Annotated in this window: 111 protein-coding genes (2 of these 111 running past the window's edge); 43 read left to right on the forward strand and 68 right to left on the reverse strand. The window is 62.0% G+C overall.

Going from position 1 to position 111,230, the window contains the following annotated elements; genetic code table 11:
• On the reverse strand, positions 1 to 479 hold the start of the coding sequence (locus tag AC1DWZ_RS05155; protein ID WP_477167798.1) for an LTA synthase family protein. 1,444 nt of this gene lie to the left of the window's left edge; only the first 479 of its 1,923 coding nucleotides appear in the window; it begins with the start codon at positions 477 to 479; its stop codon lies off the left edge, out of view.
• Between the two features lie 431 nt (positions 480 to 910).
• Between AC1DWZ_RS05155 and AC1DWZ_RS05160 the strand changes: the two genes are divergently transcribed.
• On the forward strand, positions 911 to 2,818 hold the full coding sequence (locus AC1DWZ_RS05160; protein WP_477167799.1) for a sugar-transfer associated ATP-grasp domain-containing protein: 1,908 nt from the start codon (positions 911 to 913) through the stop codon (positions 2,816 to 2,818).
• A gap of 78 nt (positions 2,819 to 2,896) precedes the next feature.
• Here the strand turns inward: AC1DWZ_RS05160 and AC1DWZ_RS05165 are convergent, their stop codons facing one another.
• From AC1DWZ_RS05165 to AC1DWZ_RS05175, 3 genes are all read right to left on the reverse strand, one after another.
• Complete coding sequence (locus AC1DWZ_RS05165; RefSeq protein ID WP_477167800.1) at positions 2,897 to 3,364, reverse strand: DUF3617 domain-containing protein; 468 nt, start codon at positions 3,362 to 3,364, stop codon at positions 2,897 to 2,899.
• Positions 3,365 to 3,423: 59 nt separating this feature from the next.
• Complete coding sequence (locus AC1DWZ_RS05170) at positions 3,424 to 4,635, reverse strand: argininosuccinate synthase (protein WP_477167801.1); 1,212 nt, start codon at positions 4,633 to 4,635, stop codon at positions 3,424 to 3,426.
• A 264-nt stretch (positions 4,636 to 4,899) separates the two neighbouring features.
• Positions 4,900 to 5,535 (reverse strand): tetratricopeptide repeat protein, encoded by a 636-nt coding sequence (locus AC1DWZ_RS05175; RefSeq protein WP_477167802.1) that lies wholly within the window; start codon positions 5,533 to 5,535, stop codon positions 4,900 to 4,902.
• Positions 5,536 to 6,083: 548 nt separating this feature from the next.
• On the opposite strand from AC1DWZ_RS05175, the gene AC1DWZ_RS05180 reads away from it, so the two are divergent.
• Entirely contained in the window at positions 6,084 to 6,812 is a 729-nt protein-coding gene (locus AC1DWZ_RS05180) for an HAD family hydrolase (protein WP_477167803.1), read from the forward strand.
• Between the two features lie 85 nt (positions 6,813 to 6,897).
• Here the strand turns inward: AC1DWZ_RS05180 and AC1DWZ_RS05185 are convergent, their stop codons facing one another.
• From AC1DWZ_RS05185 to AC1DWZ_RS05205, 5 genes are all read right to left on the reverse strand, one after another.
• The gene (locus AC1DWZ_RS05185) at positions 6,898 to 7,998 is read right to left on the reverse strand and encodes a tetratricopeptide repeat protein (RefSeq protein WP_477167804.1); all 1,101 of its coding nucleotides are present in this window, start codon (positions 7,996 to 7,998) and stop codon (positions 6,898 to 6,900) included.
• A gap of 13 nt (positions 7,999 to 8,011) precedes the next feature.
• Positions 8,012 to 9,166 carry a dual-specificity RNA methyltransferase RlmN gene (gene rlmN / locus AC1DWZ_RS05190; RefSeq protein ID WP_477167805.1) on the reverse strand — a complete coding sequence of 385 codons (1,155 nt, stop codon included), beginning with the start codon at positions 9,164 to 9,166 and terminating at the stop codon, positions 8,012 to 8,014.
• A 53-nt stretch (positions 9,167 to 9,219) separates the two neighbouring features.
• Positions 9,220 to 9,810, reverse strand: coding sequence for an invasion associated locus B family protein (locus AC1DWZ_RS05195; RefSeq protein WP_477167806.1), 591 nt, complete (start codon positions 9,808 to 9,810; stop codon positions 9,220 to 9,222).
• Between the two features lie 104 nt (positions 9,811 to 9,914).
• Positions 9,915 to 10,487 carry an RNA methyltransferase gene (locus AC1DWZ_RS05200; RefSeq protein WP_477167807.1) on the reverse strand — a complete coding sequence of 191 codons (573 nt, stop codon included), beginning with the start codon at positions 10,485 to 10,487 and terminating at the stop codon, positions 9,915 to 9,917.
• Positions 10,488 to 10,539: 52 nt separating this feature from the next.
• Positions 10,540 to 11,412, reverse strand: coding sequence for a DMT family transporter (locus tag AC1DWZ_RS05205; RefSeq protein WP_477167808.1), 873 nt, complete (start codon positions 11,410 to 11,412; stop codon positions 10,540 to 10,542).
• A gap of 86 nt (positions 11,413 to 11,498) precedes the next feature.
• Here AC1DWZ_RS05205 and AC1DWZ_RS05210 point away from each other — a divergent pair, with 86 nt between their 5' ends.
• The 3 genes from AC1DWZ_RS05210 to AC1DWZ_RS05220 all read left to right on the forward strand — a co-directional run bounded on the left by AC1DWZ_RS05210 (position 11,499) and on the right by AC1DWZ_RS05220 (position 13,804).
• The gene (locus AC1DWZ_RS05210; protein WP_477167809.1) at positions 11,499 to 12,071 is read left to right on the forward strand and encodes a CGNR zinc finger domain-containing protein; all 573 of its coding nucleotides are present in this window, start codon (positions 11,499 to 11,501) and stop codon (positions 12,069 to 12,071) included.
• Positions 12,072 to 12,141: 70 nt separating this feature from the next.
• Positions 12,142 to 13,209 (forward strand): asparaginase, encoded by a 1,068-nt coding sequence (locus AC1DWZ_RS05215; protein ID WP_477167810.1) that lies wholly within the window; start codon positions 12,142 to 12,144, stop codon positions 13,207 to 13,209.
• 220 nt (positions 13,210 to 13,429) lie between these two features.
• Positions 13,430 to 13,804: a VOC family protein gene (locus AC1DWZ_RS05220; RefSeq protein ID WP_477167811.1), complete on the forward strand. Its 375-nt coding sequence runs from the start codon at positions 13,430 to 13,432 to the stop codon at positions 13,802 to 13,804.
• Positions 13,805 to 13,944: 140 nt separating this feature from the next.
• Here AC1DWZ_RS05220 and AC1DWZ_RS05225 read toward each other — a convergent pair whose 3' ends face one another.
• The gene (locus tag AC1DWZ_RS05225; protein WP_477167812.1) at positions 13,945 to 16,059 is read right to left on the reverse strand and encodes a catalase; all 2,115 of its coding nucleotides are present in this window, start codon (positions 16,057 to 16,059) and stop codon (positions 13,945 to 13,947) included.
• Between the two features lie 385 nt (positions 16,060 to 16,444).
• Between AC1DWZ_RS05225 and AC1DWZ_RS05230 the strand changes: the two genes are divergently transcribed.
• Positions 16,445 to 17,719 (forward strand): cystathionine gamma-synthase family protein, encoded by a 1,275-nt coding sequence (locus AC1DWZ_RS05230; RefSeq protein WP_477167813.1) that lies wholly within the window; start codon positions 16,445 to 16,447, stop codon positions 17,717 to 17,719.
• 312 nt (positions 17,720 to 18,031) lie between these two features.
• A complete protein-coding gene (locus AC1DWZ_RS05235; protein WP_477167814.1) occupies positions 18,032 to 18,364 on the forward strand; it encodes a hypothetical protein in 333 nt (110 codons plus the stop codon).
• 50 nt (positions 18,365 to 18,414) lie between these two features.
• Here the strand turns inward: AC1DWZ_RS05235 and AC1DWZ_RS05240 are convergent, their stop codons facing one another.
• On the reverse strand, positions 18,415 to 19,413 hold the full coding sequence (locus AC1DWZ_RS05240) for a hypothetical protein (RefSeq protein WP_477167815.1): 999 nt from the start codon (positions 19,411 to 19,413) through the stop codon (positions 18,415 to 18,417).
• Between the two features lie 93 nt (positions 19,414 to 19,506).
• Between AC1DWZ_RS05240 and AC1DWZ_RS05245 the strand changes: the two genes are divergently transcribed.
• From AC1DWZ_RS05245 to AC1DWZ_RS05255, 3 genes are all read left to right on the forward strand, one after another.
• Positions 19,507 to 20,442, forward strand: coding sequence for a LysR family transcriptional regulator (locus tag AC1DWZ_RS05245; protein ID WP_477167816.1), 936 nt, complete (start codon positions 19,507 to 19,509; stop codon positions 20,440 to 20,442).
• A 28-nt stretch (positions 20,443 to 20,470) separates the two neighbouring features.
• Positions 20,471 to 21,445 (forward strand): NADPH:quinone oxidoreductase family protein, encoded by a 975-nt coding sequence (locus AC1DWZ_RS05250; RefSeq protein ID WP_477167817.1) that lies wholly within the window; start codon positions 20,471 to 20,473, stop codon positions 21,443 to 21,445.
• A 204-nt stretch (positions 21,446 to 21,649) separates the two neighbouring features.
• Positions 21,650 to 22,270: a class I SAM-dependent methyltransferase gene (locus tag AC1DWZ_RS05255; protein ID WP_477167818.1), complete on the forward strand. Its 621-nt coding sequence runs from the start codon at positions 21,650 to 21,652 to the stop codon at positions 22,268 to 22,270.
• On the opposite strand, the gene AC1DWZ_RS05260 is transcribed toward AC1DWZ_RS05255, so the two are convergent.
• A complete protein-coding gene (locus AC1DWZ_RS05260; protein WP_477167819.1) occupies positions 22,267 to 22,770 on the reverse strand; it encodes a DinB family protein in 504 nt (167 codons plus the stop codon). The two genes, AC1DWZ_RS05255 and AC1DWZ_RS05260, sit on opposite strands and share 4 nt — an antisense overlap.
• Positions 22,771 to 23,003: 233 nt before the next feature.
• Complete coding sequence (locus AC1DWZ_RS05265; protein WP_477167820.1) at positions 23,004 to 23,249, reverse strand: DUF1127 domain-containing protein; 246 nt, start codon at positions 23,247 to 23,249, stop codon at positions 23,004 to 23,006.
• Positions 23,250 to 23,412: 163 nt separating this feature from the next.
• Between AC1DWZ_RS05265 and AC1DWZ_RS05270 the strand changes: the two genes are divergently transcribed.
• Positions 23,413 to 24,375 (forward strand): transcriptional regulator GcvA, encoded by a 963-nt coding sequence (locus tag AC1DWZ_RS05270; protein WP_477167821.1) that lies wholly within the window; start codon positions 23,413 to 23,415, stop codon positions 24,373 to 24,375.
• On the forward strand, positions 24,375 to 25,112 hold the full coding sequence (locus tag AC1DWZ_RS05275) for a hypothetical protein (protein ID WP_477167822.1): 738 nt from the start codon (positions 24,375 to 24,377) through the stop codon (positions 25,110 to 25,112). The genes AC1DWZ_RS05270 and AC1DWZ_RS05275 overlap by 1 nt, the downstream gene beginning before the upstream one ends.
• Here AC1DWZ_RS05275 and AC1DWZ_RS05280 read toward each other — a convergent pair.
• From AC1DWZ_RS05280 to AC1DWZ_RS05305, 6 genes are all read right to left on the reverse strand, one after another.
• Positions 25,096 to 25,545, reverse strand: coding sequence for a carboxymuconolactone decarboxylase family protein (locus AC1DWZ_RS05280; protein ID WP_477167823.1), 450 nt, complete (start codon positions 25,543 to 25,545; stop codon positions 25,096 to 25,098). The genes AC1DWZ_RS05275 and AC1DWZ_RS05280 overlap by 17 nt on opposite strands.
• The gene (locus AC1DWZ_RS05285; RefSeq protein ID WP_477167824.1) at positions 25,439 to 25,912 is read right to left on the reverse strand and encodes a MerR family transcriptional regulator; all 474 of its coding nucleotides are present in this window, start codon (positions 25,910 to 25,912) and stop codon (positions 25,439 to 25,441) included. Before AC1DWZ_RS05285 ends, AC1DWZ_RS05280 begins: the two co-directional genes overlap by 107 nt.
• A 277-nt stretch (positions 25,913 to 26,189) precedes the next feature.
• Entirely contained in the window at positions 26,190 to 26,528 is a 339-nt protein-coding gene (locus AC1DWZ_RS05290; protein ID WP_477167825.1) for a YkgJ family cysteine cluster protein, read from the reverse strand.
• 95 nt (positions 26,529 to 26,623) lie between these two features.
• Complete coding sequence (locus AC1DWZ_RS05295) at positions 26,624 to 27,154, reverse strand: PAS domain-containing protein (protein WP_477167826.1); 531 nt, start codon at positions 27,152 to 27,154, stop codon at positions 26,624 to 26,626.
• A gap of 355 nt (positions 27,155 to 27,509) precedes the next feature.
• Positions 27,510 to 28,031 (reverse strand): PAS domain-containing protein, encoded by a 522-nt coding sequence (locus AC1DWZ_RS05300; protein ID WP_477167827.1) that lies wholly within the window; start codon positions 28,029 to 28,031, stop codon positions 27,510 to 27,512.
• Positions 28,032 to 28,430: 399 nt separating this feature from the next.
• A complete protein-coding gene (locus tag AC1DWZ_RS05305) occupies positions 28,431 to 29,021 on the reverse strand; it encodes an NUDIX domain-containing protein (protein WP_477167828.1) in 591 nt (196 codons plus the stop codon).
• A 132-nt stretch (positions 29,022 to 29,153) separates the two neighbouring features.
• Here AC1DWZ_RS05305 and AC1DWZ_RS05310 point away from each other — a divergent pair, with 132 nt between their 5' ends.
• Both AC1DWZ_RS05310 and AC1DWZ_RS05315 read left to right on the forward strand, forming a co-directional pair.
• Complete coding sequence (locus tag AC1DWZ_RS05310; RefSeq protein ID WP_477167829.1) at positions 29,154 to 29,717, forward strand: response regulator; 564 nt, start codon at positions 29,154 to 29,156, stop codon at positions 29,715 to 29,717.
• A 2-nt stretch (positions 29,718 to 29,719) separates the two neighbouring features.
• A complete protein-coding gene (locus AC1DWZ_RS05315) occupies positions 29,720 to 30,148 on the forward strand; it encodes a hypothetical protein (RefSeq protein WP_477167830.1) in 429 nt (142 codons plus the stop codon).
• Positions 30,149 to 30,174: 26 nt separating this feature from the next.
• On the opposite strand, the gene AC1DWZ_RS05320 is transcribed toward AC1DWZ_RS05315, so the two are convergent.
• The 5 genes from AC1DWZ_RS05320 to htpX form a co-directional block, all read right to left on the reverse strand.
• Positions 30,175 to 31,245, reverse strand: a complete 1,071-nt coding sequence (locus AC1DWZ_RS05320; RefSeq protein WP_477167831.1) for a dipeptidase — start codon at positions 31,243 to 31,245, stop codon at positions 30,175 to 30,177.
• 305 nt (positions 31,246 to 31,550) lie between these two features.
• The gene (locus AC1DWZ_RS05325) at positions 31,551 to 33,440 is read right to left on the reverse strand and encodes an ABC transporter ATP-binding protein (protein ID WP_477167832.1); all 1,890 of its coding nucleotides are present in this window, start codon (positions 33,438 to 33,440) and stop codon (positions 31,551 to 31,553) included.
• Positions 33,441 to 33,959: 519 nt separating this feature from the next.
• Complete coding sequence (locus AC1DWZ_RS05330; RefSeq protein WP_477167833.1) at positions 33,960 to 35,540, reverse strand: ABC transporter substrate-binding protein; 1,581 nt, start codon at positions 35,538 to 35,540, stop codon at positions 33,960 to 33,962.
• Positions 35,541 to 35,651: 111 nt separating this feature from the next.
• The gene (locus AC1DWZ_RS05335; protein ID WP_477167834.1) at positions 35,652 to 36,497 is read right to left on the reverse strand and encodes a winged helix-turn-helix domain-containing protein; all 846 of its coding nucleotides are present in this window, start codon (positions 36,495 to 36,497) and stop codon (positions 35,652 to 35,654) included.
• 388 nt (positions 36,498 to 36,885) lie between these two features.
• A complete protein-coding gene (gene htpX, locus AC1DWZ_RS05340) occupies positions 36,886 to 37,827 on the reverse strand; it encodes a zinc metalloprotease HtpX (protein WP_477167835.1) in 942 nt (313 codons plus the stop codon).
• A 113-nt stretch (positions 37,828 to 37,940) separates the two neighbouring features.
• Between htpX and AC1DWZ_RS05345 the strand changes: the two genes are divergently transcribed.
• From AC1DWZ_RS05345 to AC1DWZ_RS05355, 3 genes are all read left to right on the forward strand, one after another.
• The gene (locus AC1DWZ_RS05345; RefSeq protein ID WP_477167836.1) at positions 37,941 to 38,120 is read left to right on the forward strand and encodes a DUF1674 domain-containing protein; all 180 of its coding nucleotides are present in this window, start codon (positions 37,941 to 37,943) and stop codon (positions 38,118 to 38,120) included.
• A 75-nt stretch (positions 38,121 to 38,195) separates the two neighbouring features.
• On the forward strand, positions 38,196 to 39,101 hold the full coding sequence (locus AC1DWZ_RS05350) for a DUF1223 domain-containing protein (protein WP_477167837.1): 906 nt from the start codon (positions 38,196 to 38,198) through the stop codon (positions 39,099 to 39,101).
• Between the two features lie 3 nt (positions 39,102 to 39,104).
• A complete protein-coding gene (locus AC1DWZ_RS05355; RefSeq protein WP_477167838.1) occupies positions 39,105 to 39,347 on the forward strand; it encodes a DUF1653 domain-containing protein in 243 nt (80 codons plus the stop codon).
• A 104-nt stretch (positions 39,348 to 39,451) separates the two neighbouring features.
• Here the strand turns inward: AC1DWZ_RS05355 and AC1DWZ_RS05360 are convergent, their stop codons facing one another.
• The 6 genes from AC1DWZ_RS05360 to tsaB all read right to left on the reverse strand — a co-directional run bounded on the left by AC1DWZ_RS05360 (position 39,452) and on the right by tsaB (position 43,657).
• Complete coding sequence (locus tag AC1DWZ_RS05360) at positions 39,452 to 40,285, reverse strand: lysophospholipid acyltransferase family protein (RefSeq protein ID WP_477167839.1); 834 nt, start codon at positions 40,283 to 40,285, stop codon at positions 39,452 to 39,454.
• 2 nt (positions 40,286 to 40,287) lie between these two features.
• Positions 40,288 to 41,106 carry a GNAT family N-acetyltransferase gene (locus AC1DWZ_RS05365; RefSeq protein WP_477167840.1) on the reverse strand — a complete coding sequence of 273 codons (819 nt, stop codon included), beginning with the start codon at positions 41,104 to 41,106 and terminating at the stop codon, positions 40,288 to 40,290.
• The gene (locus AC1DWZ_RS05370) at positions 41,103 to 41,576 is read right to left on the reverse strand and encodes a Fur family transcriptional regulator (RefSeq protein WP_477168271.1); all 474 of its coding nucleotides are present in this window, start codon (positions 41,574 to 41,576) and stop codon (positions 41,103 to 41,105) included. The genes AC1DWZ_RS05365 and AC1DWZ_RS05370 overlap by 4 nt, the downstream gene beginning before the upstream one ends.
• 288 nt (positions 41,577 to 41,864) lie before the next feature.
• Positions 41,865 to 42,308, reverse strand: coding sequence for a Ros/MucR family transcriptional regulator (locus tag AC1DWZ_RS05375; RefSeq protein WP_477167841.1), 444 nt, complete (start codon positions 42,306 to 42,308; stop codon positions 41,865 to 41,867).
• A 163-nt stretch (positions 42,309 to 42,471) separates the two neighbouring features.
• The gene (locus tag AC1DWZ_RS05380) at positions 42,472 to 42,963 is read right to left on the reverse strand and encodes a GNAT family N-acetyltransferase (RefSeq protein ID WP_477167842.1); all 492 of its coding nucleotides are present in this window, start codon (positions 42,961 to 42,963) and stop codon (positions 42,472 to 42,474) included.
• Between the two features lie 7 nt (positions 42,964 to 42,970).
• Positions 42,971 to 43,657 carry a tRNA (adenosine(37)-N6)-threonylcarbamoyltransferase complex dimerization subunit type 1 TsaB gene (tsaB, locus tag AC1DWZ_RS05385; RefSeq protein ID WP_477167843.1) on the reverse strand — a complete coding sequence of 229 codons (687 nt, stop codon included), beginning with the start codon at positions 43,655 to 43,657 and terminating at the stop codon, positions 42,971 to 42,973.
• Positions 43,658 to 43,763: 106 nt separating this feature from the next.
• Here tsaB and ddpX point away from each other — a divergent pair, with 106 nt between their 5' ends.
• The gene (gene ddpX, locus AC1DWZ_RS05390; RefSeq protein WP_477167844.1) at positions 43,764 to 44,315 is read left to right on the forward strand and encodes a D-alanyl-D-alanine dipeptidase; all 552 of its coding nucleotides are present in this window, start codon (positions 43,764 to 43,766) and stop codon (positions 44,313 to 44,315) included.
• Positions 44,316 to 44,437: 122 nt separating this feature from the next.
• Here the strand turns inward: ddpX and AC1DWZ_RS05395 are convergent, their stop codons facing one another.
• From AC1DWZ_RS05395 to AC1DWZ_RS05405, 3 genes are all read right to left on the reverse strand, one after another.
• Positions 44,438 to 45,970, reverse strand: a complete 1,533-nt coding sequence (locus AC1DWZ_RS05395) for a DHA2 family efflux MFS transporter permease subunit (protein ID WP_477167845.1) — start codon at positions 45,968 to 45,970, stop codon at positions 44,438 to 44,440.
• A 187-nt stretch (positions 45,971 to 46,157) separates the two neighbouring features.
• Positions 46,158 to 47,264, reverse strand: coding sequence for an HlyD family secretion protein (locus AC1DWZ_RS05400; RefSeq protein WP_477167846.1), 1,107 nt, complete (start codon positions 47,262 to 47,264; stop codon positions 46,158 to 46,160).
• Between the two features lie 19 nt (positions 47,265 to 47,283).
• On the reverse strand, positions 47,284 to 47,781 hold the full coding sequence (locus AC1DWZ_RS05405) for a MarR family winged helix-turn-helix transcriptional regulator (protein WP_477167847.1): 498 nt from the start codon (positions 47,779 to 47,781) through the stop codon (positions 47,284 to 47,286).
• A gap of 497 nt (positions 47,782 to 48,278) precedes the next feature.
• Between AC1DWZ_RS05405 and AC1DWZ_RS05410 the strand changes: the two genes are divergently transcribed.
• Positions 48,279 to 50,366 (forward strand): HAMP domain-containing methyl-accepting chemotaxis protein, encoded by a 2,088-nt coding sequence (locus AC1DWZ_RS05410; protein ID WP_477167848.1) that lies wholly within the window; start codon positions 48,279 to 48,281, stop codon positions 50,364 to 50,366.
• A gap of 45 nt (positions 50,367 to 50,411) precedes the next feature.
• Here AC1DWZ_RS05410 and AC1DWZ_RS05415 read toward each other — a convergent pair whose 3' ends face one another.
• From AC1DWZ_RS05415 to AC1DWZ_RS05425, 3 genes are all read right to left on the reverse strand, one after another.
• A complete protein-coding gene (locus AC1DWZ_RS05415; RefSeq protein WP_477167849.1) occupies positions 50,412 to 52,010 on the reverse strand; it encodes a D-aminopeptidase in 1,599 nt (532 codons plus the stop codon).
• Positions 52,011 to 52,046: 36 nt separating this feature from the next.
• A complete protein-coding gene (locus tag AC1DWZ_RS05420; protein ID WP_477167850.1) occupies positions 52,047 to 52,646 on the reverse strand; it encodes a malonic semialdehyde reductase in 600 nt (199 codons plus the stop codon).
• 127 nt (positions 52,647 to 52,773) lie between these two features.
• The gene (locus AC1DWZ_RS05425) at positions 52,774 to 53,325 is read right to left on the reverse strand and encodes a NifU family protein (protein ID WP_477167851.1); all 552 of its coding nucleotides are present in this window, start codon (positions 53,323 to 53,325) and stop codon (positions 52,774 to 52,776) included.
• 256 nt (positions 53,326 to 53,581) lie between these two features.
• Here AC1DWZ_RS05425 and AC1DWZ_RS05430 point away from each other — a divergent pair, with 256 nt between their 5' ends.
• Positions 53,582 to 55,021, forward strand: coding sequence for an adenylate/guanylate cyclase domain-containing protein (locus AC1DWZ_RS05430; RefSeq protein WP_477167852.1), 1,440 nt, complete (start codon positions 53,582 to 53,584; stop codon positions 55,019 to 55,021).
• Positions 55,022 to 55,058: 37 nt separating this feature from the next.
• Here the strand turns inward: AC1DWZ_RS05430 and AC1DWZ_RS05435 are convergent, their stop codons facing one another.
• Complete coding sequence (locus AC1DWZ_RS05435; protein ID WP_477167853.1) at positions 55,059 to 56,963, reverse strand: acyltransferase family protein; 1,905 nt, start codon at positions 56,961 to 56,963, stop codon at positions 55,059 to 55,061.
• Positions 56,964 to 57,427: 464 nt separating this feature from the next.
• Here AC1DWZ_RS05435 and AC1DWZ_RS05440 point away from each other — a divergent pair, with 464 nt between their 5' ends.
• Positions 57,428 to 57,643, forward strand: a complete 216-nt coding sequence (locus tag AC1DWZ_RS05440; protein WP_477167854.1) for a DUF1127 domain-containing protein — start codon at positions 57,428 to 57,430, stop codon at positions 57,641 to 57,643.
• A gap of 63 nt (positions 57,644 to 57,706) precedes the next feature.
• Here the strand turns inward: AC1DWZ_RS05440 and AC1DWZ_RS05445 are convergent, their stop codons facing one another.
• The 5 genes from AC1DWZ_RS05445 to AC1DWZ_RS05465 form a co-directional block, all read right to left on the reverse strand.
• Positions 57,707 to 58,693 carry an aldo/keto reductase gene (locus tag AC1DWZ_RS05445; protein WP_477167855.1) on the reverse strand — a complete coding sequence of 329 codons (987 nt, stop codon included), beginning with the start codon at positions 58,691 to 58,693 and terminating at the stop codon, positions 57,707 to 57,709.
• A gap of 126 nt (positions 58,694 to 58,819) precedes the next feature.
• Entirely contained in the window at positions 58,820 to 59,362 is a 543-nt protein-coding gene (gene infC / locus AC1DWZ_RS05450) for a translation initiation factor IF-3 (protein WP_477168272.1), read from the reverse strand.
• A 177-nt stretch (positions 59,363 to 59,539) separates the two neighbouring features.
• Entirely contained in the window at positions 59,540 to 61,471 is a 1,932-nt protein-coding gene (gene thrS / locus AC1DWZ_RS05455; protein WP_477167856.1) for a threonine--tRNA ligase, read from the reverse strand.
• Positions 61,472 to 61,620: 149 nt separating this feature from the next.
• Positions 61,621 to 62,691, reverse strand: a complete 1,071-nt coding sequence (locus tag AC1DWZ_RS05460) for a sensor histidine kinase (RefSeq protein WP_477167857.1) — start codon at positions 62,689 to 62,691, stop codon at positions 61,621 to 61,623.
• Positions 62,691 to 63,386, reverse strand: a complete 696-nt coding sequence (locus AC1DWZ_RS05465; protein ID WP_477167858.1) for a hypothetical protein — start codon at positions 63,384 to 63,386, stop codon at positions 62,691 to 62,693. Before AC1DWZ_RS05465 ends, AC1DWZ_RS05460 begins: the two co-directional genes overlap by 1 nt.
• 149 nt (positions 63,387 to 63,535) lie before the next feature.
• On the opposite strand from AC1DWZ_RS05465, the gene AC1DWZ_RS05470 reads away from it, so the two are divergent.
• Entirely contained in the window at positions 63,536 to 64,123 is a 588-nt protein-coding gene (locus tag AC1DWZ_RS05470; RefSeq protein ID WP_477167859.1) for an isochorismatase family protein, read from the forward strand.
• Positions 64,124 to 64,127: 4 nt separating this feature from the next.
• On the opposite strand, the gene AC1DWZ_RS05475 is transcribed toward AC1DWZ_RS05470, so the two are convergent.
• Positions 64,128 to 65,630, reverse strand: coding sequence for a sensor histidine kinase (locus AC1DWZ_RS05475; RefSeq protein ID WP_477167860.1), 1,503 nt, complete (start codon positions 65,628 to 65,630; stop codon positions 64,128 to 64,130).
• 89 nt (positions 65,631 to 65,719) lie between these two features.
• Positions 65,720 to 66,394: a response regulator gene (locus AC1DWZ_RS05480; RefSeq protein WP_477167861.1), complete on the reverse strand. Its 675-nt coding sequence runs from the start codon at positions 66,392 to 66,394 to the stop codon at positions 65,720 to 65,722.
• A gap of 178 nt (positions 66,395 to 66,572) precedes the next feature.
• Here AC1DWZ_RS05480 and hrpB point away from each other — a divergent pair, with 178 nt between their 5' ends.
• Positions 66,573 to 69,071 (forward strand): ATP-dependent helicase HrpB, encoded by a 2,499-nt coding sequence (gene hrpB, locus AC1DWZ_RS05485; protein WP_477167862.1) that lies wholly within the window; start codon positions 66,573 to 66,575, stop codon positions 69,069 to 69,071.
• A gap of 158 nt (positions 69,072 to 69,229) precedes the next feature.
• On the opposite strand, the gene AC1DWZ_RS05490 is transcribed toward hrpB, so the two are convergent.
• Together AC1DWZ_RS05490 and AC1DWZ_RS05495 are read right to left on the reverse strand one after the other, a co-directional pair.
• Positions 69,230 to 69,985, reverse strand: a complete 756-nt coding sequence (locus AC1DWZ_RS05490) for a GNAT family N-acetyltransferase (RefSeq protein ID WP_477167863.1) — start codon at positions 69,983 to 69,985, stop codon at positions 69,230 to 69,232.
• Positions 69,982 to 70,524, reverse strand: a complete 543-nt coding sequence (locus AC1DWZ_RS05495) for an NUDIX hydrolase (RefSeq protein WP_477167864.1) — start codon at positions 70,522 to 70,524, stop codon at positions 69,982 to 69,984. The genes AC1DWZ_RS05490 and AC1DWZ_RS05495 overlap by 4 nt, the downstream gene beginning before the upstream one ends.
• Positions 70,525 to 70,597: 73 nt before the next feature.
• Between AC1DWZ_RS05495 and AC1DWZ_RS05500 the strand changes: the two genes are divergently transcribed.
• The 3 genes from AC1DWZ_RS05500 (at position 70,598) to AC1DWZ_RS05510 (ending at position 72,423) form a co-directional block, all read left to right on the forward strand.
• A complete protein-coding gene (locus tag AC1DWZ_RS05500; RefSeq protein ID WP_477167865.1) occupies positions 70,598 to 71,422 on the forward strand; it encodes an AzlC family ABC transporter permease in 825 nt (274 codons plus the stop codon).
• Positions 71,419 to 71,748: an AzlD domain-containing protein gene (locus AC1DWZ_RS05505; protein ID WP_477167866.1), complete on the forward strand. Its 330-nt coding sequence runs from the start codon at positions 71,419 to 71,421 to the stop codon at positions 71,746 to 71,748. Before AC1DWZ_RS05500 ends, AC1DWZ_RS05505 begins: the two co-directional genes overlap by 4 nt.
• 81 nt (positions 71,749 to 71,829) lie before the next feature.
• On the forward strand, positions 71,830 to 72,423 hold the full coding sequence (locus AC1DWZ_RS05510; protein WP_477167867.1) for a LysE family translocator: 594 nt from the start codon (positions 71,830 to 71,832) through the stop codon (positions 72,421 to 72,423).
• A gap of 11 nt (positions 72,424 to 72,434) precedes the next feature.
• Here AC1DWZ_RS05510 and AC1DWZ_RS05515 read toward each other — a convergent pair whose 3' ends face one another.
• Together AC1DWZ_RS05515 and AC1DWZ_RS05520 are read right to left on the reverse strand one after the other, a co-directional pair.
• Entirely contained in the window at positions 72,435 to 72,818 is a 384-nt protein-coding gene (locus AC1DWZ_RS05515) for a hypothetical protein (RefSeq protein ID WP_477167868.1), read from the reverse strand.
• Positions 72,819 to 72,823: 5 nt separating this feature from the next.
• Positions 72,824 to 74,017, reverse strand: coding sequence for a phosphoglycerate kinase (locus AC1DWZ_RS05520; protein ID WP_477167869.1), 1,194 nt, complete (start codon positions 74,015 to 74,017; stop codon positions 72,824 to 72,826).
• 209 nt (positions 74,018 to 74,226) lie between these two features.
• Between AC1DWZ_RS05520 and AC1DWZ_RS05525 the strand changes: the two genes are divergently transcribed.
• The gene (locus AC1DWZ_RS05525; RefSeq protein ID WP_477167870.1) at positions 74,227 to 75,003 is read left to right on the forward strand and encodes an SDR family NAD(P)-dependent oxidoreductase; all 777 of its coding nucleotides are present in this window, start codon (positions 74,227 to 74,229) and stop codon (positions 75,001 to 75,003) included.
• Positions 75,004 to 75,013: 10 nt separating this feature from the next.
• On the opposite strand, the gene AC1DWZ_RS05530 is transcribed toward AC1DWZ_RS05525, so the two are convergent.
• Positions 75,014 to 75,658 (reverse strand): TetR/AcrR family transcriptional regulator, encoded by a 645-nt coding sequence (locus AC1DWZ_RS05530; protein ID WP_477167871.1) that lies wholly within the window; start codon positions 75,656 to 75,658, stop codon positions 75,014 to 75,016.
• Positions 75,659 to 75,763: 105 nt separating this feature from the next.
• Here AC1DWZ_RS05530 and AC1DWZ_RS05535 point away from each other — a divergent pair, with 105 nt between their 5' ends.
• Positions 75,764 to 77,209, forward strand: coding sequence for an aminotransferase (locus AC1DWZ_RS05535; RefSeq protein ID WP_477167872.1), 1,446 nt, complete (start codon positions 75,764 to 75,766; stop codon positions 77,207 to 77,209).
• 177 nt (positions 77,210 to 77,386) lie between these two features.
• Here the strand turns inward: AC1DWZ_RS05535 and AC1DWZ_RS05540 are convergent, their stop codons facing one another.
• From AC1DWZ_RS05540 to rpe, 5 genes are all read right to left on the reverse strand, one after another.
• A complete protein-coding gene (locus AC1DWZ_RS05540) occupies positions 77,387 to 78,433 on the reverse strand; it encodes a hypothetical protein (RefSeq protein WP_477167873.1) in 1,047 nt (348 codons plus the stop codon).
• Between the two features lie 9 nt (positions 78,434 to 78,442).
• Positions 78,443 to 80,038: a bifunctional phosphoribosylaminoimidazolecarboxamide formyltransferase/IMP cyclohydrolase gene (gene purH / locus AC1DWZ_RS05545; RefSeq protein WP_477167874.1), complete on the reverse strand. Its 1,596-nt coding sequence runs from the start codon at positions 80,036 to 80,038 to the stop codon at positions 78,443 to 78,445.
• A 71-nt stretch (positions 80,039 to 80,109) separates the two neighbouring features.
• The gene (locus AC1DWZ_RS05550; RefSeq protein ID WP_477167875.1) at positions 80,110 to 81,282 is read right to left on the reverse strand and encodes a mandelate racemase/muconate lactonizing enzyme family protein; all 1,173 of its coding nucleotides are present in this window, start codon (positions 81,280 to 81,282) and stop codon (positions 80,110 to 80,112) included.
• Positions 81,283 to 81,472: 190 nt separating this feature from the next.
• On the reverse strand, positions 81,473 to 83,206 hold the full coding sequence (locus AC1DWZ_RS05555) for a heparinase II/III family protein (protein ID WP_477167876.1): 1,734 nt from the start codon (positions 83,204 to 83,206) through the stop codon (positions 81,473 to 81,475).
• Positions 83,207 to 83,305: 99 nt separating this feature from the next.
• The gene (rpe, locus tag AC1DWZ_RS05560; RefSeq protein WP_477167877.1) at positions 83,306 to 83,980 is read right to left on the reverse strand and encodes a ribulose-phosphate 3-epimerase; all 675 of its coding nucleotides are present in this window, start codon (positions 83,978 to 83,980) and stop codon (positions 83,306 to 83,308) included.
• Positions 83,981 to 84,212: 232 nt separating this feature from the next.
• Between rpe and AC1DWZ_RS05565 the strand changes: the two genes are divergently transcribed.
• The 6 genes from AC1DWZ_RS05565 to AC1DWZ_RS05590 all read left to right on the forward strand — a co-directional run bounded on the left by AC1DWZ_RS05565 (position 84,213) and on the right by AC1DWZ_RS05590 (position 92,084).
• Complete coding sequence (locus AC1DWZ_RS05565) at positions 84,213 to 86,027, forward strand: ABCB family ABC transporter ATP-binding protein/permease (RefSeq protein ID WP_477167878.1); 1,815 nt, start codon at positions 84,213 to 84,215, stop codon at positions 86,025 to 86,027.
• A complete protein-coding gene (gene meaB / locus AC1DWZ_RS05570) occupies positions 86,024 to 87,052 on the forward strand; it encodes a methylmalonyl Co-A mutase-associated GTPase MeaB (RefSeq protein ID WP_477167879.1) in 1,029 nt (342 codons plus the stop codon). The genes AC1DWZ_RS05565 and meaB overlap by 4 nt, the downstream gene beginning before the upstream one ends.
• Before the next feature lie 205 nt (positions 87,053 to 87,257).
• Positions 87,258 to 89,267 carry a methyl-accepting chemotaxis protein gene (locus AC1DWZ_RS05575; RefSeq protein ID WP_477167880.1) on the forward strand — a complete coding sequence of 670 codons (2,010 nt, stop codon included), beginning with the start codon at positions 87,258 to 87,260 and terminating at the stop codon, positions 89,265 to 89,267.
• A gap of 170 nt (positions 89,268 to 89,437) precedes the next feature.
• Complete coding sequence (gene rpmB, locus AC1DWZ_RS05580) at positions 89,438 to 89,743, forward strand: 50S ribosomal protein L28 (protein WP_477167881.1); 306 nt, start codon at positions 89,438 to 89,440, stop codon at positions 89,741 to 89,743.
• A 185-nt stretch (positions 89,744 to 89,928) separates the two neighbouring features.
• On the forward strand, positions 89,929 to 90,759 hold the full coding sequence (locus tag AC1DWZ_RS05585; RefSeq protein WP_477167882.1) for a gamma-glutamyl-gamma-aminobutyrate hydrolase family protein: 831 nt from the start codon (positions 89,929 to 89,931) through the stop codon (positions 90,757 to 90,759).
• A gap of 524 nt (positions 90,760 to 91,283) precedes the next feature.
• Positions 91,284 to 92,084: an exodeoxyribonuclease III gene (locus AC1DWZ_RS05590; RefSeq protein WP_477167883.1), complete on the forward strand. Its 801-nt coding sequence runs from the start codon at positions 91,284 to 91,286 to the stop codon at positions 92,082 to 92,084.
• Positions 92,085 to 92,099: 15 nt separating this feature from the next.
• Here the strand turns inward: AC1DWZ_RS05590 and AC1DWZ_RS05595 are convergent, their stop codons facing one another.
• Together AC1DWZ_RS05595 and AC1DWZ_RS05600 are read right to left on the reverse strand one after the other, a co-directional pair.
• Entirely contained in the window at positions 92,100 to 92,459 is a 360-nt protein-coding gene (locus tag AC1DWZ_RS05595) for a hypothetical protein (RefSeq protein ID WP_477167884.1), read from the reverse strand.
• Positions 92,460 to 92,731: 272 nt separating this feature from the next.
• Positions 92,732 to 93,601 carry a DMT family transporter gene (locus AC1DWZ_RS05600; RefSeq protein WP_477167885.1) on the reverse strand — a complete coding sequence of 290 codons (870 nt, stop codon included), beginning with the start codon at positions 93,599 to 93,601 and terminating at the stop codon, positions 92,732 to 92,734.
• A gap of 225 nt (positions 93,602 to 93,826) precedes the next feature.
• Here AC1DWZ_RS05600 and AC1DWZ_RS05605 point away from each other — a divergent pair, with 225 nt between their 5' ends.
• Positions 93,827 to 94,681 (forward strand): AraC family transcriptional regulator, encoded by an 855-nt coding sequence (locus tag AC1DWZ_RS05605; RefSeq protein WP_477167886.1) that lies wholly within the window; start codon positions 93,827 to 93,829, stop codon positions 94,679 to 94,681.
• 95 nt (positions 94,682 to 94,776) lie between these two features.
• Here the strand turns inward: AC1DWZ_RS05605 and AC1DWZ_RS05610 are convergent, their stop codons facing one another.
• Together AC1DWZ_RS05610 and AC1DWZ_RS05615 are read right to left on the reverse strand one after the other, a co-directional pair.
• On the reverse strand, positions 94,777 to 95,208 hold the full coding sequence (locus AC1DWZ_RS05610) for a cupin domain-containing protein (protein ID WP_477167887.1): 432 nt from the start codon (positions 95,206 to 95,208) through the stop codon (positions 94,777 to 94,779).
• Positions 95,209 to 95,322: 114 nt separating this feature from the next.
• Positions 95,323 to 95,490 carry a hypothetical protein gene (locus AC1DWZ_RS05615; protein WP_477167888.1) on the reverse strand — a complete coding sequence of 56 codons (168 nt, stop codon included), beginning with the start codon at positions 95,488 to 95,490 and terminating at the stop codon, positions 95,323 to 95,325.
• 424 nt (positions 95,491 to 95,914) lie between these two features.
• Between AC1DWZ_RS05615 and AC1DWZ_RS05620 the strand changes: the two genes are divergently transcribed.
• From AC1DWZ_RS05620 to AC1DWZ_RS05630, 3 genes are all read left to right on the forward strand, one after another.
• The gene (locus AC1DWZ_RS05620) at positions 95,915 to 96,337 is read left to right on the forward strand and encodes a GFA family protein (RefSeq protein ID WP_477167889.1); all 423 of its coding nucleotides are present in this window, start codon (positions 95,915 to 95,917) and stop codon (positions 96,335 to 96,337) included.
• A gap of 103 nt (positions 96,338 to 96,440) precedes the next feature.
• Entirely contained in the window at positions 96,441 to 97,490 is a 1,050-nt protein-coding gene (locus AC1DWZ_RS05625; RefSeq protein WP_477167890.1) for a class I SAM-dependent methyltransferase, read from the forward strand.
• Positions 97,487 to 98,188, forward strand: a complete 702-nt coding sequence (locus AC1DWZ_RS05630) for a pseudouridine synthase (protein WP_477167891.1) — start codon at positions 97,487 to 97,489, stop codon at positions 98,186 to 98,188. Before AC1DWZ_RS05625 ends, AC1DWZ_RS05630 begins: the two co-directional genes overlap by 4 nt.
• A 3-nt stretch (positions 98,189 to 98,191) precedes the next feature.
• On the opposite strand, the gene AC1DWZ_RS05635 is transcribed toward AC1DWZ_RS05630, so the two are convergent.
• From AC1DWZ_RS05635 to AC1DWZ_RS05655, 5 genes are all read right to left on the reverse strand, one after another.
• Complete coding sequence (locus AC1DWZ_RS05635) at positions 98,192 to 98,860, reverse strand: CPBP family intramembrane glutamic endopeptidase (protein ID WP_477167892.1); 669 nt, start codon at positions 98,858 to 98,860, stop codon at positions 98,192 to 98,194.
• 193 nt (positions 98,861 to 99,053) lie between these two features.
• Positions 99,054 to 99,326, reverse strand: a complete 273-nt coding sequence (locus tag AC1DWZ_RS05640; protein WP_477167893.1) for a DUF4242 domain-containing protein — start codon at positions 99,324 to 99,326, stop codon at positions 99,054 to 99,056.
• 157 nt (positions 99,327 to 99,483) lie between these two features.
• Positions 99,484 to 99,714, reverse strand: coding sequence for a DUF1127 domain-containing protein (locus AC1DWZ_RS05645; RefSeq protein ID WP_477167894.1), 231 nt, complete (start codon positions 99,712 to 99,714; stop codon positions 99,484 to 99,486).
• A 2-nt stretch (positions 99,715 to 99,716) separates the two neighbouring features.
• Positions 99,717 to 100,238 (reverse strand): GNAT family N-acetyltransferase, encoded by a 522-nt coding sequence (locus AC1DWZ_RS05650; protein ID WP_477167895.1) that lies wholly within the window; start codon positions 100,236 to 100,238, stop codon positions 99,717 to 99,719.
• Positions 100,239 to 100,339: 101 nt separating this feature from the next.
• Positions 100,340 to 103,015, reverse strand: a complete 2,676-nt coding sequence (locus AC1DWZ_RS05655; protein ID WP_477167896.1) for an ATP-binding protein — start codon at positions 103,013 to 103,015, stop codon at positions 100,340 to 100,342.
• A 356-nt stretch (positions 103,016 to 103,371) separates the two neighbouring features.
• Between AC1DWZ_RS05655 and AC1DWZ_RS05660 the strand changes: the two genes are divergently transcribed.
• A complete protein-coding gene (locus tag AC1DWZ_RS05660; RefSeq protein ID WP_477167897.1) occupies positions 103,372 to 103,656 on the forward strand; it encodes a hypothetical protein in 285 nt (94 codons plus the stop codon).
• 125 nt (positions 103,657 to 103,781) lie between these two features.
• On the opposite strand, the gene AC1DWZ_RS05665 is transcribed toward AC1DWZ_RS05660, so the two are convergent.
• Together AC1DWZ_RS05665 and AC1DWZ_RS05670 are read right to left on the reverse strand one after the other, a co-directional pair.
• Positions 103,782 to 104,009 carry a hypothetical protein gene (locus tag AC1DWZ_RS05665; RefSeq protein WP_477167898.1) on the reverse strand — a complete coding sequence of 76 codons (228 nt, stop codon included), beginning with the start codon at positions 104,007 to 104,009 and terminating at the stop codon, positions 103,782 to 103,784.
• A gap of 212 nt (positions 104,010 to 104,221) precedes the next feature.
• On the reverse strand, positions 104,222 to 105,022 hold the full coding sequence (locus tag AC1DWZ_RS05670; protein ID WP_477167899.1) for an SDR family NAD(P)-dependent oxidoreductase: 801 nt from the start codon (positions 105,020 to 105,022) through the stop codon (positions 104,222 to 104,224).
• Positions 105,023 to 105,163: 141 nt separating this feature from the next.
• On the opposite strand from AC1DWZ_RS05670, the gene AC1DWZ_RS05675 reads away from it, so the two are divergent.
• From AC1DWZ_RS05675 to AC1DWZ_RS05685, 3 genes are all read left to right on the forward strand, one after another.
• The gene (locus AC1DWZ_RS05675) at positions 105,164 to 105,700 is read left to right on the forward strand and encodes a MarR family winged helix-turn-helix transcriptional regulator (RefSeq protein WP_477167900.1); all 537 of its coding nucleotides are present in this window, start codon (positions 105,164 to 105,166) and stop codon (positions 105,698 to 105,700) included.
• 100 nt (positions 105,701 to 105,800) lie between these two features.
• On the forward strand, positions 105,801 to 107,309 hold the full coding sequence (locus AC1DWZ_RS05680; RefSeq protein WP_477167901.1) for a YifB family Mg chelatase-like AAA ATPase: 1,509 nt from the start codon (positions 105,801 to 105,803) through the stop codon (positions 107,307 to 107,309).
• An 88-nt stretch (positions 107,310 to 107,397) separates the two neighbouring features.
• A complete protein-coding gene (locus AC1DWZ_RS05685; protein ID WP_477167902.1) occupies positions 107,398 to 108,918 on the forward strand; it encodes a right-handed parallel beta-helix repeat-containing protein in 1,521 nt (506 codons plus the stop codon).
• A gap of 9 nt (positions 108,919 to 108,927) precedes the next feature.
• On the opposite strand, the gene AC1DWZ_RS05690 is transcribed toward AC1DWZ_RS05685, so the two are convergent.
• The 3 genes from AC1DWZ_RS05690 to AC1DWZ_RS05700 all read right to left on the reverse strand — a co-directional run bounded on the left by AC1DWZ_RS05690 (position 108,928) and on the right by AC1DWZ_RS05700 (position 110,599).
• The gene (locus AC1DWZ_RS05690; protein ID WP_477167903.1) at positions 108,928 to 109,347 is read right to left on the reverse strand and encodes a thioesterase family protein; all 420 of its coding nucleotides are present in this window, start codon (positions 109,345 to 109,347) and stop codon (positions 108,928 to 108,930) included.
• Between the two features lie 19 nt (positions 109,348 to 109,366).
• Positions 109,367 to 110,053, reverse strand: coding sequence for a GNAT family N-acetyltransferase (locus AC1DWZ_RS05695; RefSeq protein ID WP_477167904.1), 687 nt, complete (start codon positions 110,051 to 110,053; stop codon positions 109,367 to 109,369).
• A 114-nt stretch (positions 110,054 to 110,167) separates the two neighbouring features.
• Positions 110,168 to 110,599 carry a universal stress protein gene (locus AC1DWZ_RS05700; RefSeq protein WP_477167905.1) on the reverse strand — a complete coding sequence of 144 codons (432 nt, stop codon included), beginning with the start codon at positions 110,597 to 110,599 and terminating at the stop codon, positions 110,168 to 110,170.
• Positions 110,600 to 110,954: 355 nt separating this feature from the next.
• On the opposite strand from AC1DWZ_RS05700, the gene AC1DWZ_RS05705 reads away from it, so the two are divergent.
• On the forward strand, positions 110,955 to 111,230 hold the 5' portion of the coding sequence (locus AC1DWZ_RS05705) for a hypothetical protein (RefSeq protein ID WP_477167906.1). It continues 1,044 nt past the right edge of the window; 276 of the gene's 1,320 nt are visible here — the first part of the coding sequence; the start codon lies at positions 110,955 to 110,957; its stop codon lies beyond the right edge, outside the window.

Below are 111,230 nucleotides of genomic sequence, written 5' to 3' on the forward strand. Positions count from 1 at the left end.
AGCGGCACCAGCACCAGGGTGGCGATCGCGGCCTGAGCGGCGCGACCGCGGAACTTGAGGTTGCCGAACAGCAGCACGCCGATGAGGCCCAAGGGCAGGACGACGATGACCCAACCCTGCCAGCCCATGATGTGCACCAGGGCTGCGACGCTATAGACATCGTCCGGCATGACCGGGCGGGCCAGCATCATGATCTTGGCGGCGGAACCGATATAGAAGGCGCCGATCAACAGCGCCATGAGCGCCACGAAGGCCCATGTCCGGCGCGATGCCTCGAACAGCAGGATGGCGATAAAGGCCAGCGCCAGGAAATCGCGGAGCGCCCGCAAGGGCGTCACGTCCACGTCCAAGATCAGATTCGAGACGGCATAGGCCAGCAGATAGAGGCCGCCCGTCACCAGCACCGGCACCTGCCAGCGCGGCCATGCCCAATGCCATGCCCTGCGGATGACCTGCCCGAATTTCCGCGCTTCAACCATCACGCCACCTGCTTTTTCCGGCCCGGCTCGTTCTGACCGCCTGGATCGACCCTCAAATCCGGCCGATCCAGCCGCACCTCTCCCGGTTCGGCACCCCGGGTCAGCATCTGCCAAACTGGGATTTTTCTAGCGTAATTTAACAAAAGAGTCTTGGATTCGTGCCGTTACATGTAACAAAAGGCTGTGATCTCCACAGACTATTGCGCGCGGCACCGAGCCGATGTTCAACGTGTTTTTTCGGGGATAATTTTCATTTGAAACAATAAGATGCGATGGTGCTGGCGATCGCCTTCGGCACCCTTCCGGCAGCTCGGACCTGACGCCGGAGACGTGACGCCGGGGACCTGACGCCGGCGCGATCAAGTGTTAACTGTGCCAGCTTTGGCGGGGCTTGCCCTTAACGGCGCCCGGCGGAGAACCTGGCAGAGAAAATGACGGTATTGATGACCATGACCATGTTGCGCGTTCTCGACCCCCGCGACCTCATCCGCTCCATCCTCCTCTGGGCCCTCCTGATCCCGCTTGCCCTGCTGGCCTTCCTGGCGGCCGAGGTCACGGCGTTCGATTGGGTCGATGCCGTGAACGCCCTGGTTTATGCCTTTGGCGGCCTGCTCGCGGTGGCTTTGGCCCGCCAGGCCGTCACCGGACCGCTGGTCCGCCTGTTCTGGCTGATGATTGCCGGATTCTGTGCGCTCTTCGTCGTCTCGGAACTGGGCGGCGACGTCATCGAGCGGTTTGAGGCCAGCCTGTCACCGATCTGGCTGGGCGATTTCGCCTGTTGGGCCGGTGCCGGCCTCCTCTTCCTGATCGTGGCCTGGCGCCGGCCGCGCCGCGCCGGCGGCACCACGCAGCTCCAGGCAACGGCACCGGTGATGGCGCTCCTGGGGGTGGGCTTCACGCTGCAGAGCATGGCGCTCGGGCTCGATGTCGGCGAGCCGCATCTCCGCCATCATTTCGGTCTCGACCCCCAGACCTACGACAATCTCGCCGACCTCATCGAATTCTCGTTTCTGCAGCTCTATCTGCTGGCCTTCATCTGCCTGGCTGCCGAGCTGATGGCGCAGCATGCCTTGCGGGCACAGATCGCCCTTGCCGAGGCAAGCCAGGACCCGGCCGCGTGCCTGCGCGCGGCCCAGCTTGCCTTCACCACCGCGGCCTTCAGCAGCGAGAAATTCAGCCGGCGGCGCCTGCGCCGCGCCTTGGCCGGCCTCCTCACCAGCACCGGCTTCGGTGGCTGGGTCAGCGCCGTCAAATTCACGCGCGAGCTCGGCCCCAGCATCAAGCGGCGCACCGGCAAATCGCAGCTGCGCCAGTTTGGCGAACAGATGCGCTTCATGATGCGCTACGGCATGGCGCCCAAATATTACTACCAGTTCGAACTGTTCGACCCGGCGCTGGCGCGCGAGGCGGGTTCCTATCTGCAGCGCAGCGAGACCAAGGCATCAACCTACAAGATCCTGCACCGGCCGAGCGAACAGCGCCGCAGTGTCAGCGAAAAGCTGGAATTCCATGACACCTGCCAGGCGCTCGGCCTGCCGGTAGCGCCCGTGGTCTTCGCCGCCCATCAAGGGATCCCCGCGCAGGCCTTCACCGAAGCCACGCTGCCGGAAGTCGATCTCTTCGTGAAGCCGCGCAAAGGCAGCGGCGGGCGCGGGGCCGCCAAATGGAAGTTCATCTCCGCCGAAAGCGAAGGCATCGCCCGCTATGTCCGCGGTGACGGCGAATCCCTCACCGCCAATGCGCTCCGCGCACTGATCGTCGAGCAGTCGCGCGAGGAGAACATGCTGGTGCAGACATCGCTCACCAATCACCCGGACCTTGCCGACATCAATTGCGGCACGCTCGTCACCTGCCGCATCGTGAGCTGCCGCAACGAACAGGGCGCCTATGAAGTGACCGATGCCGCCTTCCGCATGCCGCGCGTGCGCGGCTCGGCGGTCGACAATTTCCATGCCGGCGGCATCGCCTCCGCCATCGACGTCGAGACCGGCCGGCTGGGACCCGCCACGGATCTTGGCCTCAGCCCCAATTCCGGCTGGTTCGAAACACATCCGGTGACGGGTGCCAAGATCGACGGCCGCATCCTGCCCGGCTGGCGGCAGGCCCGTGACCTTGCCGTCCGCGCCCACGGGCATTTCGACGATCTGGCCGTGATCGGCTGGGACATCGCCATCCTGGCCGACGGTCCCTGCATCATCGAAGCCAATGGCGCGCCGGATCTCGACATCATCCAGCGCACCCAGCGCCGCCCGCTGGGCCAGGCCCGGCTTGGCCGCCTGATGGCCTGGCACGTCAAGCGCGACCTGCGCCGCGCGCTGCTGGGTGAGGCGGGTTCGTAAAGCAGGTAGACGTTCACTCTCTCAACCGTCATCCCTGGGTCAAGCCCGGGGATGACGGAAATAGTTGGGCCTTACGCCCTACGGCGTGCAGGCGCCGAGGTAGCGGCCCTTGGCATCGAGATTGTTGGCGACCGGCTGGCCGTCTTCCGTCGAACTGGTGCGGATGAGGCTTTCATAAGCCTTCGCCGTCCAGGTGGTCGTGTTGTCGATGCTGACATTGCCGCAGGTGATATGCGTCACCAGCTTGGACGCGGTTTTCGAGATGGTCTCGACCGTGCAGCCGGTATTGCCGGCAGGCGGCGCCTCGGTGGTCTGCTTCGCCTGTTCCTTGCTGATGCAGATCTCGATCTTGTCGACCGGGATCGGCACCTTCTTGCCGCCCTTTTCAACGTCGCCCGTCGTGATCACTTCCCACTTGCCGGGCTTCATCATGTCGGCCATCGCCAGGCTTGCACTGAAGACGAGGCCAGCCAATCCCAACAATACTGCCGTCGGCAGATAAAAGCGGGATGCCCCCGACAGCGACATGATGATTCCTCGCGCCATTCCGTTAGCCCAACCCTTCAGCCAGTGGCCTTCAGCCCGTGGCCTTTAACCCGCGGCCTTCAGCCACGGCCATGTTTCAACAGACGCAGCCGCAAGGCATTCAACTTGATGAAGCCCTGTGCATCGCGCTGATCATAGGCGCCGGCATCGTCTTCGAAAGTCACATGTTTGAGAGAGTAGAGCGATTTTTCCGATTTGCGGCCGACCACCGTGGCGTTGCCCTTGTAGAGCTTCAACCGCACCACACCCTCGACATGTTCCTGTGACTTGTCGATGAGGGCCTGCAGCATCTCGCGTTCGGGTGAGAACCAGAAGCCGTTATAGATAAGCTCGGCATAGCGCGGCATGATCTCGTCCTTGAGATGCGCTGCACCCCGGTCGAGCGTGATGCTCTCGATGCCGCGATGGGCGGCATGGAGGATCGTGCCGCCCGGCGTCTCATAGACACCGCGCGACTTCATGCCGACGAAACGGTTCTCCACGAGATCGAGCCGGCCGATGCCGTTGGCCTTGCCGAGTGCGTTGAGCTTGGTGAGGAGTGTCGCTGGGCTGAGCTTCTCGCCATCGATGGAAACAGCATCGCCCTTCAGGAAACCCACTTCGATATAGGTGGCCTTGTCAGGCGCTGCTTCCGGCGAGATGGTGCGCTGATAGACCATCTCCTCCGGCTCGGCCCACGGATCTTCCAGCACTTTGCCTTCCGAGGACGAGTGCAGCAGATTGGCATCGACCGAGAAGGGCGCTTCGCCGCGCTTATCCTTGGCGACCGGAATCTGATGCTTCTCGGCATATTCGATGAGCTTGGTGCGCGAGGTGAGATCCCATTCGCGCCAGGGGGCGATCACCTTGATATCCGGGTTGAGGCCGTAATAGGAAAGCTCGAAGCGGACCTGGTCATTGCCCTTGCCGGTTGCGCCATGCGCCACGGCATCGGCGCCGGTCAATTTGGCGATCTCGATCTGGCGCTTGGCGATGAGCGGCCGCGCGATCGAGGTGCCGAGCAGATACTGCCCCTCATAGAGCGCGTTGGCGCGGAACATCGGATAGACGAAGTCGCGGGTGAATTCCTCGCGCAGATCCTCGATGAAGATTTCCTTGATGCCCAGCATCTCGGCCTTCTTGCGCGCCGGCGCCAATTCCTCGCCCTGCCCCAGATCGGCGGTAAAGGTCACCACCTCGCAGGCATAGGTTTCCTGCAGCCATTTCAGAATGACCGACGTATCGAGACCGCCGGAATAGGCCAGAACGACCTTCTTGATATCGCGCGACATGAACCATCCTCATCAAAAGAAAGCGGCCGGAACCTAGGGGAAATGGGGGGTGGAGGCAAGGGCGGGGCGGGAAATGGCGAGTTCCTGCAACTCCCCCCTCACCCTGACCCTCTCCCGCGAGGGGAGAGGGGATGAGATCCGCCGGCAAGGCCCCATTTGGCAGAAAGATCTGATTGGAAATGCGTGGCAAAAGCCCCTCTCCCCTCGCGGGAGAGGGGTTGGGGTGAGGGGGTAAGCGGAGATTGTCGCAATTAGCAGCGGCCCCTACCGCATCCCCTTCACCGCCCGCTCCGCCGCCTGATACTCAAAAACATGGGCAGCGCCCGTGGCCAAAGCCGCGCGGAAATGCGCTGTCGCTTCGTCGACCTTGCCGGCCAGATAGGCTGCGCGGCCGACATGATATTCGGCGGCACAGGTCGCCTCCGCTGCCGCCGCACCAGGTTGCTGGGCAGCAAGCGTCAGCGTTTGCGCTGGAGTCACGCTGCCCAGATACAGTTCTGCAAGGGCCCGCGGCCAGGCGCCCAGCTGTTTTACATTGTCGAGATAGGCTTTGAGGTCGGCTCCACGGCTCTGCCCGAGGCTTGCCGCAGCAACATAACGCCACAATTGCGCGCCGAAATGCCGTGGCTCTCGCGCGGCTGTCGCGTCGAAATCCTTGAGCGCCGCCGCATCGTCGCCCTCCAGCTCCGCCGCCAGCCCGCGCATGAAAAGGGCGGTGAGATTGTCGGGTGCCGTCGCGAGAACCTTGTCGCAGGCTGCTCTGTCGAAGGCGAGGCAGGCGTCAAAATCGGCGCCCTCGGCCCAGGCGGCCGGAACGACGACACTCATCGCCGCTATGGGGAACATGAGACTGACCAGGACACGCCAAAAGATCCGGCCGCGGAAAGATGCGAAGAACATGGCGCAACGGCCCCTCATGCGGTAAATGCGGCGGGAAGTTAACGATCTCAGGCAGAAATAGGCAATCCTGCCCGCAACCTTCAGACTTTCGTAAGGTTTAGAGAGATATTGTAGACAAACATGTCGCTTTTTTGACCGAAATGTCGAAATTTGCTGGATGGTCGAAATCTGGTTGGCATGTCGAAATTTGCGGGGACGGTGATCTAATTCCTTTGTCGGCAACGTAGAACAGCGGGATCCCCTGTTCTGACGGACCCGAATCAGCCTCACGGGCCACCGTCCACCAGTCGACTTGGGGTCCCATCCGCAGCCCCGGATGGACCTCAAGAGCACCCGGCGGACCATCGCGTTTGCACACTCCCCCCATCGTGCAGATGGTCTGCCGGGCGCCCCTAAAATCCCCCAGAACCGCGCAGCCCGACCCAGAGCAGAGCTCTCGCACGGTGCCATTTCTCAATGCGTCATCCCCAGGCCCACTCTTGAATCAAGAATGGCCGGGGATCCGTTGGCAACTGAAGGACAGCGCGCCCAGTCGGCCCCGATCCCTCATGCATGCTGTTGCTGTGCTACCGGCGATCAATTATACCCGGAAAATGATGCTTCCTCACATGCCGGCCGCCGTGATCTTCGACATGGACGGGCTGATTTTCGATACGGAGACGCTCTATCAGGAGGCGTTTCTGGCGGCGGCAACCGTCGGCGGTCACGACCTGCCGGCAGCGGTCATTCAATGCACCATAGGCGTGCCTTGGGCCCAGAGCAGAGCATTGCTTCTGGAGCAGATGGGACCGGATTTCCCCATCGATCAATATTTCGCGCACATGGTTGGCCATTTCGAGTTGCTGGCCGCCACCCAACTCCGGCTAAAGCCCGGCGTCGTCGAACTGCTCGACTTTCTCGACCAGCTTGCGATGCCTCGATGCATCGCGACGTCGTCGGCCCACGCGACTGTACAGAACCATCTCTCCGCCCACGGCCTGGCCGACCGCTTCCATGCAGTCATCGGACACGGAGATTATGTCACCGGCAAACCCTCGCCCGACCCGTTCCTGACGGCTGCGAAACGTCTCGCCGTGGAGCCCGCTCGATGCCTGGCGCTGGAAGATTCCCACAATGGGGTTCGCTCCGCGTCAGCTGCCGGCATGATGACTGTTATGATCCCCGATCTTCTGAGCCCAACGCCAGAAATCCAGTCGCTCTGCACGGGCATTGTCAGCGACCTGCATGCCGTCCGCACGCTCATCCTGACCGCATCGGCCGCGCGCATCGCTGGATGACCCAGCCTTGTCCTTCCCGGGGCTGCTGATCGGAAACAGATGGCCGCCGTCCCGGTAAATCCACGACGCCGGCAATGAAGGTGATTTAAGGGAGCTGCTTCAGCCGCCAGCCGGCATCGACCACTTCGATGACATTATGGTCGCCCTTGGCGGCAGCCGTGAAATGATTCCGGGCGGCCTTGGTATCCTTCTTCAGCATGGCTGCTTCGCCCAGATAATAATGCACCTCGGCATCCAGCTGACGCGCGACGGCTTTGTCGCCGACGGTTGCCGCAGAGGCCAGCAGATCCTTTTCCGTCATCTGCCCCAGCAAGGTGCTAAGGATCGGCAGCGGCCATTGATCTGCTGGAAATTTGGCCAGCGCCTCGGTGAGGATGTCGGCCTGCACCCGGCTCTTGCCGTCGCCTTTGCCTTGGGCGTTGCTGAAATAGCGGCGCAGCGCCGCATAGGGATTGTCTTCACGGAATTTCTCCGCCGTGGCGAAATCCTTGCTGGCCGCCGCAAAATCGCCTTTCAGGAACTTGGCGCGGCCACGGTTGTAGAATGCCGCCGCAGCCTTGGGCTCGATTTTGATGAGGGCCGAGAAGTCGGCCTCTGCCGCATCGAACTTGCCCTGCCGCAGATAAAGCCCGCCACGATCCATGAGCGCATTGATGTCGCCCTTCTGCTGCGCCAGCACCGCCGTGAGGTCGGCAATGGCCGCATCATCCTTCCCCAATGCCGACGCGGCACGCGCCCGCAGGTAATGGGAATCGGCATCATCCGGGATCAGCTTCAGCAGCGTGCTGTAATCCAGGACGGCAAGGTCATAGCGCTTCATCACTCCATAAGCGGAGGCGCGGGCATTGAGGAGATCAGTGGCATCGGGCGACAGTTTCAGGCCGGCCGAGAAATCATTGACCGCCGCCGGCAATTGCCCGCGCATGCCCTGTGCCACGCCGCGGCGATAGAGTGCCGCCGCAAGGGCCTCGCCCTGCAGCTGCCGGCTTTCAACCGCCGTCGTGCAACTGACCACGATGGCCTGCGTGTCGGCAGGTGCGAGGCAAGCTTCGAGCAGCGGATTGAGCGGCGTCGCCGGCTTCTTTGGCGTTTCGGTGGCGGGTGTATTGTCTGCATGGGCGGACATCGTGCCAGCACACAGCGCAAGACTGAGGCCAAGATGGAAGGCGGCCAACCGGCCCCGCACGGACAGGCTCAACTTAAGCGGCCTCGCCCGCGCCGGCTGCCGCCTTGTCGCGTTCTGATCTGCGCTGTTTGACGCTGTCGCTCTTCAGCTGGCCGCAAGCTGCCATGATGTCTTCGCCGCGTGGTGTACGCACCGGGCTCGAATAGCCGGCATCGAAGATGATGTCGGAAAAATCGCGGATCGACGCCGGGGTCGAGCGTTCGAACGGCGCACCCGGCCAGGGATTGAATGGAATGAGATTGACCTTGGCCGGCACCTTGCTGATCAGCTTCACCAGCGCCCTTGCATCGGCCGGGCTGTCATTGACGTCCTTCAGCATCACATATTCAAACGTGATGCGCCGCGCATTGGAAAGGCCGGGATAGTTTTCCAGGGCCTTCATCAATTCCTTGAGCGGGTATTTCTTGTTGATCGGCACGATCTGGTCGCGCAGCTCGTCGGTGACCGCGTGCAGTGACACGGCAAGATTGACGCCGAGCTCGGCCCCGCAGCGCTCGATCATCGGCACCACGCCGGCGGTCGATAGCGTGATGCGGCGCTTCGAGATGGCAATACCCTCGCCGTCCATGACGATCTTCAAGGCCTTCGCCACCGCGTCGAAATTGTAAAGCGGCTCACCCATGCCCATCATGACGATGTTGGAGAGCAGGCGCCCATCCTGCGGGCTCGGCCATTCACCCAGATGGTCGCGCGCCATCATCACCTGGCCGACGATCTCGTCAGCATCCAGATTGCGCACCAGGCGCTGCGTGCCGGTATGGCAGAATTTGCAGGTAAGCGTGCAGCCGACCTGGGAAGAGACACACAGCGTGCCGCGGTCTTCTTCCGGAATATGCACGGTCTCGACCTGCTGATTGTCCCTCAGGTTGAGCAGCCATTTATGTGTCCCGTCCTTGGAAGCAAGATCGACGGCGATGCCCGGGCGGCCGACGAAGAACTGCTGTTCAAGACGAACGCGAAAATCCTTCGAGAGATTGCTCATCTTGGCAAAGTCACGCTCGCCGCGGTGATAGAGCCAATGCCACAGCTGGCGCGCACGGAACTTGGGCTCGCCCACTTCCAGCATCAAGGCTTCGAGCTCGTTGCGGTCGAGGCCGATGAGGTCGCGCCGCCCGCTCGCGTCAACTGACGGCGGGGCAAAGGAGGCTGCGTGTTTCTCAGTACTCATAATAACGCGGATCCGATCGTTAGCTCGTGCCAGTACTTAGCTCGTGCCAGTACTTAGCTCGTACAGGCCTTGCTCATGGTCTGATAGGCCTTGGTGAAACCGGCAAGGTCATAGGTGTCCTGCACCTGCATGCCTTTGTCGGTGGTGGCGGTCACCACCATCTGATTCGATTTGCGCATCGCCTGCACCAGTGCCTTGTCATTGGCATGGGTCTTGGCCCAGGCGCGGTCATCTTCCAGTTCGGTGAACTTGAAGGTGAAGCCGCCGATCTTGACGATCACCGGGCTTTTCGCTTCCGGCGCAAAACCCAGCACGATCGACACCTGGTCGAGGGCGCCGATCTCCGGAAAATGGGTCACCATCGCCGCCACCTGGCCGCGATCCTTGATATTGCCTTGGCGGGTCACTGGCTGGCTCATCGCATAGCAGGTGCGGTTGCCGTCGGCCGTCACCGTCATCGCCCGCCACTTCTTGAAGGCGCCGAGATTCTTCGGCGTGTCGGCAGCGACGGCCGGCGCGATCGTGACACCCAGCACCAGCAAACCCAGCAACAGCTTGCGGGCGATAGCAACCGGGTCCTGACGCATGGCGATGGCGAAACGCATGTTCAAATCCTTGGGGAAGGCCAAATTCTGCAGCGGCATGCCCATTTACCCGGTAAATGGGGCGGAATGGGGGCGGCTGATGGTCTTCATCTAGCAAGGATTGGCGTGAAAATCCACCCAAAGGCGACGCCGGCACCTGTGGATCAGTCAGAATTGCTTTGTTTTTTCAGTTGTTTCTGCTTCCAGACCGGCAGCCCGCGCTTATGTGCCGCAAGCTGTTTCGTGGGTCCGCCGACCCGGACCGGCCGTTCCGCAAAGCGCCCCAGGCTGATCATCCGGTCATACATGACGATGGCGCCGGCCACCGACAGGTTCACGCAGAAGCGGGTCGGGATCTTGATGATGAAATCGCAGCGCTCCTGCATCGCGGGGCTGAGCGAATCCTTCTCCGCCCCCAGCACATAGATGGCGGCCGGCGGGTGGGTGAAGGTCGGCAAATCGACCGCCTCGTCGGTGATCTCGATGCCGACGATGCGGCAGCCAAGCGGCGGGGTGAAGCTCTCGACATCCGGATAGACCTGGACCGGCATGCTGTCGAAGGCGACCGAAGTGTCGGATGCCAGTACGTCCCGCACATTGAAGCAGGCGCCGATGGTGAAGCAGAAGCTGGCATGAAAGGCGTGCGCTGTTCTAAGCACCGCACCGAGGTTCATCGGCTTCGAGATGCCCTCGACGCCGATACCGAAATAGCCGCGATTGACCGGATTGTTGCTCATGCTCTGCCCTTGCCGTAACGGGCGGCAAATTAGCGAAGCGTGCCTGAAAAAGCTAGGTCGCCGGTCGCGCCGCCCGGCTGGCGACGGCCAGGCCGCAGAGCACCGTGATACCGCCCAGGAGGGCGATGTGGCTTGGCACTTCCGCGAGCAGGAAGAAGGCGATGGCGGTCGCAATCACCGGCTGGCCATAGCCCAGCACCGCCGCCACACTGGCGGAAATACGTGTGAGGCCGATGTTCATCAGATAGTAGCCGGCAAAGGTGATGAGGCCGTAGAGCGTGATATAGCCCCATTCCATATGGGTTTCCGGCACGCCATGGCTTTCCCAGAACAGCAGCGGCACGCAGAAGATGCCAGCGCTGAGGAGCTCCCAGAACGTCACCGCCTTCACGTCATAGCCGCGGCAGGAGCGCGCGGTGATGAGCAGGCAGCCGGCATAAAAGAAGGCGGCGGTGAGGGCGAGGAGATTGCCGGTGGTGCTCGATTGCCCCGAACCTAATGAGCCCAAACTCGGTCCCGCCGTCATCAAGGCGACACCGGCGAAGGCGATCAAGCCGCCGGCCACCAGCTGCCAACCCATTGGCCGCTTGAGAAAGAGGATCTCCACCGCCGCCACCAGCAACGGGTAGAGCATGACCAGGAGGGCAGCTTCCATCACCGTCGTCGTCATGATGGCGATGTTCCACAGCACCAGATCGGCCGCCAGCAGGAACCCTGCGAAGACCACCGCAAGCAGCACCCGCCCTGGCAGCCTCACCCGGCATTTCGCGAAGATGAGGGAGAGAGTCGCTGCCACGAGGAGGCGCCAGCAGGCGGTGGCGGCCGGGTCGAGGGGGCTGAGGCGCACCAGGATCGGGCTGAATCCGGACAGGAAAATGCCGGCGAAAAGGGCCAAAAGTGCGGGGTTTATCGACGGCTTGTACATACAAATGCTACCATCTAAATGTCTTTTGGTGGTTACATTTTAATCTGATACTGTAACCAGTCAATTGAGTTTTGATGGTGACAGCTGTGAGCCAGATCGTCTCATTGCCGAAGAGGGTCCCGAAGTCGGAATTCGTGGCCGGGCGCCTGTCGCTCGCCTTCTGCAACACATTGCCCCTGCCCGATGCCGCCGACCGGCTGGGCGATGAGGCCGGGATCGCGGCCTGGGCGGACCGTGCCGGCCATCCGCTGCCCGTCACCCCGGATTCCTCGGATTACTACGATTTCCACAAGCTCCGCGACCTGTTGGTGGCGATTTTCGGCCCGCTCGCCCACGCCCTGCCGCCCCCGCAGGCAGCGCTCGACCAGCTCTCGGCGCTGGCCGCCCCGCCGCGGCTGGTCTGGGATGACCAATCCTATCGCGCCACCCCCACGCCCACCGGCGATGCGATCGGCCGGCTGCGCCAGGCGATCATCGCCGATGCGGTCGATCTTCTGACCGGCACGGCTCTCGAGCGCATCAAGCGCTGCCCGGCCCATGATTGCCGCTGGTTCTTCTTCGACACCAGCCGCAATGCAACACGGCGCTGGTGCGCGATGGCGGATTGCGGCACCAAGGACAAGGTGCAGCGCTACCGCGACCGCAGTGCCGCGTTCTAGGGCGTTGCCAGCCCGCGCGGACAGGGGCATTCTGCGCGCCAATTAGAACATTGGCCGCGAGTACTCTTCAATGAACGAACTGCATCCGCATACGCATGCCCACGCTGAATTACCGCACGGCGACAGCCCGATCCTGGTCGAGATCTGGCGCGGCAACATGGTGGAAAGCCGGCACCGCGCGATCGCCGCGGTCACCGATGCCGACGGGCATGTGGTGAAGGCCTGGGGCGATATCGAAACGCCGATCTATGGCCGCTCGTCGATCAAGCCGCTGCTGGCCATCCCGCTGGTGGAATCGGGTGCCGCCGACCGATACAGCCTCACCGAGCGCGAGATCGCCTTGGCCTGCGCATCCCACAGCGGCGAGCCCGGCCATGTCCGCGCAGTCAATGACTGGCTGGCAAAGATCGGCCTCAATGCCGACAATCTCGAATGCGGCGTGCAATATCCTTCTTACGATCCGGCGTTTCACAATCTGATCCGCAGCGACGAAAAGCCGACGCGGGCGCATAACAATTGTTCCGGCAAGCATACCGGGTTCCTCTCCACCGCCGTTCATCTCGGTGAAAAGACCCGGGGCTATATCCAGTACGAGCACAGTGTGCAGCAGCGCCTGCTCGGTATCCTTGAGCAGATGTGCGGGCAGGATCTTTCCAACGTGCCGCGCGGCATCGATGGCTGCGGCATTCCCACCATCGCCATTCCCCTAGGGCACCATGCACTTGCCATGGCGAAGATGGCGGACCCCAAGGATCTGTCGCCGGCACGCGCTGCGGCCTGCACGCGCATTCTCACCGCCATGTCGCATGAACCCTGGTATGTCGCCGGTACGGGACGCTTCTGCACCGATGTCATGAAGGTCACGGGCACCAAGGCCGCGATCAAGACCGGCGCCGAGGGTGTCTATATGGGATCGCTGCCAGAACTGGGTCTTGGCATCTGCCTCAAGGTCGAAGACGGCAATGGCCGCGGCGCCGAAGTCGTGATGGGCCATCTGCTGCGCCATTTCGGCATCATCGACAAGGCCGAGGCTGAAGCCTTGCAGCAATCCCTGCAACCGACATTGAAGAACTGGGAAGGCGCCGTCACCGGCAGCATCAAGCCGGCACCCTTGCTGGGTGAAACGGCGCCATTTTGATTTCCTTCGCCTCCCAAGGGGCAGGACTATCTCATGCGGCCCCTTTCCTCGTTCGTCATCCCCGGACTTGATCCGGGGATCTGCTAGCAACAGCACGGCGGCGGGACTTGATCCCCGGGTCAAGCCCGGGGATGACGGATAGATGAAGATAGGTCGGCTGCCTCAGGGGAGATAGGCGCGACGAACGTCGTTCTTAGTCTATTGCTTGGAGAAGAAGCAGATGTCGCAGGTCAGTATCCGCTACATCGTCGATGACGTTGCCAAGGCGTTGGCCTTCTATACGACGCATCTTGGCTTTGAGCTGGAGATGGACGCGATCCCGGCTTTCGCCTCGGTCACGCGCGGAGATTTGCGGCTGCTGTTGAGCGGGCCGTTGAGTTCCGGCGGCAAGCCCCTGGCCGATGGGCGCAAGCCTGCGCCTGGTGGTTGGAACCGGCTACTGCTGATTGTCACCGACATCGAAGCCGAGGTGGCGCGCCTCAAGGCAGCCGGCCTCACCTTCCGCAACGAGATCCTGCCCGGTGTCGGCGGTTCTCAGATTCTGTTGGAAGATCCCGCCGGCAATCCGATCGAATTGTTCCAGCCGAAGCATTGAAGGCAGTCGGTAGAGCAGAGCGAAGACCCCTCACCCCGACCCTCTCCCCGCAAGCGGGGCGAGGGGGTTCCGATCGAGCTTGCTTCAAAGCCCCTCGCGCCGTTCTTACGGGGAGAGGGGTTGGGGTGAGGGGTGTTTGCTCAATCTGCCGGTGAGCGCACGGCCTTCTCTCTGGCCCAGATGCGGTGTTTCCTGGCGGTAGCGATGAAGGTTTTCAGATCGGCGGCACTGCTCAGGGCGACGATGCCGTCATCGGCGACGATGCCGGCTTTTTCAATGAGCGGTTCGGCGGCCGCGTTATAGCCGATCACTTTCAAATGGCCGAAGGCATCGCGCAGCCAATCGACGGTGGCGGCTTCCCGGGCCAGGACCTTGGCGCCGGCAGCCGAGGGCGCCACGATGACGGCGTCGAAGAGGACGGAGGGGCCGGCATAGAGTGCGCTGTCCACGGCGATCTCGCTGCCGTCGCTGGCCTTGGTGCCGCCGACCTGCGGCGCCACGATGGCAACATTGGCGCCTTCCTTCTTTGCGGCCTTGCGCACGGCATCGATGAAGCCCGCATCCGACCCCGTCGTCACCAGCAGGCCGATCTTGCGGCCTTGCAAGGTTTCCGGCGCCTTGCCGACGATGCTGAGCGCCGGCGAGGGCTTGAGGTCCTTGGGCTTCTGGAAAGCGGTGACAAGGCTGGCATCGATCGGCATGCCGAGCGCGCCCGAGACCTTGGCCGCAAGATCACGGTGGATGATGGCAAGATGCGCCAGCATGCGGCTGCGGATGGACACCCGCGATACCTTGCCGAGTTCGAAGGCGAAGGCACCGGCGATGTGATCGCGTTCCGGCGACGTTTGCGACAGCCAGAAGAGCCGCGCCTGGCTGTAATGATCGCCGAAGCTTTCCGAGCGCGCGCGGACACGTTCCGTCTGCTGGGCCGGATAGGGCTGCCTATGGCTGGCAAAGCCGGCGCCCGGATCTTCATGAGGTGATTTTGCGTCGATGCTGTTGGGTTCGTAATTGACCTCGCCCGTCGGCACGGCCATCTGCATATGGCCGTCGCGCTGCAGGTTGCGGAACGGACAGACCGGCTGGTTGATGGGGATCTGGTGGAAGTTCGGCCCACCCAACCGGATGAGCTGGGTGTCGAGATAAGAGAAGAGACGCCCCTGCAGCAGCGGATCGTTGCTGAAATCGATGCCCGGCACGATGTGACCCGGATGGAAGGCCACCTGTTCGGTTTCGGCAAAGAAATTATCAGGATTGCGGTTGAGAGTCATTTTTCCAACGATCTCGACCGGCACTAATTCCTCCGGAATGAGCTTGGTGGGATCCAGCACATCGAAGTCGAACTTGTCGGCGAACGTCTCGTCGAACACCTGGAGGCCCAGTTCATATTCCGGGAAGTTGCCGGTATCGATCGCTTCCCAGAGATCGCGGCGGTGAAAGTCATTGTCGGCGCCGGCGATCTTCACCGCTTCATCCCAGATGAGGGAGAAGCTGCCCAGCACCGGGCGCCAATGGAATTTCACGAAACGCGCCTTGCCCTTGGCGTCGATGAGCCGGAAGGTGTGGACACCGAATCCTTCCATCATGCGCAGCGAGCGCGGGATCGCCCGGTCCGACATCACCCACATCAGCATATGCATGCTTTCCGGCATCAGGCTGGCAAAGTCCCAGAACGTGTCGTGGGCCGACGCCGCCTGCGGAAAGCCGCGATCCGGTTCCATCTTCACCGAATGGACGAGATCGGGAAATTTCATCGCATCCTGGATGAAGAAGACCGGGATGTTGTTGCCGACGAGATCGAAATTGCCCTCTGGCGTATAGAATTTGACGGCAAAGCCGCGCGCATCGCGCGCCGTGTCGACCGAACCGGCGCCCCCGGCCACTGTCGAGAAGCGCACGAACACACGGGTCTTTGCCTTCGGGTCCTGCAGGAAGGCGGCCTTGGTGATGCGGCTCTGCGATTTATAGACCTGGAACACGCCATGGGCACCGGAGCCGCGCGCATGGACGATGCGCTCCGGGATGCGCTCATGATCAAAATGCGTGATCTTTTCCCGCAGGATGAAATCTTCAAGAAGTGTCGGTCCCCGATCGCCGATTTTCAGCGAATTCTGATTGTCGGAGACCACCGTCCCCTGGTTTGTCGTGAGGCGCGCTTGGGGGTTCGCCGCCGTCTGGTGCGTTTCGCCGCCGGTACCGATATGGCCGGGAAGTCCCGTCTTGCGCTGCTTCGTGGCAGATTGCTTCTGTGCCATGGCGATATCCTTGCTAGGCGTGACTGGATTGGGCGTCACTGGAATGTTTCCAATCACGGTCAACAAGGGTTTGGTGAATATGTTCCGGTTCATATGCCCGGATCGTGAACTGCTGCGGTGCAATGAGAGATAGTCGGGGATTGGGTAAGTCCTTCAGTCGCCACCCCTCACCCTGACCCTCTCCCGCAAGGGGAGAGGGGATGAGATCTGCCGGCAAGATTCTAGCGAACCGATATATTTCCGGTGCAGATGCATGCGCACGCCCCTCTCCCCTTGCGGGAGAGGGGTTGGGGTGAGGGGGTGGCTGGCAACGATATCTCGCGCGCGCCAAACAGATTACCGTGACATGATTGCATCTATTCCACGATGATCAGGAGCCGCCATCATGAAATCGAGCTATCGCCAGCGATCGATTGGCAACCGGAAGCTCAGCCCGGAAACGCTGATGACCAGCTATGGCTATGATCCGTTCCTGTCGGAAGGATCGGTGAAGCCGCCCGTCTTTCTCACGTCGACCTTCGCGTTCAAATCGGCCGAGGATGGCAAGGATTTCTTCGACTATGTGTCCGGGCGCAAGGTACCGCCAAATGCGCAGGATGCGGGTCTGGTCTATTCGCGCTTCAATCATCCGAATCTGCAGATCGTCGAAGAGCGTCTGGCCGTTCTCGAAGGTGGTGAAGGGGCGCTGATGTTTGCAAGCGGCATGGCGGCCATCACCGCGGCGATCCTGGCGTTCGCCCGGCCCGGCGATACCATCCTGCACAGCCAGCCGCTTTATGGCGGGACCGAAACATTGCTGGTGGGAACACTGGCACCGTTCGGGCTCAAAGCCGTGGGCTTCATGGACGGGCTCGATGAAAAGGTGATCGACGATGCCGTGGCAAAGACCGAGGGCAGCAAGGTGCCGATCATCTATGTCGAGAGCCCGGCCAATCCCACCTGCGGCATCGTCGATTTCGAGCTCATGGTGAAGGCTGCCGATGCGATCGAGAAGCGGCAGGGGTCGCGGCCGCTGATCGTGGTCGACAACACCATGCTGGGGCCGATCTTCCAGCAGCCCCTGCAGCATGGCGCCGACATCATCGTCTATTCACTGACCAAATATGTCGGCGGCCATTCTGACCTGGTGGCGGGCGGTGTCATCGGCCGGGCCCAGGATCTGGTGCCGATCAAGAAGATCCGCAGCGCGTTCGGCATGCAGCTCGATCCGCATTCCAGCTGGATGCTGGGACGATCCCTGGAGACGCTGCATCTGCGCATGGAGCGCGCCAGCAACAGTGCCGCAAAGATTGCGCAATGGCTGCACGACCAGCCCAAGGTCGATCAAGTCTATCATCCCGATTTCATCGATCATGGGACTTATCAGAGCGTCTACAAGAAGACAGCACAGGCTGGCGGGTCGACTTTTTCCTTCACCCTGAAGAGCGGACAGGAAGGGGCGTTCCGGTTCTTGAATGACCTCCACCTCTTTACACTTGCGGTCAGCCTGGGCGGGACGGAATCGCTGATCTCGCATCCTGCCTCCACCACCCATTCGGGTGTCGCCAAGGAAATCCGCGACAAGGTCGGCGTCACCGACAGCCTGATTCGCGTCTCGGTCGGGTTGGAGAATGCGGACGATCTCATCGCCGATCTCGCCGAGGCGCTGGAAAAGATTTGAGATACAGAAATATCCCGGCGGATTAACTGGCTGTGATCTCAAATACAGGAAAATCGTTGAACCATATGGGATTATGAACGCGCAAATTTTATTCCGACCTCGCGTCAAAAAAATCTGCCGCAAAAATATGAGGTAAGGCCGCGTGGCCGATTCACATCAACGTGATCACGGCAGAGGCCCTGCCACAGAGACCTCACAAGCAATTTTGCCTCCGCCTCCTAATATCAATGTCGGACATGCGGCCCAGGACATACGGTCCAGGCTGCATGCCCGACAAAGCCCTTGCGAGGGCACAATGTGAGGAATGGGGACATGACCAACCAGTCGAAGCCAATGCGTCGTTCCAGTGTCCGCCGGGTGATGGCGGGATTGCTCGTCGTCGCCGGTTTCGCCATGGCCGCTGCCTCGCCGGCACTGGCGAAAGGCAAGCACCAGAACTGGCATGACAATGGCAATCATTATGGGCACTACAAGCACCATGACGAGGTGCGTTATTATGGCGGCCCCCGGGTCATCTATGTTGAGCCGGAGCCGGTTTATGTACGCGAGCGTGTCTATGTGCAGCCCGCCCCCGTTTATTACCAACCGGCGCCCGTGATCTATCAGCGGCCGTCCGTCAATATTGTCGTGCCATTGTTCGATTAAGCCAGTGGTGTGGGAAGGTGCTGAGGCACCTTCCCGCGTCCACCATTGCATCAACCATCGCCGAAATGCTCCATTTTGGCTTGGCCGGCCGCGCGGATATCGGTGCTGGCCCGGCCAAGATAGTCCGCGACCGCGCCGAGCTGGTCGGCGATTGATATCTTGTCGCTGCTGAATTCAACAAGATCGAGATAGGCCTGCAGGCGTTCGCGCGCGGTCCAGGCGACGTGACGCGCATATTCCGACGCCGCGATGTGCGGGGGATCGGCCAAGTATATCTGATCGAAGCGCGTGTAATCGGGCACCCCGGGATCGCCCGGCACATATCCGTTGACCATGGTGATGCGTTCGGCCGGTGCCAGCAATCCCTTGGCGCGGTGCACCACCATATTGCCCTGCTGCAGCACCGCATAGCCTGGTCCCGGCAGCCTGGGTGCCACCACGCGACCGGGCGGCGGTGTTTGCCCTGCTTTGTGGAGCGCCGCCATCTCATGCTTGGTACCGCAGAAATATTCGAACGCGCCGCCCTGCATCGTCTTTGGGTCGGTCACGAACATCACATAGTCGATGCGCAGCGTATCGACATGCCACTTGTCGACGTTCTGCCCGACGGTCAGCGGGTTGTAGTTGAGATGGCCCAATTGATGCGGGATCGAGTGCGGCAGTGTCGGCATGCCGCAGATCTCCGAGATCCAGGCATTGACGTCCGGCGACAAACAGAGGTCGCGCAGAAAGCGCGATTGATAGGCACCTCCCCGCACCATGCGCGAGATGCGTTCGAGGCTGCGGATATGCGGCATCAACCCGCGCGCAACTTCGAGGAGGCACGCGGCACCTTCGTCACTCAGGATCCGGAAGCAGGAGGTGATGCCAAGATCGGTGGGGCAGGTGGCGATCTCCGCCGCGTCATAGCCGAGATCGCGCAGCGTCACGACGGTCTCCGGCTTTTCCAGCGCCAGGTGGCGGGCTGGGTCGAAGACCGGTTCGCGGACCAGCGGCGGATAGCCGTCAGGGACGTGCTGTGGGAAATCCAGGGCCTTGGCCGATATCATCTGCGCTCTCCGCTACCATGTAGGCTCAGAATCGGCGAAAACAGACTGCGCGACAAATTGATAGTTTCGGCTTTATCCAGTAAAATTCCTCATATGAGCAAAATCGAGTGGCGCCATTTCGTCATGCTGGCAACGATCCGCAACAGCGGGTCCGTGTCGGCGGCGGCGCGGGCGCTGGGGCTCACGCAATCGGCCGCCAGCCATCAGGTGAAGGAAGCGGAGCGGCGCCTTGGCATTGCGCTGCTCACACGGCGCGGGCGGTCGGTGATGCTGACACAGGCCGGCGAGATCCTGGCCGATGCCGCCGCCACCAGCGCGCCGCTGCTGCAACGTGCCGAGACCAGGGCGCAGGAGCTGGGCCATGGCGATGCCCCGCGCCTGCGCCTCGCCTTCGGCGTGCAGGATGGGCTTGGCTGGGCGCCGGCCTTGTTCGGGTATCTGCGCGACCGCGCTGCGCCGATGCGGCTTGACCTCATCTTTGCAGGCGCTGAACGGCCGCCACACCTGCTGCTGCAGGGCAAGGCGGAGATGGCAATCGAGATCGGCGATCTTTCCCTGCCGGATCTCCAACGCGTCCTCCTGCGGGAAGACGAGCTGGTCTGCCTCATTGGCACCGGGCACAAGCTTGCCAGGAAGAGGAGCGTCACGGCGGGCGACATTGCGGGCTTCACCTATTTTGCGCACGCCCTGACGCCGCAAAGCGGTTTCGAACTCGAAAGCTTTTTCCGGCCCGCCCGCAGCAGCCCGGCCCATGTGGCGCATGTCGAATCCTTGAGCGGCATTCTCGGCCTGGTGGCAGCGGGTGCCGGGGTCAGCATCCAGCCGCGCAGTGCGGTGACGGCGGCGCTCGCGTCGCTGCCCGTGAAGGCCTTGCCCTTGGCACCGCGCCGGCTGTATCTGCCATGGTATATCCATGCCAAGGATTTACGTACTGGGCGCGGCGGTGCCGGCGACAACCTGCTGCGCGAGATTGTCGATGTGCTGCGGCCGCTCTTTGCAACAGCCCCGAAATTGGCCGGGCGGAAATGACCGGGCGACGCTGAAAGGAAATATGACGATGCAGGCGCTGATCTGCGACCAGCCCAACGGTTATGAAAATCTGCGCTTGGGCGATTTCCCAGCACCTGTGGCCGGTCCCGGCGAGGTGCTGATCGAGGTCAAAGCCGCCGGCATGAACTTCGCGGACACGTTGATGACGGCCGGCAAATATCAGGTGAAGCCGGAGCCGCCTTTCGTGCCCGGGCTGGAGCTGGCCGGCACGGTCGCGGCGCTGGGTGCCGGCGTGACCCAATTCAAGGCCGGGCAATCCGTGATGGCGGTGGTCGATCACGGCGCCTATGCCGCCCACGCCGTTGCCAAGGTCGCTGACGTCTTTCCGATTCCGGCCGGGCTCGATTTTGCGCAAGGTGCTGGTTTCCCGATCGCCTATGGCACCTCTTACGGCGCGCTGGTGTGGAAGGCGCGGCTGCAGAAAAGCGAGACCCTGCTGGTGCATGGGGCGGCGGGCGGGGTGGGGCTGACCGCGGTCGAAATCGGCAAGGCGCTGGGGGCCAGGGTCATCGCCACGGCGGGCGGGGCCGATAAATGTGCGATCGCCACGGCCCACGGCGCCGACGAGGTGATCGACTATAAAACCGCCGATATCCGCGAGCGGGTGAAGGCCCTTACCGCTGGGCGCGGGGTGGATGTCGTCTATGACCCGGTGGGCGGCGATCTTTTTGAAGCGTCCTTGCGGGCTGTGGCCTGGAATGCGCGGCTGGTGGTGATCGGCTTTGCCGGCGGCCAGGTGCAGCAGATCCCCGCCAATATCCTGCTGGTCAAGAATGTCGACGTGCTGGGATTCTATTGGGGCTCCTACCGCAGCCAGGCGCCAGCGCTCCTTGCTGAGAGTTTCCGTTCCTTGGGGACAATGGCGGAAAACGGCCAGTTGCGGCCCCATGTGTCCCAGACCCTGGCGCTCCATGACTGGAAACAGGCGTTCGAGACGCTGCTCGCCCGGCGCTCGACCGGCAAGATCGTGCTGACGCCCTAGATTGTCCGGGAAACCGGTCAACCATCCGATTTAACCATGCCGTCCTTTAAGCCGATTGCCGGCCGCGCGGCGAAGTGACAGATTGAACCCACTGAAATAGGGGCTTAGAACCCAACCCTGCCCGCCGACAGGTGTTCAAGCTGTCAGGAATTCAAGCCGACGGGGGGCAGTATGAGCCAGCCAACACGAAACGATCCCGTATAGATGCTTAAAGATTCCCGCCTGCTGTTCAAATTGTGGCTGAAGAACCCGCGCAGCATCGGCGCCGTCGCGGTATCCGGGCCGGAATTGGCAGCAGCCATGGCGCGCCAGGTCCCCAAGGCCGAGGATGGTTTCGTGGTGGAGCTGGGCGGTGGCACCGGTGCCGTCACCCGCGCCATCCTGGCGTCCGGGGTATCTGCTGAAAAACTGATCGTGGTCGAGCGTGACCCGATGCTGCACAAGCATCTGGTGGAGCGCTTCCCCGGGGTGAAGGTGCTGTTGGGCGATGCGGTGCATCTTCCCTCGCTTCTCAAGCGGCACGGCATTGCGCCGGTGAAGGCGATCGTCTCCAGCCTGCCGCTGCTCTCCTTGAAGAAATCGATTCAGCTGCGGATCGGCGCGCAGGCCTTCACGGTGCTCAAACCAGGGGCGCCGTTCATCCAGTTCACCTATGGCCTGTTCTCGCCCTTGCCGCGCAGCCGCCTTGGCATCACCGGCGAGGTCGAGGAGCGCGTGCTCCAGAATTTGCCGCCAGCAAGTGTGTGGCGCTATTGCCGGCCGGCCGGCAGCCTTGCCACCCGGCACCGTTCCCACGGCAAGACCAAGCTGGAACGCGCTGCCTAAGCACCCCGTTCTTCCCGCACGAAGGCGATCATATCCATGGAGGGGGGCGCGACCTGGGTGCCTGAGAGCATGCCGTGAGCCTGGCCGCGGTGATGGGTCTGGTGGTTGAACATGTGGCCGAGCACGAGATCCATCGGCGTCTCATGGGGAATGCCGGCGGTGGTCTTGTAGACCAGTATCTCGGTGAGGCGCGCCGCTGGCATCCCGGCTACGAAGTCGATGATGCGCTGATCGAGGCTCACACGCGTTTGCCGGAGGGCCGCAAAGTCCGCAGCGACCGTCTGGTCCAATGCCGTGATCTCCGGATCGGCGATGCCGGTCAACCGGCTCATCCAGATGCGGTCGGCGACGATGAGATGGTTGAGCGTCTTGAGCAGGGATGGGAAGAAGCCGATGCGCGGGGCCGCGATCTCATCGGCCGAAAGCTCGCCCACCGCGGCATAGAGGCGGCGATTGGCCCAGGCGTTGTAACGGGCGAGGCTGCTGAAATAGTTTTTCATGGGATCGAGACTAACCAGTCCGGAAAAAGTCTGCCACCGGTCCCGAAGGCTTTTAGGCTTCAGGCCGGTGGCTTAGTTGTCCAGGGATGAGCCGAATGGGGGGTTCGGCCCAAGGGGCAGCGTGTCCCAAGAATCTTGGGGCGGCTGCCCGGGGGGCGGACTGGCCGCCCCCAACACCGTCGTCGGACAAGGAACAGGTCTGGACGACGCCGGCGGTTCGAAAGACAAAGCGGTTACCCGCGCCAGAACGGCTTGCTGTATTCTTCCTCGGCATCGAAGCGGGAGAGGCCGATATCCTTCAGCTGGTATTCCGAGAGGCGCATCAGGTCGCGGCGCGACCGCCGGCGTTCCTGCCATTCCAGGACGGCGACGACCAGGGCGCCAGCGCGGCCGGTGACGGTGTAATGGGTGGGCTGATGATGGCGGGCAGTCCCCTGCGAAGAGGCGGTCGACCCTGAGAAAAGGCTGATCTGAGTCATTGTATCCTCACATTTAACTAACCGGCGTCATTGCCGTTGGTTAGAACTTATGCTTGGATTGCTGCGGGTACAAACGACCGTTTCTCACTTGTTCTGTTAGCTGAGATCACACGAGAACAGCCGCGACAAGACGCGCCATTGATTCTATTGGGGAAGTACCGCCATGCGCCTGCCACCCTTGAAAGCCGTGCGATACTTTGAGTGCGCCGCGCGCCATTTGAGCTTCACCAAGGCTGCCGACGAGCTCTCGGTCACCCACAGCGCCATCAGCCACCAGATCAAGGCGCTGGAGGAATGGCTGGGCATCAGCCTCTTCGACCGGGGTGCCAGGTCCCTGTCGCTCACCGAAGCCGGGCGGCGCTATTTGCCCCCGGTCCGGGCCGCTTTCCACCAGCTGGCGGAGGCGTCGGCGGAAATGCGGGCTTTCCCCGGTGGCGGGCCGCTCACGGTCAGCGCCCTCCCCTCGCTCGCCTCCAAATGGCTGGTGCCGCGGCTCTACGATTTCCAGGCCCGGCATCCGGAGATCGAGGTGCGCATCTCGGCCACCGACCGGCTGGATCCCGTGGGCGAGGGGGATGTCGATATCGGCATCCGCTATGGCCGCGGGCAATGGGCGGGGGTGGAGGCGGAGCTGCTGCTGCAGGACGAGGTGTTTCCGGTCTGCGCGCCCAGCATCCTGGAGGGCGCCATTCCCCTGAAGGAGCCCCGCGACCTCGCCCGCTTCTCGCTCATCTCGGATATGGATTGGCGCCGGGCGCAGTTCGATTTCTGGCCGCGCTGGCTGGTGGCGGCCGGCGTGCCCGACCTTGAGCTCAAGACCAACCTCACCTTCAACTATTCGAATTTGATGATCCAGGCGGCGATCGACGGACTGGGCATCGCGCTTGGCAACACGATGCTGGCCGGTGACGATCTCCGGAACGGGCGGCTGGTGCAACCCTTCCCGCAGACGGTGGTGCTGGAGACCGGCTATTACCTCATCTATGGCAAGGGTGGCTTGCGCCAGGCCAAGGTGAAGGCGTTCCGCGATTGGATCCTGGGGCAGATGTCGACCTTCCAGGACAAGCGCCCGGGCCAGGACAAGCAGACAAGTGCTGTTGAAAATATCAAAGGGAGTGCGATCTGATGCTGCGCCGAATTCTATGCCTGCTGGCCGTGATGATGCTGGCGACGCCGGCCTTGGCGCAGGAAGCGAAAGGTCCTTGGCGCATCAACAATATCCCCTTGGACCTGCCGCTCGACGGCGAACTCAATGGCGAGTTCCTGGAAGGCATCTATCAGGAAAAGCTGATGGACCGGCTGATCAGCAGCGTGCTCAACGAATGGCCGAGCTATCACATCGATTCCACCTTGAAGGTCGGCAAGGGCAAACTCACCAAGGCGGATTCGAAACCGGGTGCCGACACGGACCCCGCCAATGAGCAGATGCAGCTTTATTTCTCGAGCGAAGCCGACCAGCATCGCATCTTCTGGATCCGCACGCATAAGCCGATCAAGGGTGCGGCTGATGCGGCAGGAATTGCTGCCGTCATTCAGACGATCGAGGGTAATTTCGCCAAGGCCGACCGCATCGTCACCGATCCGGAAATGCCCGGCAATGCGATCCTGATCATTGTCGATACCGCGTTGCCGGCCGACGAGCAGGCGCGGCTGCGCGCGGCACTCCCCGATCCGCTCGCCCTTGCCCATGATGATTTCATGGAGTTCTGGTCGATGGATCTGCAGCGCCGCGCGCGTATCCTCGGCAAGGATTTCCGTGGCGCCATTGCGTTGCTCAACGGCTTCCAGGGCAAACTTGAATCAATGCAGGTTGAGCTGCTCGACCTCAAGCGCGCACAGACGGTGTTCAATTTGGCTGAGTGAGCTCCGCTGCAAATACCTCCTTGGCCGCAAACAAACCATTGAGCGCTGCCGGAAAGCCGGCATAGACCGCCATCTGCATGATGATCTCGACGATCTCGTCGCGGCTGAGACCGACATTGAGGCCGGCGGCCACATGCACCTTGAGTTGCGGCACCGCATGGCCCAGTGCAGTCAGCGCGGCGATGGTCGCGATCTCCCGCGCACGGAGATCGAGGCCCGGACGCGAATAGATATCGCCAAACGGAAACTCGATGAGATAGCGCGCAAAATCCGGCGCGATGTCGGCCAGCGCCGCCACGACCTTGGCGCCGCCTGCGCCATCAATCTCAGCCAGCGCTTTTGCGCCGCGCGCGTAACGGTCGTCCTGGGCCCCCAGTTGGACGGGCGGCTGGACGAGTGGCTGGGCGTGCGATTGTTGGGTTGTGTGCGTCATGTGACTTCTCCACCTCTGTTGCGCCGGCCGCATAGCCGGCGATCTTGGTGTCGAGAGCCCGGAGAGAGTTCCGCCAGTCGGCGATCTGGGCCGCCACGCGCGTGCGGTGCGCCTCAAGGAGAGAGCGCCGCGCCGCAAGGGTCGCTGCGCCCTGGTTGCGAAGCTTGGCATAAAGCAGCATCTCTCGGATCGGCATGCCGGTACTGCGCAGCCGATGCAGGAAGCCGATCCAGACCAGAATGGAAGGATCATAGTCGCGCTGCTTGGACCTATCGCGTGCCACGCGCGGCAGCAGCCCGATACGCTCATAGTAGCGCAGCGTATGGGCCGACAAGCCGCTGCGGCGGGCCAGTTCGCCAATCTTCAAAACGCTCTCCGTTCACTCACGACGCCTCAGAAGCTACCGGTTAGAGCGCACTCTAAGTCAAGGCCTGATCGAGCGGGGGCCGGAAAGCCGGAAGATGCGCGCGGATGGTGTTGGTGTTAAGGCCGTAGAGGAGGCGTTGTTTTGCCTCGCCCCGCTTGCGGGGAGAGGCGGCGAGCGAAGCGAGCGGTGAGGGGGCTTTCTATCTGCAAGACTGAGTGCAGCCCCTCACCCCCACCCTCTCCCCGCAAGCGGGGCGAGGGAGTGACCGAGTTACGGCCTATGCCGTGATCGCACTGAACCCATAGAACGCCCGTGCCGTGTTGCATTCCGGATCGCCGGGCAGGCAAGCTCTGCAGACGTCGGGGCGGAGGCCGTAAATGGTGCAGCCCACATGCTTGCCGACCTCGCCTGCGAGGGCCAGGCAGCGATTGCCGTCGCAGCGCATGCCGCTCTGATCTTCGGCAATGAGGGCCGGTGGAATGAGGGCGAGGTCTTCCTCGGCTTCGAGGGAGAAGCGCGGCCAGTTCTTGTCATAGGCGCAGCAGGCGCCGCAGCTCTGGCAGGGGGAGGAGTCGGAAGCTGGGGCCATGGGCGTCAGGAATGGGGTGCTGGTCATCGTCTCACCCTCTTCTCCGGCTCTTTCGTCCCAGGCTCTCTCGTCACAGGCTTTTTCGTCACAGGCTTTTTCGTCCGCGGCCCTGGCGCGCGGCGTCAGACGCTGTAATAGCTTTGTACCAGCTTTTCCTGGACCGAGAAGACCAGGATCATGTCGACATCGTCGCCATTGGCCGACAGCGGCAGAAACACGGATTCGCCGTCGCGGACATCCTGTTCGGTCAACAGCATCTCGAATTCGTCGAACCAGGGGGCGCGGCTGTTGACGACCTGGTCATAGTTGCGCAGGGCATCGAGGATGGTCTCGCCGAAAGCGTGAGTCTCGACCGGCTGGCCCGTCGGGTCGTTGCCGCGCACGGCCACCTCGGCGGTGCCCACCAGGCGATAGACATAGACAGGTCCGCCGGTGATGGACCGGCCGGGACGGACATCGACCAGCATGATGGTGGGCAGATAGGGGACGAGATCGGCAGGGTCGATATCGGCGCGGGCCGGCATCTGGCGGCTGCCGCGCTTCTCTTTCCAATAGCGATAGACCGCCTGCGTGTCGGCATGGGCGACGCTGACCCAGGCCGGGTCGTCCTTCCCTAAATCATCCGGCGCCAAATCACACAAGTTGGTGTCCATTCAAAGTTCATCCTAACGGTCACACCCATACTTATATCGGGCGGAAGCGAAAAAAACGAAATGATTTAATGCGTTAGATTGGATTTTAGAGAGCATCTTAGACGCTCATCGTTAACCCTGACTAGGGTCCTAGGCGTGCAAATTCGATATCCGGCAGAAGGGGTTGGGGCACGCATGATGCGCGCCGTCGGATAGCCCGCCATGGCGGCATTAATCAAGACCGCATTTACGCATCAAAGTTTGATGCGGCAAACCGAAAGTCTGCCGGCCTCTTAAGGGAGATGAATTGATTTAAGGCCGATGGATTTAAGGCCGATGGATTTAAGGCCGATGGATTTAAGGCGGGGGGCAGGACCTAGCGGTCGCCCTCATCCAGCGGCAGCTCGACAGCCAGGATCAGAATGCCATCCACGACGATGCCATCGGGGCTCAAAGGCAGGAAGATCACTTCGTAATCGAGCGAGAGCCCGTCGGCGGTCATCAGGCCGACACGGTCGTTGATCGGTTCGCGCTGGGCCGCGGCCGCAAGACAGCTGCCGAGCGGGATATGCTGGAAGAGGTCCGGATCGAACCCGCCGCTGGGGTCGATGAGGTCGCCCTCGGCCCCCACCTCGGCGATCGAGCGGTAGAGATAGATACTGTCCTCAATGTGGCGCCGGGCCGGATTGAGTTCGGCGAGCAGCACACCGGGCAAGGCCGCGGCCAGGGCAGCAAAGTCGATATCGGCACGGCGGGGCAATGGGCGGCCCAGCCCGCGACCCTGGGCGCAATCGGCCCAGAAGAGATAGAGATCCTGCACATCGGGTGCGGACCCCGCCAGCCAGGCCGGCTGCGCCGGTCGGTCGGGGAGAACATTCGCATACGATACTGTGTGCATGGCCTAAAGTTCCTAATGGGTACCGATCAACCAAATATGGGGCAACCTTAGCGATTAGCCAGTAATTTAATTGCGTTATCGGGGATTTTAGATGATTTGATGCGGTCGCCAACAGGACGAATTCAAACTTAATAAATATCGTTATATCAATGGATTGATGTGGGTATTGGCGTCACAGGTCCATGACTTAACCGAAATCACATTAACTACCGATAGTGTGATTAAAAACACATGATGCGTGAAGGGCGGGTACCTCATTGTCATGGTCCGCGAAGGCGGACCATCCACGAATTTGTCGGCCACTGAAGAAAGCAACTCGTGGATGGTCCGCCTTCGCGGACCATGACAAGTGGGGAGGGTGGGACCGGCAGGGCACAACACCCGGCCTACACCAACCCCCTACCCCATCAACCCATGGAGTGCTGCGTACTGCAGCAGCATGATCGTCTTGGCGTCCTGGATACCGCCGTCGCGGATCATCTGGAGTGCTACATCCAGGGTCATCTCCAGCACTTCGATATCCTCGCCCTCCTGATGGAGCCCACCCCCATCGCCGATGCGCGAGGCCGCTGAATATTCCGCGACGAAGAAGGTGAGGCGCTCGGTGACCGAGCCTGGTGACATGAAACACTCGAACACGCGCTGGGGATGTGTCACCGCGACGCCGCATTCCTCGGCCGCCTCCTTCACGATCGCCGTCACAGGATCATGCTCATCGAGCAGCCCCGCGCAGACCTCGATGAGCGGCTCAGGGTGCCCGTTCACATAAGCCGGAAACCGGAACTGCCGCGTGAGGAGCACCGTCTTGCGGCTCGGGTCATAAAGCAAAATGCACGCGCCGTTGCCCCGGTCATAGGTCTCCCGCGACACCGTCTGCCAAGATCCGTCGCGGCGCTGGATCTCGAAACGGGTTTTCTTGAGGAGATAGTAGTCGTCGGAGAGGATAGTGCTGTCGATGATCTTGATATGGGTCAAAAGGCTACCTGCCACGCTGTGCTTCAATAGGAACGTCGACTGCCATCATAGGAGTGCGCGGCATGCCCTGCCATAGCTTACCCACAGCATCCGCCAGCTGTGCTGCCGGTACCGCGCGCGCCGTCCTTTAGACTGGGGCCCGCACTCATGCCCCATCGCAACCATCGCCAGGCCTACGATCTCAGCCAGCTGCGCATTCTCATCGTCGATGACAGCGACCATATGCTGGTGATCGTCCGGCGCCTGCTCAGCGCCATGCGGATCGAAACCCTGTGGCTTGCCGCCGACGCAGCGGAAGCCTTTCAGATGATGCAGACGCGGACGCCCGACCTCATCATCGTCGATTGGAACATGATCCCGCTCGATGGCATCGACTTCATCCGGCTGGTCCGGCGCGGCGCGGATTCAACTTGCCCGGATGTGCCGATCCTGCTGCTGACCGCGCATACCGAACCGCACCGGGTGCGCGCGGCGCGCGATGCCGGCGTCAACCATGTGCTGGCAAAGCCGGTCTCCTTCAAGAGCCTCTATCGCGCCATCGGCACCATCATCGATGACGAGCGCCCCTTCGTGCGCTCTGACGCCTATGTCGGTCCGGACCGGCGCTGGAAGAAGGGTGTCGCGATCGACGCCGAAAGGCGCGGCAAGGTAACAGCCAAGCAATCGGCCACGCCGGCACGCCGCACCATTCCGCAACCGGAAGGAGCCTGACCATGTCATCCATTCGCGACCGCGTTAGCCTCATGCCGGCCAGCAATCTCGATGCCATGCAGCAGACAGCCACCGACGCCATCGAGGATTTGCGCGCGGCCTATCTTACCGTCAGCCGCAGCAATATCGACCAGCTGCTGCAGATGATCGAGGCACCGGCACCCCATGACGAGGCCTGGCGATCGCTCGTCTACCGCATCGCGCATGACCTCAAGGGCCAGGGCTCGACCTTCGGCCACGAACTGGTGACCAGGATCGCCGCCAGCCTGTGCACCCTCATCCGCAAGGGCGGCACCTGCGAGGACCCAAGCTTCGCCAAACGCGCCACCGCCCATTGCCAGGCCCTCCGCGTCGTCCTCGACAAGGACATCCGCGGCAATGGCGGCGACAATGGTCTGGCGTTGCTGAATATATTATCGATTGAAGCTTAAGAGGGTCAGGCCGGCGCCGTCGGCCGCTATCTCCAACACGCCTCCGCCACGCGCATGAAGTTGCCGCCCATGATGGCGGTGACGTCTGCGTCCTTGTAGCCATGCTTCAACAAGCCGGCGGCGATGTCGGGCAGGCGCTCTGGCGAGACGAAGCGGAGTGTTGAGAAATCGAATTTGGCGCCTTTGACCTTGGGCCACCACAAGGCCGGGTCTTCACCTTCGGGGAGGTCGGAATGATCCTGGTCGAAGGAATAGTCGATGCCGATACCGACATGATCGACACCCACCCGTTCCACCATGTAGTCGATATGGCGGATGATGGTGGCGGTTTCGATGTCGGTGCCTAAGAACGGGCCGATGCCGGTGATGGCGATGATGCCGCCGGTGGCGGCACAGGCCTTGATCTGCTCGTCATCGATATTGCGCGGATGGTCCTGCAGTGCCTTGGCGTTCGAATGCGAGAAGACGACAGGCTTGGTTGAAACCTCCATCACGTCGAGGCTGGTCTGTTTGGCCGAATGCGAGCAATCCATGATGATGCCGACACGGTTGATTTCCTTGACCACGGCGCGGCCTAGTTTGGTCAGGCCCTGGTTCTTGCCAAAGCAGCCGCCGGCGATCTGGTTGTCGCGGTTATAGGCCAAGTGCATCTGCCGCACGCCGAGGTCGCGGTAGAGGCCCAGCATGGCGAGATCGTCTTCCAGCATCACGCTGCCTTCGAGGTCGAAGGTGACGGCGAGCTTGCCTTCCGACTTCGCGCGGGTGATGTCGGTGAGCGTGTCGGCGAGGATGTAATGATCCGAATGCTTCTTGATCCAGTCGCGGAAGCCGGCGATGACGCGGATGCATTGGCCGAGTGGATTGAAATCCATGCCGACATTGACCGAGACATAGGTCGCCCCCGCAGCGCGGTGGCGCTCCAGGGCGCTGCAATCGTAATTGGGCAACAAAGGCAGGCAGGCATGGGCGTCCCAGATGATGCCGTCCTTATAAAGCTGCGGCCAGTCTTTCTGCGGCAGCAACGGCTCGGTCGCCGTCGTGCCGCGCGGGTGCGGATTAGTGGCCTGCTGGGGCTGGGCTTTGGTCGGCTTGTTCATGGCTCTTTCTCCACGGGGGCGTGGCGCGATCTTATCGGCAGTTTGGGTCAGCAGGAAGGTCAACATCATCAATTCTCGTTGGCTTTTCTTGTGGCGGGTTTTTGGGTGGATCGGTTCTTCGTGGCGGAGAGAAGGCCCCCTCTCCCCGACCCTCCCCCACGTTGGGGGGAGGGAGCTCACCGAGTTCGCAGTGGTGTATGCGACAGGCCGGCTAGCATTCCCTCCCCTCGCCCGCCGACGAATGTCGGCATTCGCCGACTGTGGGGGAGGGTTAGGGAGAGGGGTGGTCCGGACAGCCTCGGTCTCTACGCCGCTTCCTCGTCCACCAGCCCTAAGACCTGGCGGTCGAAGAGGCGGCGGTAGATGCCGCCATCCTTACTGATGAGGGCGGCGTGATCGCCTTCTTCGACGATGGCGCCCTCGTTGAAGATGAGGATGCGTTCCAGCGACCGCACGGTCGAAAGCCTGTGGGCGATGACGATCGCTGTCCGGCCTTCGATGAGGCGAGCGGTTGCCTCCTGGATCAGCGCCTCGCTCTCGGAATCGAGGCTTGAGGTCGCCTCGTCCAGAATGAGGATCGGCGCATCCGCGAGGAACGCGCGGGCCAAGGCCACACGCTGCCGCTCACCGCCTGAGAGCTTCACGCCGCGTTCGCCGACCAGGGTGCCGTAACCCTTGGGCAGGCGCGAGATGAAGTCGTGGGCGTTGGCAAGACGTGCGGCACGTTCGATCTCCGCCTGCGTGGCACCGGGCTTGGCGTAGGCGATGTTGTCCGCCAGCGACCGATGGAACAGGATCGGTTCCTGCTGCACGAGGGCGATCTGGCTGCGCAACGATGCCTGCTGCACAGCCGCCACGTTCTGGCCATCGATGCGGATCTCGCCCGCCTTGATGTCATAGAGGCGCTGGATGAGCTTGACGAACGTCGTCTTGCCCGAGCCGGAGAGACCGACCAGCCCCACCTTCTCACCCGCCGCAATCGTGACCGAGAAATCCTGATAGAGCGGCGTCGGATGGCCCGCATAGTGGAACGTCACACGGTCGAACTCGATGCGACCCTGGTCGATGGTGATGGGCTTGGCCCAATAGCTATCCTTGATGCCGAACGGTGTCGCGTGGATGGCGACCAGTTCCTCCATGTCGTTGACCGCCTTCTGGAGGTCGCGGATATAGGCACCGATATCGTAGAGATAGCCGTGGATCACGAGATAGGCCGTGAGCACGTAAGCGACCTCGCCCGGCGTCGCCTCGCCCATCCACCACAGATAGAGCACCATGCCGATGATGGCGGCGCGGAGTGTCAGCAGCATGACCGACTGCAGCGAGCCGTTCATCGTGCCGCGCATCCAGGTGCGGGCCGAGCGCAGCCGCCATTTCGTGGTGATGCGCGCCAAGAGCGCATCCTCGCGCCCCTCGGCACCGAAGCTCTTCACCACCGCGTTGCAGGTGATGGCATCGGCCAGGGCGCCGGTGGTGCGCGTGTCCCACTGGTTGGAGAGGCTGGCGGCGGGGCCCACGAATTTCACCGACATCAGGGCCGAGACCGTGATGTAGATGATGACACCGACCGCCACGATGACACCCATCATCGGCCAATGCCAGCCGAGCAGCAGCGTCGAACCGACCAGCACCACGACCGCCGGCAACAACGCCAGCATGACGGTGTCGTCGAGGATATCCATGGCCCAGGCACCGCGCGTCACCTTGCGCACGGTCGATCCGGCGAAGGTGTTGGCATGCCAATCCGTGGCAAACCGCTGCACGCGTGCAAAGGAATCCGCAATCATGTGCGACATGATGCGGAGCGTCACCTTCACCACGCCGGCGAAGGCAAGGTAGCGGAAGGCGACCGCGACGACGCCTAGGCCCATGATGGAGCCCAGCGCCCACAGCGCTTCATGAAGTGCTGCGTCACCATGGGGCTGGCTCACCGCATCGATGAGACGGCCGGCAAAGAGCGGGATGCCGACATCCATCAAGGTGGCGAGCGTGATGGTGAGGCCGACCCAGACGAAGAGCGGGATCTCCTTGCGCCAGTAGCGCATGGAGAAACCGAGAACGGCCGCAAACGCGTTGCGGCGTGCGGGTTTCTTCGCCTGCGGCATCTCCAGGGTCACCCGGTCCAGCTCATGCCGGTCGGGCTGGTGATGTGTCATGCCCGGATTGGGGACATGCAATTGAGTATTGTCGGTCATGGCTTTGTCGGTGATCGCAATCGACCACCGCCTCTGGCTTGTTCCGGGAAAATGCGGGTGGGGACGAGATCGGAATCGCGGCACGGATGGCGGCGAAAGTCCCGATGCAAGGCCCCGGACGCAAATCGTCCCGGCTATATGAAACGCAAATGGAGAGAGATGGACTGAGTACAGGCCGTTAGTCGGTGGCCTGTACGGCGGCGCGGCGACCTAGCTGTGGTGCTGCGGCGACATCAGGCCGGGGGATGTAAATGCGAGCGCGTAACGCATGCGTGCCTCCCGGCGAGTGAAGTTGAGGTGGTCGTTATAATCCGGCTGCGACATTTTGGCAAGAGGGTGCGCACACGCTGGGTGTGGGGTGTGTCGGGCAGCGATTGGCTTCCGCCATTCCTGATCTTCTCCCTCTCCCCTTGCGGGAGAGGGTTGGGGTGAGGGGGTGGATAGATCAGACTCGCCGATAGACCCCCTCACCCGCTCGCTATCGCTCGCACCCTCTCCCGCAAGGGGAGAGGGTTTCAATCAAGCAAACCACCAGCGTTTATACATGTAGCCGCCGTCATGGTCGTAGTTGGTATTGAGGTCGCCATGTTCGAGCTTGGATGTGTGGGCTGAGGTGTAATTGTTGAACATCAGCACCATGATGCCGCCATCGTCGTGGAGGATCTGCTGCATTTCGGCATAGAGGGCCGCGCGCGTCTGCTCATCCGTCTCGGCGCGGGCCTTGACCAGCAGCTCATTGAACTTGGGATGCTTCCAGAATGTATCGTTCCAGGGCGCCGAGTCCGCATAGGCCGTGGTGAACATCCAATCCGCTGTCGGGCGGCCACCCCAATAGGAGAAGCACCAGGGCTTCTTCATCCACACCGCGTCCCAATAGCCGTCATTAGCTTCCTTGATGACGTTGATGTCGATGCCGGCCTTGGCCGCCGATTCGCGCATGAGCACAGCGGCATCGACCGCACCGGCAAACGCCGCATCGGCCGCCGAGAGATCGACCTTGAGGCTGGAGAGGCCGGCCTTCTTCAGATGGAACTTGGCCTTGTCGGGATCGTAGGCATAGGCCGGTTCCGGATTGGTCGCATATTTGATCGAGGGGGCCAGCGGATTGTCGTTGCCGGCCTTGCCGTGGCCGAGCAGCACTTTCTTCACGATCTCCTCGCGGTCGATCGCCCATTTCAACGCCAGGCGCACGTCGACATTGTCGAACGGCGCCACGGTCACATTCATCGGCGCCACATAATGCGCAAAGCCGGTGACGTCGGTGATCTTGATGTCGGGGTTGCGTTCCAGCATGCCCAGCGTCTTCAAGTCGGTGCGGTCCATGTAATCGATGTCGCCGGTGAGGAGCGCATTCTGGCGTGCTGCCACATCGACGATCGAGAGCATCTCGATCTCGTCGAAATAGGGTGCGTCGAGATGGAAGTTCGGGTTGCGCTTGGCCTCGATCTTGACGCCGGGATCGTACTTTTCCAGCTTAAACGGGCCGGTGCCGACGCCGGACTTCCAATCGATGCCGTCCGACGAGGCCTGGAAGATCGGCAGATGATAGTCGGTGGTGATGTAGGGGAAGTCGGCGCTGCCCGATTTCAGGGTGAAGACGACGCTGTCCTTGCCGTCCGCCTTGATGTCGGCGATGTCGACCAGCACCGATTTAGCGCCGGATTTCGAATTCTCGCCGCGGTGATAATTATAGGTCGCGACCACATCGTCGGCGGTCAGGGACTTGCCGTTATGGAATTCGACGCCCTTCCGCAGCTTGTAGACCCAGGTCTTGGCGTCGTCGCTGGATTCGACGCTTTCGGCAAGATCGGGAATGGCATTGTTCTTCTGGTCGATGGCGGTGAGGCCATTGCCCAGCACAGTGCACATGTCGGAGACGAAGCCGTTGTTCCAGGTCGCAGGATCCAGGCTGTCGGTGGTCTGGCCATGGCCGATACCGGCGCGGAACTTGCCGCCTTTTTTAGGCTCGGCGCGGGCCGCCTTGGTGAACAGGGTTTCCGCAGCGCTGACCGTGACGCCGGCCGCCAGCGCCATCTGGATGAAGTCGCGGCGGCCCATGCGGCCGCGGCTCGCCAAAGATTGCATTGTCTTGAGATCCATCGACATCCCCTTAGCCCCGCTGTTCTGGTTTATCTCGCAGGGTACGTTAAGCGGCGCAGCCGTCCCCCCTCAACGTTTTTAATTGGAACACTGGCATGACAGAAACTGACGTCACAGGAGGAATTGTGGGGCGAGCACCGGCATGTCAGGCAGATGCTGCGCCATGAAGCTGCGGATCGCGGCACCGTCGCCAAGCTCGGCCAACCATAGAACCGCATGATGCCGGTGCCGTTTCACCGCGTGGCGGGTAAGCTCAAGGAGATTGTCGGGGCCGACATTGAGCAGGGGCGCGGTGCCGGCTTCGGCGAGGACTGAACGGGCGATTTCGGCAATCTCGCCATTGCCGGCCACGATGATGTCGGCCTCCGGATGCAGCGACCGGAGGGCAGCAAATTCGGCCCGGATGCGGCGATAGAAGCGGAGTTCCTCGGTCACGAAAGCCTGCAGCAGAGCAGAAAGCTGCTGCCGCCCGGCCTCGGTCAGCAGATAGCGATAGCCGCTGCCTTGGCCCTTGGCCCGCCCGAGCTTCAGCAGCCAGCCGTCACGGACACAGCGGGCGGTATAGACATTGACCACCGCCAGCGAGACGTTGAGAGCCTGGGCCAGGCGCCGCTGCGAGATCAGCGGATCGCGGGCGTAGGCAGCGAGCGCCCGCAAGGCAAGCTCGCGTTCGACATGGCGCTTTTCCTGGCGGATCTTCGGGAACGGATAGGCGCTGAGCAGGTTTTCCCGGCCGCCGGCCGATACTGTGTCCGCCCTGGCATCAGTTGGCGTTTCGGGCGCCGGCGGACCCAGCGTCGCCAGATAATCCAGGGCCCAGCGCCTGGCATCGGGCAGGTCGGCCTGCCCGGTGCTTTTGACCAGCGGCCGCTTCTCCCTCGGACGCCGGAAGGCCGCCTGCCAGAAGCGGGTCGGCCGATCGCTGCGCTTGAACAGGCGCACGCTGTTGCCGGCCAAAAAGACCGATCCGTTCCGGCCTTTCACGGCCAAGCAAGGTGTGTGTTAGGTGTGTGCATTTATGGCACCATAACAGAAGCTGGGGGTCGGGCCAAGCTGGCACCCCTCCGGCCGGCGCACCTGTCACGGATTGGAAACAAAGCGAGTGCAGTTAATTAGATGTGATCGGGCGGGAATGCCCGCAAGACAAGTTCCGCTACCGCAGCGTTAGGGTCCCGAACGGGGACGGCATGGATGGTGGGATGGGGAATTCATCGATCATGGCGCGCCTCGACCGTCATCCCTGGGTCTGACCCGGGGATCAAGGGTGACTTGGCTCAGTTTTTCGGTTGCAAGCTGATGCCCGGGTCAAGCACGGGCATGGCGAATAGAATTACCCCACCTAGAGTTACCCCCACGGGCCGCGGCGCTGGCGTTCGACGGTCGAGGGGATCGAGGAGCGGCGCGTCGGGCGTGGCGATGCCGATGGGCGCGCCATGGCGACACCGCTGCTTTCCATGGCCAGCAGGCGATCGATGCGGTTGGCGACATGGGGATGGGTCGAGAACAGGCTGTCGCCGGCGCGGCCATGGAGCGGGTTGACGATGAAGAGATGGGCCGAGGCCGGGTTGGCTTCCGCCACCTGATTGTCGATCACCTCGGCGCCCTGGCTGATCTTATCAAGCGCGCTGGCGAGGGCCCGGGGATTGCCGGAGATCTCGGCACCCACCCGGTCGGCCTCATATTCGCGGCCGCGCGAGATCGCCATCTGCACCAGCATGGCAGCCAAGGGCGCCAGCAGCATCACAACCAGGCTGCCGACGGCGCCCAGCGGATTGTTGCGGTCGTCACGATGGCCGCCCATCAGCCCCATCCACATCAGCGAATTGGCCAGCATGCCGATGGCGCCCGCCAGCACGGCGGTGATGGTCATGGTGAGGGAGTCGCGGTTCTTCACGTGCGCCAGCTCATGCGCCATGACGCCGGCCACCTCGTCGCGCGACAGCATGCGCAGGAGGCCGCTGGTGGCCGCCACTGCGGCGTTCGCCGGATTGCGGCCGGTGGCAAACGCGTTGGGCTGGTCATTGTCGATGATATAGACCTTCGGCATGGGGAGGTCCGCCTGCGCGGCGAGCTTTGCCACGATGCCTTCCAGTTCGTGGCCCTCGGCCGGCCGCGCCCGGTACATGCGCAGCACGATCTTGTCGGCGTTCCAATAGGCGAAGAGGTTCATCACCAGCGCCACGCCGAAGGCAAAGACGACGCCCGTCTGGCCACCGATCACATAGCCGATCGCCAGAAACAGGCCGGTCATCGCTGCCAGCAGCAAAGCGGTCCGCATGTAACCCATCGCGCATCGACCTCCATCGCTAAGGCGCCCAATAACCCTAACGGCAAGATTGTTACGGGTCGCGGCCTAATCAAGACCTTGACGGCAGGTCCTGGAATCCTATCGTCTCGCCCATGACCCAGAACGATGACACATCAGCCAAAAAACCCGGCGATCCGGCTGAAAAGCCGGCCGCCAAGGCCCCTGACCAATCCCCAGCCAAGCCCCTGCCCAAGGAATATGGCGGCCCGACCGGCCCGGAACCCACCCGCTATGGTGATTGGGAGCGCAACGGCAAGGTCAGCGACTTTTAACGACTTACCTATAACGTCTTATGGGCACGGTAATGTGAGTGGCCAGGACCCGGCCAACGGACCTAGGCTGAAACCATGATGAAGCGATTGTTCCTGCACCTTGTTCTGGCGTTTTTGCTGATGCTGCCGGCTGGCCTGGCCGCAGCGCAGAGCAATGACAGCCTGATCCAGTCCTTCACCGGACCCTCATCCACACCCGGCGGCGCGCCACCCGATTTCAGCACGCCGAGCGCCATGCCCGTGCCGGACGCCAGCGTGCCGATGGCCCCCCTGCCAACCATGCCTCCCCCACTCGTCCCTCTGGCGGTCGAGACGCCGCCGGCACCGATCGTGGTCGAACTGTTCACCTCGGAAGGCTGCTCATCCTGCCCGCCGGCCAATGCCTATCTGCGGGAGCTCTCGAAGCGCAAGAACCTGCTGCCTTTGTCGTTCCATGTCGATTATTGGGACTATATCGGCTGGAAGGACCGCTTCGCCAACCCGGCCTTCACCGAGCGCCAGCGCGCCTATGCCGCGGCCCAGGGCAAGACCATGATGTACACGCCACAGATGGTGGTGGCCGGTGCCATCGAGACCGTGGGATCGGATCATCAGGCGGTGGAAAAGGCCCTCAAGGCCGCCAACCGCCGCAACACAATGTATGCGCTCACCCTCGCCAAGGATGCCAGCGGCGGCATTCATCTAGGCCTGCCACAGGCAGCCCTTTCGGTGCCGGCCAGCCTGTGGCTGGTGACCTATAGCTATGAGGGTGCCACCGACATCGCTGGTGGCGAAAATCGCGGCCAGCGCATGATCACCACCAATGTCGTCCACACGCTGCGCAAGGTCGGCACATGGGATGGCAGGCCGGACGACCGGCTGATCAAGCTCGACGCCAGCGAGATCGCCGCCAAGCCCGATGCCTGCGCCATCATCGCCAACGAAGCCGAATTCGGTCCCGTGGTCGCCGCCACCGGCTGGGATTTCAAGGACCTGTGGTAGGCGATGACCGTCTTCCGGGCCACGCACCGCCATTACAAAGGCGGGCTCTATCAGAAGCTGTTCGACGCCACGCATAGCGAGAGCGAAGAGCTGCTGACGATCTATCTCACCAAGGATGGCAGGCCGTTCGCGCGGCCGAAGGCGATGTTCGATGGCGTGACCGACGATGGCGTACGGCGGTTTGAGCCGATTGAGGACAACACATCTACTAGCCTCTCCCCTTGCGGGAGAGGCGGCGAGCGCTAGCGAGCGGTGAGGGGGATCTCTCAACGAGTCCGATCGTTCTGCCCCCTCACCCTAACCCTCTCCCGCAAGGGGAGAGGGTTAGGGTGAGGGCCCTGCGGCAGGATTTAGCTTTTCCCGCCCAACGCCGCCGAGACACCGCCGGAGATCGTGGCGTAGCAATGTTGCGTCAGTTCCTTCCGGGAACGGAAATCACTGATCAGCACGGGCGGGTGGAATTCGACGACGACGCGGGCGCGGCCCAAGCGCGTAAAAGCCCAGAGATGCCCGCCCAAAGTCATGTCGCCATACCAGGCGACATAGGCGCGGTTGCGGTAGCCCATGGGGAGCGCGTTCAACTGGGTATAGCTGATCGAGACCGGCTGCACGGTCAGCTTCTCGCCGCGCGCTTCGCGTTCGGCAACGCTCAGCAGCGCGCTGCGGAAAGGCAGCACGCTGTTGCCGTCATTGGAAGTTCCCTCGGGAAACAGGATGAGATTGTCGCCCGCTTCCAGCCGGCGCTGCAGATCGTCGCGCTGCCGGTGGGTGGTGCCGCGCTTGCGGTCGACGAAGACCGTACGCTGCATCTTGGAGAGCCAGCCGAAGACCGGCCAGCTGCCCACTTCGGTCTTGGCGACGAAGCTGCCTTCGATGAGGCTGCCCAACACCGGAATGTCGAGGTAAGAGGTGTGGTTGCTGACGAAGAGTGTGGGCGATGCCAGCGACATCTGCCCGCGCTGCTCGACGTCAAGGCCGATGATGCGGCAGGTCAGGCGATGATACATGCGCGGCAGCAGGCTGCGGCCACGGCTGCGGGTCAGGAGCAGCAGCAGTTGCACGGCACTGAGGCTGACGGTGAGGCCAAGATATGTGCCAAGCCGCGTGGCGCCGCGCAGGCTTGAGCCTTCGTCCAGTTCGAAATGCCGCGCTGGTGGGCGCCGCGCACCAGGCCGTTGCGCCATTTTCAGGATTCGCCGCCGTAATCCGGCCGCGTGTAATGCTTCATATATTTGTCGGTGACCTCGGCCGTCACCACCACGATGGAGACGTCAACCGAGCCGAATTCATGATCGATGACGGCACCATCGCCGACATAGCCGGAGAGCCGCAGATAGCCCTTGATGAGCGGCGGCAGCGACGCCAGTGCGCGACGCTCGTCGATCTCGGCAAGCGGCATCATGTTCATGTCGACATAGCGGTCCGCCAGGGCCTTGGGCCGGAACTGCGGCGGTGCCAGATGGCGGTGATGGAGATAAGAGAGCGCCATGCGATGCGCGCCGGGATCAATGCCCGGAAAGCTCGCACAGCCGAACATGATCTCGACCTTGTGGAACAGGATGTAGTCGGTGATCCCCTTCCAGAGCAATTGCATCGCCATCTTGTTGCGATAGGCGGGATCGACGCAGGAGCGGCCCAGTTCCAGAATTTCGCCCGGCCGGTTCACGAGGGCCGAGATATCGTATTCGGCGATGGAATAGAAGCGACCCGCCCGGCGCGCTGCTTCCCGGCGCAACAGGCGATAGGTGGCGACGATGCCCTTGACGCCGGCGCCGCGCTTGCGGTCGACCACGATGAGATGGTCGCAATAGGGATCGAACGCATCGAAATCGCGCCCCACCCGGACCATTTCAGGTCCGGGCTTGGCACCCATTTCGCCATAGAAGACGCGGTAGCGCAGTTCCTGCGCCGCCAGAATCTCGGCCTCTGTTTCGGCAAGGCGCGCTTCCAGGTCGCCGACAATGACTTCGACCGGCCGCTCGCGCCGGGCCGCAGCCACGATCATTTTTCGCCGCCCCCGACGATGCGGATCTTGCCTTTGGATGTGGATTCGCTGGCGATGCCGTCCTTGTCGAGCGGGACAGCGTAAAGCTCGAGCCGGTGGCCGACCAGCTTGTAGCCAAGTTCTTCGGCAACACCCTTTTGCAGCTTTTCGATCTGCTCGTTGGTGAATTCGATGACGCGGCCTGAATGAATATCGATGAGATGGTCGTGATGATCGTCCCTCACCTCTTCATAGCGCGCGCGGCCATCGCCGAAATCGTGGCGCTCGAGGATGCTTGCTTCCTCGAACAGGCGCACGGTGCGGTAGACGGTGGCGAGCGAAATGCCGGAATCGATCTGGACGGCGCGCTTGTGCAGCAGTTCGACATCCGGATGATCCTGCGCGTCGGAGAGAACGCGCGCGATGATCCGACGCTGGTCGGTCATCTTGAGGCCCTTTTCGATGCACAGTCGTTCCAGCCGCGACGGCACGCCAGCCTCACCAGTCGTTATTGTTTTCGTCAAATCAGCGATATCCCGAAAAAAGGGTTTAGCAGGACCGGCACGGTTGAACCGGTCTGCCCGTTCAAGTCGCTTGGGTCTCACCAGCCGGCGCGGTTTGCCGACTCCCTGGTAACATCCCTGGCGGCTGCATTGTGCCTTGGTTAAGCACCTGCCGCCAAGAGCCTTACGCAAGGCTGCAGAAAGGTTTCAGGCACAAGGGCTTATGCCCGCCCGATGCAGCGTGCCAAATGTTAATGCGGGGCTGGAGCGGGGATTTCAGCTGCGCCGGGCTGGCCGGCGCTTGCGGCCGCCGCGGCCGAGGCCGAATTCGCGGGCCAGGGACGAGCGCTTTTTGGCGTAGTTCGGCGCCACCATCGGGTAATCCTCGGAAAGACCCCACTTTTCGCGATACTGCTCCGGGGTCATGTCATAGGCCGTGCGCAGATGGCGCTTGAGCATTTTGAGCTTGGTGCCGTCTTCGAGGCAGATCAGGTAATCGGGCGTCACCGATTTCTTGACCGGCACAGCCGGCTCCTTGTTCGTCGCAATGGCCGGGCGTTCCGCGCCATGGGGGGCTGCACCGCTTTGGGCGAGAGCTGCCCGCGTTTCGGCAATGAGGCGTGGAATGTCGGTCATCGCCACGGTGTTATGTGACAGATATGCGACGACGATCTCGGTCACCAGCGGCAGCAGCGGATCGTTTTTGAGAGCGTCGGTCATACGTCATTCCTCATCTGCGGCAAATGCCAGTCCGTAACCTGGGCCGGCAATCCGGGCGCACAACTGAACACCCGGATAAATCGTCCCCGTTAGATAAACAGCGTGCTTCGCCTTGGCAATGAAACGGATGTTATTATTTGTAGTTCTCACACATAATTCCAAGTTATACGGCGCTTTTAGCGTTAATGCTTGGCATTCCGAGCGGTTTTTCGAAGATCAGCGCATCCACCTGTCCCGTGTAATAAGCCTTCCGCCGGCCGCAAGGTGTGAACCCCACGCGCCGATAGCAGGCGATGGCCGCATGGTTGGGGGCCGCCACTTCCAGAATCGCCCGCCTGGCGCCAGCGGCAGCCGCCGTTTGCAGCAATGCCACGAGAAGCTTCCCGGCATGACCATGGCGCCGATGCGCCGGCAGGATGGCAAGGAGCAGCAGTTCCACCTCATCCGCCGCCGCGAGCGTGAGGCCGAAGCCGACCGGCTGGTCCTGAAGCATGGCGAGCTGGCCGGCAGCACCGGGCATCGCCAGCACGTCGGCAAAGGAGCTTTGCGACCAGGGCCGGTCCCAGCCGGCATCGAAGCTTTGCGCATGGAGTTCTGCCAGCAGATCGAGGTCGAAACCGGTGAGGGCACGGAAGGCGGGCTCTGCCGGCGCCATCTGGCAGTCAGACCGCTTTGGGCAGCGAGACATCGGGCTCGCGCAGATAGAGGGGAGCGGCCTTTCGTCCGAAACGCGCGGCGGGATCAGCGGCAAGACGCAGGATGGACTCGGCATCCGCCAAAGACACGATCCGGTGGGCTCCGGGCGGCAGGTCCTGCGACCACAGATCCAGCCCGTCGCCGGTGACGATGGTAGGCTTGGCCTCTGTCACGAGGGCTGCAATCTCGGGCACTGTCATGAAGCGCGGCGCGGCGCGGAACTCAAGATCAGCATCCAGCCATGCCACGAACGGCTCCTCGCGCCGGCTGTCGATCATGACGAGAATGTCGCCTGGATGCTCCCGGATGTCGGCCGGCAAGTTGGCCGCCGCCGCCTGGAAATTGGTGATGCCGATGACCGGTTTGCCGAGCGCCAGGCCGAAGCCGCGCGCCGTCGACAAGGCAATGCGCAGGCCCGTGAACCCGCCGGGCCCGATACCGACCGCCAGCGCATCCACCACGTCAAGCTCGCGTCCCGCCGCCTGCATGACCTCCGCCACCATGGGCACCAGGATGGCGGCATGGCCGTGGCGCAGATCGACCTTGCGCGATGCGAGGGTCCGGCAGCCGCCCGGTTCAGCCACGCCCAAGGCCACCGAGCAGGTGGTGCCGGCGGCATCCAGGGCCAGGATGAGGCGCTCGTCAGATACCATATCGCATCCATATTCCATCGTTCACAGTGCGCCTCTGTGCGCAGTGTGGCGGCCATTGCCGCAATCTGCTAAACGCGGTTTAGAACTCTCCAGCGACGGTGGCAAGATGAGCTTGGTCGAAATTACCCCGCACGAATATGACGTCGACATCGCCTTGGTCTACGCAACGCCGCACAATCTCAGCGGTTCCATCATCTATACCAGCCCCAATTGTTACCTCCATGAACGGGCAGCCGAGCTTCTGAAGAAGGCCGCGCATCTCGCCCAACCCCTGGGCCTGCGCCTCAAGATCTTCGATGCTTTCCGCCCGTCCGAGGCGCAATGGTGCCTGTGGAATGCACTGCCGGACCCGGAATTCGTGGCCGATCCGCGGCGCGGCTCGCCCCATACCCGCGGCGTGGCCATCGACCTCACCCTGGTGGACGACAAGGGTGTCGAGCTGGACATGGGCACCGGCTTCGACGAGGCCATCCCGCAATCGCATCATGCCGCAACCGATATCCCGGTCATCGCCCAGCGTAACCGCTTCACGCTGCTGGGGCTCATGATGGCTGCCGGCTGGGACAATTATAAGAACGAATGGTGGCACTATCAGATGTTCAACAGCCGCGATTATCCGCTGATCGAACAGGCGCAGCTGCCTAAGCCGATGATGTAAGCACCCCTCACCCCAACCCCTCTCCCCGTAAGAACGGGGCGAGGGGCTCAGGGCGAACTCCGTCATAACTCCCTCGCCCCACGCAGTGGGGAGAGGGTTGGGGTGAGGGGTTTAGCGACAAGCTAATCCGCCACTGCATGCAGGGCCGGCGCCGGTGTCCCGGCTCTCTTCGGCCGGCGCAGCAGCACGAGGAGCGGGACGGCGCACAAGGTCACCCACATCATCAGTACGAAATCATCGATATAGGCGATGCTGGCCGCCTGGCGTGTCACCTCGGCATCGAGGCTCGCCAATCCCGCGGCACTGTCCAGGGACCAGCTGGGCGGCAGATAGGGCGCGTGCATCATCGGGTTGAAGATGTTGACGTTCTCGGCGAGGCTCGCATGGTTGATCTGGGTGTTGCGCGAGAGCAACGCCGTCACGATGGAAATGCCGATGGAGCTGCCGATATTGCGCATCAGGCTGAACATGGCGGCGGCCTCGGTCCGCAAATGCGGCGCCAGCGTCGAAAAGGTGACGGTGCTCAAGGGTACGAAGATGAGACCCAGCCCCAAGCCCTGGATGACGCCACTTTCCACCAGCATGAATTCCGTGACGTCGAGGCTGAACTGGCTCATCTGCCACAGCGATAACGAGGTCAAGCTGAGGCCCGCCAGAATGAGAAGGCGTGTATCGACCTTGCCCATCAGACGCCCCACCAGCATCATCGAGACCATGGTGCCGACACCGCGCGGTGCCAGCAGATAGCCGGTGGTGATGACCGGATAGCCCTTGAGATGCTGCAGGAACGGCGGCAGCAGGGCCATCGTCGCCAGCAGGATGATGCCGATGATGAAGATGAAAATCAGGCCGACGGTGAAATTCCGGTCGAGAAAGAGATGCCGGTCGATGAACGGCCGGTGATGCGTAAACATGTGGGCTATGAACATGTAGAGCGAGAGAGCTGCGATGAGGCCTTCGATCACGATCTCGGTCGATTCGAACCAGGCCTGCAGCTCGCCCCGATCCAGCATCATCTGCAAGGCAGCGATGGCAATCGCGAGGAAGGCAAAGCCGGTAAAATCGAACGGCCGGTCGGGATCCTTCTCCGTCTCCGGCACGAAGGCAAGGATGCCACCCAATGCCAGCAGGCCGAAGGGCAGGTTGATGAGGAACACCCAGCGCCAATTATAATATTCGGTGAGGAGACCGCCGAGGGTCGGCCCCAGGATTGGCCCGATCATGACACCGACGCCCCACATGGCCATGGCTTTGCCATGCTTTTCGCGGGGATAGGTATCGAGCAGGATGGCTTGGCTAAGCGGTACCAGGGCCGCGCCGAAGATGCCCTGCAGCAGCCGATAGAGCACGATCTGATTGAGGGTGAGGGCCGCCCCACACAGCAGAGATGCCGCCGTAAATCCCACCACCGACCAGACGAAGAGCCGCTTGCGGCCGAAGCGTGTGGCGATAAAGCCGGTGGCCGGCGTCATGATGCCGGCCGCCACGATATAGGATGTCAGCACCCAGGAGATCTGATCCTGCGTCGCCGACAGCGTACCCTGCATATGCGGCAAGGCGACATTGGCAATGGTCGTGTCCAACGCCTGCATGATGGTCGCAAGCATCACCGAAACCGTGATCAGCATCGGCGACGATTTTGCGGAGATGGTCATTGGATGCGCGGAGTCATTTCTTGCACCGCCCCCTCACCCCAACCCCTCTCCCGCAAGGGGAGAGGGGCTTCGTGCAGGTGGGGCAAGGCTTGGTCAATACGCTCGCTGGAAACTCCCTCTCCCCTTGCGGGAGAGGGCCGGGGTGAGGGGGAGCAACTGACGGATTTCAGCAAACCGATCACCTTATTTACTCCACACCCACCCAGGCGGCGGCATTGCGGATGAAGCCTGGCAGCACGCGGTGGTGTTCGGTGTCAATGTCGACGACGACGCTCATGCCGGCACGTAAGGGGGGCGTGTCCTGCGCCTCGCCTGAGGCATGGGTGATATGGAGGCGCACCGGGATGCGTTGCACCACCTTCACCCAATTGCCGGTGGCATTCTGTGGCGGCAGCGCGCTGAATTCGGCACCGGTCGCTGCGCCGATGCTATCCACGATCGCGGTGAATTTGGCGTCCGGATAGGTGTCGACGCTGATATCGGCTTCCTGACCGGGGCGCACATAGGTGAGATCGGTCTCCTTGAAATTCGCCTCGACCCAGAGATCCTGTTCCGAGACCAGACTGAACACCGGGCGGCCGGCGGTGGCATAGTCACCCGGGCGCAGATTGTCGGCCTTGGCGATGATGCCAGCGGCGGGTGCGAGGACCACGGCATGACGGAGGTCGCGCTGGGCCTCGTCGACCTTGGCCTGTGCCGCGCGGTAACGCGGATGATCTTCCGGGTCGATGTCGGGATTGCCGCCAAGCTCGGCCATGATGCGTTGGATATCCTGGCGGATGGCCGACACCTGGCGTGTCGCGAGGTCGCGCTCGTTGCGCGCTGAATCGAATTCGGATTCGGAGATGACCTTGCCGGCCACCAGCTTTTCGCGGCGCGTATATTCACGCTGGGCCATGCCCAGTGTCGACGTCGCCCCTTGCAGATCTTCCTGCCGCTGCCGGTAGCTGGCTTTCAGGGCGGCGATGTCATTGCGCACCGTTTCGCGGTCGGCCTCGGCCTGCGCCAAGGCGATGTTCAACGGCTCGACATCGAGGCGCAGCAGCGGGTCGCCTTCCCTAACCACCTGGTTCTCATGCACCAGAACCTCGGTGACGCGGCCGGAGATGTCGGTGCTGACCTGCACCATATGCGCCTTCACATAGGCATTGTCCGTGTCGACGAAGCGGCCGCCGGTCACATAGATGTAGCCGGAGACCAGTACGACCAGCGCCGGCACGATCACCAGCAGCAGCGTCCGGCGATAGCGGCGCAGCAGGCTCGGTTTCGACTGGATGGCAAGTTCGGTACTCATCGGTTGCGTCGCATTTCCGTCAGGCATGTTGTTTCACGTCGGCAGGTTGGGCGGCGTCCGCATCGGCCGCGCTGTTCAGGGATTCGACCAGGTTGGTGCGAATCCGCTGGAGACTTGCCAGCAAGGCATTGCGCACCTCTTCCGAAAGGCCAGCCAGCATCACCTCGCGCATTTCAGCACCCAGTTCCTGTTTGGTGGCCAGGATCGGGCGCGCCTTGTCGGTGAGATAGATGAGGCGCGCGCGCCGGTCATTGGGGTCGCTGCGCCGCTCGATCCAGCCGGCTTCCTCGAGCCGGTCGAGATGGCGCACGATGGTAATGGGCTCGACATCCAGGAAATCGGCGATCGCCGCCTGGTTCGACCCTTCATTGCGGTCGAGATAGGAGATGACCATCCATTGCGCGCGCGTGAGACCCACGGTGCGCGCCCGGCGGTCGAAATCCCGCCGCATCAGCCGCGCCGTGTCATAGAGGAGCAGGCCGATGCTGGGCGTTCCCAGGTCATGGTGATTGGGCAAAATGGAACCTCACTTATAATAGGTCTGACTAATATAAGCAAGCTTACTATATTTTCAAGCCTCCTTCCGGACCTGGGCGAACATCGCCGCCGCCGAACTCAATCGACCCCCTCCCGGCGACCGCAAACACCCGCCCTCGAACGACGCCGCCGAGATGCGACGGGATTTTTTTCCATGAGTTTGATTTTTTCCATGAGTTTTCGGCACCCCGATCGACAGTCGGACTCGATCCTGGCAGCCGGCGAAGTCGGATATTTTATGGACGCCCTTGGGCATCAAAGCCGAAATAGGTTTGGGTCCCTTTCCAGATAGTCGTGAATACCCAGATGTGAAATCGAAACCTATCCGTGTCGATCGGATCGGCTTGTCACGCGGCACCGAGGGCACCGTTTTTTCCGGATGCTTGTGATGAATGCGGGTCAAAGAATGAGTCATTCCAAACGGATTCTTAAGAGTCCGTGCCCAAGCTGTTACACAGCCTATGGGAGGACGAGCCCATGAAAATCACGACAAAGATGTTCGCTGGTTTCGGGTCGATTTGCGCCGTTGTGGCCGTGCTTGGCGGCTGCATGGTTTGGAGCCTGACCTCTGTCGTCAACAATGCCAGCCTCGTGATTGGACAGCGAGCGCCGGTCGTCAATAGCGGCAATGAAATCAAGACCAATCTCAACGCGGCACTCGCCGCGCTTCGCGGATACATGCTGACCGGACAATCAGCGCAGAAAGAACTCCGTGCTGCTGCATGGACTCATATTGCTCAATTTGAAAAAGAGATCGACGATCTGCTGCCCTTGACGGCAGCCGCCGAGGACCAGGCCAAATGGTCACAGTTCAAAACTGTCCTGGATGAACTGAAGGCTGTGCAGGATCGCGTCGAAGCGATTGTGGGAACGCCGGAGGCGATGCCAGCCACAGCACTCCTGGTAAAGGATGGTGCGCCGCGCGTTGACGCCATGTTGGCAGCGTTGACGGCGATGATTGACGAGGAGCGGTCGCTGGAGGCCACACCGCAGCGTAAGAACCTTCTGGTGGACATCGCCAATACCCGTGGCCAGCTGGCCGCCGCTGTCGCTGATCTGCGCGGCTTCCTCACCACAGGCGATGAGAAGTTCAGTACAGGCTTTGGCACCAAGAGCAAAGCTGCTGCAGATGCCCTGAAATTGGTGAAAGGGCAGGCAACCGCTCTCTCCGCGACACAGAATGCACAGTTCAACATTGTCGAGAAAACGCTGGGCGAGTTCGTAGAGATCGCTGGCAAGATTGTCGAGATACGCCTCGGCGACAATTGGAACGTGCCACTCGCCATCCTGAAGACCGAGGCGCAACCGCGCGTCGCTCACTTGATAGAACTCATTGACGGCACCCCAGGGGCCGATGGTGTAGCCGCTGGCGGCATCGCCACCAATCAAGAAGCTCTCATGGGGAAAGATGCCGAAGATCTCATGAGCCTCTCTTCATTCATGACGTGGCTCGCCTGGATCATGCTTGGCGGCGGCGTGACATTGGGTTTGGTGATTGCCTTGGTAACGGCCCGGTCCATCGTCAATCCTCTCAACCTTCTCAACGGTATCATGCGGCGCCTTGCCGATCGTGATCTGGCGGTCCAGGTGGCCGGACAGGAACGTTCGGACGAGATCGGCGACATGGCAAAGACGGTGCAGGTCTTCAAGGACAGCATGCTGGAAACCGATCGGCTGACAGCGATGCAGGCGGCCGAACAAGCCCGCCAGAATGAGCGCAGCCGGAAGATGGACGTTGTGGTGAAAGACTTCGACAGTATGATTGGAGAAATTGTCGGTGCCGTGACTGCCGCAGCGACCGAACTTCAATCGACGGCGCAGGGCCTTTCGGCGACCGCGGAAGAAACGGCGCAGCAATCGAGCGCGGTCGCAGCCGCTTCGGAAGAGATGACGCAAAACGTCCAGACCGTTGCGTCGGCGACCGAAGAGCTGACGGCGTCAATTCAGGAAATCAGCAACCAGGTGAGTGAATCGAGCCGCATCGTCGGCAGCGCGGTCGAGCAAGCCGAAGAAACCAACGGTCAGGTTGCGGTATTGGCGGATGCGGCACAGAAGATCGGCGAAGTCGTCACACTGATCAATGCAATCGCGGGCCAAACGAACCTGCTCGCACTCAATGCGACCATCGAAGCGGCCCGGGCGGGTGAAGCCGGCAAGGGCTTCGCTGTCGTCGCTTCGGAAGTGAAGAACTTGGCAACCCAAACCGCCAGGGCGACGGATGAGATCGGCGGGCAGGTGAGAGCCATTCAGGAAGCGAGCAATAGCTCCGCGCAGGCGATCGTGACCATTACCAAGACAATCAATCGGGTCAGCGAAATCTCAACCGCGATCGCATCGGCGGTCGAAGAGCAAGGCGCTGCAACCCAGGAGATTTCGCGGAATGTCCAGCAAGCCGCTGCGGGTACGAGCGAAGTTGCAAATAACATTCACGGCGTCACCGAAGCGTCGCAGCAGACCAGCGCCGGCTCGACACAGGTGCTGACCGCCGCCACCGAACTTGCTGAGAACGGTGCAAAACTCAAACGGGAAGTCGATACGTTCCTCCACACCGTGCGAAACCTTTAGAGAGGTGCCGCCGGGTGGCGACAAGACGCCGCCGCCCGGCCAGCTTCAATCTTCGCGCCGATAGGAAAAACGCCTGGCCAGCCAGCAGCCGAGTTCTATGCCGGTGATGCGGCTTGCGGCGTCACGGGTGAAGGCCAGGGTCCAATCGCCCGGTGGGAAATGATCGACACCGCGCGGGCAAGGCATGACCCAGAGATCACGGCCGATGGGCTGCAGCATCTCCATACGCCCATCACCCAGCACGCCCGAGCAGGCGCCATAGAATGAGCCGCCCGAACTTGCACCGACGGCATTGACGATGCTGAGCTCAGTCCCGAGATCCGCGCAGTGATAGCGGCCGGCAATATCCGGCGTCGCAGCACCGTCGCTGGCGACCAGCAGGGAACGCTGATTGTCCTGCGGCCGGTCGAGCCACAGGCCTTCTGGGCTCGGCCGAACCCGCAATCCGGACTCTGCCTGCACGGCCGAGCCGTCGGCCTGCAGCACGAGTTCCTCGGGGCCGGTCGCATAGCGCAGCAAGACAGTCGCTGGACCCGACTTGGCAAGGCGGACGGACAATCCGGTTTCCGGTTCGACATAAGTCGCAGCACAAGCAGGTGTCCCGGCCCAAACGGGTGCCGGCAGATCGGCAACCCCTTCCGGCTGGTCGATCCCGAGCACGGCGGCGACCAGTTCCTTGGCGGCCTCGCCGGGGCCGGCATTGTGGTTGAACAGCACGACGACCGAGAGCCGTTCCGATGGCATGTGGAGCCGCTGGCTGCGCCAGCCGCGCAAGGCCCCGCCATGGCGGGTGGTTGCCCGCCCGAACATTGTCTCCCGCGCCAGGCCGAAACCATAGGCGGCGGGCGCGCCGTCGCTGAACGTCACCGGCGCCGACAGGCGTCGATAGAGACTTCCTGCATCATCGCGCGTGGCGTCGATATGGGCTTCCCAGGCAATCATGTCGTCGAGGCTGGCACCGATCGAGGCATCGCCACCGGCCCAGAACATGCCGTTGACGGCTGGCCTGAAGCCGCCCGCCGTATCGCCTTCATAGCCTTCCGAGCCGTCGGGCATCGCACGCGTATCCGCTGCGATGAAAGCCGTGCCCATGCCGACAGGCGCGAAGATGCCCGCCTGCACCAACTCGGCATAGCTGCGCCCGGACCGTGCTTCGAGAATATCGGAAAGAATGCGAAAATTCTGGTTGGCATAGGAATAGCGCGTGCCGGGCACGAATTGCAGCGCGCGCGTCGCGCCAATGAAACGGGTGGCTTCGCGATTGCCGAAGGGCGTTTCCGCCAGCGCGCCGTGGAGCATCGCCACCGCCCAGTAATCCTGCAGCCCGGATTGGTTATGGCAGAGATGGCGTGCGGTGGGCGCCTGGCCCTTGAGTTGCGGCAGCCGCGCCTTCACATCGGCATCGAGCGTAGCTGGATCGGGAAAGGCGTCCAGCACCAGGCCGCAGGTGAACTGCTTGGTGATCGAGCAGATCCGGAACAGGGTCTGTGGCGTGAAAGGTATGCGCCGTTCGGCGTTGGCCCAGCCCCAGGTGTGGCGGGCGACGACCTTGCCGTCCTTCAGCACAGCCACCGCACCCCCGGGACCGGCATAGGTTTGCGGCAGGGATTTCAGAACCCGGTCGAGGCGGGCGGCAAACGACATCGGCGCTTTCCTGATTTGCCAGATGGAAGAGAAACTTTAGGCGATGCGGCAGGCCTCATCGAAGGCGAGGCGCGGGTTGCGCGGATGCAAGGCGGTCTTGTCGCCATAGCCGATATTGCAGATGAAGTTCGACCGCCATGTGGTGCCGGCGAAGAAGGCGGCATCGACCTTGGCCTTGTCGAAGCCCGACATCGGTCCGCAATCGAGGCCGAGGGAGCGCGCGGCCAGCATGAAATAGGCCGCCTGCAAGGTGCTGTTGCGGAAGGCACCGTCCTCGATCGCCGCCGGCTTGCCGGCGAACCAGGAGCGCGCGGTGGGATCATGGAACAAACGCGGCATCAGCTCGTAGAATTCCATGTCCATGGCAAAGATCGCGGTCGCCGGGGCCGCCATGGTCTTGGCGCGGTTGCCCTCGGACAGGGCCGGCTCGAACTTCTTCTTGGCCTCTGCCCCCCGCACGAAGAGGATGCGCAAGGGCTGGCAATTGCCGCTGGTGGGGCCCATGCGCGCAATCTCAAAGGCCTGTTGCAGCAGGGAATCGGGCACCGGCCTGTCCAGCCACTTGGAATGCGTGCGAGCCTCACGGAAAATGAGATCGAGAGCGGCATCGTCAAGGGCGGCAAGCTTGTCGGTCATGCGGGATATCCTCGGGCGAGATTGGTGAAAGCTGAAACGAAAAGGGGCGCCCGATCAGGCGCCCCTTTGATTGTAGCCATGTTGCGGCTCAGAACAATGCTCCAAACCCGGGCTTCAGACCCAGGCTTCAGACCGGGCGTACTTCGAGTACTTCCGGCACGTAATGGCGCAGCATATTCTCGATGCCCATCTTCAGCGTGGCGGTCGAGCTTGGGCAACCCGAGCAGGAACCCTGCATGTGCAAATAGACCACACCGTCTTCGAAGGAATGGAACACGATATCGCCGCCATCCTGCGCGACGGCCGGGCGCACGCGGGTCTCCAGCAGTTCCTTGATCTGGATGACGATCTCGTCATCCTCGTCGCTGCCGGCTTCGGGAACTGCCGCACCTTCCGCCAGCATGACCGGCTGGTTGGTGGTGAAATGTTCCATGATGACGCCGAGGAGGGCTGGCTTCAGCAGCGCCCAATCCTTTTCATCGGCCTTGGTCACGGTCACGAAATCGCTGCCGAGGAAGATACGGCGCACGCCGTCGACACCGAACAGGCGCAGGGCGAGCGGCGAGCGCTCGGCGCCCTCGGCGCGGGCGAAATCGGCGGTGCCCTCAGCCATCACGGCGCGGCCCGGCAAAAATTTGAGAGTTGCCGGATTTGGCGTCTCTTCGGTCTGGATGAACATGGCGGGTCTCCGCTAAGATACTGATGCTATGTGAGTCGGCTGCCGGTACTGTTCCAAGCGTGTACTATTCCAGGACTGGCGTTCGAGCTACTATAGCATGCAAGTTAGCGCGGGATGGCGCACCTTCAACCCTTATTTTGGCCCTAGGATTACTGGGGCTTAGAGATCGGGGCTAAAGGACCACAGTAAAAAGGTATTTGAGCCCAGACAAAGGGTCCCCATATACCGCCCACGCGAACTCAAACAAGGCTGAGTAATGGCCACAGCACCGCAATCGCAGCCCGCAGCCAACGACGACGATCTCAGCGACGGGATGCCCCGGGTGGGCGCCGGCCTTATCGCCGGCATGCACCCGACCCAGGCCAGCCCTGCGCAGGGTGCAGGCGTGCGCGCCGATATGAAGGCCCGCTGGGAAGCACCGCTCGGCACGCCGCGGGCCGATCCGTCGGTCGCCTCCCCGTCGGTGGTGCCTCTGGTGGCGCGCGCCTTGCAGGGCGAGGCTTGTCTGGGCTGCCCCGCGGTCGAGGCGGCGTTCCGCTGGCTGCTGGAGGAAGGCAGGCTCATTCCCGACCTTGGCGAATTGGTGACGGCGCTTGCGCACCATCTGAGCGACCATGGCTTTCCCCTGCTGCGCTTTTTTGTCTCGGTGCGCACACTGCATCCGCAGATCGCCGCCATCGGCTATGCCTGGGGGCGTGGCGACACGTCGGCCAAGCGCGTGGCGCGCGACCATGCCGTGCTCTCCAGCCCGGAATTCCTGAGCTCGCCCTTGCGCCTGCTCTATCAGGGCGAGGAGCCGGAGATCCGCCGGCGCCTGACCGGTCCGGATGCGCGCTTCGACTTCCCGATTCTCGAAGACATGAAGAAGGCCGGCGCCACCGACTATGCGATCTTCGCCATCCGCCTGCCGGGTGGCGTGCGATCGTCGGTCTCAATCACGACCGATGCGCCGGAAGGGTTTCTCGACACCCAGGTCGAGGCATTCCGAACGCTCATCCCCCTCCTGTCCCTGGTCATCGAGGCCCGCGAGTGGGCCTATATCGCCCGCTCCCTCATGCATGTCTATCTGGGGCAAGGGGCGGGCCAGGCGGTGCTCTCTGGCCAGATCCAGCGCGGCGAAGCGCGCACCATGGCGGCTGCCATCTGGTATTGCGACCTGCGCAACTTCACCAGGATGTCGAACGAACTGCCGCGCGATCTGGTGATCGCCACGCTCAACGATTATTTCGACACCATCGCCAAGCCCGTGATCGAACGCGGCGGCGAGATCCTGAAGTTCATCGGCGATGCCATGCTGGCGATCTTCCCGATGAATGACGATCTCGACCGCGATGCCAAGATCTGCATCGCCCTTGATGCCGCTGTGGCAGCCCTTGACGGCCTGCGCGACCTCAACGAGTTGCGCGGCGCCACCGGCCAGGCGCCGCTTCATGTCGGCATCGGCCTCCATGCCGGATCGGTCTCCTACGGCAATATCGGGGCGGCCTATGGCGAGGATGCCAGGCTGGATTTCACCGTGATCGGGCCGGCGGTCAATCTTGCCACGAGACTTGAAGGCCTGTGCCCGCAGCTTGAACAGCCCCTCCTCGCCTCGCGCCAATTCGCCTCGGTCTGCGGCTCGCGCCTCAAGTTCCTGGGATCCTATCCGGTGCGTGGTTTTGACGAGAACCAGGACGTGTTCGGCCTGCCCGATTGATCCTGATTGGTGTCGCCAGGCGAGGCGGCACATGGCGTCACTTGTCGCCCCGCAGGAACGGCCACATTTTCTCCATCACCAGCGCGCTGCCATAATGGGAGAGATGGGCATTATCAACCATGACCATCTCGCCCTTGTCATAGGCGAGGCATTCGGCATCGTGGCACAGCACCCGCATCGGATCGAAGAAATCGCTGGCCGGCACCAGCGCGGAGAGTTTCTGATTGACGGCGTTGTTGTTGCGAACCGGCAGGTAATAGGCGCCCTGGAAGCCGGCTTTTCGCAGGCGGTAGGAGAGGAATTGCGGGTTCGCGAAGGAGAAGTCGGGGTTATCGCCGACCAGCTTCACGCTGACACCCAAATCCTTCAGGCGGGTAATCGTCGCGGCGATGCGGTCGTAAGTTAAGGCACCATTGCGCAGGATGGGCCACCAATATCCCGCCATGACGACCGTATCGATGTGATACTGCTTGATGATGTCGGCCACATGGTCATTGTTGCTTTTGCAATTGGGATCGATACGGCGTTCGTACCCGAATACCGGCGGGCAGCCGGACGTGGCATATAAATAGATGTTGGCCGTGCTCAATTGACGCTCGCGTTCAATCACAATTCGATAGTGATTGGCGTGCGAATCTCCCCACAAAAGGATGTTGCCCTTTGGCCCCTGGGCCAAAAGGCATTGATCATCCGTCCAGGTCTGCCAGCTCTCATCCAATAGAAAGCAATTTTGTGTGCTCTTTGTGGTGGCTTGGCCCGCTGCCGTTTCGAAGGAAAGGTCGAAACGGTCCGGGAAACCATCTTGTCTGAAAGTCGCGGCGCCAAGGATGCTCACGAGAATACCGAGGGCGGTGCTCCCGACAAACACCAGGTTGCGTGAGATACGCTGGCGATTCCGAAACGGCCGCTCGACGAAGCGCCAGGATATATAGGCAAGCGCCACGGCCGCGACGCACATGGCGATTTGTTCGATACCGGAGGGACTGCGCAGCAACTGGTATTTGACGAAAACGAAGAGTGGCCAATGGATGAGATAGAGCGAGTATGAGATGAGCCCGATGCTGCGCAGCGGCCAGCTGCCCAGAATGCGCGCCGTCCGCGTGGGGGCAAGAGATTCATGACCCGTGCCGAGGACAAGTGCCGCGCCGAGGCAGGGCCATAGAGCGTTGTAGCCGGGGAACGGGCTTTCATCATTCAGCACAAGCGCTGCACCAAGAATGAGGATGATGCCAAGGAGCGCACCACCTTCGCGCACAGCCGGCGACAGGGCGGGCGCACCGCGCCGATAAGCCAGCAGCGATCCGACCATCAGCTCCCAGGCGCGCGTCGGCAGGAGATAATAATTGCCGGTCGGATCGATATAGAGAGCAGCGACGCTGAGGGCAAAGGAGATGGCAGCTGCGATCAGGGTCGGCCAGAAATAGCGCGCGGGCAGGAAGCGTGCGAGCAGCATGAGGAAGATCGGAAACAGGATGTAGAATTGTTCCTCGACCGCCAGTGACCAGGTATGGATCAGTGGCTTGGTCTCGACCGCGCCAGCAAAATAATCCGTCCGCCGCCAGAACAGGATGTTCGAGGAGAAGGTGACGACACCGACGAGACTGATGCCAAGGTCCCGCAAATCATCCGGCATCAGGATAAAGAAGCCGAGCACGGCGGTGACGGCAATCGTCGCGAACAAGGCGGGGAGGATGCGCCGCGCGCGGCGCTCGTAGAAGGCCAGAATGGAGAAGCGGCCAGCTTCTATCTCGCGATGAATGATGCGGGTGATGAGATAGCCCGAGATGACGAAGAACACGTCGACGCCGACATAGCCGCCCGAGAACAAGCCGACGCTGAAGTGATAGAGCATCACGGGCAGAACCGCGAGCGCACGCAGCCCGTCAATGTCCGTGCGATAGCCGTCGACAACCGTCGTGCCGCCGGCCGGCGCCTTACTCATGTCGCATATCCGGCGTTTGGAGCCGCGGCGATCCCAAGGCGATTACCCTTCATTTATGAAGGAGACATGTCGCTTACATAGTTCTCGTGATTGAGGGTGATGCTGAGCTGGCCGTTACGCTAGGCGGACAAGGGACACTGAGTCAAAAGTCATAATTGTAAAAAAGCGGAGACAATCGTCGCTGAGCTGCGCACCTGACAAGATATCTCGATATCTCGATCGCAGGGCATTTTCGGGAGATTAACTTACTACGAGTTAAGTAATGATTTCTTCACCATAATGCTGCGACGCAATATCGCGGAATGATAATTTAATAATATATATCAATATGTTAATACACCAGCGTGAGAAAATTAACGTCAGCACGCAAGAATCATATTGCAGTGCGGCATTTGTCAGACCTATATTTGGAGCAGGTTCTGGGAGGCTGCTGAAAGAAAATCCCAACGTAAGGATCTGGTCACATGCAGCTTCTGTCTTTTGTCGATCTCACCCTCCGCCGCTGGCAGCGCTACGGCGAAGTGCGCCGTGAACTCGCGACCTATACCGACCGCGAGCTCGACGATATGGGTTTGCGCCGCAGCGACATTCCGCAGATCGCGCGCGATGCCGCCGCGTTGATCATGCCGACTGCCGATACCACCCAGCAGCCGCAATTCGCCAAAGTCGCTCATTCCTGAGCCAGCGCGGATATCGGTTGATGCAGCTTGAATAGGGGCAGCTTGAATAGGGCTGGGCCGCCGTCAGCGGTCCAGCATGTTCATATGCTGTGCGCCATAGCGCAGGCCCGCAATGCTGCCGGGCTTCAAGGCACCGTCAAGTTGCGCCAATTCATCGGCGCTTAGGACGATGTCAGCGGCCGCGATGTTTTCCAGCAGGTAGTTTTGCCGCTTGGTGCCGGGAATCGGCACGATGAAATCGCCCTTGGCGAGCAGCCAAGCCAAGGCCAACTGGCCAGGCTTCACGCCCTTCTTCGCCGCGATGTCCTGCACCAGTTTTGCCGCCGCCATGTTGGCATCGAAGTTTGCCCCCTGGAACCTGGGGTCGAGGTGGCGATAGTCGCCTTGCGGATAGCTTTCGGCACGCTGCGCTGTGCCGGTGAGGAAGCCACGGCCCAGGGGGCTGAACGGCACCAGGCCGATGCCGAGTTCCTGAAGCGTCGGAATGATCTCGGCCTCGAGATTGCGCTCCCACAGGGAATACTCGCTCTGCAAGGCCGAGACCGGCTGCACCTTGTGCGCCCGGCGGATGGTCTTGATGCCGGCCTCTGACAATCCGAAATAGCGCACCTTCCCCGCCTGCACGAGGCCGGCCACCGTGTCGGCCACGTCTTCGATCGGGATCGTCTTGTCGACGCGGTGTTGATAGAGCAGATCGATATGATCCGTGCCCAAGCGCCGCAACGAGGCATCGACCACCTCGCGGATATGCGAAGGCCGGCTGTCTGTGCCGTTGATCTTGCCGCTTTCGATGCGAAAACCGAACTTGGTGGCGATGGTGACCTCGTCACGCCGCCCCTTCAGGGCACGCCCCAGCAATTCTTCATTGGCATAAGGGCCATAGACTTCGGCTGTGTCGAAGAAAGTGCAGCCTTCGGCTATCGCCCGGTGCAGCACCGCAATCGATTCGCGTTCATCGGCCGGACCATAGGATTGGCTCATCCCCATGCAGCCAAGGCCCAGCGCCGATACTTCCAAACCCTGGCTTCCCAGCTTGCGTTTCGGCAGCATGAGAGTCTCCTTCACAAAGAAATAACGCGCCGCTCCAAGGCGGAGGGCGCGTTGCTTTCATAGACTTACTCGTGGATGGCCGGCCTACGCCGGCCATGACGAAATAATTGTCGACGAACAGTATGCTTACTTCGGCGCGATGGTCATGATCATCTGGCGGCCTTCGAGCTTGGGGTGGGATTCCACCTTGATCAGCTCGTCGAGTTCGGTGCGGACCTTGTCCAGCACCTTGAGGCCGAGTTCCTGATGCATCATCTCGCGACCGCGGAAGCGCATGGTGACCTTCACCTTGTCGCCTTCCTCAAGGAAGCTTTTGATCGCCCGCATCTTCACGTCGTAATCATGCGTGTCGATACCGGGGCGCATCTTGATTTCTTTGACCTCGATCACCTTCTGCTTTTTCTTGGCTTCGTTCTTGCGCTTCTGCGCTTCGTATTTGAACTTGCCGTAATCGAGAATCTTGCAGACCGGCGGCACCGCGGTGGGCGAAATCTCCACGAGATCGAGGCCGACTTCGGCGGCCATGGTGAGCGCTTCGCGGGTCGATACGACGCCCAACATCTCGCCATCTTCTTTGACGAGGCGCACTTCACGCACACTGATCTGGTGATTGACGCGGGGGCCCTTATCTTGCGAGGGCGCTGCTTCTGAGGACGGGAACCTAGCTATGGTCTTCTCCTGTTGTGGTTTGCCAAAAAACTTGGCCGAAAAATTCAGGGTAAAAACTGCCCCTGAAGGCAGCGCACCCGCCGATCAGCATGTGACCGACGGGTGGGTTAGGGCTCATTATGCCAAATAAACACTCATTTGAGCAAGCTGCCCTTCCGCCACACCTTTGGCTGCCGATTAAGCAACGCGATCAAGGGGCGACTTCGCTTCTGCAGCAAGGGCCGCCACGGCTTCGTCGACGGTAAAGGTTTTCTGTCCTTCCTCACCCAGGCGACGGATGGCCACGGTGCCGGCCTCTTCATCGCGCTTGCCGACCGCAATAATGACTGGAACCTTGGCGAGCGAATGTTCGCGGACTTTGTAATTGATCTTCTCATTGCGATAGTCGGTCTCGACGATGAGGCCCGCCGCTTTCAGCTTCCTGGTCAGTGCCTCGGCATAGGGCTCGACGTCGGAGACGATCGAACACACCACCACTTGTGTCGGCGCCAGCCAGAGCGGGAACTTACCGGCATGATGTTCGATGAGAATGCCCACGAACCGCTCCAGGGATCCGAAGATCGCCCGGTGCAGCATGACCGGGCGATGCTTCTGGCCGTCTTCGCCGATATAGGCCGCATCCAAGCGCTCAGGGAGCACGAAATCGCATTGCAGCGTGCCGCATTGCCAGTCGCGGCCGATCGTGTCGCGGAGCACGAATTCCAGCTTCGGCCCATAAAAGGCGCCTTCGCCGGGATTGAGGGTGAAGGTGAGACCCGCAGCCGTGGTCGCCGTCTTCAGCGCTTCTTCCGCTTTGTCCCAGGTCGCATCGGCGCCAGCGCGCTTTTCCGGACGGTCGGAGAATTTGACCATCACCTCTTCGAAGCCGAAATCCTTGTAGACCGAGAGCAGGAAGTCGCAGAAGGCCTTGGTCTCGTCGACGATCTGGTCTTCGGTGCAGAAGATGTGCGCGTCATCCTGCGTGAAGGCGCGGACACGCATGATGCCGTGGAGCGCACCTGAGGGTTCGTTGCGATGGCAGGCGCCGAACTCCGCCAAGCGGATCGGCAGATCGCGATAGCTCTTGATGCCCTGGCGGAAGATCTGCACATGGCCGGGGCAGTTCATCGGCTTCAAGGCCAGCTGCTTGTTCTTGTCCTCATCGTCAGGAATGACGAACATCGCTTCGCGGAATTTCTCCCAATGCCCTGACTTCTCCCAGAAGGAGCGGTCGAGAATCTGCGGTGTCTTTACTTCCTGATAGCCGTTCGTTTCCAGGCGGCGGCGGATATAGCTTTCGAGCTTCCGATAGAGACGCCAGCCCTTCGGATGCCAGAAGATGGCGCCCACGGCTTCTTCCTGCTGATGGAAGAGATTCATCTCGCGGCCGAGACGGCGATGGTCGCGCTTTTCCGCTTCTTCCAATTGGAGGAGATAGGCAGCGAGCTGCTTGTCGTCGGCCCAGCAGGTGCCATAAACACGCTGCAGCTGCGGGTTGTTGGCATCGCCCCGCCAATAGGCGCCAGCCACCTTCATCAACTTGAAGGCCTTGCCGAGCTTGCCGGTCGATGGGAGATGTGGCCCCACGCAGAGGTCGAGCCAGTTTCCCTGTCGGTAGATCGAGATGTCTTCATCGGCCGGAATTTCGCCGATCCATTCCGCCTTGAACCGTTCGCCCGCATCTTTGAAGTAGGCGACCGCCTGATCGCGCGTCCACACTTCGCGTGTGATCACTTCGTCGCGGTCGACGATTTCCTTCATCTTCTTTTCGATGGCGGCGAAATCTTCCGGCGTGAACGGCTCGTTGCGGAAGAAGTCGTAATAGAAGCCGGTCTCGGTCGAGGGGCCAAAGGTGATCTGCGTGCCGGGGAACAGTTCCTGCACCGCTTCCGCCATCACATGGGCGCAATCGTGGCGCAGCAGCTCCAGCGCATCGGCATGCGTTCGGGTGACGATCTCGACCTTCGCATCCGACGCGATGATTGTGGCGAGGTCGCGGACCTTGCCGTCGAATTTGATGGCCAAAGCCGCCTTGGCAAGGCCGGGCCCGATGGAGGCCGCAAGCTCGGCACCGGAAACCGGACCGGGAAACTCGCGCTTCGCGCCATCCGGCAGCGTGATCGTCAGCATGACACCCTACAAAACCATTGTTTTCAGTGATTCCGGGCTGAAATAGCCACGGAACGCGGGACTTTAGGGGGATTTGCTAGGGTGTCAAGAAGAGCCTCAAAGCGATATGCGACCTTGATTCGCGGAATTATGCCAATTAAATGAGGCTGTTAGCTCGAAATTTTTCCAAAGACCGCGTCCACGTGAGTAATCACGTATGGAGTGTCATTGTCACCCGATACTATTCGGGTGTCGTCTTGCGTAAACGTCAGTTCGCCATCGTGGATATCTTTGACAATCCGCAATAACGTTGCCAATCCGGCCCCTGATCCAGCTACCCCGCTTGAAACGGCGCTGCTACCTCGAAATCCCGGCAGAAATATCATACTCCGCTCATCTTCCGAGAGTAGCGGACCCCAGTTAGTTACTCTGCAGACGATTTTGCCTTCATTTTCTTGGACTGAGATAGTGACTGTTTCTTTTTTTGGCGAGTACTTAACCGCATTGTCGAGCATCAGATAGGGAATCAGATCAAACAGATTTGAGATGCCTTGCGTGTAAGATTCGCTCTGGCCCGTCATACGCAACGTCAGCCCACGAGCTTCTGCGGTAGGCTTCATCGATTTCCAGAGCTTGTGAAATTTATTGTAGACCTTTATGCGACTTCTCGGTGCATCATTCAAAAGTGGGTTGGATAGGTAGTCAATGAAGTTGATCCGATTCCTCAGCAGATCGGTAAGAGCGTCAATATTTTTCGCAATTTCCAAAGGCACGTTGCCAACAACACCTGCGTCCAATCTCTCGATCAACTTGACCGTTGCATTGTAGATGTCTGTGCTAATCCGACGTATATCGTGGACATTTGTAGCCACAATTTCGCTAGTCTGCGCCTCGATCTTTCCAATTCTCAGGAACGCTCTCGATAAATAGTCTTGAAATTCTTGCTGTGTTAGCCAAACCGCCTTCTCAGGTTGCTTCCCGTGGAAATCCGTGTGCTTAAGAATTCTTAGCCCTGGAAAGACCAATTTCTGATCAGCAATCCGCACACAAAAAACAGAGAAGCCCGTTGGGCATTTTGACCAGCCTGGAATGGCTCTTATGCAATGCTCCAGGCTTTTTTCGGAAACCGCATTAGGTGGTATCGGAAATAATCCGGCGATCTTTTGATGGACGATGGCCCCGCCTGAATCAATTAACAACCACGGGAATACGATCGTCTCAAGAAGTTCGATGCTCGGCATCAGGGAAAGAGAAGTTTAAAGATTACTGATGAAATGAGGCCATTTATTATGGCACGAACGTCAGCGCTTAGTGCAAGGTCGGTCATCGTTTTTTCTACGCGGTTTTTTGTTTCTATCTGCCCCTTGTTGAATGCCGCAACGAATGCATGCTCGAGTGCGGCAAGTTCCGAAGGAGTGACGCCGACGTCGAGCAATCGAACTCGATATTTTTTCCATACGTTAACTGGGTTCACAAGTGTGTCGACGGCCGAGTCAAGTTCACTTACCCAATCCTCGATGCGAGTATCTTTAGAAAGATAGCCGTCACAAACTGCAAACGCTGCTTGAAGAAGCGGGCTCTGGCCGGTGCTCGTGTAAGCAATGACATACTTTTCAGGGTAGTTTGATTTGATCTCGCGAATCAGATGCGCGCCTTGCTGAATTGCGTTCAGTTGAGATCCCACGCCATGCAAATCGCAGAGAATGATGGCGAATCGATCGATCATTCTTATGTCTGACAAGTCCTTTAAAATGGTTATCTGGAACTGATTGGCTCTAAGAGCTTCAGCAGGTTGAAAGACTTCATCATCGATTACGGCTATTTCCACGGAGCGACGCCTTTGAATCGGCCGTTCCGATTGCATGCGTTCCTTGTAAGACTCTTGGAGGTCTCCAATGCTTAACAGTTGGGGTCGTTTCTTGAGCCAGTTAAGCATTGTCGCATGCCTCTAATATGGTGTGCACTTTCTAAGTGTATACTCCAGTTGACGTGGATTTGGCCATACCCGGTAAAGCTTGGTTCGACTTTGGGTTAGATTGGACTGAATTCCCTGCCACTGAGCTTTAGTTCAATCACGGAGAAATCATGAGTAACGACAATATTTTGAAACTCGATCCCAAACGCACTGCCCTGGTCACCATCGACCTGCAAAAGGGCCTGCTCGCTTTGCCGCTGACCCCGCATGGCGCTGCGGATATCGTCGCCCGGAACCTCGCTTTAGGGCAAAAGCTGCGCCTGGCCGGCGGCCTCATCGTCGCCATCCGCGTTGCGTTCGGCGCCGATTACAGCGACCGGCCGCAAGGGCTGACCGACGTGCCGATGATTCTGCCTCCGGGCGGACTGCCGGCGGATTGGGCGGATCCCGCCCCGGAACTCTCCAGCCTGGTGCCGGATCTCGCCATCACCAAGCGGCAATGGAGTGCGTTCTTCGGGACCGAGCTCGACCTGCAACTGCGCCGGCGCGGCATCACAACCATCCTCCTTTCCGGCATCGCCACCAATTTCGGTGTCGAATCCACTGCCCGGGATGGCTGGCAGACCAATTATGACATGATCGTCGTCGAGGACGGCAGTAGCAGCTATGGCGAGGGCCTGCATGACTTTGCCGTTCGAAACACGCTGCCGCGTGTATCCCGCGTGCGGCGCAGCGACGAAATAATGCGCCTGATCTGACGACTCAGCTTCTGCCGGCACCCAGCGGCAGCGCGGTACGGGTGGCCGGCTTGACGCCCAACTCAGGCAGGCTGACCGGTGGCAGCACCAGCACGCTGGCCAGCGGCAGGAGGAGCGTGAAGCGCGCACCGCCGCCGGGATTGTCGCTGATCCGCAAGCTGCCTCCATGGGTTTCGGCGATGCGCTGGGCGATGGCGAGGCCGAGGCCCGCACCGCCGCTGGCTTCATGCCCCTGCGAATCACGGGGTGTCGTATCACGGGGTGTCGTATCGCGGGCCCCATCTCGTGGTTTGCGTCGGGCGCCCTGCCAGAATCTCCGAAACAGAAGCTCGCGCTCCTGCGGTGGAATGCCGGGGCCGCGATCGCTTACCGTGACACTGCCGGCAGGATCGACACTGATCTCGACCTCAGTCTCCTCGGCCGTAAAGCGCAGGGCGTTCTCGACCAGATTGCGCAATGCCTGGTGGAGCGCGTCTCTGTTGCCGCGCACCAGTACCGGCTGCTCGGCCCCGCTGACACCGACCGACCGGTTCTGGCGGATGGCTAGCGGTGCAAACAAGGCCGCAAGATCAATGGCGATGTCGGAAAGATCCGCGATCTCGGCGGGATCGATGGTGAGCGATTCCATCTGCGCCACCAGCAGCAGCTGGTTGACGAGGCGCGTCATGCGCTGCACGTCGCTTTTCAAGGCGTCCGTGCCCAGGCTGCGTGGCAGCGTATCGAGGTGAGCCGACAGAATGGCGAGTGGCGTCCGGAGCTCATGGGCCGCATCGGCAAGGAAGTCGCGCTGCGCCTGGAAGCCATGATCGAGCCGATCGAGCGCCCGGTTGATGGCCAGCACCGGCAATTGCAGTTCCGAGGGCAATTCGTCGGTCGGCAGGCGGAGGCCCGTCTGCTGCGGGCTGATCCGCGCGGCCAGGCGCCGCAACCGCTCCAAAGGCTTCAAGGCGGAACGCAAAGAGAGCGTGAGCGCCAGCACCAGGACGAGGAGCAGCGGGACGCCGATCGGCACGAATTCGCCGAGCCACTCATAGGCCAGCGCATAGAGGCCGGAATCGGTCGGCGTATCCACTTCGGCGATTTCAAGAATAAGCGACTGGCCTTCAAGAACGAGGACGATGGCGATGACATAGATATTGTCTTCGGTCGCCTTGTCGATGCGCCAGGTGAGATTGTAGGAGCCGGGCGGCATGCCGATCACACTGGATGCCGCACTCATGCCACCGATCGCCGTCAGTGTCGCGGGGTTGCCACCACGCAGCAGTTCCGTCCCGTCGGGCTGCCGCAGGACATAGGCCACGTCCTTGGTCAGCGCCATACCGTCGCCAACAAAGACACCGCTGGCATTGCGGTGGATATACGGGGAGACAGCATCGATGTCGGCGAGCAGGCTATCAGTCGGCAGCTCGGTATCGTCGGTGCGCGACAGGATGAAAGTGGCAAGGCCGGTCAGCAGAAAAGCAATAATGAAGATACCGAGCAGACGCACGGTCAGGCGTGATTGCAAAGATGATCCAGCGCGGGCCATGGGCAGATTTAACGCTCTATTTCAGACCCCGTCCACTTTCCGGGTGCCAGTAGATTCGGGTGTGGGGTTCAGGCGTGATCCATCACCATATAGCCGACACCGCGTACGGTGTGGAGGTTGATGTCGGCACCGAGCGAAACGAGTTTCTTGCGCAAGCGCGAGACCAGCACTTCGAGCGCGTTTGAACCCACCTCATCGCTGAAGCTGTAAAGCCCTTCTTCGATGGCGCCGCGGCTGATCACCTTGCCGGGGCGGCGCAGCAGGATTTCCATCAAGGCCAGCTCGCGCCGCGTCAGCGTCGCGGCCTTGCCATCGATCATAAAGCTGGGGCCTACGGTATCGAGACAGATATTGCCGAGGGTCAGCTGAACGCCCAGCGCCGCACCCGGGCGGCGCAGCAGCGCCTTCACCCTGGCCACCAATTCCTCCATCGCGAAAGGCTTGGCGAGATAGTCGTCGGCACCGGCGTTGAGGCCGCTCACCCGGTCGCTGAGGCCGTCGCGCGCGGTCAGGATCAGCACCGGCGTACGATTGCCGGCCGCGCGGCGCTCCTTGAGCAAGGTCAGTCCATCGCCGTCCGGCAGGCCAAGATCGAGAATGACGGCATCGAACCCGCTGGCATCGATCGAGGCAGCGGCTTCGGCATAAGTGCCGGCGCGGTCGACGGCAAAGCCGGCGTCAGACAGGCCCTTTTCCAGAAATTCGGACAGCCGGTCATTGTCTTCAATCAGCAGCAGGCGCATCGCATAACCTTTCAGGACCAATTGTTCGCAGCGGGGATTTGGCCGGGAGACCCAAGCTAGCCCGCACCACTGACAGGAACCTGACAAATTCGGCGCCGGCGCGGCATGTCGGATTTTCCCTGCCGGAATCAGCAGTTAGGTGCTATGGCTGAACCTTCAAGCGGATTGAAACCGGTTCATGATCGTAAAATTCGACCCCACTTTGCCCATCCATGCCTTGCTGCCCGACATCAAGGCAGCGCTGGCGGCCGGGCCCAATCTGGTACTGGAAGCCCCGCCCGGCGCCGGCAAGACCACCCAGGTACCGCTCCTCCTGCTGGAGGCGCCCTGGCGTGGCGACGGCAAAATCATCGTCCTCGAACCGCGCCGCCTTGCCGCCCGCGGGGCCGCGCATCGGTTGGCTGCCCATCTTGGCGAAGATGTGGGCGGGCAAGTCGGTTATCGCGTGCGCCTCGACCGCAAGATCGGTCCGAAGACCCGGATCGAATGCGTCACCACCGGCCTCTTCCTGCGGCAATTGCAGGCCGATCCGGAACTGACCGGTGTCGCCGCCCTGGTCTTTGACGAATTCCACGAACGCAGTGTTGATGCCGATCTCACTTTGGCCTTCGCGCTGGAAGCCCAGGCCAGCCTCCGCCCCGACCTGCGCCTCCTTGTCATGTCGGCGACCTTGGACGGGGCCGCGATCGCCCGGCTGATGCCGGGTACCCAACGCCTGACCAGCGAGGGTCGCGCCTTTCCGGTGACGACGCATCATCTGGGCGACGACAGCAACACCTGGCTCGACAGGCAGATGGCCGCTGCGATCCGCCAGGCGCTGGGCGAGGCAGAGGGCGACATCCTCGCCTTCCTGCCGGGCCTTTCCGAGATCCGCCGTACGGAACGCAGCTTAGGAGACGTCGGCGAGGCAATCATCCTGCCGCTCCATGGCGATCTGCCTCTCCCGGAGCAGGAACGCGCGATCCATCCGGACCCGCAAGGGCGGCGCAAGATCGTGCTCAGTACAAGCATCGCTGAAAGCTCGCTCACCATCGCCGGCATACGTATCGTGGTGGATAGCGGCCAGCGCCGCACGGCACGCTTCGATCCAGCGACCGGCATGACACGGCTGGTCACCACCAAGGTGGCGCTGGCCAATGCCGATCAGCGCCGCGGCCGCGCCGGACGATTGGGACCGGGTATCTGCTATCGGCTGTGGAGTGCCAACAGCGAGCGCGCCTTGGCGGCCCAGCCAGCACCGGAGATTCTGGAGATTGATCTTGCCCCCCTGGCGCTGGAACTCGCTGCCTGGGGCATCGACGATCCAGCGAGCCTGTCCTTGCTCGATCCGCCGCCGGCAGCATCGCTGGCCCAGGCCCGTGAATTGCTGCGCGAATTGGGCGCCCTCGATACCGCCCACCGCATCACGGCCCATGGCCGCGCCATGGCGGAACTGGGCCTGCATCCACGCCTTGCCCACATGCTGATCACCGCCAAGGCACATGGCCAAGGGCCGCTCGCCTGCGACATTGCCGCCTTGCTGAGCGAACGCGATATCATTGCAGGACCTGCGCGCGGTGCCGATCTCGGCCAGCGGCTGGAAATGCTGGCATCGGGCGGCGGCGATCGGAATGCGCGGTCGCGCATCCAGCAGGCGGCCAAGGATTGGCGCCGGCAATTGGGCATCGGATCAGAACAGAGCGGCAGCCGGGCGCAGGCCGGCAGCATCGTGGCGCTCGCTTATCCCGATCGGCTGGCGCAGCAGCGCGGCGGACAGGGACAGTACCGTCTCGCCTCCGGCCGCGGCGCGGAACTGGCCATCGAAGATCCGCTGTCGCGCGAACCTTTCCTGGCTGTCGCCACCCTGGATGCGGGGCAGAAATCGGCCCGCATCTATCTCGCGGCGCCGATCACCCTGGGCGAGATCGAGGAAGATTTCGGCGATCTCATCACCAGCACGCAATCCGTCACCTGGAACGCGCGGACGGAGATCGTCGAGGCGAAACGCGAACGCCGCCTGCTTGCCCTCGTGCTGGACGAAAAGCCACTGCAGAAGCCGGACACCGACCTCCTGCGTGCTGCCATGCTCGATGGCATCCGGCAGATGGGGCTCGCTGCCCTGCCCTGGTCCGCCGCCACCAAGACCCTACGCGCACGGGTCAGTTTCCTGCGCCGGGCGTTGCCTGAAAAGGCCCCCAATGATCAGCGCTGGCCGGATTGGTCGGATGAAGCATTGCTGGCGACGCTCGGCGATTGGCTGGGACCGCATCTCGGCAATGTGACGCGGCGCAGCCATCTCGAGCGCATCGATCTCTACGCCGCCCTCACCGCCAGCCTCGATTGGCAGCAGCGCCAGGCGCTCGACACACTGGCGCCGGTGCATCTCGACGTGCCGTCAGGCTCGCGCGTGCCACTCGACTATGAGAGCGGCGATCAACCGATCCTCGCCGTGCGCCTTCAGGAGATGTTCGGTGCCACCGAGACACCGCGCATCGCCGGTGGCAGGGCACCTGTGTTGCTGCATCTTCTCTCACCCGCACGGCGGCCGGTGCAGGTGACGCAGGACCTCACCAGCTTCTGGTCGAACGCCTACAAAGCCGTGAAGGCCGACCTCAAGAGCCAGTATCCCCGGCATTACTGGCCCGACGACCCGCTGGTGGCGGAACCGACAGCGCGAGCAAAGCCGCGACCGAGGTAGAGAGCGCGTTCGATCTGAGCCGAATTGATTGAACCCTCTCCCCAACGTGGGAGAGGGTGGCGAGCAAAGCGAGCGGGTGAGGGGGATCTTTCAACGAGTCGAATACTGCCACCCCCTCTCCCCGACCCTCCCCCACGTTGGGGGGAGGGGGTTCGAGCTCAAGTTGGCGCCCGCCAATATCTGTACCGATAGAGCTCCCGCATGAAGCCCATGCCGCGATAGAGTTTCTGGGCCGCGATATTGTGCGCTTCGACCTGCAGACAGGCACCGCCCGCACCCTGCTCGATCGCCCAGGCCAGCAACGCTCCCACGATGCGGCTGGCATAGCCGCGGCCGCGCAGCGCTTCTGCGGTGATGACGGATTCCAGGCACAGCAGGCCATCATGCAATCCACCATAGGCCATCGCGGCGAGGCTACCCTCGATGCGAAAAGCGAGGAAGGCGGCCGGTATCTCGATCCTGCCCAGAATCGTGGCATAGCTTTGCCGGCGCTGCGCATCATGGCCCTGCAGATCCGACATGCCGGCAAGCCATGCTTCCGTCGGCCGTGGATCGATGGTGACATCCGGGTCGCGCCGCATCGGCATGGCGGGCAGATCGCAATAGAGCGTGATGGTCTCGCCTTCCGGCAGATAGCCGTGCTGCGTCAGCTGCGCCTCGATGTCGGCATCCACGATGCCCGGTACGCGGAAAATGGCTGGCAGGTTGCGCGCCGCATACTGCGCCTGGACCATGGCAATCACAGCACCGATATCGCCCGAAACAGGCTGCAGGGGATTGGCCGAATTGGCGCGGCGGCTATGTCCGGCGGCAAAGCGCAACAGCCAGTCGCCCGTGACTCTTTCTTCCAAAGACGGCCAAGCCCGATGGCAGGTCCGCTCGACCCGCCAGCTAAGATCATCAAAAGCGTTCAAGGATGATGATCCCCGGTCTCGCCTGGCGGATTGCTGAAGGCGGGAAAGCTCGCTTGGTCCTTGATTTCGGCATAGTGGGTGAGTGCCCAGCGGACCGATGGAAAGGCCAGATCATCCCACGGGATGTCCGCGTAGTCGAACAGGCCCACTTCGAGACTCTCGACGCCGGCGCTGATATGGGGATCGACCAGCCGGGCCCGGTAGATCAGCTGCACCTGGGAGAGGCGCGGGATGGTATAGGCGCCGAGCAGCGCGTCGATCTCGATCTTCGCATTGGCTTCTTCCCAGGCCTCGCGCGCGGCCCCCGCTTCGGCGCTTTCATGAAGCTCCATGAAGCCGGCGGGCAGGGTCCAGAATCCCTTCCTGGGATTGATGGCGCGGCGGCACAGCAGGATGCGATCACCCGCGATCACCACCGCCCCCACCACCACCTTGGGGTTTTCATAGGCGATGAAGCCGCAATCGGTGCACACCTGCCGCAGGCGGTTGTCGCCCTCCGGCACGCGATGTTCGAAACTGGGTTCTTTGCTATCTGGCATGGGCATCTGCGGGRCAAGTATCTGCGTTTTCGGCATGGCTCGACTGTGACGGAAGGCGGGTGACGCGGCAAGCATGGCTAGCCTATGGTGCGGCGCCATGGAAACGCAATCACCCCAAGATACGCAAGCCACTGTCACCTGGACCGACGATTTCGGCTCGCCGGCCGGCGCGCGCCGGGCCGGTGCGCGGGCGGCTGTTGGCGCCCCCGCTTTGGTGCTGGGGGCCAGCTATGTGGGTTTTGGCGCCTTCGTCCATCAATCGGGCCTCAACCTCTTCCAGGGCGTTGCCTCCAGCATCACCGGCTGGGCGCTGCCCGGCCAGATCGCCCTCATCGAGATTTTTGCGGCCGGTGGCTCCTTGCTGGCGGCGGCCATTGCCGTGGGCCTCGCCAACGCCCGCTTGATGCCGATGGTGGTGACCCTGCTGCCGATCCTGCGCGAGGGTGAAACAGCCGCGAAGCCCCGCCTCATCCACTATCTCAGCGCCCATTTCATTGCGCTCACCGGCTGGGCGGTCGCCATGCAGCGCTGCCCGGACATGGCGCCGGGACAGCGCCTGCCCTTCTTCCTCGGCTTTACCCTGGTCATCTGGCTTTCGACCGTGTTCTGCACGGCGCTGGGCTTCTTCCTGGTCGATGTGCTGCCGCCCACGGTGACATTGGGCCTGGTGTTCCTCAATCCGCTTTATTTCATGCTGCTGTTCACCGTCGATATCATGCGGCGCGACCGGCGCTGGGCACTGCTCATCGGCGTGATCCTCGGGCCCTTGCTGCACCTTGTCAGTCCCGAATGGGGCTTGCTGGTGACAGGTCTCGGCGGTGGCACCTTGGCTTTCCTCGTCGCCCAGCATGATCGGCGCCAGGCTCGCAGCGGGGACCGCAGCGGAGATCGCACATGACGGTCTCCGCCTGGTGGTTCCTGCTGGTGGGGGCGCTGGTGACCTATGGCTGGCGCGCGGCCGGTGTCGCTCTTTCGGGCAAGATCGACCCCAATTCCGCCCTCATGCGCTGGGTCGCCTGCGTCGCCTATGCGCTGCTGGCCGGCCTCATCGCGCGCCTCATCGTCCTACCGCAAGGGGTGCTGGGCGAGACCGCGCTGTGGATACGGCTAAGCTCCGCCGGGGTGGCGCTGCTGGTCTATTTCATCTTCCGCCGCAGCATCGTGCTGGGTGTCACCGCAGGCGCCCTGTGGCTGATCATGATCACCACGCTGCTGGCCGGCTAGCTTTCCCGCAGGATCGTTCAAGACACGCAGTGATCTTCCTCGGCATGTGAGACACCATCGTCACAGTCACGAGGTGCACCGATGGAGCATGTCTTCAGCTTCGTTCTGGCCGGTATTGCGCTCACCGGCAGTCCCGGACCGGCAACGCTGGGGCTCGCCGCATCCGGCGCCACCTTCGGCATGCGCCGGAGCGCTTTGCTGCTCCTCGGCACGATGGTCGGCGTGGTTGCCGTCATGGCGCTGACTGCGAGCGGCCTGGTCAGCCTTCTTCTCGCTCAACCAATGCTCGGTCCGGCGGTCACGGTCCTGGCTGCAGCCTACATGCTCTATCTCGCCTATCGCATTGCGACGGCGCCGCTGCCAGTTGAAGATTCGGCAAAGGCGCAGCCGCCCGGCTTCATGGCGGGGTTGGTTCTGGGCCTTGGCAATCCCAAGGCCTATGCCGCGATGGCCGCACTCTTCTCCAGCTTCACGCTGGCGCCGAACAGGCCAGCCATGGATATCGCTGCCAAGTTCGCCCTGCTCATCATCGTCATGAGCGTGGTCGATATCGCCTGGCTGGCCCTGGGGTCTGCCATCACAGCCAGGCTTCGCGACCCGAGATCGGGCCGCCTGATCAACATCCTCTTCGCCATTCTATTGATCGCAGCCACCGCCCTTGCCGTCATCGTATAGGGCGGTACGCCTCAATCCTCGACATCCTCGACCTCAAGCGCCGCGAAACTGGCGCTGATGCTTTTGGCTTTGCCGGCACCGCCGATATTGAGATCCACTTCCAGCGTAAAGGGATTTTGCGCGGTCGGATTTTCGCTGATGCGCATTTCCCCGATGCGCAAGCCATCGCTCGCATCAACATCGATCCGGAAGTTGCTGACATTGAGGAACACCAGCGCGCAGGGTCTTTCGCCCGGATAATCGGGTCGCCCTTCGAGATTCGCATAGAGATCATCGATGAAGAGATAGAGCACCTGTTCCGCCACATCGAGCGTCGCGGAATCAATGCCGGCATCCTGCAATCCGCCCAATGAGGCGATGAATTCGATGGGATCGTCGATCGGTTCGGCGCTCATCCGGATCAGGCCTTCAGTGCCAGCACGCCTGGCAGATCCTTGCCTTCGAGCCATTCGAGAAACGCACCACCCGCGGTCGAGATATAGGAGAAATCATCCTCGGCCCCGGCATGGGCGAGGGCTGCCACCGTGTCGCCGCCACCGGCGACGCTGAGCAGCTTTTTCGCCTTGGAGAGTTCTGCCGCATGCTTTGCCACCTCGACCGTGCCCCGGTCGAAGGGCGCCGTTTCAAAAGCACCCAGCGGCCCGTTCCACACCAGCGTCTTCGATTCGTCCAGATGCTGGTTGATGAGCGCCACCGATTTCGGACCCACGTCGAGGATCATCTGATCGGCGGGCACGGCTTTCACGTCGACGATCCTGTTGGCGGCACCCGCCTTGAACTCGCCGGCCACCACGGCATCGATCGGCAGCACGATGGTGCAGTTGACGGCCTTGGCTTTCCCCAGGATCGCCCGCGCCGTGTCGGCAAGGTCGCGCTCGGCGAGCGACTTGCCCACCTCGATGCCTTGTGCGAACAGGAACGTGTTGGCCATGCCGCCGCCGATCACCAGGCAATCGACCTTGGAGACGAGATTGCCGAGGAGGTCGAGCTTGGTCGAGACCTTGGCACCGCCCACCAGCGCCATCACCGGGCGTTGCGGCTTCTCGAGCGCGGCGGCGAGGTGATCGAGCTCTTCCTGCATCAGCCGGCCGGCCGCCGAGGGCAGCAGATGTGCGATCGCCTCGGTCGAGGCATGCGCCCGGTGCGCGCAGGAGAAAGCGTCGTTCACATAGATGTCGCCGAGGCTGGCGAGGGCGCCGGCGAAGACCTTGTCATTGGCCTCCTCTTCATCGTGAAAGCGGAGATTTTCGAGGAGCAGCACCTCGCCATCCTTCAATGCCGCCACGGCACCCTTGGCCGCCTGGCCAATGCAATCGGCGGCAAAGGCGACCTTCTGGCCCAAAGCGCTGGCCAAGGGCTCGACCAGCGGCCGCAGGGAGAATTCCGGCGACGGCTTTCCCTTCGGGCGGCCGAAATGCGACACGATGATGACCCGCGCCCCCTTCTGCGCCAGTTCCTTCAAGGTCGCGGCCGACCGGTCTATGCGGGTGGTGTCGGTGACCTTGCCATCCTTCATCGGCACGTTGAGATCGCAGCGCACGATGACGCGCTGGCCGCTGAGCTTGAGATCATCCAGGGTACGGAATTGGGGCATTTGTTAAGCTTTCTTGAGGCGCCGGAACGGGGGGATAAACACAGTAAACGAACACGGTGACAATAAACAAACACTGGGGTGAGGTGCCATGGGGTGAGGTGCCATAGTCGGGCTGCAATGGCAAGCTGCCGCAATCTGGCTTAAGATTCACGCCGTATCGATGCGACGAGTCTGGCCGGCGTCGCAAATCTGGCACCGAAGCGGGGAACATGACTTATCAATCCGCCCTCATCACCGGGGCATCATCGGGTATCGGCGCTGCCTTTGCGCGCGCCCTGCCCCGCGCCACCTCCTTGCTGCTGACCGGGCGCGACCGCGACCGGTTGAACGCGCTCGCCCAGGAACTGGGCATGCATGGCCGCCAGGTGCGCACCGTGGTCGCCGACCTCACCGACCCCGAGGGGCGCTATGCCGTGATCGGCGCTGCTGAGATGGCCCGCGTCGACCTGGTCATCAACAATGCCGGCATCGGCCAGCTGGGACGCGTCACCGAGAATTCCGAACTCCGCGAGATGGAGATGGTGCAGGTCAATGTGGCAGCACCGGTCGAGATCACCCGGGGCCTTTTGCCCATGATGCTGCGCCATGCCCATGAAAGCGGAACGCGCGCCGGTCTCATCAACATCGCCAGCACCGCGGCCTTCGCGCCCATGCCGCTCTTTGCCACCTATGCCGCCAGCAAGACCTTCGTGCTGAATTATACCGAGGCGCTGGCCGAGGAGATGGCGCAGGAGCCGGTCGACATCCTGGCGCTCTGCCCTGGCGCCACCGAGACCCGCTTCTTCGAGCGCGCCGGTGTCGACAAACCCGGTTCAATACCCATGCACAGCGCCGAGCGGGTGGCCCAGGAAGGCCTCCGCGCACTCGGCCAGGAACGGGTTCATGTGGTCGGCCCCACCAACTATCTCGCCAGCATCGCCATGCGCCTTCTGCCCCGCCGCTTCATCACCGCTGCGGTGGAGAACACGCTGCAGAAGTGGAAGTGAGGGGTGCTTGTCAGACCCCGAACCCACGCATCAGCTGTGTCACGTGGCGCTTCAAGGTCGCGCGGGCCTCGGCGTCGAGGATGCCGCTTTCTGAACCGGCTTCGCCGGAACGCAGGCCCGCAAGCCAGCGCATGAAGTACCAGAGATTAAGAGCGCCCAGCATTTCGGCGGCGGCGTCGATATCGGCCGATTTATCGACCTGCCCCTTTTCCACCAGCACAGCGAGCAGCCGGCGGAACTGGTCGACGCGCATCAGTTCATCAGACACGAAAGCGTTGCTGAGGCTGGATTGGTCGGTGAAGGACGCCCCGAACAGCGCCGACCAGACGGTACGATCCAGATAGCCAATCTCGGTCTCAAAATCGGTTTCCATCATGCGGCAGATGGCCGTGACCGGGTCGCCGGGCGGATTGGCGATGACCAGGTCGGTTGCCGCGTGCACCAGGTCACGGTCGGCCTGATAGATCGCAAGGCCGATTTCCGCCTTTGATTTGAAATAGTTATAGACCGTGCCGACCGACAGCTCGGCCGCTGCCGCGATGCCTTCCATCGAGGCCGCGTTGAAGCCCTCGGTCTGAAAGAGACCTGCTGCTGCGACCATAATTGCTTGTTTTCGCTTCTCTTTTTGCCGCGCACGCAGCCCGCCATCGGCCATTGCCATTTCCTTGATTGACTATAATTTTGTAGAGACTATAATATTTTTCTGACTTCAATAATAGCCCGATACGGGGCACCAGGAAACATCTTCGGGAGACGTGTCATGGGTACCAGCTATCTTGCCGCCGCCAACCTCGATCAGGTCGATCCGAAGGATATCTGGCAGAAGGACAAGGACCATTTCGTCCATCCCTGGACCCATTTCGACAGTTTCAAAAAGGACGGATCCCTGGTCATGGGCCGCGCCGAGGGCGCCTATGTCTATGACCTTTCCGGCAAGCGCTACCTCGACGGTATCGGTGGGCTGTGGTGCGTCAACATCGGCTATGGCCGCCGCGAGATCGTCGATGCGATCGCGACACAAGCCCAGCGCATGGCGTTCTTCAACCCGTTCGTCGACACCACCAACGTGCCGGCGGCGGAATTGGCAGCCAAGCTCGCAAGCCTGGCACCTGGCGATCTCAACAAGGTGTTCTTCACCTGCGGCGGATCGACCGCCAATGACACGGCTGTCCGTATCGCGCATTATTATCACGCCAAGCGCGGCAAGAAGTCGAAGAAGCACATCCTCTCGCGCATCGACGCCTATCATGGCAGCACGTATCTCACCGGCTCGATCACCGGGCGGCCCGGCGATCGCTCGCCATATCTCAATTTCCTCGAAGACTGGATCCATCATGTTTCTTCGCCCAACTATTACCGGGCGCATGAAGTGCTGCCGAACGGTGTCGGCAAGGACATGTCGGAACAGCAGTTCTGCGATTATCTCATTGACGAGCTGGAAGCCAAGATCAACGAGATCGGCGCTGACAACATCGCCTGCTTCTTTGCCGAGCCGGTGATGGGTGCGGGCGGCGTCATCGTGCCGCCCAAGGGCTATCACAAGCGTTCGCTGGAATTGTGCCATAAGAACGACATCCTCTACATCTCGGATGAAGTCGTGACGGCGTTCGGCCGCCTCGGCCATTTCTTCGCCTCGGAAGATGTGTTCGGCATCGTTCCCGACATGATCGTGACGGCGAAGGGCCTCACCTCCGGCTATCAGCCGCTGGGCGCCTGCATCTTCTCCGACCGCATCTATGAGGCGATGAGCACGGAAGATCCCGATGGCTGGTTCACCAACGGCTATACCTATTCCGGTCATCCGGTTGCCTGCGCCGCGGCACTCGCCAATATCGCCATCATGGAGCGCGAGGACCTGCCCGGCCATGTGCAGAAGATGGGCCCCTATCTTGAAGCCCAGCTGCGCACGCTCCTGGAACTTCCCATCGTCGGCGAAGTGCGTGGGCGTCAGTTCATGATGTGCGTCGAGAACGTCATGAACAAGGAAACGCGCGCGCATTTCCCTGACGAGGTCAATATCGGCAAGCGCATCTCGGACCATTGCGAGCGCTTAGGCCTGATCGTGCGGCCGTTGGGCGCCCTCAACGTCATCTCACCCCCGCTCACCTTGAACAAGGAAGAGATCGACGAGCTGGTATCCTTGCTGCGCCAGGGCATCGAAGCGACCCTGGCCGATCTCAAGGCCGAGGGGCATTACAAGGATTGATCAACTAACGTGGTCCGCCCAATCGCCTTCGTCCCCTCTCCCCTCGCGGGAGAGGGTCAGGGTGAGGGGGTAGAGAGATCGGACTCGCTGAGAGATCCCCTCACCCGCTCGCATTCGCTCGCCACCCTCTCCCGCAAGGGGCGAGGGTTTCTATCGCACCGGGCTAGATCGCAGCTATTACGCCGCCTTGGCGATCGGCGCCGGTCGATCGAGCGCCGGCAGCCGGTCCTGCCAGCTGCGCGGCAAGTTGCCAACGACGATGCGCCGCGCCACATGCCAGAAGGCAGAGAGCAGCAACAGGGCCGAACCGATGACGAGCGCCGTCAGCGCCAAGTTGAGGCTGATGGCGCCAAAAGTCTCGAACAGGCTGCTGATCGCATAGAGCACATAGGCCAGCGCCGAAACCAGCAAGGCACGGCGGTCGACGGCCAGCGAGACGATCGCCAGGAAGACATAGAGCAGGACGACGATCGTCGCTTTGGCACCACCGATCGATCCATTGAAAACGCCCAATTGGTAGAAGACCGAATGGGCGATCAACGGCGCGGCCGCCAGATGCAGCCAGAAGGCGACGTCCGAGCGCCGCGTCTGCCGTATCCGGTCGGACATGTCCCACCACATGGCAAAGGCAAAGATGGCCAGGCCGCCTATGAACGCGAACCACCATATTTGCAGCATGAGAAGCGGCTGGATCGCCAGCAGCACCGCCACCAGCAATCCAACGAACGAAATGGCACCCGCAGCCACGGTGATCGGCACGTGGAACCGGCGCCAATGCAGCCAGGCTGCGAAAACAGTGACGGCGGCAGTGCCAACCAGATAAAGGGAGCCGACGAGATCGCCGGCGCGAATTCCCACATCGGCCAGCAGGCCCGTCACCGTGCCAGCAACTCCGCAGACGAAGGTCAGCAGCAGGACGATACTGGGCAACGCCATGCGGCGCTTGCGCGTAAAGAACTCGGCCAGGCCCCAGCTGGTCGCAGCGACCGCTGCAGAACCGAGGCCCTTCGATTGGGCACCAACGATCCAGCCAAGTGCGAGCAGCAGCAGGAACACGGCAATGACGACGAAGATGTCGTTGAAGCCGGTGAGGAGGCGGAAGCTCTCTTCATCAACGAGGACGGTGGAGCGTTGTTTTGCCACATGACCGCGCAGGGCGTCGGCCGCGTCCGCGGTGATGGCACCGGCGGCCACGGCTGATTCGAGATCGGATTCGCTATACATCAAACGCTCCTAATGGCGGAAATGGCGGATGCCGGTCAGTACCATCGCCAATCCAGCTTCATCCGCTGCCTTGATGATATCCGCATCGCGCATCGAGCCGCCGGGCTGGATGACCGCCGTGGCGCCCGCCGACGCCGCTGCCAGCAATCCGTCGGCGAAGGGGAAGAAGGCATCGGACGCCACCACCGAGCCCTTGGCAAAGCTGTCCTTGGCGCCAGCAACCTTCGCTGCTTCATCCGCCTTCCACGCCGCGATGCGGCTTGAATCGACGCGGCTCATCTGGCTCGCACCGATGCCGACCGTGGCGCCGTTCTTGGCATAGACGATGGCATTTGACTTCACATGCTTGGCGACGCGAAAGGCGAACAGCAGGTCCGCCGTCTCCGCCGCATTCGGCGCGCGCTTGGTGACGATCTTGAGATCGGCCGCGGTGATGTGCGCGGCATCGCGGTCCTGCGCCAGGAAACCGCCTGCCAGGGACTTCACGATGATGCCCCGGGCTTTGGGGTCCGGCATGGATGCGGTTTCGAGGACGCGGATATTGGGTTTGGCAGCCAGGACAGCGCGCGCCTCGGCCGAGATCTCAGGCGCGATCACCACTTCGGCAAACAGTTTCACAATCTCAATAGCCGTCGCCGCATCGAGCGGCCGGTTCAAGGCAATGATGCCGCCGAACGCCGAGACCGGATCGCAGGCCAGGGCGCGGGCGTAGGCGTCGCTGAGCTTTGCCGCATCATCGATGGTGGCGACGCCGCAGGGGTTCGCATGCTTGATGATGGCGATCGCCGGCCGGTCGAATTCCGCCACCAGTTCGAACGCCGCATCGGTGTCGTTGAGGTTGTTGTAGGAGAGCTCCTTGCCCTGCAATTGCGTAGCAGTCGCGACGCCCGGACGGGCCGGACCGCTGCGATAAAAGGCCGCCTGCTGGTGCGGATTTTCGCCATAACGGAGCGTCTGCATGCGGATGCCGGAGAGGCAGAACTGTTCGGGCAGCGGGTCGGCCGCCTGCTCGCTCATCCACATGGCGATGGCACCGTCATAGGCGGCGGTGTGGGCATAGGTCTTCCTGGCACAGGCGCGGCGGAAGGCGAGGCTGGTGCCACCGCCCTGCGCCTGCATTTCCGCGATCAGCTTTGCATAATCGGCCGGGTCGGTGACGACGGTGACGAAATCATGGTTCTTCGCGGCCCCCCGCAGCATGGCCGGGCCGCCGATATCGATATTCTCGATGCACGCGTCCCAATCGCCGCCGCCTGCCACCGTCTTGACGAAGGGATAGAGGTTGACCACCAGGAGGTCGATGTCGGGAATGTCGTGCTTCTTTTGAGCCTCGACATGGTCGGCACTGTCGCGGCGTGCCAGCAGGCCGCCATGGATCTTGGGGTGGAGCGTCTTCACCCGCCCGTCCATGATTTCCGGGAAGCCGGTATGGACCGCCACTTCCTTGACCGGAATGCCCGCTGCAGCCAGAGCCTTGGCGGAGCCGCCGGTGGAGAGGATCTCGACCCCCGCCGCCGCCAGGGCCCGGCCCAGCTCCTCGAGTCCCGCTTTGTCGGACACGGAAATAAGGGCGCGGCGGATGGGGTAATTCGTGGCGGTCATCATGACATCCCGGCTGGCTTCAGATGCCGCAGGGCTTAAAGCCCCGGTCCGGGGGTGGCAAGGGGAATCCGGCCTCAGGACTTCCGGAAAGACCCGCCGTAATGCTCGGTCTTGGAACCGGCCGGGAACACGCCTTCGGCGAGGAACCGTTCATGGCAGCGTCTGAAGGCCTTGGGATCGAGGGCGACGCCAAGGCCGGGGCCAGCCGGGACCGGCAACCGACCGTTCTTCGGGCTGAGCGGCCCGCCCTCGATCACATCGTCGGCGTACCAGCGCAGGATGGTCTGGCTGGGTTCGCGCACATGTTCGATGGCGGCCGAGACCTGCAGATAGGCCGTGCTGCCGATGCCGGTCTCGCCCGCATGGAAGCGGAAAGCCACGTCGAACGTCTCGCAGGCGCGGATGAAATCGACCGTGCGCCGGATGCCGCCCAGTTCGTTGAGGTTGGTGACGATGGCATCGGGTGCCTTGAGGGCTGCCGCCTTGGGCAGGTCAATAAGATGGGTGCAGAAATTGGCGCGCGTATAACCGCGCAACTGCGCCATCTCCTCATATGTCTCGACCGGGTCCTCGTAATAATGGATGTGGAAAGGATCGAGCCGGCGCAACGCTTCCCGTGCCGTGGGCACGGTCCAGGCGCCATTGGCATCCAGGCGCAACAGCCGGTCGCCGATGGCAGCGCGCACCTCGCGCACCATCGCCACTTCCTCATCAAGACCGACCGTGGCGAGCTTGCCTTCAAACATGTCGGAGCCGAACTGCTCGATCATGGTGGCGCAATAACGCGCGATCTCGACGGGGTTAGATTCGCCCGGATGATCCTTGCCGGGCAGGCGATAGCTGAAATATTCAGTGAGGGGGATCTCTGTCCGCACGGCACCGCCGAGGAGCAGATGGAGCGGCACACCTTCTGTCTTGCCACGTGCATCCCACATCGCCATTTCGATGCCGCCGAACACCCGGCGGTTGGCAAGGATGTTGCCCCAGGGCGTGTAGCGCATGGCCGGTACGATGCGGCGTTCCACCGTATGGATGTCGCGCAGATCGAGGCCGATCAATTTGTCGCGCTGCTTCAAGACATCCGCCGACCGGTCACCATCGGCCACTTCGCCCAATCCAATCACGCCATCGTCCGTGACGATCTCGACCACCGTCTTGGTGACCGAAGCCATCGCGCCATAGGAGAAGCGATAGGGTGCGATGAAGGGGATGTTGACCGGTGTGGCGCGGAGATCGGTGATTTTCATGATATCCCTGCAGCTCAGTCGTCATCCCCGGGCTTGACCCGGGGATCAGCTCGCAACTGAAATACCCAGCCCAGTCACACCTGATCCCCGGGTCAAGCCCGGGAATGACGCGGAAAATTGACTTGGTGGGTGGAATCTAGCCGACGCGACAGGCCCTTGGCCTATCCAATTTCGGAATAGCGGCGCGCGGTTACTTCTTGCCGCCTTCGCGCTGTAGGAGCCAGCGGATCTGGGTCTGGTCGGACTCGATGGTGCCGATGACGACGATCTGCTGCGAGCGGCGGACCTGGCCGCCAAGGCCGATATGCACACTTTCCGCCAGAGCGAGGTCGGCGCCGTCGACGCGGAGGCGCCAGCCGGAGCCCTTGGGCATCTTGATGAAGGCCGCCTGCCCGTTCTGCGTCACGCTGACATTGACCTGCGGGTGCAGATGGAAGCGGAGCGCATATGAATTGCCGCCAGGACCCACCAGATGTTCTTCACCCATGAAATCATGGCCGTCGGCGGAGAGGTAAAGCTTGCGCCGGTGAATGAGGCCGAAGCCTTCTTCATAGCCGTCGTGAGAAGTATCGAGCCAGATCTGGCCATCGGTTTCTTCGCGCCGGCAGGTGACCACGGTCGGGCGCAGGGCGAGGCCGCCATGAGGCAGCAGCATGGCCGAATTGGTATTGTCGACGACGAGTGTCGAATGCGCCGCGGTGGTGCGCTGCACCTGGCCCCATTCCTTGCTCCAGGGATGGGCGCCGCAATTGACGATCATGCGTTCGTCATCATGGGCGAGTTCGAAGGAGAGCGTGCCGGCATGGGCGTGATCATCGAGTCCATGGCGCGGTGGTGCGCCGCAATCCATGATCACCACGGTCCTGGCCCGCTCCAGGCGCTGGAAGCCGGTCAATGGCAATTGGTTGAGTGGGCGCAATTTGTCGCCGGCGCGCTCGATCGTGCGCAGCACATGGGCAGGATCCAGCTCCGGCGTGTCGTTGAAGCCGGCGAGGACCGCATCGCCATGGCTGAGCATCAGGAGCACCGACCCCAGATTGTTGATCGCCATGGAAAGACCGTCCGGCGTCTTGGCGCCCGCGACAGCGTAGACATCGCGCAGGTCGATGAGATGCTGCAGCAGTTCCAGCATGGTCTCCGGCGAGCGTTCGATATGCCCGCCATCGGCGAGGATCTGGGCGGCCAAGGTCGGCCCCAGAAGTACTTGTCCCTTGGCCAGCCATTTCTCGCCGCGCGGCAGCATCAGCCCCGCCAGCATCAGGCTGATGATCGCCTTCACATGGGCAGCCCCCGCCAGCCCGTCCGGCAGGGCACGGCAGAGATGCTCGGCCTGGCGCGAGAGCGAGAGCAGCAGTTGCGAGCGGAAGAGGGCGTCGCTGTTGACCTCGAGATAGGTGTGGTTGAGGAGGATGTTCCGGAGGCGTGCAGCCAGGATGTCAGCGCGCCAGGCGAAGGGGTCGTAGCGCTCATTCTCGTCGATCCAGCGCATGATGAGCTGGCGGGCGAGATTGCGCGCCGACGGGCCGCCCACCGAGCGAAGATCGTTGAGCCAGGCAAAGCTGTTGACGATTTCGCGCCAGCCGTCGCCGGCACCGATCGGGTTGCCAAGGGGCTTGGGCCCCCGCACCACTTCGCCGGCAAAGCGGAATTCGTCGCTGAGCAGCAGCAGGCCGGCCTGCGCATCGCCCGGCCAGGGTTCCGGCGAAGGCAATTGCAGGTCGCCGGCCGAGCGCTTGCCGAGCGTCATGTGATAGAAGCCGCTTTCATAGACCGGCTGCAGCAGGCGCCGGCGGCAGCGCTGCCAGATGATGGCGCCGGGCAGCGAAAAGAAGGTCTGCAGGCGCGGTGCCACCAGCTTCGGACGCTGATTGCCGCGCCGCTGGCCGCCCTTCGCTTTGCTTTCGGTGCCGCTGCCTTCCGCCATTGCTTGCCGTCGGCCCTTCTGCCTGATGCTTTGCGCCCGGTGTCTGCTTAAGCCCGGTGTCTGCTTAAGCCCGGAGTCTGCTTAAGCCCGGTGTCTGCTTTAAACTCGAAGTCCGGCGATATTGCCGGCATAGGCGGCCGGGCCACCCTTGAAGGTTGCTGTCCCCGCCACCAGCACGTCCGCTCCAGCCGCCACGCAGGCCTTGGCAGTTTCGACATTGATGCCACCATCGACCTCGAGATCGATAACACGCCCGCCCTGGGTGGCGCTCACCTTGTCGATGCGGCGACGGATTTCGGCGATCTTCTGGAGCGCGGAGGGAATGAAGGCCTGTCCGCCGAAACCGGGATTGACGCTCATCACCAGCACCAGGTCGAGATCCGGCAGCAGATAGTCGAGCGTGTCCAAGGAGGTAGCCGGATTGAGCGAGATACCGGCTTTTTTACCCAGGCTCTTGATCAGTTGCACCGTGCGATGGGGATGTGGCCCCGCTTCCGGATGGAACGTGATGATATCGGCTCCGGCAGCGGCAAATTCGGCCACGAACGGGTCGACCGGGCTGATCATCAGATGCACATCGAACGGGATCGGCGCATGGGGCTTCAAGGCCTTCAGGACCGATGGGCCGATGGTGATATTGGGCACGAAATGACCGTCCATGACGTCGACATGGACATAATCGGCCCCTGCCGCCGCGATGGCAGCCACTTCCGCGCCCAATTTCGCGAAATCGGCCGACAGGATGGAAGGGGCGATCTTGGTTTTCTGTTGCATGCTGCCTACCTACCATCCGGCGCGGCGGCCAATCAAGGCGTGGTAGGCCCGGAATCGGTTGAAAAGTAGGGATATTGATGGTGCCACCGCCAATTGCTCTCGCCCAACCGATCCGATATTGCTGAGCGCCAGAATTCCAAGGAAGCCAGTGCCGATGGCCAGCCCACACGACAGCGCGTCGCCTGCCCCCCMACTTCAAGCAGGGGCAGGCGACACCAACCCACACACTCAGATGCACGCGCTCCGCGCCCTGCTGCCGCATTTATGGCCCAAGGGTCAATGGGATCTGCGCGCCCGCGTCGTCCTCTCGGTGCTGTGCCTGATCGTCGCCAAAGTGGCCAATGTCTATGTGCCGATCTTGTTCAAGCATATGGTCGATGCCTTGGGACCGAAGCTCGGCACCGCAGGTGCCACCACGGCGACGGTCGCCAGCGTTTCCATCGGCCTGCTGCTGGCCTATGGCCTGGCGCGCGTCATCAGCCAGGCCTTTTCGGAATTCCGCGACGGCATCTTTGCCAAGGTGGCGCAGCGCTCGATCCGCGCCGTGGCACTTTCCACCTTCCGGCATCTGCATGCCTTGTCCTTGAAATTTCATCTGGAGCGCCAGACCGGCGGTCTCAACCGGGCCATCGAACGCGGCGCCAAGGGCATCGAGTTCCTGCTGTTCTTCGTCCTGTTCAATGTCATCCCGACCTTGATCGAGATCGGCATGGTCTGCGTCATCCTGTGGGTGCTCTATGACTGGACATTCGCCGCCGTCACCTTCGCCACCATCGCGATCTATATCTGGTACACGCTGAAGATCACCGAGTGGCGCATCAAGTACCGCCGCGACATGAATGAGAGCGACCAGATCGCCAACACCAAGGCGGTGGACAGTTTGCTGAATTACGAGACGGTCAAATATTTCGGCAATGAGGAGCATGAGGCACAGCGCTATGACGTCGCCTTGCAGGCCTATGAAAAGGCAGCCATCAAAAGCCGTACCTCGCTGGCAGCACTCAATGTCGGGCAGGCTGCCATCATCGCCATCGGCCTGGTGCTGATGATGGGCTTGGCTGCACGCGGCACGGCCGCGGGCCGGATGTCGGTCGGCGATTTCGTGCTGGTCAACGCCTATCTCATCCAGCTTTATCTGCCGCTCAATTTCCTCGGCACGGTCTATCGGGAAATTAGGCAATCGCTCATCGATATGGAAGCGATGTTCGCCCTTTTGCGTGTCGACGTGGAAATCGCCGATAGTCCTTCTGCCAAGCCGCTGCATGTCAGCGACGGCGAGATCAGATTCGAGCATGTCAATTTCGGCTATGATGCCAGGCGCCCGATCCTGAAAGATGTCAGCTTCACGGTGCCGGCCGGGCACAAACTGGCCATCGTCGGCCCATCGGGTGCCGGCAAGTCGACCCTGTCACGCCTGCTGTTCCGCTTCTATGACGTGAATGGTGGCCGCATTCTGATCGATGGACAGGATATCCGCGATGTAACGCAGCAGAGTTTGCGCGCTGCCATCGGCATCGTGCCGCAGGATACGGTGCTGTTCAACGATACCGTCGCCTACAACATCGCCTATGGCAAACCCGGCTCGTCGCAGACGCAGATCGAGCAGGCAGCGGAATTGGCACACATCCACGATTTCGTCAAAAGCCAGCCCGACGGTTACGCGACCAAGGTCGGCGAGCGAGGCCTGAAACTGTCGGGCGGCGAGAAGCAGCGTGTTGCCATCGCGCGCACGATCCTCAAGGACCCGCCGATCCTGCTGTTCGACGAAGCGACCTCGGCCCTCGATTCCCATACCGAGCGCGAGATCCAGGACAATCTTTCCGAAGTTGCCCGCGACCACACCACGCTGGTGATCGCCCATCGCCTGTCCACAATCATCGATGCCGACGAGATCATCGTGCTGGAGGATGGCCGCATCGTCGAGCGCGGCAAGCATGACACGCTGGTGGCCGCTGCCGGCCAATATGCCGCCATGTGGCGCCGCCAGCAGGAAGCGGCAAGACGCGAATTGCTGGGCGAAAGCGAGGGCAGTAAAGTCCCTGCATGAGCAGCGCAAAAAACGCCCCTGGGGATTCGGGAAAAGACAGGCCAAAGGAGTCGGGCATCGCCGAACACGCCGCCAAGGTCATGGCAGGCGACCGGCGGGCGTTGGCCCGTGCCATCACGCTTATCGAATCGACCCGCCCCGATCACCGGCGCCAGGCCGAGGCACTGCTTGAGCAGCTGTTGCCCAAGAGCGGCAAGTCCCTGCGCATCGGTATTTCCGGCCCGCCCGGCGTCGGCAAATCGACCTTCATCGAAGCGTTCGGCAAGCATGCGATCGGCCAGGGCAAGCGTTTGGCCGTCCTCGCCGTCGATCCCTCCTCGCGCCTCTCCGGGGGTTCGATCCTCGGCGACAAGACGCGCATGGAGGAATTATCGCGGGACCCGCAGGCCTTCATCCGCCCCTCACCCGCCGGCCTCACCTTGGGCGGTGTTGCCAGGCGCACGCGCGAGGCGCTGCTGGTGTGCGAGGCAGCGGGTTTCGACCTCATCATCGTCGAGACGGTCGGCGTCGGCCAATCGGAGACGGCGGTCGCGGAGATGGTGGATCTCTTCCTGCTCCTCCTCCTGCCCGGTGGCGGGGACGATCTGCAGGGCATCAAGCGCGGCATCATGGAATTGGCTGACCTCATCGTCGTCAACAAGGCCGACGGCGATTTCAAGGCCGCGGCCGAGCGCAGCGCCACCGATGTCGCCAATGCCCTGGGGCTGATGCAGCCTCTGCATAAGGCCTGGCGGGCAGAGGTCCTGCGCTGTTCGGCCCTCAAAGGTGACGGCATTGCGGACATCTGGGGCCGTGCAGAGGCCTTCGCGGCAGCACTCACCAAATCCGGCGAGCTCAAGGCGCGGCGGCGCAACCAGGCCAAGGCCTGGCTGTGGCATGAGCTTTCCGACAGTTTGATGGACGCCCTCACCGCCGACCCGGCGGTTGCCGCCCAATTGGGGGCGTTGGAAGCCAAAGTCGCCTCGGCCAAGATGGCGCCAGCTACCGCGGCACGGCTCCTTTTGACGGAATTCCTAGGCAATTGACCTAAGGCGTGCGCTATTTTTCCGGCGATTCGCCGGATTTGCCGCGAAATTTACCATTTCTTATGACCGCACACCTAAATTCATCAATAATCTTACAAATGTTCGAATTGAGTGTGGGCCGATTCACGACCGTTTAACGGACGCCTCCTATCGTTCGATCATTGCAGCGTGGGAGCGCTGTCATATCTGGCGATTGAGGGACGATATGAGCAAATCATTCGGAATCGCGGCCAAGCTGGCACTGGCCATTTCGCTGTTCGCGCTGCCCGTCGGCTTCACGATTTACATGCTCTATGACTCCCAGCAGATCGCCATCGATTTTGGCAACAAGGAAGCCCAGGGCAATCTCTACCTGCGGGAACTCCGGCACGGCCACGGCACACTGCTCAGCGGTGGGGATCCCACTGCTATCGCCACGACCCTCGCCAAGGCGGAAGTGGATTTCGGCGATGGCATGCAGTCGACCGATCAGGCGGCTGCGGCCGAGGCCGCGCTGAAATCGGCGAAGCCCGCCGACGCGGCACCCGCTATTCGCGCCCTTATCACGCAGGTGGGCGACAAATCGAATCTCATCCTCGATCCCGACCTCGACAGCTATTACGTCATGGACCTGGTGCTTTTGAAAGTGCCGGACCTGCTCGACCGCGTTACCGCGGTTGCCGACTATGCCCGCGCCCACAAGGATGCAGCAGGCGGCAGCTATACCAACAAGGACGTCGGCGAGTTCCTGAAACTGGATGGCGGCTTCAACACCGTGGTCGAGGGCGCAGCCGGGTCGCTGGCTTCGGCTTATAGCGGCAGCAAGAGCAATCTCTTTGACCGCGTCGATATCCTGCCCGACCGGTTGGGCAAGAGCTATGACGCCATGAAAGCAGCCCTTGCCGCGTTCTCGGCAACCTATATGGAGAGCGAACTCGCCGGTGGTACGCAGAAGCTTGATCTCGATACCATCGCTGCTGCCGAGAAGACCGCCCGGGATTCCATCCTGGCCTTTGGCGATGCCAATGACGCTGCGCTGGCCGAGCTTTTGGACGCCCGTGTCGGCAGCTTCGTCGCCGACCGCGTGATGACCTTTGCGATTACTGCGGTGCTGTTTGCCTTGGCACTTCTCGGCACCATCCTGTTCATCCGTCGCTCCGTGACGCGGCCGGTCAACGATCTGGCCGGGCTCATGGAACAATTGGCGGAAGACCGCACGGATATCACCGTCGGCCTCACTGCGCGCGGCGACGAATTGGGCCGCATGGCGCGGACTGTCGAAACCTTCCGCCAGGGCATCAGCCGGCGTCTGGAACTGGAGAGTGCGGCGCAGGCCGAGGCACAGCGCCGTGAAGCGCAGCTCCGTGACATCCAGGCGCTGTGCACCGAATTCGACCAGGCCTTCGTCAACGCCGTGGGATCGATGATCGGCAGTGCCGGCGATCTCGAACAGCAGTCGGAGGTGATGCGCTCCGCCGCCCAGACCTCCGGCCGCCAGTCCGAGAATGTCTCGCGGCTTGCCGCCATCGCCGCCGGCAATGCCCAATCGATCGCCAGCGCCATCACCGAAATGTCGGCCTCGATCTCGGAGATCGGGCGCCAGGCGGAAACCGCGACGCAAACCGCCGAGACGGCGGTTGCCCGGGCTTCCGACATCGGCCGTATCGTCAATGGCTTGACCGAAGTGGCTGGCAAGGTCGCCGGCGTCCTGGGGCTCATCCGCGATATCGCCAGCAAGACCAATCTCTTGGCCCTCAACGCCACCATCGAGGCAGCGCGCGCTGGCGAAGCCGGCCGCGGTTTCAACGTGGTGGCGACCGAGGTCAAGAGCCTCGCCCACCAGACCACCGAGGCCACGGCGGAGATCGAGGCCCAGATCGCCGGCGTCCAGCGCACCGCCCAGGAGGCTGCTGACGCCATTTCCGAGATCACCCAGGTCATCAACGGCATGAACGCCTCGACCGGCGCCATCTTTGCCGCCGTCACCCAGCAATCGGCCGCCACCCAGGAAATCGTCCGCAACGTCACCGAAGCCACAGCCAAGACCCAGGAGGTGGCCAGCGTCATCTCAGAGGTGAAGTCCGCGGCCGACACGACCGGCCAGCGCTCCGACCGGGTGCTGGAGGTGGCTGGATCGGTCAACGGCCAGGCAGGGTCGCTGAAATCGGTGGTTGAGCAGTTCCTGGGCCAGTTGATCAGCACCGCCGGTAAGGACGGAGCCCGGCGCCGCGCCTGAATACGCACCTGGGGAAATGCCCTCATTCGGGGGCCATTCCGGGGGTTCCTCAGCGGGAATCGCCTTGACGAAACAGGCCTTAGACCGTAAAACCCGCCCCGAGCTGGCCGGAGGTCCGTACTTCCGGCCCCTTTATTTTCGCTAAGTGTTTGGATTAGAAGGATTCAGTTATGTCCCGGCGTTGCGATATCACAGGCAAGGGCGTGCTGGCCGGCAACAATGTCAGCCATGCCAACAACAAGACCCGCCGCCGTTTCCTGCCCAACCTCCAGGAAACCAAGCTGCTGTCGGATACGCTGGGCCTCCAGATCCGCCTGAAGCTGACGACCCATGCCATCCGCTCGATCGAGCATAATGGCGGTCTCGATGCCTATCTGGCCAAGACGGCCGACAAGAACCTGCCGGATACGGCCCGCCGCCTGAAGCGCCGCATCGAAAAGGCCGCTGGCAAGGCTTCTGCCAAGGCCGCTGCCTAAGCGCCTCCGGTTGTTGGACGATTTGAAAGGCCCGCATGAAAATGCGGGCCTTTTGTTTTGCTGGCCCGCTAAGATGTGTGGCCCGCAAAGATGTGTGGTCCGTCCCGCGCTCAGGGCGGGTTGTGGTCGGGGGTGTCGATGGCTAGATTCCGGGCAGCCATCGCCAACAGCCACCGAGCGAGATCATGACCAAACCGGCCCCTTACCGCCTGCAGCAGACCCTGCCCACGGACGCGCCCATCATCGCCGTGCCGATGTGCGTGAAGTTCATTGATGGCCAGAATTATCATACGGTTGGCGAGAAATACCTGACCGCCCTCATCGACGGTGCCGGCGCCTATCCTCTGTCCTATCCGGCCCTCGGCCCGGCTTTGCCGGTCGAGGCGCTGCTTGACCATGTCGATGGTGTCCTCTTTACCGGCAGCCCCAGCAATGTGGCGGTCGAGCATTACAATGGCGATCCCGACCGCGACGACAGCCCGCAGGATCCCGGCCGCGATGCCGTCACCCTGCCGCTGATCCGGGCAGCGCTGGCCCGCGATATCCCGCTCTTTGCCATCTGCCGTGGCTTCCAGGAGCTTAACGTGGCGCTGGGCGGCACGCTGCATACCCGCATTCATGAACAGCCGGGCAAGCTCGACCATCGCGGTGCAGACGGCCCCTATGACGCCATCTACGCGCCGGCCCACAAGCTGCACCTGGAAGCCTCCAGCCAGTTCGCCAAGATGCTGGGCACCGAGGAGACGGTGATCAATTCCGTGCACTGGCAGGCGATCAACCGCCTGGGCGACGGGCTGGTGGTCGAAGGCCGCGCGCCGGACGGCGTCATCGAGGCCGTGCGCGTCAGCGGCAAGCGATTTGCCATGGGTGTCCAATGGCATCCGGAATATCGCTGCGTCGACAATCCGGATTCGATGCAGCTGTTCCGCGCCTTCGGTGCGGCGGCGCGCGCCTATGCGACAGACCGCCGCGCCAAGCTCGCCAGTTCCAAGAATGCCAAGGGCCAGGCTGCATAATTCGCGGCAGTCTCCAGTCCTAGGACTGGAGAATTCTCCGACCCTGGCGCTCGCGAAACCTGATCATTTTCTTGTGAAGGCGGGATTCGCGCGGCGATTCCAGATACTTCCGAGTTATGCAGCGGTGCGCAGTCTGAATTGCATTCTTTCAGAATCGCACCTCTTGAATTCAGGTGTATCAACATCATCTAAGACATATGCGAATGGCGGCAGTTGCAATGACTGACGCCAGCACCGGAAGCGGTCTCCCCCACCGTAACCGGACTCCGATAATACGGAGTGTCGAACGCCCGGTCCTCCCCTGACCGGGCGTTCATATTTTCTGGGTCCCGCTTCCCGCTGATCCGCTTTCGTGAATTCGTGAATTCTGCACATCATGTGGCAGCGCCGCCGCACTTATGCAGCCGTGCAATACCGCCCCCCAACATTGGCATCCGACATTGGCGCCATTGCTGGACGCAAACCGAGTCGACATGCGACTGAGGACCGCCTTCCCGTCATGGTCTTGAAACGGATGTCAGCCGATGCGCATCGCCACCTGGAACATCAACTCGCTGCGCCTGCGCATCGACCTGCTGCGGCGCCTTGCCGTCCAGGAAGGTCCCGATGTCATCTGCCTGCAAGAAATCAAGGTCGAGGACGGGCTGTTCCCGCTGGAGGCCGTGAAGGCACTGGGCTACCCCCATGTCCGCTTCCACGGCATGAAGGCCTATAACGGCGTCGCCATCCTGTCGAAGATTCCTTTCAAGGTGATGGACCCGCAGGATTGGTGCCTCAAGGGCGATGCGCGCCACGCCCATGTCGTCCTCGACGGCGATGTCGAGCTCCACAATTTCTATATCCCGGCCGGCGGCGACATTCCCGACCCGGACAGCAATGTGAAGTTTGCCCACAAGCTGCAATTCCTCGATGAGCTGCGCGATCATTTTCTGGCCGGCACCAAAGCCGGCGCCTCGGCCAAGGGCAAGGCGATCATGGTGGGCGATCTCAACATCGCTCCGCTCGAAGACGATGTCTGGTCGCACAAGCAGCTGCTCTCGGTCGTCAGCCACACACCGATCGAGGTCGAGAAATTGAACGCCGTGCAGAAAGCCGGGAAATGGGTCGATGCAGTCCGGCAGGTGACGCCGGCGCCCACCAAGCTGTTCTCCTGGTGGAGTTACCGCTCGGCCGATTGGACGGTGAATGATCGCGGCCGCAGGCTCGATCATGTCTGGGTGACACCCGCCATCTCGAAGCGGGTGCGCCACGCCAATATCCTCCGGGACATGCGCGGCTGGACCCAGCCCAGCGATCATGTCGCGGTCATGGTCGATATCGACTGACGATAGAGGGCGCGCTTACGCCAGACGCAGTTCCTCGTCGATCTTCTCCAGCAGGAAGAGTGCGACCGGCAGTCCGTGTGGTTCTGCTGCATTGCGCGCGGTCAATTGTGCGAGCGGCAGCAGCCTGGTGGGGCCATCCTGCGCCGCGCACAGGTAATTCATCGCAGAATCGCCGGCCTTGATGAAGCGATCGACCATCTGCGCCCGCGTGCCGACCCAATCAAGGTGGCGGCCAAGCGTCCGCGTCGACAGGCGGTCCGCGGCATGGATCCGCATCTGCTCCAGCAGGCGGTCGGCGATCTGTTCATAGACGTCGGCCAGCGCCTGCAGGGTCGCCATGGCATTGGCGGGTTCTTGATCAATACGGGACCGCATGGCTATCCGTCGCCGCACGGGCATCGTGGCGACCATGCCCTTTGTGACACTTTTGGAATTCCGTCCGCGCTCTGCGCCCATGATGCGTCCTCATTTGCTGGCAGGCGATCCACCCTGCTGCTCCAGGATGGTCCAGCGCCGATGGGAACAGAAGCGATGGGCATGACTCTTTCACGCCAATGACTAATCGAAATCCGACAGCGGTCCAGGCATCCGCCCGATGTGCCGAACTTCATATGCACACATATGGATCACGTGAAAATTTAGAAAGTCTATGCAGGCCGCTCGTGCCAGACATAGGCCAGCAAGGTCATGAAGATCAGGCCACCGCCGAGCAGGGTCGCAAAGTCGGGCACCTCGCCGAACAGCAGCCACACCCAGAGCGGGCCCAGGGGTGTCTCGATGGCGCCCAGCAAGGCGGTCTCGGTCGCGGGCAGACGCTGCGCACCCTTGGCGTAAAGCACGAAGCCGATGCCCGATGTGATCGGACCAAACAGAGACAGCCAGAAGATGTCCTTTGGCGCGACATCCTGGGGTGATGCGAAGGGCAGCGCCATCAGTGCCGTGAGCAAGCAGGCAACTGCGCCTACCGCCACCATGGGCAAGCCTGGATGGCGACGCAGATGAACGGTGATGAGCGCCATCAGCAAGGTCATCAGCAAAGCAAGGCCATCGCCCATGAGATTGTCAGCGAAACCACCTCTGGCACCTGCCGCAAAGGAGGGCGCCATCATGATGGCAATGCCGATGGCCGCGACAAGACTGGCCACCAGGGCTGCGCGGCTGGGTGGCTCGCCGAGCATGAGATAGCTGAGAATCGCCGCGGCGAAAGGCACTGCTGCGTAGATCAGCGAAACCTTCGCGACACTCGTATTGTCGAGGGCGGCGATGAACACCACCATTGCCAGCGCCGAGAGAATGGCCGCGCGCCAGAATGGTGTCCCGGCCTGGTACAGCATGCGCCAGCCTTGGGATCCATCGCGCAGGCGCATGAACAGGAACAGTACCACCGACCCCAACCCGCCGCGCCACACCAGCATGGTCCACAGATCGGTCTCCACCACGCGCGTGAAGAACCCGGCCGTGCTCCACGCCAGAGCCGCACCCACGATTAGGCAGATGCCCAAGCGGCGTTGCGCCATGCGAGCATCCAAGACCCCGGACGATTGTGTCGCCATCATTTCCCCGAAAATCGCCCCGTCCTGAAAATCAGACCGCTCCGCAGCAGTTTTGCATGGATAGAATGGGCGGCAGCAGGCTGAAGGTCCCGGAAAGGCGACAAAGAATAGTGGGAAACGGCCACAACCTCTCATATTCTGGGCCTCTCATATTCTGATGTGAGACCGTCAGCGAAGGACGTGCTTGTCATGGCGCATCCACAGAGAAAGTTTCTGGCACAGAAGAAGTTTCCGGCAAGCACGCACCACGAGATCGATGCGCAATGGTTCGATGTCGATGCCGTGCCGGTCCCGGTGCTCGTGGTGCCGATCAACTATCCGGCCGATTGGCATATCGAGCCGCACAGCCACAGGAAGGCGCAGCTCATTTATTGCTGCACCGGAATCATGACGGTGGAAACCGCCCATGGCCAATGGGTGGCGCCGCCCAACCGCTGCGTGTGGATTCCAGGCGGCATGGAACATGAGATCGTGATCAATCAGGCAGCCGCCATGCGAACGCTTTATGTCGAGCCCGGTGCGCGGCCCGATTTGCCGCCGACCCCGCGGACGATGTCGGTGTCGCCTTTGATGCGCGAGCTCATCCAGGCGGCGGTGATTTCAACGCACGCACCAGACCCGGCTGACTTCGCGCCAGGCACGGCGAACGGCCATCTTGCCGAGGTATTGCTCGACCAGATCGAGACCTTGCCGGTGAGCGAGCTGCATTTGCCTTATCCCAGCGACCGACGGCTGCTGCCCATTTGCGCGAAGCTGACGGCAGACCCGGCCGACCGCCGCAGCCTCAAGGAATGGGCACAGCATGTCGGCGCCTCGGATCGCACCATCGAGCGGCTGTTCATGACCGAAACCGGCTTCACCTTCCACCGCTGGCGCGAGCAGATGCGCCTGCTGCGCAGCCTCACTCTGCTGGGCAGCGGACATGCCGTGAAGAACGTCGCACTCGAACTGGGCTTTGCCAATCCCAGCACCTTCATCGCCATGTTCCGCAAGATCATGGGCGTCACGCCCGGTGCCTATCTCAAGGACAGCGGCGGGCGCTAGGGTTTGGCCGGACCAAGGCGTTGCCACGGCCTGAATGTCTGCAACGGGTGGAAAGCAGACTCTCGGCAGCGGTACCGACAGTATGCCCAGGCGGGCTATGCGGGTGGCAGATCAAGGCCGTTCGGGAGTGAGATCCAGATGACAGTTTGCGCCTCTGCGGAATGGCGTGAGAGATGGCCCTTGCCGTGTGTGTCCTCCACCAACACGAAGCTACCCGCCGGAACGTGGCGCACCCCTCCGTCGCTCGTCTCGTAGTCGACCGAACCATCCAGCCTGACCGTAAGCACCGGCTCTGGGACCGTATGCCAAGCAACCTCGCGCATGCCCGCCGGGATGCGGGTGAGGCGGACGCGGGACGCCGGATAGCTGGCCGAGACCTCGAACGGCGTGGCGTCCGGGTGCACCGAAATCTTCGTCGTCGGCAATTCGACTTGATCGAAATGCGACTCGCCATCCGGCGTGGCATAGATACGCAGGCACTTCATTGCGGCTGATTCCTTTTGGTCCGGCATGCTGAAACGCAGCATGCCTTCCATGGATGAAGCTGGGTAACACCACGGGCCTGGTGCGAGAGTCCGGTGTGGGTGGCGAGCGGAACTTCGCCGTTCGAGCGGTTGAGTCCAGACCCCAGGCCAGGGCGCCTAGGCAGCGGGCTTCTGTGCCTTGGCCACGGGTGCCGTGTGATCCCCAGTATGATCCTGGGGCAGCTTCTGTCGCTCGGCCTCTGTTGCCTTGTCGGCGATCTTGTCCGGTGGGCGCGATATGAGGCGGGGGCTGTCACCGATCACGTCGAAGTCGAAACGGGTCATGGTCTGGTCTCCTGGGTTTGAGAGACCGCCCTCTGCCCAGACCCAAACCCATGATTCCAATGACTGGAAATGCAAAGGCCGCCTGGTAGAAGGCGGCCCTGGTTTGAAAGCGTGGATGCAATATCCCTCAGGCCGCCGGGTCGTACCAGCGGTACCAAAATCGCTGACCGAGTGCGGCAGCGGCGAGGGAAAGGTTCGTGTTCATGGGGTGGAGATTAGCGTCGGCGCCTGCGGCTGGCAAGCCCCTGCAAAAACTGTCCGGTGCTCCACCAATCAAATCATCATCGTCAGTTCGTCATGGTACGCCTTCGCTGACCATGACGATAAGAGGCGCCTTCCTAACGGGCCAGAGAGGGTCGCTCCGGCGACAGCCTCGCAACCGGCGGCCAGACCAAGCTTTGGAACGTATCTGGAGGAGACTGCCATGAGCCATCATGCCAAAGGCGGCTGCCTATGTGGCGCTGTGCGTTATGAAGTGACCGGCCCCCTGCGCCCGGTGATCGCCTGCCATTGTTCGCAATGCCGGCGCGCAACCGGTCACTTCATGGCAGCGACCGCCGCCGCCCGCGGCGACATCAAGATCATGGGTGGCGACAATCTGACCTGGTTCGTCTCGTCGGAAACGGCCCAGCGCGGCTTCTGCCGCCTGTGCGGATCGAACCTGTTCTGGGACGGCAAGGGCCTGCCCTATCTCAGCATCACGGCCGGCAGCCTTGACGGACCCACCGAGCTCAAGCTCGACCGGCATATCTTCGTCAGGGACAAGGGCGACTACTACACGATCAGCGATGGCGTCGCGCAGTCCAAGGAATTCGAAGATTACGACCCGGTGCCGCCCAAGGCGTGACGTACCAGAGGGGCGTGACGTACCAGAGGGGCGTGACGTACCAGAGGGGCGTGACGTACCAGAGGGGCGCGACAGCGAGCCCAATTTCCGCTAGATCATCGCCATGATCGATCCTGCCCTCGATACCCTGTTTCTGCCTCTTGCGACCGGCGCCCTCGCCTGGCCGGCCGAGGGCGATATTCTGTTTCTGGGTGCCCGCATGGGGGCGGCCCTGCGGGCGGCGCCCAGACACCGGCTGATTTGCCGGCAGGGTTTTCTGCCCTTTGCCCAGGCCTTGTCCCTGAGTGGGTTCCCACCCGATAGAGATGCCGCAACGCCGACCGGTCCCTTCCCGCTCATCCTCAGCCTGCCACCGCGCCAGCGGGACGCGGCGCGCTATATCCTGGCGGATGCGGTGGCGCACGCCGCCCCCGGCGGAATCGTGGTCGCCTCCGTCACCAACAATGAAGGCGCGCGATCAGTCGAGGCGGATCTGGCAAGCCTTGCCGGTACCGGCTGCTCATTGTCCAAGAACAAATGCCGCGTCTTCTGGGTGCGCATCGATCCCGCGAAGATCGACCAGGTGCTGCTCGCCGATTGGCTCGCGCTGGGGCAGCCGCGCCGTATTGCCGATGCGCGGTTCCTCAGCCGCCCCGGTCTCTTTGCCTGGGATCGTATCGATGCTGGATCGGCACTCCTTGCCCAGCATCTGCCCAGCGACCTTGCCGGCCATGGCGCCGATCTTGGTGCCGGCTTCGGCTATCTCAGTGCCGAGCTGCTGGCACGCTGCCCGCGGGTGACGGCGCTCGATCTTTATGAGGCGGAACGAGATGCGCTGCTGCTGGCGGAAGAGAATATCAAGCCGCTCGCCGGCAAAGTAGCGCTCGATTTTCTATGGCACGACGTCACCACCGGGCTGCAGCGGTCTTATGATGTCATCGTCAGCAACCCGCCCTTCCATACCGGCAAGGCGGACCGCACCGATCTCGGCCAATCCTTCATCGCGGCCGGTGCCAAGGTACTGCGTCCAGGTGGGCGGATGCTGCTGGTGGCCAACCAACATCTCCCTTATGAGACGGTCTTGCGCGAGAACTTCACCGGAAATGGTGCTGGCCACAAAATCCTGGCCGTCGCCGATGGCTATAAAATCATCGAGGCCGTGAAAGCGTCATGAAGCTTGTGAAACATCTTGCCAATCTGGGCTACGGCAGCCGCAAGGAGATGATGGCGCTCATCCGCAACGGCCGCATCACCGATGCTGCCGGAGCCGAGCTCGATTTCGACACGACCATCCCGCACAAGGAACTCCGCTTCGACGGCAAGCCGCTGGACCCCGATGCCAGCGCCGTCGTCATGCTGAACAAGCCGCTGGGCTTCACCTGCTCCACGAAGGATCCCGGCCGCATCGTCTATGACATTCTGCCGATGCGCTTCCGCTTTCGGAAACCGCCGGTCTCGCCCATCGGGCGCCTCGACCGCGATACCACCGGGCTGCTGCTGTTCACCGCCGATGGTGCCTTTTTGCACCGCGTGATCTCGCCCAAATCCAACGTGCCCAAGGTCTATGAAGCGACCCTCGCCCGCCCGCTGGCCGGCGACGAGGTCGCGATCTTCGCGAGCGGCACCATGATGCTGGAATCAGAGACCAAGCCCCTGCTGCCGGCGGAACTTGAGGTCACCGGCGAGAAGACTGCGCGCCTCACCCTGCATGAAGGCCGCTATCACCAGGTCCGGCGCATGTTCGCAGCGACCGGCAATCATGTCGACACCCTGCACCGGTCGGCCGTCGGCGGCCTGACATTGGGTGATTTACCGGAAGGCCAATGGCGCGAACTCGGCGCCGACGAGGTGGCCAAGATCATCGTCGCCTGACCGTCAGGCGAAGGATAGAAAATCCAGCAGGTAATGCGCGAGGCCGATCGGCCAGAGCGATCCTGTGCGATGATAGCAAGGCATGGCGAGTAGCGAAAACAGGGCCACGCCGATCATATTGCCGATTCCGGTCCACCAGTGAAAGGCCGTGAAGACAATTGCGCTGGCGAAGACGATGATCGTTTCATTGGCCGTCACGCGCCGCAGGGCATAATAGGCAAGCTTGCGGAAGACCAGTTCTTCCTGAAAGGCGACCAAGGCAATGCCGATGGTGAGGTCGAAGAGATAGAGCCCGCCCGACGGCCGCGGATAGGTGCCCAATGCCGTTCCCGGCATAAAGCCGCCCAACATCCGATCAAGCGGTGTCATCTTGAAGAGAAAAACAAAGAGGGCAATCCACAGGAATGCTTCAAACGGATCGACGCGAAGCCGATCTTTCTGACGCAGGCACCATTGGCCCGCCGGCAGCACCAGGATGACGCTGATCGACAACAGCCGTCCGCCATAATCGGCGATCAGCCAGAGCAATGCTTCCGTCATGAACAAGCGGGTCATCTGCGTCGGCAGCATGGCAAGAACGGCAGCTGCAAAACATAAGAGGAGAGCTGCTGTGCTTGGCCTGCCGGCTAAATCGTCGGCGGTGGTGGGCGTGATTGCGATTGGGTCGTGCACTGCATCCCCAATAGAGTGATTTCAGCTCAATCTATTCATCTGGGGAAAATTTGCATCGGCTGGCCGACGCAATCGTGATGCGCATCACCCAAATGCGCAAGCGCGAAGAAGGGCGGAAGCCTTGCAAAAGCCTCCGCCCCTCGGGGTGCAAAGCATAGGGGGCAAACTTTGGGGGTCTCAATCCACGGCAGGTCTATTGATAGAAATAGGGATCAAGCACGCGAACTTCGGAAATCTTGTCGACTGGCAGGTTGGTCTTGCCCGCCGCCCGCCGGATAGCTTCCGGGTTCGGTCCGTCATAGATACAGTAGGATTTCTTCTTGTCGGTGCTGACATAGGAATGCACCCAGGTCACACCATCATTGAGGTTGGTGTCGACCACAGTGCGGCAGGCCTTGGCGCCATCATCGTTGATGGGAATGATGAGCCCGGCGGCAAATTCACGTTCCACCACATAGCGCGGCATTTTGTTTCTCCTGGTCCGAGGTCCGGGAAAGTCCGGTATGGCGCAAGCTAGCGGACCGATTGGGGGCGGACATCGGGAATCCTCCCCATTTTTCCGCCTGCCGGATTGGGCCCCAAGCCAGCCCCCGGCAGCATGCCCCTACAGCATTCCGGGGAGACTATCGGTGCCAGGATTTCTTTTGGAATTCCACCTCGACATCGGCGCGTGACAGGCCGATATCGCGGAGCATGTGATTGCTCAGCTGGTGCATGCGGCGGCGCTGACGCCCCCGCTCCAGCCATAGCAGGAAGGCCTCGATGATGCCGCGCAGCCGGCCGGCAATGGCGAGCTGGGGCATGCCGCGGACGGGCACATCCGGGCACGGGTTGGCGCAGATCGGTTCCTTCATGATCAGAGCTCCAGCTCGAAGAAGCGGAGCCAGTCACTGAGATAATCGGGCATGGCATAATAGGCAGGTATCTCGCAGAACCCGGCGCGCTCATAGAGCCGGATGGCTTCGCCCTGTCGCTTGCTGGTGTCGAGCCGCATGACGCGGTATCCAGCTTGCTTGGCATCGAGAATGATTCGTGCGGTGAGTGCGCGGCCGATGCCCAGTTCGCGGAATTCCTCCGCCACGAACATCCGCTTCATTTCACACACACCGACACCGAGGTTGCGCAGGGCCACGCAGCCGGCGGGTTGCCCATCCTCGTAGGCGATCAGGAGCGAGCCATGAGGCTGGGCATATTTGCCCGGCAGTCCGGCCAGTTCATCGTCAAACGCATGCTGATCGAAATAGCGATTGACCAGGGTGATGTCTTCGACATGCCGGGCGCGATGCCATGCCACGAAGGCCCGCATCAGGGCGCGGACATCTTCCAGTTCCGACTTGCTCGTGGCCTGAACGATTCCGTCTATCAGACTTCGTTCCATGAGTTGCTGCTGCATCGCACACACCTTGCAAAATGTCGCCGGAGGATTCCGACGTTGTGCAAGTTAGGGGGCCGGAATCATCCGAACATCGGGAAGATTCCCTATTTTTTTGCCGATCGCGCCTCAGGTACAGCAAATGCCAGGCCCAGCCGATAGGCAGCAGCCGCAGCTTCGCCGCGCGAGCGAACACCAAGCTTGCCGAGGATCGACGAGACATGATGATCCACGGTCTTTTCCGAGACGAACAGGCGTCGCGCGATGTCGGCGTTGCGGCGACCCTCGGTCAATTGCTCAAGAACGCCAAGCTCGCGCGTGGTGAGGCCATGGGGATTCTGCTTCGTGCGTTCCTGTGCACCGCGCGCAATGCTGCGGATGCCGCCAGCGCGCAGCTTGCGGCGCAGGATGCCGGCCATGGGTGCCGCCCCCAACTCCTCGAATATTTTCAAGGCGCGGCGCAGATCTTCTTCCTGATCGCTGTCTGCAAGCGCCATCGCCAATTCATAAGGACAGCCGATATGTTCCCAGATCGTCGCAGCTTCGTGCCACTTGCCGGCGATCTGGCGCGCGAAGGGGTCGGCAATACAGGCTTTCCGATCGATCGCACCTTCGCAGCGCCAGAGCCAGAAAGCGAGTTCGCCCTGCATCCACGGGTCGGACTGTTTCAGTGCCGCCTGATAGGCCGCGCGAACTTCTTCCGCGACGTCGGGCAGCCTGCCCTTGAACCAGGCTATTTCCGCACGCGCGGCAATGATAGGCCCAATGCGTTGCATTTCACCGGTGGGGACCGCAAGGTCCAGCGCCTCGTTGAGCGGTGCATCAGGGTCCGGATCGCCACGGCGCGCACGTACCAGCCCCAGGACCATCAATGCCTGGATCTTGCTGATCGGCGCCACGCACGGGTTGGAAATGACCGCCTGTGCTTCATCTGCGGCGAGATCCCAATGACCTTGCGCCAGATGAACCACCGACCGCGCCGCGCTCATGTAGCGGATCCAGGAGACCAGCTCATGCGCCTCGCAATAGGCGATGCCTTCTCGGAGGTAGCGAATGGCGCAGTCCAAATCGTGAAGCCGGATCGCCGTGGTCGCAAGATTGGTATAGGCACGGCCGGCATGCTCTTGAAGGCCCGCATCAAGCGCCAGTTTCAGGCTGTGTTCCAGATCTTCATAACCCTGCAGATCCATGGACGTGGCTCTGGCAGTGCCGACATTGTTGAAGGCGTGGCTCAATATCTCCGTGTCATTCAGCGCCGTCGCCAGGTCGATAGCCTTCCGGCCCCAATGCAGGGTGGGTTCCGGCTCATTGTTCAGCATGTGCAATTGCGACCGGTTGCTATAGGCAAAGGCCAGTTCGCGGCCGGGCGTCAGTGATTCCAGCATCTCGATCGCCCCGGCGGCAAAATGCTCGGCTGCATCCTTTACACCATTGAACCAGGAGAGGCGCGACAGCCAGCGCAGGCTGTCGCCGATCTTCAGCGGATCGCCGACCGCGCGCCATAATTTCAGCGCAACCTCCCGGGCTTCGAGTGCCTCGGGAATATGTTCGATGAGATAGAACTCGTATGACAGCTTCTCAAGAAGATCGGCACGGCAGGCGTCGGCCCAGCCGCCCGCATGCCGCAGGGCTGTTTCATAATGTGCCGCCGCCTCGCGGTGCGCGCTCAGAGCTGCCGCACGCTCGGCAGCAAGCGGTGCATAGCGGAGAACAGCCTCGCTGTCGCCGGCACGGTCCGCATGATGAACGAACCGCGTCGTCGGAATCTCGCTGCCGATATGGCGCAGCAGAGTCTGCAGGATGCGCGCATGCAGTTCCTGCTGCTGCGGCACCGGCAGATGTTCCTCGACCGCGCGGCGCGCCAGTTCATGGCGGAAGGCCAGCGATCCGTCGGGGAGCGCCACCATGCCGACGGCCAGACATTCCTGGATTGCTTCGCCGGTCTTTGCACCGGATTTGCCGCCACTCTTCTCGGAGGCCTTGTCGATCAGCCATCGCTCGGTCTTGCCTGGAACGAGAGAGACGAGGTTGGCGATGGCGCGGGCGGGCTCCGACAATCGCGCCAATCGCGCAATGACAGCGTCGCGCACGGTGGCCGGCACGTCGGGTGCCGCGACCGCCAGCGCTTCCGTGACAAAGAACGGATTGCCGCCGGTAACCTCATGGAGGCCCGCAGCGGAGCGGCCGGCCTCCTGTGCCAGGGAAGCCACGGCAGCGGCACTGAGCGGCGCCAGTTGCAGCCGGTGCATCGCGGCCGCGGGCAGGTCGCCGAAGACCGAGCGCAGTGGATGCCGGGCGCCCACCTCATCGTCGCGGTAGCTGAGAACCAGCATGATTCCCAGCCGCTGCAGCCGGCGGCCGAGATACTTGACCAGATCCAGCGTGGCCTCATCGGCCCAATGCACGTCCTCGAACACCAGGATCGTCGGCATCGGGCCCTGGGCCAGATAGTCCATGGTGACGTTGAAGACAGCCTCGCGCTGGGTCGCCGCCGAGATCGCCTGGGTAAACTCGCTCCCGGCCTGGCGCGCGATGTCATAGAGCGGCGCCAGCGGGTGCGGCGTGAAGAGCGCTTCGCAGCCGCCCCAGAATATGCGGGCGGAAGTGGCGCGGGCCGGAACGCGTTTAGCGCCATCCAGCTGGCGCGCGAACTGCTGCAACAGCGAGGTCTTGCCGATACCAGCCTCGCCGGCGACCAGCACGATGCAGCCGCTGCCGGTCGCGGCCTGATCCAGCCAGCCGTTCAGCGATTGAAGATATGTGTCCCGCTCAAGCAGCCCCATTCAAACAAAACTCCCCAGATCAAATCCTGACGGCATCCACCCTTAACGTCGTTCTGCAACGGCAGTTTGTTACGGCAATCTGTGACTCGGGCCGTGATCGCCGCGTGACTGATGCCGAAGATTGCTATGGTCGAATTTTGGATTCGGCAAGGTACAAGCACAATTGTCGGGCGCAAGTCTCAGAAGTGAACTCACACGCATACGTGAACGCCCATTTCCATCTTATCAAGGGGCACCGGTGCGTGCTGTGAACTGGATCACATCGGCCAGATCACATCAGGCGGTTGCACTTTCCTAAAATGCTTGCCAGTATTGTTCAGATTCTTCCACAGCAACCCTAAATCCAGGCCGCAGGATTGCTCACGGGTGTCTGTTTCTCACTCGTCGCCTTTATAGCCCTGAATTTTATCTGCCTATTCACCAGCGAGGAGGCTGCCGCCGCGAGCTTCGATTGCGCGGATGTCGAACTCTCCAAGCGCGATGAGGTGACGGCGACTGGTGTCAATCTTGAGGTGAAGGACTTGCTGACAGGCGATATGCCTTGCAACCCCGATTTCTCCTACGACGTGACTGCACTAGCAGCGACCGACGGATTCGTGGCTTTGGTCCGGACCATGCTTTCGTGGACAGGCGAGCTTTGAGACCTCGCAGGTACTTCCTCATCGCTGCCGTGGCAGTGGCTGGCGGCATTGTACTTTATTGGACTTATGCCGCCCGGACTCCGGAACTCACCAAGCCACTGCCGGAAATCGCACAAAACCTGCCTTCAAAATTCGACGATGGCGACGCCGTTTTTAAGCAGCGTATCCGAGACAGCTTTCCGGTTGGATCTCAGGAGCGAGACCTTATAAGTGCGCTCGCGCGCCAGGGGTTCGACATCTCCCGCCAGCACAGCATGGCAAATTTCGAGCGCCCAGGCCTGGTGTGCCGACTGGTCTGGCGGGTGTTTTGGGAGACAAACGGCGCCGGCATCATCCGGCGCATTGGCGGCCATTACGGTGGCGTCTGTCTTTGAACGTGCCTTTGAAGAAGTCCAGTTGCCAGATGAAGGGCGCTCATCGGTGTTAACGCTGCAGTGTAAGCAACACCACCCGCCGCACACGAAGGATCGTGTGGGCGGGTGGATAAGCGAGGAGGGTCTTGGGCTGTGCCCGGCTTGAACTGCTGCAGCTCAGGCGAAGAACGCTCTGCGTTCCCCGCCAGACATCAGAGTACTTTGTAACGAGGTGCCGGCTTATCGGTCTGTGTTGCCGCAAATAGCGCGGAGCGTGCGGTGTCGTAATTGTCCCAAAGCCCTATATCCGACACCGACGGCAGCGTGACGGCTTCGCCGCTATCGAGGCCAGCCAAAGCGGCATCGACCAGGTTTTCCGTCGTCATCACGGTGCCTTTGGTCAAAGCGGAGAGCGGAATACCGGACTCATCCCAAATCTCAGTGGCCGTCGAGGCCGGGAGGACGACCTGGACCTTCACGCCCGTCTCAGCAAGCTCCTGCTGAAGGCCGCGGCTGAAGTTCAGCACATAGCCCTTGGTGCCGCTGTAGACTGAGCTGACCGGCAGCGAATGCAGCGACAGAACCGACGCGATATTGATGATCTCGCCCGCGTTCCGCGACAGAAAGGCGGGCAGGACGGCCTGGGTGAGGCGCGTCAGCGCGGTGATGTTCAGGGCGATCTGCGAGCGGGAGTCTTCTGCGGATGACTGGGCAACCGGCCGGAGCCGCGCAAGGCCGGCATTGTTCACAAGGACATGAACCGCCGGATTGGTTGCGAGAATCTTTTCGACGCGGGCAAGATCGGACTCCTGCGCTAGATCGGCGCCGATCACCTCGACCTTCCTGCCATAGGCTTTCGACACCTTTGCCGAGAGGGCTTCCAGGCGGTCGACACGGCGCGCCACGAGGATGAGATCGTAACCCCGGGCGGCAAGACGGTCGGCATAGACGGCGCCGATGCCGGAGGACGCGCCGGTTACCACGGCGATTTTCGCTGAACTGGTTAGGGACATGGCGGTTTCCTATTTATTTGAGTGCTCAACTAATAGCGGGGAGCTCATTTAGTTGAGTGCTCAATTATCTAGTTGCGCCCCGGCCATTGTCAATGGTGCAGTGCTCAACTATTTTAGGGTATGGGCAAAAATCATGATCCGTTGACGCTAATCGGGGATGTGGGCGGGCCGGGCGCCAAGGCCGCCGACATGCTGGCCGAACTAGCCTGCACGAACACCGCGGTGCGCCGCGCAGCGCGCCGTCTCGGTCAATTATATGATGACGCGCTTGCGCCAAGTGGCCTCAAGGCCACGCAAGTTGGTCTGCTCGTACAGATCGACGGACTTACCGGCGACGGTGATCAAGGCCCAACCTTGCAGGCTTTGGCAGATCGGCTGGCGATCCGGCTCTCGGCGCTGACCCACGCCTTGCGGCCGCTGGTGCGGGACGGACTCGTGGAGGTGCGCCACGACGCCCACGACAGACGCGTAAAGCACGGCGTTCTGACGCCCTTGGGCAAAGCCCGGCTGCAAGAGGCGCTTCTGCTATGGGCGGCCGTGAACCGCCGGGTGGAAACGGTCCTGGGACCGGCTGCAGAAACCTTGCGGGGCTTGGCGGACCGTATCGCCTCGCACGAATTTCTTGACGCTTATGCTGCCGACAAAAGATTTGTTCCGCGACCGGAGGATGAGGTGTGATCTCGCCGGGTTGTCAAAGTTGAGTGACTTTGCCAATATGCCCGGTATGATTGTTCTCGATTTGCCCCAGCAACCTTAAGTCCATACTACAGGATCACCCATGGTCGCCCGCGTTCGGACTGTAGCTTTCGAGGGAGTCGACGTGCGGCCGGTGGATGCGCAGGTGCAGGTATCGGGTGGGATGCCCGCCTTCACGCTGGTGGGACTGCCGGACAAGGCGGTGGGGGAGAGCCGGGAACGGGTGCGGTCGGCGTTGACGGCTATCGGCTTGGCACTGCCGCCCAAGCGCATCACGGTCAATCTGGCGCCGGCGGACCTTCTCAAGGAAGGCTCGCATTTCGATCTGCCCATCGCGCTGGGCCTGCTCGCCGCCATGGGTGTGATCGAGGCCAGTGCCCTGGATAGTTTCGTCGTGCTGGGCGAGCTCGGGCTCGATGGATCCGTAGCGGCGGTGGCTGGTGTCCTCCCCGCAGCGCTCCATGCCGCACAGCACGATCTGGGCCTCATCTGTCCGGCCGCCCAAGGGGGCGAAGCGGCGTGGGCGGGCGAGATCAATGTGGTGGCGCCCGGCAATCTGCTGGCGCTCATCCATCATCTCAAGGGTCAGCAGATCCTGGCGGCACCGGTGCCGAAGATCATGGAGGATGCTGGCTCCACTCTCGACCTCAGGGACATCAAGGGGCAGGAGAGCGCCAAGCGCGCCCTCGAGATCGCCGCGGCCGGCGGACACAACCTGCTGATGATCGGACCGCCAGGATCGGGGAAGTCGATGCTGGCGCAGCGCCTGCCCGGCCTGTTGCCGGGCCTGGGGCCGGCCGAGGCGCTGGAGGTCACCATGATCCACAGTCTCGCCGGCAATCTCGCCGAAGGACGCCTGTTGCGGAGGCGTCCGTTTCGCGACCCGCATCATTCGGCGTCACTCCCAGCCCTGGTCGGTGGCGGCCTGCGGGCGCGGCCGGGCGAGATAAGTCTGGCGCATCTCGGCGTCCTCTTTCTCGACGAGCTGCCGGAGTTCCAGCGCAGCACGCTGGAGGCGTTGCGCCAGCCGATGGAAACAGGCCGCGTCTCCATCGCGCGCGCCAATGCCCATGTCACCTATCCCGCCCGCGTGCAGGTGGTGGCGGCGATGAACCCGTGCCGTTGCGGGCATCTGGGTGATCCGGCGCAGGGCTGCGGCAAGGCGCCCAAATGCGCGCAGGACTATCAGTCGCGCATTTCAGGGCCGCTATTCGACCGCATCGATCTTCATGTCGACGTGCCGGCAGTGTCGGCTGCCGATCTCTCACTCCCGCCACCCGCCGAGGGAAGTGCTGAGGTCGCAGCCCGCGTCACTGCCGCCCGCGACCGCCAGGCCGCGCGCTATGCCGAACACAAACTGCGCTGCAATGCCGAGGTGGATGGCGAGCTGCTGGAGACGCTGGCTGCTCCCGATGCTGAAGGCCGGCGGCTGCTCACCCAGGCGGTCGAGAAATTCCGCCTCTCCGCCCGCGGCTATCACCGCGTCCTGCGCGTTGCACGCACGCTGGCCGATCTCGCAGGAGCCGCCGACGTCAAGGCACTCCACATCGCCGAGGCGCTCAGCTATCGGCGGCTGGCGCCGAGTCGCTGAACTGGCTTTATCATTTTAAATTGTATCATGTCATAATATATCATATTTTGGGGGTATATGTCGGCTTCAGCTCAGCGAGGGCGGTTCGATGCAACAGCTTCATGCGCATGATTCGCGGAGCCTGCAGCAGGCCTGCGACACAGCCCGGCCAGGGGATGTCATCCTGGTGCAAGGGGGACGCTATGACAGGGTTTCGAAACTAAGCCGCAAGACCGGAACGCGCGATAGGCCGATCACCTTCCGGGCGGCCGATCAGGCGTGGATATCGGGCGGGAAGCAGCCGGATCCGCATCTCGGTGGCGGCAATCCAGCACATGACGCACCGAACAAGCCGGGCGTCGACGATTTTGCCCTGCTGTTTATCGACAAATGCGCCCATATCACCATCGAAGGACTAAAGGTGCGCGACTGCTGGCCCAGCATCCTGTCAGTAAAGGATTCGTCGCACCTTATCGTCCGCGATTGCGACTGGCGGCACGCGACCTATGCCATTTTTGCCAAGGGCGAACAGACGTCGCATTTGCTGATCGAACGCAATCGATGGCAACAGGATGATTCTGCCGATCATCTGCTGTGGACCGAGCATGATTGGGCACGGGCGCACGGCAATGAAGGATCCGACGGTCTGCTTCGATATTTCAACGGCGGCTTCCTGTCAGCCAAGGCCATTCGCGGCAATGTGGTGGTGCGCCAGAATCAGATCATGGATGCCTATAATGGCATTCGGCTGAAATCCGGCGACACACCGCCGCCGCCCGGCGAGATGGCCGAGATCAATGCCGACGTGCACATCTTCGACAATGATTTTGTGCGCATCCGCGACAACCCGATCGAGCCGGAAGTATCCGCTTACAATTGGCATGTGCGCCACAATCGGCTGGTCGATTGCCATTCCTGGTTTTCCTTCGACGGCCTGAGCGGTGGGTTCTGGTATTTCTATGGCAACACCGGCACCTTCACCAGCCGGCAGGGCCAGCAAGGCATGCCCAGCCATACGATGGGTCGCGTTCTGAAGCTCAGTTATGAAATGCGGCCGCGCGGGGCGGCGTCGGAATATGTCGCGATTCATCCCTGGTTCGTCTTCAACAACTCCTGGCACCTGCGCTGCCCGCTCATCGGCGGTGCCAACCCGACGATCCCACCCGCCGGGGAAGGACCGGACTTCACGGCCTTCCTTGATTTCTTTAACAATGCCTTTCAATGGTGCGACCAGGAACGACAAGGGGCCTGGCTGTGCGAGAGTGTAGAAATGGTCCGCTATTTCGATTTCGCCCGCAGCCAGCAGGTCAAATTCGATTACAGCATCAGCAACCGCGCCAGCTATTTCACCGATATGCGACCCCATGGCAATGAGGCCAACGGGATCGGTATCGCGACGCCCGTTTTCGTGCCCCCCGCCGACGGCATTTTCAGTTTCCGGCTACCCGCCGGCAGCCAGGCACAAGGTAGCGGCGTAAAGCGAAACATGGCACAGGCCGGTGGAGCTCCATCCGCCGCAGCGACCTTGCAAGCCGACGGGAGCTTGAATCGCGGAGCATTGCAGGATTATGGCCTGATCGAGGTCCCGGCGCTGGAAGCACAGGCGGATCGGCTCCTGCAGCAAATCTAGCTGGCGTCGCTAGACGCGTGCCGCCTTCTCCGCCACCTTCGCGTTGAAACGGTCCCAGCGCACGACCGCGCGGTCGTGGGTGCCTTCGCCGATCAGCTCATGTTCGTCTTCGGCGCGCACCTGCCATTGCAGCCGCTTGCCGTCGACCCTGGTGCAGGTGACACGGACCGTGACCTTCATGCCCGGCGGTGTCGCCGCCACATGGCTGACATTGATGCCGACACCAAGACTTCCCTCGCCGTCATCGAGATGCGGGCGCAGCGCATCGATGCAGGCCCATTCCATCAGGCCCACCATGAAGCCGGTGGCAAAGACTGCCGGCATGGTGCGGAAATCGGCGGATGCCGGATAGAGGCTGGGCACCGTCTGCGCGTCTGTAACGGTGAAGGAAAAGACATGCGTGTCGCCGACCCTGAGCGTGTCTTTCATCTCTCCCTCCTCCTCGTGTTCAGGACGCCTCGATCAACGGCACATGCGGTGCGGCGCTGCGGGGCAGATGACCGGTGAGGCGCGGATCGTCCTGTACCTCGACCATGAAAGCATAAGGCTTGAAGCCGGCCTTCTGATAGAAGCCCAGGGCCGCCGGATGATCGAAGGTGCAGGTATGCACCCACATGCGGCTGATCGCCTGGCGACTGATCGGCTGGCGACTGATCGCCTGCTTGCCCATACCCTGGCTGTCGGGCCCGCGATTCCAGGCCAGGGCAATACCGCGGTCGACCAGGAAGCGGCCTGCACCTTTGCCGATCGCCCCGGGCACCAGGCCGAAGAAGGAAAGCTCACATTGCCCCGCCTCGCGGAAATCGAGCTCCAGGAGGCCTAGCACGGCATCACCTTCCATCAGGCGATAGAGATCGACATCGGCATCATCGAGGATGGCCCGCAGTTTTGCGTCTGCCATGTGGAGACGCGAATGCCACAGCCAATCCTGCCCAACCAGCCGGAAGAGCGCGCGGAACGCATCCAGCGACGGGCGCTGCCACGGCGTGAGAGCGAGGCTCGCATCACTGGCGCGCGGCGCCCGCGGCGGCGGCGGTGTCAGCATCTCAAGGCAGGTGACCACATTGGCGACCTGGCCAGGTTGGAGCGGTGAATAGCCGGATGGGAGCGGTGGATTGGACGGTGGATTGGACATGGGAGATGATCGGCCTGATAGGTGCGAAGCATAGGCCACCATCTCTACCGACCGCAGAGGCAAAAGAAAAGCCGCCCTCGCCGGACATATGTCGGGCGTGCCAATCGCCGGCGACTATTTGACGATCGTCACCGGTGCCTGGGCATGGGACACCACGGCGGTCGCAACCGACCCCAGGAACAGGCGCGCCAGTTCGTTGGTGGTGCTGGTGCCCATGACGATATGATCGGCCTTATTCTTGTCGGCGTAGGAGACGATGGCATCAGCGACATTGCTGCCCGAGGCAATGACGCAATCATAGCCATCGAACTTCACCGCCCTGGCAATCTTGACGGCCGACGCCAGCTGCTTATCGGCCTGGGCTGCCGCAGCATCGATCGATTCCGCGTCCCAATAATGCGTGCGGCGCGCGCGTGTCAGCACGACATTGACCGTGAGAAAGGTAAGCTTCGCGCCGGTCGCCTGCGCCAGTTCCACCGCGCAGCCCGCCACCCGTCCGGTGATCTTCGACCCGTCAACCGCGCAGAGAATTTTCTTGATGGCCATGGGTGTTTCCTCCGTTGTAACGCATGCTCAAAGGCACCCTTGCGGGGTGCGATATCCCCATCATGCAAGGAACCGTCGCGGGTGCCTTGACCTGAATCAAGCCGCGGGAAAAGCCGGCGCACGCATTCGGCAAGGCGGCACAGCCATTAACTTTTATTAACAACTATAGCGATAGTTTATTGGTGATTGACAGCTTTTTGTCGCATCGCCAAAGTTGTATCTCGATGCCATTGCAACCTGGGCGTCTATCGGTTGCGGGGATTGCAGACCGTGCTGATGGCGCTGCGGGCTGCCAACGTCGCGGTTCCGGACAATGTCACGCTGAAACGTCCGCGCCAGGGAACAGGGGGCAATCATGCGGGGACAATTCTTGGCTGGAACGGCCATCGCCTTGATCGCAGCCGGGTGTAGCAATGGGCAGATCGAGACGACATCGGGTTCGGTGACGATGGGCTTCGATTATGAAACGGTGGATCTGCCGCTGTTGCTGACGCGTGGCCCAAATGCCGGCGTGGCGCCGGCGAAAAGCGAATTGCCTGCCAGCACGCAAAATGACCTGGCGCTCGCTGCCTATCATAAATGGGAGCAGGAAACGGCCACGCCGGAGGAAGAAATCTCCTCGCGCAACCAG

It is taken from the genome of Dongia sp. P2_B8 (assembly GCF_056404715.1).

Coding starts and splice junctions, on each gene's coding strand:
- AC1DWZ_RS05300 (WP_477167827.1), bottom strand. CDS start 28,031: ATGCACACAGTATCGTATGCGAATGTTCTCCCCGACCGACCGGCGCAG.
- AC1DWZ_RS05495 (WP_477167864.1), bottom strand. CDS start 70,524: ATGCCAGATAGCAAAGAACCCAGTTTCGAACATCGCGTGCCGGAGGGC.
- AC1DWZ_RS05320 (WP_477167831.1), bottom strand. CDS start 31,245: ATGAACAAGCCGACCAAAGCCCAGCCCCAGCAGGCCACTAATCCGCAC.
- AC1DWZ_RS05250 (WP_477167817.1), top strand. CDS start 20,471: ATGCAGGCGCTGATCTGCGACCAGCCCAACGGTTATGAAAATCTGCGC.
- AC1DWZ_RS05645 (WP_477167894.1), bottom strand. CDS start 99,714: ATGAAGGAACCGATCTGCGCCAACCCGTGCCCGGATGTGCCCGTCCGC.
- AC1DWZ_RS05540 (WP_477167873.1), bottom strand. CDS start 78,433: ATGTATAGCGAATCCGATCTCGAATCAGCCGTGGCCGCCGGTGCCATC.
- AC1DWZ_RS05200 (WP_477167807.1), bottom strand. CDS start 10,487: ATGAGCAACAATCCGGTCAATCGCGGCTATTTCGGTATCGGCGTCGAG.
- AC1DWZ_RS05290 (WP_477167825.1), bottom strand. CDS start 26,528: ATGACCAGCACCCCATTCCTGACGCCCATGGCCCCAGCTTCCGACTCC.
- AC1DWZ_RS05380 (WP_477167842.1), bottom strand. CDS start 42,963: ATGGCGCCGGCAGAGCCCGCCTTCCGTGCCCTCACCGGTTTCGACCTC.
- AC1DWZ_RS05585 (WP_477167882.1), top strand. CDS start 89,929: ATGACCAAACCGGCCCCTTACCGCCTGCAGCAGACCCTGCCCACGGAC.
- AC1DWZ_RS05605 (WP_477167886.1), top strand. CDS start 93,827: ATGGCGCATCCACAGAGAAAGTTTCTGGCACAGAAGAAGTTTCCGGCA.
- AC1DWZ_RS05670 (WP_477167899.1), bottom strand. CDS start 105,022: ATGTCCCTAACCAGTTCAGCGAAAATCGCCGTGGTAACCGGCGCGTCC.
- AC1DWZ_RS05270 (WP_477167821.1), top strand. CDS start 23,413: ATGCGCCTGCCACCCTTGAAAGCCGTGCGATACTTTGAGTGCGCCGCG.
- AC1DWZ_RS05430 (WP_477167852.1), top strand. CDS start 53,582: ATGGCCACAGCACCGCAATCGCAGCCCGCAGCCAACGACGACGATCTC.
- AC1DWZ_RS05555 (WP_477167876.1), bottom strand. CDS start 83,206: ATGGCGGAAGGCAGCGGCACCGAAAGCAAAGCGAAGGGCGGCCAGCGG.
- AC1DWZ_RS05265 (WP_477167820.1), bottom strand. CDS start 23,249: ATGACTCAGATCAGCCTTTTCTCAGGGTCGACCGCCTCTTCGCAGGGG.
- AC1DWZ_RS05260 (WP_477167819.1), bottom strand. CDS start 22,770: ATGAAAAACTATTTCAGCAGCCTCGCCCGTTACAACGCCTGGGCCAAT.
- AC1DWZ_RS05230 (WP_477167813.1), top strand. CDS start 16,445: ATGAAATCGAGCTATCGCCAGCGATCGATTGGCAACCGGAAGCTCAGC.
- AC1DWZ_RS05400 (WP_477167846.1), bottom strand. CDS start 47,264: ATGAGTACCGAACTTGCCATCCAGTCGAAACCGAGCCTGCTGCGCCGC.
- AC1DWZ_RS05295 (WP_477167826.1), bottom strand. CDS start 27,154: ATGGACACCAACTTGTGTGATTTGGCGCCGGATGATTTAGGGAAGGAC.
- AC1DWZ_RS05685 (WP_477167902.1), top strand. CDS start 107,398: ATGCAACAGCTTCATGCGCATGATTCGCGGAGCCTGCAGCAGGCCTGC.
- AC1DWZ_RS05365 (WP_477167840.1), bottom strand. CDS start 41,106: ATGATCGTGGCTGCGGCCCGGCGCGAGCGGCCGGTCGAAGTCATTGTC.
- AC1DWZ_RS05445 (WP_477167855.1), bottom strand. CDS start 58,693: ATGCTGCCGAAACGCAAGCTGGGAAGCCAGGGTTTGGAAGTATCGGCG.
- AC1DWZ_RS05575 (WP_477167880.1), top strand. CDS start 87,258: ATGAGCAAATCATTCGGAATCGCGGCCAAGCTGGCACTGGCCATTTCG.
- AC1DWZ_RS05460 (WP_477167857.1), bottom strand. CDS start 62,691: ATGCCGAGCATCGAACTTCTTGAGACGATCGTATTCCCGTGGTTGTTA.
- AC1DWZ_RS05240 (WP_477167815.1), bottom strand. CDS start 19,413: ATGATATCGGCCAAGGCCCTGGATTTCCCACAGCACGTCCCTGACGGC.
- AC1DWZ_RS05315 (WP_477167830.1), top strand. CDS start 29,720: ATGTCATCCATTCGCGACCGCGTTAGCCTCATGCCGGCCAGCAATCTC.
- AC1DWZ_RS05530 (WP_477167871.1), bottom strand. CDS start 75,658: ATGGCCGATGGCGGGCTGCGTGCGCGGCAAAAAGAGAAGCGAAAACAA.
- AC1DWZ_RS05165 (WP_477167800.1), bottom strand. CDS start 3,364: ATGGCGCGAGGAATCATCATGTCGCTGTCGGGGGCATCCCGCTTTTAT.
- AC1DWZ_RS05690 (WP_477167903.1), bottom strand. CDS start 109,347: ATGAAAGACACGCTCAGGGTCGGCGACACGCATGTCTTTTCCTTCACC.
- AC1DWZ_RS05425 (WP_477167851.1), bottom strand. CDS start 53,325: ATGTTCATCCAGACCGAAGAGACGCCAAATCCGGCAACTCTCAAATTT.
- AC1DWZ_RS05225 (WP_477167812.1), bottom strand. CDS start 16,059: ATGGCACAGAAGCAATCTGCCACGAAGCAGCGCAAGACGGGACTTCCC.
- AC1DWZ_RS05640 (WP_477167893.1), bottom strand. CDS start 99,326: ATGCCGCGCTATGTGGTGGAACGTGAATTTGCCGCCGGGCTCATCATT.
- AC1DWZ_RS05395 (WP_477167845.1), bottom strand. CDS start 45,970: ATGACCATCTCCGCAAAATCGTCGCCGATGCTGATCACGGTTTCGGTG.
- ddpX (WP_477167844.1), top strand. CDS start 43,764: ATGAGCTTGGTCGAAATTACCCCGCACGAATATGACGTCGACATCGCC.
- AC1DWZ_RS05235 (WP_477167814.1), top strand. CDS start 18,032: ATGACCAACCAGTCGAAGCCAATGCGTCGTTCCAGTGTCCGCCGGGTG.
- AC1DWZ_RS05160 (WP_477167799.1), top strand. CDS start 911: ATGACGGTATTGATGACCATGACCATGTTGCGCGTTCTCGACCCCCGC.
- AC1DWZ_RS05595 (WP_477167884.1), bottom strand. CDS start 92,459: ATGCGGTCCCGTATTGATCAAGAACCCGCCAATGCCATGGCGACCCTG.
- AC1DWZ_RS05375 (WP_477167841.1), bottom strand. CDS start 42,308: ATGACCGACGCTCTCAAAAACGATCCGCTGCTGCCGCTGGTGACCGAG.
- AC1DWZ_RS05500 (WP_477167865.1), top strand. CDS start 70,598: ATGGCTAGCCTATGGTGCGGCGCCATGGAAACGCAATCACCCCAAGAT.
- AC1DWZ_RS05655 (WP_477167896.1), bottom strand. CDS start 103,015: ATGGGGCTGCTTGAGCGGGACACATATCTTCAATCGCTGAACGGCTGG.
- rlmN (WP_477167805.1), bottom strand. CDS start 9,166: ATGAGTACTGAGAAACACGCAGCCTCCTTTGCCCCGCCGTCAGTTGAC.
- AC1DWZ_RS05180 (WP_477167803.1), top strand. CDS start 6,084: ATGCATGCTGTTGCTGTGCTACCGGCGATCAATTATACCCGGAAAATG.
- AC1DWZ_RS05350 (WP_477167837.1), top strand. CDS start 38,196: ATGATGAAGCGATTGTTCCTGCACCTTGTTCTGGCGTTTTTGCTGATG.
- AC1DWZ_RS05325 (WP_477167832.1), bottom strand. CDS start 33,440: ATGACCGACAATACTCAATTGCATGTCCCCAATCCGGGCATGACACAT.
- AC1DWZ_RS05175 (WP_477167802.1), bottom strand. CDS start 5,535: ATGTTCTTCGCATCTTTCCGCGGCCGGATCTTTTGGCGTGTCCTGGTC.
- htpX (WP_477167835.1), bottom strand. CDS start 37,827: ATGGGTTACATGCGGACCGCTTTGCTGCTGGCAGCGATGACCGGCCTG.
- AC1DWZ_RS05620 (WP_477167889.1), top strand. CDS start 95,915: ATGAGCCATCATGCCAAAGGCGGCTGCCTATGTGGCGCTGTGCGTTAT.
- purH (WP_477167874.1), bottom strand. CDS start 80,038: ATGATGACCGCCACGAATTACCCCATCCGCCGCGCCCTTATTTCCGTG.
- AC1DWZ_RS05520 (WP_477167869.1), bottom strand. CDS start 74,017: ATGCCCCAATTCCGTACCCTGGATGATCTCAAGCTCAGCGGCCAGCGC.
- AC1DWZ_RS05415 (WP_477167849.1), bottom strand. CDS start 52,010: ATGTCGTTTGCCGCCCGCCTCGACCGGGTTCTGAAATCCCTGCCGCAA.
- hrpB (WP_477167862.1), top strand. CDS start 66,573: ATGATCGTAAAATTCGACCCCACTTTGCCCATCCATGCCTTGCTGCCC.
- AC1DWZ_RS05360 (WP_477167839.1), bottom strand. CDS start 40,285: ATGGCGCAACGGCCTGGTGCGCGGCGCCCACCAGCGCGGCATTTCGAA.
- AC1DWZ_RS05170 (WP_477167801.1), bottom strand. CDS start 4,635: ATGTCGCGCGATATCAAGAAGGTCGTTCTGGCCTATTCCGGCGGTCTC.
- AC1DWZ_RS05600 (WP_477167885.1), bottom strand. CDS start 93,601: ATGGCGCAACGCCGCTTGGGCATCTGCCTAATCGTGGGTGCGGCTCTG.
- AC1DWZ_RS05515 (WP_477167868.1), bottom strand. CDS start 72,818: ATGAGCGCCGAACCGATCGACGATCCCATCGAATTCATCGCCTCATTG.
- AC1DWZ_RS05610 (WP_477167887.1), bottom strand. CDS start 95,208: ATGCTGCGTTTCAGCATGCCGGACCAAAAGGAATCAGCCGCAATGAAG.
- AC1DWZ_RS05680 (WP_477167901.1), top strand. CDS start 105,801: ATGGTCGCCCGCGTTCGGACTGTAGCTTTCGAGGGAGTCGACGTGCGG.
- AC1DWZ_RS05220 (WP_477167811.1), top strand. CDS start 13,430: ATGTCGCAGGTCAGTATCCGCTACATCGTCGATGACGTTGCCAAGGCG.
- rpmB (WP_477167881.1), top strand. CDS start 89,438: ATGTCCCGGCGTTGCGATATCACAGGCAAGGGCGTGCTGGCCGGCAAC.
- AC1DWZ_RS05355 (WP_477167838.1), top strand. CDS start 39,105: ATGACCGTCTTCCGGGCCACGCACCGCCATTACAAAGGCGGGCTCTAT.
- AC1DWZ_RS05440 (WP_477167854.1), top strand. CDS start 57,428: ATGCAGCTTCTGTCTTTTGTCGATCTCACCCTCCGCCGCTGGCAGCGC.
- AC1DWZ_RS05215 (WP_477167810.1), top strand. CDS start 12,142: ATGAACGAACTGCATCCGCATACGCATGCCCACGCTGAATTACCGCAC.
- AC1DWZ_RS05470 (WP_477167859.1), top strand. CDS start 63,536: ATGAGTAACGACAATATTTTGAAACTCGATCCCAAACGCACTGCCCTG.
- meaB (WP_477167879.1), top strand. CDS start 86,024: ATGAGCAGCGCAAAAAACGCCCCTGGGGATTCGGGAAAAGACAGGCCA.
- AC1DWZ_RS05590 (WP_477167883.1), top strand. CDS start 91,284: ATGCGCATCGCCACCTGGAACATCAACTCGCTGCGCCTGCGCATCGAC.
- AC1DWZ_RS05205 (WP_477167808.1), bottom strand. CDS start 11,412: ATGTACAAGCCGTCGATAAACCCCGCACTTTTGGCCCTTTTCGCCGGC.
- AC1DWZ_RS05505 (WP_477167866.1), top strand. CDS start 71,419: ATGACGGTCTCCGCCTGGTGGTTCCTGCTGGTGGGGGCGCTGGTGACC.
- AC1DWZ_RS05700 (WP_477167905.1), bottom strand. CDS start 110,599: ATGGCCATCAAGAAAATTCTCTGCGCGGTTGACGGGTCGAAGATCACC.
- AC1DWZ_RS05565 (WP_477167878.1), top strand. CDS start 84,213: ATGCACGCGCTCCGCGCCCTGCTGCCGCATTTATGGCCCAAGGGTCAA.
- AC1DWZ_RS05625 (WP_477167890.1), top strand. CDS start 96,441: ATGATCGATCCTGCCCTCGATACCCTGTTTCTGCCTCTTGCGACCGGC.
- AC1DWZ_RS05650 (WP_477167895.1), bottom strand. CDS start 100,238: ATGGAACGAAGTCTGATAGACGGAATCGTTCAGGCCACGAGCAAGTCG.
- AC1DWZ_RS05480 (WP_477167861.1), bottom strand. CDS start 66,394: ATGCGCCTGCTGCTGATTGAAGACAATGACCGGCTGTCCGAATTTCTG.
- tsaB (WP_477167843.1), bottom strand. CDS start 43,657: ATGGTATCTGACGAGCGCCTCATCCTGGCCCTGGATGCCGCCGGCACC.
- AC1DWZ_RS05345 (WP_477167836.1), top strand. CDS start 37,941: ATGACCCAGAACGATGACACATCAGCCAAAAAACCCGGCGATCCGGCT.
- AC1DWZ_RS05280 (WP_477167823.1), bottom strand. CDS start 25,545: ATGACGCACACAACCCAACAATCGCACGCCCAGCCACTCGTCCAGCCG.
- AC1DWZ_RS05255 (WP_477167818.1), top strand. CDS start 21,650: ATGCTTAAAGATTCCCGCCTGCTGTTCAAATTGTGGCTGAAGAACCCG.
- AC1DWZ_RS05630 (WP_477167891.1), top strand. CDS start 97,487: ATGAAGCTTGTGAAACATCTTGCCAATCTGGGCTACGGCAGCCGCAAG.
- thrS (WP_477167856.1), bottom strand. CDS start 61,471: ATGCTGACGATCACGCTGCCGGATGGCGCGAAGCGCGAGTTTCCCGGT.
- AC1DWZ_RS05525 (WP_477167870.1), top strand. CDS start 74,227: ATGACTTATCAATCCGCCCTCATCACCGGGGCATCATCGGGTATCGGC.
- AC1DWZ_RS05465 (WP_477167858.1), bottom strand. CDS start 63,386: ATGCTTAACTGGCTCAAGAAACGACCCCAACTGTTAAGCATTGGAGAC.
- AC1DWZ_RS05195 (WP_477167806.1), bottom strand. CDS start 9,810: ATGCCGCTGCAGAATTTGGCCTTCCCCAAGGATTTGAACATGCGTTTC.
- AC1DWZ_RS05435 (WP_477167853.1), bottom strand. CDS start 56,963: ATGAGTAAGGCGCCGGCCGGCGGCACGACGGTTGTCGACGGCTATCGC.
- AC1DWZ_RS05330 (WP_477167833.1), bottom strand. CDS start 35,540: ATGGATCTCAAGACAATGCAATCTTTGGCGAGCCGCGGCCGCATGGGC.
- AC1DWZ_RS05695 (WP_477167904.1), bottom strand. CDS start 110,053: ATGTCCAATCCACCGTCCAATCCACCGCTCCCATCCGGCTATTCACCG.
- AC1DWZ_RS05665 (WP_477167898.1), bottom strand. CDS start 104,009: ATGGCCGCCAATGCGCCGGATGATGCCGGCGCCGTTTGTCTCCCAAAA.
- AC1DWZ_RS05410 (WP_477167848.1), top strand. CDS start 48,279: ATGAAAATCACGACAAAGATGTTCGCTGGTTTCGGGTCGATTTGCGCC.
- AC1DWZ_RS05275 (WP_477167822.1), top strand. CDS start 24,375: ATGCTGCGCCGAATTCTATGCCTGCTGGCCGTGATGATGCTGGCGACG.
- AC1DWZ_RS05615 (WP_477167888.1), bottom strand. CDS start 95,490: ATGACCCGTTTCGACTTCGACGTGATCGGTGACAGCCCCCGCCTCATA.
- AC1DWZ_RS05310 (WP_477167829.1), top strand. CDS start 29,154: ATGCCCCATCGCAACCATCGCCAGGCCTACGATCTCAGCCAGCTGCGC.
- AC1DWZ_RS05510 (WP_477167867.1), top strand. CDS start 71,830: ATGGAGCATGTCTTCAGCTTCGTTCTGGCCGGTATTGCGCTCACCGGC.
- AC1DWZ_RS05420 (WP_477167850.1), bottom strand. CDS start 52,646: ATGACCGACAAGCTTGCCGCCCTTGACGATGCCGCTCTCGATCTCATT.
- AC1DWZ_RS05535 (WP_477167872.1), top strand. CDS start 75,764: ATGGGTACCAGCTATCTTGCCGCCGCCAACCTCGATCAGGTCGATCCG.
- AC1DWZ_RS05550 (WP_477167875.1), bottom strand. CDS start 81,282: ATGAAAATCACCGATCTCCGCGCCACACCGGTCAACATCCCCTTCATC.
- rpe (WP_477167877.1), bottom strand. CDS start 83,980: ATGCAACAGAAAACCAAGATCGCCCCTTCCATCCTGTCGGCCGATTTC.
- AC1DWZ_RS05245 (WP_477167816.1), top strand. CDS start 19,507: ATGAGCAAAATCGAGTGGCGCCATTTCGTCATGCTGGCAACGATCCGC.